Source organism: Streptomyces sp. NPDC013187, from assembly GCF_042899705.1.
In the GTDB taxonomy this organism is placed as follows: Bacteria; Actinomycetota; Actinomycetes; order Streptomycetales; family Streptomycetaceae; genus Streptomyces; species Streptomyces hawaiiensis_A.
Map to the genome: position 1 here is coordinate 57,672 of NZ_JBIBAF010000003.1, position 115,343 is coordinate 173,014.

The following is a 115,343-nucleotide window of genomic DNA, read 5'->3' on the forward strand; positions in this document are numbered from 1 at the left end:
TCCGGGCTGTACGTGCGCGGGGCCGTCGACAACCTGGAGTTCCCCGGCACCGACCCCGAGGTCCGCGCCCGCCTGGAGGAGGAACTCGTCCTGCGCGGCTCCGGTGCGCTGCACGCCCGCCTGGCCGCCGCCGACCCCGAGGCGGCCCGCGCGATCCTGCCGAGCAACGGCCGCCGGGTCGTCCGCGCCCTCGAGGTGATCGAGATCACCGGCAGGCCCTTCACGGCCAATCTCCCCGGCCACGACTCGGTGTACGACACCCTTCAGATCGGCGTCGACGTGGCCCGCCCCGAACTCGACGAGCGCATCGCGCGGCGGGTCGACCGGATGTGGGACGCCGGCCTCGTGGACGAGGTGCGCGCTCTCGAGGCGCAGGGGTTGCGCGAAGGGCGTACGGCCTCGCGCGCACTCGGCTACCAGCAGGTGCTCGCGGCGCTCGCCGGGGAGTGCACGCTCGACGACGCGCGGGCCGAGACCGTGCGTGCCACCAAGCGCTTCGCGCGCCGCCAGGATTCATGGTTCAGGCGCGACCCGCGGGTGCACTGGTTGAGTGGGGCGGCGGCCGATCTCACGGAACTTCCGCAGCTCGCGCTGTCCTTGGTCGAACGACCGGTCACAGCCTGATCACGTCATGGCATCGGGACGCCCAGGCCGTCATCCGGTCCTTCGGCGGCGTGCCATCATCGAGCTTCGATCGACCGAGCTGAGTCCTAGTTGGGAGGGCGCGTGGCGATGGAGGCCGGCCCTCGCGACACCGCACGAAGCACCGATCACATCACCGCCGAGCGGGATGAGACGGAGCGCGGGGACGCGTCGGAGCAGAACGCACCGGAGCAGGAAGCGGAGCACCTCAGCTCCGACGGGCCCGACGAGACGCAGGGCGTGACGGACGACGGTCCGGAGCCCGGCGAGATGTTCGCCGACGAGGTCGAGGTCGAGCTGCGCCCGCAGCGCCGGCTGCGGATCTGGCAGCTCGCGCCCATCGTGAGCCTCGCGGCACTGGGCTCCCTGATGTTCGCGTTCCCGCTCGCCTTCGACTTCGGCGACAGCGGGGCCGTCATCGCCATGCTGGGCCTGCTGATCTGCTCGTGCGCGGCCGGGTGGGGCATGATGGCCGCCCGCCGCGTCGGCTACACGTGGCCGGGCCTGCCGGCCCGCGGCTCCGGCCGCAGAGCCGACTGGCGGGTCGTCCTTGCGTACGCCCTGGTCGTGGCCGTCGTGGTGGTCCTCGCCGTGTGGCGTGTGGCGCGGCTGCGCTGACCCCCTGTACGGGCTGCGGGAACGCCGTCACAGGCACGCCGAGGCGTTGTCGTGGGCACCCCTTACGATCGAGACATGAGCACGCGGATCGCCTTCCTCAAGGGCCACGGCACCGAGAACGACTTCGTGATCGTCCCGGACCCCGAGAACGCCATCGACCTGCCGCCGGCCACCGTCGCGGCCCTGTGCGACCGGCGCGCGGGCATCGGCGGCGACGGCCTGCTGCACGTGGTGCGGTCCGCCGCGCATCCGGAGGCGGCGGGCATGGCGGCCGAGGCGGAGTGGTTCATGGACTACCGCAACGGCGACGGTTCGGTCGCGGAGATGTGCGGCAACGGCGTGCGGGTCTTCGCGCGCTACCTCCAGCGCGCCGGCCACGTGACCGAGGGAGACCTGGCGGTCGCCACGCGCGGGGGCGTGAAGACCGTGCACATCGCCAAGGACGGTGACGTGACCGTCGGCATGGGCCGCGCGGTGCTCCCCGAGGGCGACGTCACGGTGAGCGTCGGCGAGCGCAGCTGGCCCGCGCGCAACGTCAACATGGGCAACCCGCACGCGGTCGCCTTCGTGGACGACCTGGCGCACGCGGGTGACCTGCTCTCCCCGCCGCCCTTCAGCCCGGCGACCGCCTACCCGGACGGTGTGAACGTCGAGTTCGTGATCGACCACGGCCCCGGGCACGTGGCGCTGCGGGTACACGAGCGCGGCTCCGGCGAGACCCGCTCGTGCGGCACGGGCGCGTGCGCCGTCGCCGTGGCCGCCGCCCGGCGTGACGGTGCCGACCCGAAGGTCACCGGCGTCCCCGCGACCTACACCGTGGACGTCCCCGGCGGCACACTGGTGATCACCGAGCGGCCGGACGGCGAGATCGAGATGACCGGCCCGGCCGTGATCGTGGCCGAGGGCGAGATCGACGCGGACTGGCTGGAAACGGCGACGTCCGCATGAGCCGGGGCCTGTCGTCCTGAAACAGCCGCGCCTCTTCAGCCGGTCGAACCGAAATCACCGTTGCTATTCGGCCACTTGGCGAGAATCGCATCACGGAGCCTGCTCGATGCAGGGGTACAAACCTCACATTCGTCCCTCGATTGGGTGATCAGTTTCACGCTCGGCGAGAGGCGGTCAGTCCGGCGTGGTGGGCTCGGTAGCATCAAGCACCGGCCCGGACGGGGGACCGAAGCCGCCCCCTGAGCCATGTCCGCTCTGGGGCGCCCCGTCCGCCGGTTGACGCAGCCGGAGGTGCCCATGAGTGCGGAGGCCACGAATTCCGTGACCCCAGGCCAGATGCCGGGCGCGGTGTCAGGAGCGGTGACACCGACAGCCACCCGCAGAAAGGCCCGCCCCCGGATCGACCTGCGCCGCTTGGGCCGCGCGGCCCTGCTCGGCCCCGCCGCAAGGGGTCGGCTGCCCGACGCCATCAGTCATGTCGTCGAGGCCCACCGTGCCCACCACCCCGAAGCGGACCTCGAACCCCTGCGTCACGCCTACGTCCTGGCCGAGTCCTCGCACCGCGGCCAGATGCGCAAGAGCGGCGAGCCGTACATCACCCACCCCCTCGCCGTGACCCTGATCCTCGCCGAACTCGGCGCCGAGACCACGACGTTGACCGCGTCGCTGCTGCACGACACCGTCGAGGACACCGACGTGACGCTCGACCAGGTCCGCGACCAGTTCGGCGAGGAGGTCCGCTACCTCGTCGACGGCGTGACCAAACTGGAGAAGGTCGACTACGGCGCCGCCGCCGAGCCCGAGACCTTCCGCAAGATGCTCGTCGCCACCGGCAACGACGTCCGCGTCATGTCGATCAAACTCGCCGACCGGCTGCACAACATGCGCACCCTCGGCGTCATGCGCCCCGAGAAGCAGGAGCGCATCGCCAAGGTGACACGTGACGTGCTCATCCCGCTCGCCGAACGGCTCGGTGTCCAGGCGCTCAAGACCGAACTGGAAGACCTGGTCTTCGCGATCCTGCATCCCGAGGAGTACGCGCACACCCGGGAGTTGATCGTCCGCAACGCGGCCCGCGCGGACGACCCGCTCGCCGAGATCGCCGACGAGGTGCGGGGGGTGCTGCGCGAGGCGGACATCCCCGCCGAAGTCGTCATCCGCCCGCGCCACTTCGTCTCGGTGCACCGCGTCTCCCGCAAGCGCGGCCGGCTCCGCGGCTCCGACTTCGGCCGCGTCCTGGTCCTGGTGAACGAGGACGCCGACTGCTACGCCGTCCTGGGCGAACTGCACACCTGTATGAAGCCGGTGGTCTCGGAGTTCAAGGACTTCATCGCCGTGCCGAAGTTCAACCTCTACCAGTCGCTGCACACGGCCGTGGCGCGCGAGGACGGCCAGGTCGTCGAGGTCCTCATCCGCACGCACCAGATGCACAAGGTCGCCGAGGCCGGCGTCGTCGCCCTCGGCAACCCGTACGCACCGGCCCCCGACGACCCGGCCGACGGTGAGCGCGTCGACCCCACCCGCCCCGGCTGGCTCTCCCGGCTCCTCGACTGGCAGGAGGCGGCGCCCGACCCCGACCATTTCTGGTCGACCCTGCGAGAGGACCTCGCCCAGGACCGCGAGATCACCGTCTTCCGGCCGGACGGCGGCACCCTCGGCCTGCCCGAGGGCGCGACCTGCGTGGACGCCGCGTACGCGCAGTACGGGGAGGACGCGCACGCCTGTATCGGGGCCCGGGTGAACGGCCGCCTGGCGACGTTGAGCACCGTGCTGAAGGACGGCGACACCGTTCAGCTGCTCATGGGCCAGGACCCGGCGTCGGAGCCCTCCCGGGAGTGGCTGGAGCACGCGCACACCCCCGCGGCCAGGATCGCCATCCAGCGGTGGCTGACCGCCCATCCCGCGCAGGCGGAGTCCCAGCAGAGCGAGGCGCGGATCGCGGAGAACCGGACAGGCGTCCGGCCCACCGACATGCCCGAGCCCGACGCGGCGCCCGAACAGCCCGCAGACCGCTCCGCCACCGGCAATGTGCTCGCCGACCTGCCCGGCGCGACCGTCCGGCTCGCCCGCTGCTGTACGCCCGTACCGCCCGACGAGATCACCGGCTTCGCCGTACGCGGGGGAGCGGTCACGGTGCACCGTGTGGAGTGCGCTGCGGTGGCGCGCATGAAGGACGGGGGGCGCGCGGAGGTCGGCGTGCGCTGGGGGGAGACCGCCGAGTGCCGGGTCACGCTGGTCGCCGAATCGTTCGTCCGTCCGCATCTGCTGGCCGACCTCACCGAGGCCATGGCCTCCAAGGGGGCCGAGATCGTCTCGGCGACCGTCGAGCCCCCCACCCAGCAGCAGGTGCGGCACACCTACACCGTGCAGCTCCCCGACGCCGGCCATCTGCCCGGCCTGATGCGTGCGATGCGCGACGTGGCCGGGGTGTACGACGTCAGCAGGGCGCAGCCGCAACCGCAGGGCGACTGACGCGGCCCGCGCCGGTGAACGGCCTTCCCCACCCGCCGTGACGGCACCCGGCGCAGGCCGCGGTCCCCGGTTCGGGTGGGGCGGAAGCGCGCCGTCCGCGACGTCCAGCCGTGCGCTGATAGCCATGGGGCATGCTCCTGACCCCCCACAGCCAGACCGGCGCCCCCACCCGGCGGCGCCGGACCGCCGCCGCCCTGCTCGCGTCGGCCGTCTCCGTCTGCCTCGTCGCCGCGAGCGCCCCCGCCGTCCCGCTCGGCGTCGGCGACCGGCTCTTCCCGTACCTCGGCAACCCCGGTTACGACGTGGCGTCGTACGACCTCTCCTTCACCTACCCGGGCAGCAACAGCCGGCCGCTGCGGGCCGTCACGACCATCGACGCCTGGACGACCGCCGACCTGGACCGCGTCAACCTGGACTTCGCCCACGGCACGGTCCAGTCGGTCGAGGTCGACGGCGACCCGGCGGAGTTCCACACCGCCGGCGAGGACCTGGTGATCACGCCCGGGAACTCGGTGTCGGACGGCAAGTGGATGCGGATCACCGTGCGGCACACCAGTGATCCCGTGCCCGCGAAGGGCCGCGAGGGCGGCTGGGTGCGCACCGCGGACGGTCTCGCCATGGCCAACCAGGCCGACGCCGCGCACCTGGTGTTCCCTTGCAACGACCACCCTTCCGACAAGGCGATGTTCACCATCCGGGTGACGGCGCCCGACGGGCACACGGCCGTCGCCAACGGCCTGCCCGCCGGAACGGAGAAGTCACGCGGGACGACGACGTGGACCTACCGCACCCAGCACCCCATGGCCACCGAGCTCGCCCAGGTCTCCATCGGCCGCTCCACGGTGCTGCACCGCACCGGCCCCCACGGGCTCCCCGTACGGGACGTCGTCCCGACCGAGCACCGCAAGGCGCTCGAACCCTGGCTGGAGAAGACCCCTGGGCAGATCACCTGGATGGAGAACAAGGTCGGCCGCTACCCCTTCGAGACGTACGGCCTGCTCATGGCCGACGCCTCCATCGGCTTCGAACTGGAGACCCAGACGCTCTCGCTCTTCGAGCGGGAACTGTTCACCGACCGGGTCCACCCCTCCTGGTACGTCGAGTCGATCATGGTCCATGAGCTGGCCCACCAGTGGTTCGGCAACAGCGTCAGCCCCCGCACCTGGTCCGATCTGTGGCTCAGCGAAGGGCACGCCACCTGGTACGAGGCGCTGTACGCCGAGGAGCAGGCCGGCAAGCCGATGCGGGACCGGATGAAGGCCGCCTACGGCGCCTCCGACCGCTGGCGCGCCGCCGGTGGACCACCCGCCGCGCCCAAGGCGCCCGACGCCGGCCGTAAGACCGACATCTTCCGCCCCAACGTCTACGACGGGGCGGCGCTCATCCTCTACGCCCTGCGTCAGGAGATCGGCCGCCCGGCCTTCGAGCGCCTGGAACGCGCCTGGGTCGAGCGGCATCGGGACGGCACGGCCACGACGAAGGACTTCGTCCGGCTCGCCGCCGAGATCTCCGGCCGCGACCTGGGCGGCTTCTTCCAGGGCTGGCTGTACGGCGAGAAGACCCCGCCGATGCCGGGCCACCCGGACTGGAAGCCGGTGGCCCAGGCGAAATCGCAGGACCCCGCGAGACCGCAGACCCCCTGATGCGCGCACATCGCGAGGCCGGAGGCCGTCGCGAAGCGGGCCGGGCCGGCGAAGACGCCCGCGCGATAACACGGTGACGAGACGCCCCGTGCCGTGCGACCATCTTCAGGTCGGCGCGGCACGGAGCGCCGGGAATCTCCCGGACCGCCCGTGCGTTGCAGACAATGAACGGTTTCCCACCTACGTAAGGATCCAATGACCTCCTCTTCTTCCTTTTCCCAGGACTCCAAGCGCTTCGCGCACAGCCACCCCGAGGGTCTTCGGGCCGATGCCCTGATGGAAGAGGACGTCGCCTGGAGCCACGAGATCGACGGAGAGCGGGACGGCGACCAGTTCGACCGCTCCGACCGCGCGGCCCTGCGCCGTGTGGTTGGTCTCTCCACCGAGCTCGAGGACGTCACCGAGGTCGAGTACCGCCAGCTCCGCCTGGAGCGGGTCGTCCTCGTCGGCGTCTGGACCTCGGGAACCGTGCAGGACGCGGAGAACTCCCTCGCGGAGCTCGCCGCCCTCGCCGAGACGGCCGGCGCGCTGGTGCTCGACGGAGTCACCCAGCGCCGCGACAAGCCCGACGCGGCCACGTACATCGGCTCCGGCAAGGCCGAGGAACTGCGCGACATCGTCGTCGAGACGGGCGCGGACACCGTCATCTGCGACGGTGAGCTCAGCCCGGGCCAGCTGATCCACCTCGAGGACGTCGTCAAGGTCAAGGTCATCGACCGGACAGCCCTGATCCTGGACATCTTCGCCCAGCACGCCAAGTCCCGAGAGGGCAAGGCGCAAGTCGCTCTCGCGCAGATGCAGTACATGCTGCCGCGACTGCGCGGCTGGGGTCAGTCGCTGTCCCGGCAGATGGGCGGCGGCAAGGGCGGCGGCCTCGCCACCCGTGGTCCCGGTGAGACCAAGATCGAGACGGACCGGCGCCGGATCCGCGAGAAGATGGCGAAGATGCGCCGGGAGATCGCGGAGATGAAGACCGGCCGCGAGATCAAGCGCCAGGAGCGCAAGCGTCACAAGGTGCCGTCCGTGGCCATCGCGGGCTACACCAACGCCGGCAAGTCCTCGCTGCTCAACCGCCTCACGGGCGCGGGCGTGCTGGTCGAGAACGCCCTGTTCGCGACCCTCGACCCGACCGTGCGCCGGGCCGAGACCCCGAGCGGACGGCTGTACACGCTGGCCGACACGGTCGGGTTCGTGCGCCATCTGCCCCACCACCTGGTCGAGGCGTTCCGCTCCACGATGGAGGAGGTCGGCGAGTCCGACCTGATCCTGCACGTGGTCGACGGTTCGCACCCGTTCCCGGAGGAGCAGCTGGCCGCCGTACGCGAGGTGGTCCGGGACGTCGGCGCCACCGACGTGCCCGAGATCGTCGTGATCAACAAGGCGGACGCGGCCGACCCGCTGACGCTCCAGCGGCTGCTGCGCGTCGAGAAGCGGTCCATCGCGGTCTCGGCCCGCACCGGCCAGGGCATCGAGGAGCTGCTCGCGCTCATCGACAACGAGCTGCCGCGGCCCTCGGTCGAGATCGAGGCGCTCGTGCCGTACACGCACGGCAAGCTGGTCGCCCGTGCGCACGACGAGGGCGAGGTGATCTCCGAGGAGCACACCCCGGAGGGCACCCTGCTCAAGGTGCGGGTGCACGAGGAACTGGCGGCGGAGCTCACGCCGTACGCTCCGGCACCGGCGCTCTGAGTCAGACCTGAGCGCGCGTCTCGTCCGAACGCGAGAAGGCCCGCCCCCTGCTTCCGTTCTAGTGGTCGTTGCAACACCCCAGTTCAGGGGATGCGATGGACTTCGAGATCCGGGAGATCCGGACGGCCCAGGGGCCGAAGAAGCTGCTGCGTGAGCGGGAGACGTACTTCCTGCTCATGCAGCAGGGCCTCAGTAACAACCAGGCGTGCCGGATCGTCGGTATCAACGCCAAGACGGGCCGCCGGTGGCGTAACGGCTGTCGTGCCGACCGCAAGCAGAAGGCGGCATCCCCGGTTCGGTCGGCGGTGCCGCCTTCTGGCGCGTCCAGGTATTTGCGCGAGGGCGAACGGATCTACATCGCCGACCGGCTTCGGGAGAAGGCCACGGTCCGTGCGATAGCCAGTGAGCTGAACAGGAGCCCGTCGACCGTCAGCCGGGAGATCCGTCGCAACCGGCATCCCGCCAACGGCCAGTACCGGCCCTTCGCCGCCCAGGCCCGCGCCGATGCCCGTCGACCGCGCCCGAAGGCCGGGAAGATCAAGCAGGTCCCCGGACTGCGCGCCTTCATCCAGGACCGCCTAGACCTACGGTGGAGCCCTGAGCAGATCTGCCAGGCCCTGCGCGCCCAGTTTCCCGACCGGCCGGAGATGCACGTGGTCCACGAGACCGTCTACCAGGCCCTTTACGTCCAGAGCCGGGGTGAACTGCGCCGCGACCTCGCCAAGGCACTGCGCACCGGCCGCGTCCGGCGCAAGCCCCGCCGCCAGGCCCAGCAGCGCCAGCCCCGCTTCCGCGACCCGATGGTCATGATCAGCGAACGGCCCGCAGAGGCCGCCGACCGCACGGTTCCAGGCCATTGGGAGGGCGACCTGATCATCGGCAAGGACGGAGCCTCCGCGATCGGCACGCTCGTCGAACGCGCCACCCGCTATGTGATGCTCCTGCACCTGCCCAACGGCCGGGGAACCGAGCTGGTCCGCGACGCCCTGGTGGAGACCGTCCAGCACCTGCCAGGCCACCTGAAGCGGTCCCTGACCTGGGACCAGGGCAGCGAAATGGGCCGCCACCGTGAGTTCACGATCGCCACGGACATCCCGGTCTACTTCTGCGACCCGGCCAGCCCATGGCAGCGCGGCTCGAACGAGAACACCAACGGCCTGCTGGGGCAGTACTTCCCCAAGGGCACCGACCTGACGGTTCACACCCGCGAGGACCTGGACGCCGTCGCCGCCGAACTCAACGGCCGCCCACGCAAAACGCTCGGCTGGGAAACCCCAGCCGAGCGCCTGCATAAACTGCTCGCGGCCTGATCAACACGACCACGTGTTGCGACGACCCCTAGAAAGCGCCTCGCAGGGGAGCGGGCCTTCAGCATGCACGGATCACTGACCGCCGTACGTCTTGCTCATGCTCTGGTAGAGCGCTTCGGCGTCGCGGCCCAGCTGCGGACCCGCCAGCCAGGTGTTGTCGGCCGGGCCGATCGAGGTGTTCGAGACCAGCACCGACTTGCCGTTCAGGACCCGGAACCAGCCGCCGCCGGACGAACCGCCGGTCATGTCGCAGCCGATGCGGTACATCGTCGGCAGGGACGGGCTGAGCGAGAACCGGCCGGGGACGTCGACGCACTTGAACATCTTCTCGCCGTTGTAGGGCGGCGCGGCCGGGTAGCCCCAGGCGCCCATCTTGGCGGCCTCGGCCGCGGACGGGGCGGAGAAGTCCACATCCAGCGCGGCGCCGACCGTCTCCTCCAGGGACTTGGCGCCCTGCTCCGGCTTCACGTGCAGGACGGCGTAGTCGTACGCGGCTCCGTCGCCGCCCGTCTCCGAACCGCCCTGGATCCACTGGTTGGAGGTCGAGGCCCAGTTCGCCCACCAGTTGCCGTACGGGGCGATCTCCCTCGGGTTCGCGTTGCTCAGCTCCGCCTCGGACTTGCCGAGGTCGTTATAGGCCGGGACGAACACGATGTTGCGGTACCAGCCGCCGTTGCCGCCGGCGTGCACGCAGTGGCCCGCCGTCCACACCAGGTTGGACTTGCCCGGGTGGTTGACATCCTTGACGACCGTGCCGGAGCAGACGGCCGGGCCGTCGGGGGAGTCGAAGAAGACCTTGCCGACCGGCGCCGCGTTGCGGTGGTACGGCGTCTTCTCGGCCTGCGCCCGGACCGGCGCCGGATCCGGATCGCTGACGCCCTGGCCGGCCGACGCGTCCTTCGTCGTGACCCTCTTGTCGGCCTCGTCGGCGGACTGCATCCGCTCCGGCTTCCAGAGGCCCTTGATCACCGGGTTGACGAAGTCCTTGGCGTCACTGAGCCACTTGTCCTTGTCCCAGTCCTTCCAGCCGCCGTTCTTCCAGCGGTCGACGTCGATCCCGTGCTCCTTGAGCTTGCCCGCGAGATCGGCCGGGATCTTGGCTCCGCCGCCGTTCTCGGAGGACTGGGAGCCGGTGGCGTCGGGCTTGTCACTCGCCGAACCCCCGGAACCGCCACAGGCGGTCGCGGTGAACGCCAGGGCCACGACGAGCCCGGCGGCGGCGAGGACGGTGCGCCGTCCGCGCCTCGGCGCGGGCGTAGATGTGGAACGCATGGTGCGATGACCCCCGTTGGTGCGTACTGAGTGGTGCTGGTCCTGCTCAGGTCAGGTGCCGCGTGCGCACGGCATGGGCGCGGCAACCGGTGCCTCCGCGCGACACCCCACTATGCCCGGGGAGTTGAGGGTGTACCGGGGTGAGCCGGTGAAGGTTTCCGAGAACCCCCGGGGGGGTGAGGTCGTGTGTCCGGGGGCTCAGGTGCGCCGGGCGCGCTCCGGGCGCTCGCCGCAGTCCGGAGCGCTCGGATTGCGGGCACGCCGCCGCTGTCGAGCGGAAGGATCGGCGTGCCGTGGCCACCGATCGGCGGCGAGGTTCAGTGGGCTGTCACCGACCGGTGGCGGGGTTCAGTGGGCTGTCACCGACCGGTGGCGGGGTTCAGTGGGCCGTCACCGACCGGCGGCGAGGTTCAGTGCGCCCGTCACCGACCGGCGAATTTCTTGCTGACCGAGTCGTACACGCCCTTGGCCACGTCACCCAGGCGCGGTCCGGCCAGCCAGCCCGACGTCACCGGGCCTATCGACGTGTTGGACACCAGCGCCGGCTTGCCGTCCCAACCGGTCGCGACCCAGCCGCCGCCGGACGAACCCCCGGTCATGGTGCAGCCGATGCGGTACATCGTCGGATCCGACGCGGTGATCGACAGCCGTCCGGGCCGGGACTCGCACTGGTACAGCTTCTGCCCGTCGTAGGGCTTCGCGGCCGGGTAGCCGATCGCCGTGACGCGCTTCACCCGCGGCACCGCTGGCGCCTTGAACTCGACCGGAAGCGCCGAACCGACCATTTCCTCCAGCGACTTGCCGCCGCTGCCCTTCTCCGGCGTGACATGGATGACCGCGAAGTCGTACGGCGCGCCGTCACCGCCCGTCGAACCGCCCTGCTCGATCCATTGGTCCGAGGTCTGCGCCCAGTCACCCCACCAGACACCGTAAGGAGCGACATCCTCGCGGGTGGCGTTCTCCAGCTCCGCCACCGGCTTGCCGTCGTCGTTGTACGACGGCACGAACGCGATGTTGCGGTACCAGCCGCCCTTCTTGCCCGCGTGCACGCAGTGACCGGCCGTCCACACCAGGTTGGACTTGCCCGGGTGCGCCGGGTCCTTCACCACGGTCGCCGAGCAGACGGCCGATCCCTCGGGGGAGTCGAAGAACACCTTGCCGGCCGTGGGGGCGTTGGCGTGGTACGACGGCGGCACGGCCTGCGCCTCGACCGGACCGGGCGTCGCGTCGGTCACACCTTGGTCCTCGGCGATCTCGCTCTCGTCGATGCCCTGGTCGGGCTCCTCGGCCTCCCGCATACGGTCCGGGTTCCAGAGCCCCTCGATGATGGGATTGACGTACTCGTTCGCCTCGCGCAGCCAGTCGTCCCGGTCCCAGTTCTTCCAGGCGCCGTTCTTCCACTTGTCGATGTCGATCCCGTGCTCGCGGAGCCGGTCCCTGATGTCCGCCGGGATCTTGAGCTTGCCGTCGTCGGAGGCGGTGGCGGACGCGGAGGCCTGACCGTCCGCCGTCGCATCGCCCGACTCGCAGGCGGTGGCGGTCAGGGCGAGCGCCGAGGCGAGGGCCACGGCTGCCAGGACGGGGGAGTTCCTGCGGCGCGCCCTCCCGCCTCGGACGGTATGGGACGACGGCCGTGTGGATCGCATGATCTGACTCCCCCTGGTACGGAACGAACACGGACGAACCGGCGCTTCGGTCCCGATTCCCGCTGCCTCGCGGGAGGTTCGGGGCGACCTCGCGGTGTCCTGGAACGGCATCACACACTATGCGGTGGCTGTGGGGGCGACCCGACGGATCCGCAACAGTTCCGTCACGGAAAGGATCTTGAGGCAACCCGTAACCCGGTGAGTGGTCCGGGGTTGGTAGCGGTGGGGGGCCTGCTGTCGTGCGCGGTCCTCTGTGCCCGTGCGCAGTGGGAGGTCAGGGAAGTCGTGGCGGAATCCACCCGTGGGTGTTGTGCGTCGGAGGAGGCCGCTGAGGGGCGGACGCACGCGGCGTCTCTCCTCGGAGGAGCGTTGGAAGACACCGCCCTTGCCCCTCGCTCCGCGCACGAGGGAATCCTGCGCCGCCAAGCCGCACGCGAATCCGCCGCCCGGACCTACGCCCGTGCCCTGCCGATCGTTCCGGTGCGGGCCCGGGGACTCACCATCGAGGGCGCGGACGGGCGCCGCTACCTGGACTGCCTCTCCGGCGCCGGCACCCTGGCGCTCGGCCACAACCACCCGGTCGTCCTGGAGTCCCTCCGCAGGGTGCTCGACTCCGGCGCACCTCTGAACGCCTTCGACCTGGCGACGCCCGTCAAGGACGCCTTCCTCACCGAACTGTTCCGCACTCTGCCACCGGGCCTCGCGGATCGGGCGCACGTGCGGTTCTGCGGGCCGGCCGGCAGCGAAGCCGTCGAGACCGCCTACGCGCTCGTCCGCGCGGCGACCGGCCGGAGCGGTCTCTTGGCGTTCACCGGCGCCGGTGGCGGAAGTACCGCCAGAGCCCTCCACGCCACCTCCGCCGAGGCCCACGACGCGCGGATCGACCGACTGCCTCACCCGCAGGACTACCGTTGGCCATTCGGTGTCGGGGACGAGCGCGGGGCCGACATCTGCGCCCGCTGGACCGAGTCTCTCGACGACCCCGCATCCGGGGTGCCACTGCCCGCAGGAGTGATCGTCGAGCCCGTGGACGGTGAGGGCGGGGTGGTTCCCGTTCCCGACATCTGGCTGCGGCGCATGCGACAGCTCACCGCTGACCGGTCCGTCCCACTGATCGCCGACGAGATCCGGACCGGCGTGGGCCGGACCGGTGCCTTCTGGGCGGTTGAGCACAGCGGCGTGACTCCCGATGTGATGGTCCTCTCCGACGCCATCGGCGGCAGCCTGCCGCTGGCCGTCGTGGTCTACCGCGACGGCCTCGATGCAGGAGAACCCGCCACCCCCGCGGAATCCTTCCCCGGCAACCAACTCGCCATGGCCGCCGGCACGGCGACCCTCGCCCACGTCCGCGAGAACGCCCTCGCCGAGCGCGCGGCGACTCTCGGGGCGCGCATGCTGAACCAACTCCAGCAGCTCGTCTCCGATTTCACCTGCGTCGGTGATGTGCGGGGGAGAGGGCTCATGATCGGCGTTGAGCTGGTGGACCCGGAGGGGGAAGGGGGGTCCGGCTCTGGCGGTGCCACAGGGGCCGCGGAGCGCGGCATGGAGGCGTCGGTGAGGCCGGGCAACGGGGACCGCCCCCTCCCCGCCGCTCCCGAACTGGCTGCCGCGGTCCAGCGGGAGTGCCTCCGACGCGGCCTCATCGTCGGCCTCGGCGGCCTGCGCGCAAGCGTCGTCCAGCTGTTGCCGCCCCTGACCATCACCGATGAACAAGCGGCCGCCGTACTGGACCGCTTGGCCGACGCGGTCCGGGCGGCGGCTCGGTGCCGTGGTGGCGGCACGGCAGCCGCACCGTGAACACGGTGAAGCGTCACGGCGGGCGTGGGGGTCCGCGCGGCATGCCTGCACGCCAGGAGTGCCCCACCGGTCGCCGGGCGGGCACGCGCCATGAGCCAGGACTCCCGCGGGCCATGAGCCCTGGACGCCGCGCGCCATGAGTACCGCCAGGCCCTCGCACGCCGTGCGCCGTGAGTCCTGTGGGCGACAAGCCCGGCACCCCGCAGGCCATGATCCAGCACGCCCGCACGTCGCTCGACCTTGCTCCACGTCTGCCGGGCCGAGTGAGGCTCCTCGTCCCGCAGCCCCCATCCGCCTGATCCCGGAACCACCCCATGAGGTACTTGCCGTGAACTCCCCCTCCCGCCCCGACGACCACGCCCCCACTTCGGGACAAGGCTCCGCCGACGCCTGGCCGTCGGCGACGTCGCCGAGCCCGCGGGTCCCTCACCAGCGGCCGGCGGCGAAGCCCGCCCAGGAGCCGAACGCAAGCCATGACGGTGATCCACTGGAGCATCCCGACCCACACACCGTCGCCCAGGCCGCCGCCGTGGAGAACCTGCTCCGCTGCTGGGCGCGCGAGACCGACGCGCCCGCCCCGGCCGACGGCGTCCTGCACATCCCCCTTCCCGCCAGTGGTACGAGCCTCCTCGCACCGGTGCGCTATTGGTCCCCGACGGGCTGGCACCGCTTCGGCCCTCCTCGTCTCGCCGACACTCCCGAGACCGCCCCGCCCGCTGACGCCGTCACGATCGCCGCCCTGCTCACCAGGGAGACGTCCACATGCTTCTCCGGCATCAGCGGCGCCCACGCCCCCTCCGTCCCCACGCGCACCCCGAGCTCCGCCCCCTTCGGTTCCGTCGACGGCGTCGGGCTCGTCGCAGGTGTGGCCGACTCCCTCCGGCGTGCCACCGACTTCATCACCGGCCGCCGGGAACGCCCGGCCGACGGCCCCGACCTCTTCCTGTCCGCGGAACAGGCACTCGTCCTCGGACACCCGCTGCACCCCACACCGAAGAGCCGCGAAGGACTCACGGAGGCCGAAGCGCCGCTGTACTCACCCGAGTTGCGGGGCTCCTTCCCCTTGCACTGGATGGCTGTCGCTCCCTCCGTCCTCGCCACGGACTCCTCCTGGACCGAACGCGGCCGCGCGGTGGCCGCACCCCTCCTCACCGCTCGGCTCGCCGGAACCGGAGCGCGGCTGCCGGAGGGATACGCCCTCCTGCCGCTGCACCCCTGGCAGGCACACGAGACCCGGCGCCGTCCGCAGACCGCTGCCCTGCTGGACGCCGGACTGCTCCGTGACCTCGGCGCCCACGGCCCGGACTGGCACCCCACCTCCTCCGTACGAACCGTCTACCGAAGCCACGCACCCGCGATGCTCAAGCTCTCGCTGGGTCTGCGCATCACCAACTCCCGCCGTGAGAACCTCCGCAAGGAACTGCACCGCGGCGTCGAAATCCACCGCCTGCTCCGCAGCGGCCTCGGGCAGCAGTGGCACGCCGTGTACCCGGGCTTCGACATCGTCCGGGACCCGGCCTGGCTCGCCGTCGACACCTCCGACGGCGATCCGGTGCCCGGACTGGACGTGGTGATCCGCCACAATCCGTTCAGCCCCTCCGACGACGTCTCCTGCGTCGCCGGCCTCCTCTCGCCGCGCCCGTGCACCCCGACCGTGCCGGAGGGGGCTCCGGGGCGTCCCGGCCAGCACGGTCCGGCCCTGCGGTCCCGCCTGGCCATGGTGGTCACGCGTCTCGCCCGCCGCACCGGCCGGCCCCGCAGAGCCGTCGCAGCCGAGTGGTTCCTGCGCTACCTGGCCCACGTCGTCCGTCCCGTCCTCTGGCTGGACGGCGAGGCCGGCATCGCACTGGAAGCGCACCAGCAGAACACCCTGCTCCTGCTGGACGCCGACGGCTGGCCCACGGGCGGCCGCTACCGCGACAACCAGGGCTACTACTTCCGCGAATCCCGGCGCCAGGACCTGGACGACCGGTTGCCCGGTATCGGAGAGCGCAGCGACACGTTCGTCTGCGACCAGGTGACCGATGAGCGGCTCGTGTACTACCTGGTGATCAACAACGTGCTCGGCCTGATCGGCGCATTCGGCTCCCAAGGGATCGCCGACGAGCGGCTGCTGCTTGCCGCCTTCCGGCGCTTCCTCGAGCACCTCGCCTCCGGCCCGGCCCGGCTGCGCACCACACTGCCCGCCCTGCTGCTCGATTCACCCGTCCTGCGCTGCAAGGCCAACCTGCTGACCCGGCTGCACGGCCTCGACGAACTCGTCGGCCCGGTCGACACCCAGTCCGTCTACGTCACCATCGCCAACCCCCTGCACTGCTGACCGCTCCGATCGACCCTGACGACCGCTGACCCACCCCCTCCACCCCTGAGGACATGCCCCCTTCCTGAGAGGAGCGTCCGGTGCCTCCCGCCGACCTGATCGCCGAGACCGTCGCGCCCGCCGGTCTCGATGCCGTCCCGCGCCGTGACGACCTCCTCGACCGCGTTGCCGCATGGGGCCCGGCAGACACGCCCGCAGGCCGGTTCCATCTCGTCCCGGCGTGCATCGAACGCGACCTGGCGCTCGTCAGCCGCTGGATGAACGACCCCGCCACCGCGGAGTTCTGGGAGCTGGCCGGACCGCAGGAGGTGACGCGGGACCACCTACGCCCCCAGCTGGCAGGTGATGGGCGCAGCGTGCCGTGTCTCGGTCTGCTGGACGGAGCACCCATGAGCTACTGGGAGATCTACCGGGCGGATCTGGACCCGCTGGCCCGGCATTACCCCGCCCAGCCTCATGACACGGGGATCCACCTCCTGCTCGGCGGAGTGGCCGACCGGGGGCGCGGCCTGGGCGGTCTGCTGCTCCGGGCCGTGGCCGATCTCGTTCTCACCCAGCGACCCTCCTGCGCACGTGTCATCGCGGAACCCGACATTCGCAACACCCCCTCCATCGCCGCTTTCCTGACCGCCGGCTTCCGGTTCTCCGCCGAAGTCGACCTGACCGCCAAGCGAGCCGCTCTCATGGTCCGAGACCGGCCTCTACGGCACCTCTTGTAGCGCTGTGTCACCACTCCGTCACTCATTGAACGCGGCCCTGGCCGTGGCAGTTCCCGCCCGCCGCGCAAATTTCTCGAGCGCCCGTGCCGCGACCTCGCCGTCCCAGCCGGCCGACCCCGATCACCGCCCACCACCCGAGGAGCCCGCGGTCTTGATCCCGTCCCCCACACCCGCCTTGATCGCCCGTTTGTCAGTGCAGGGTCGTAGGGTGGTCGCGCTATGACGAAGCCCTCACTCCCCGAACTCCTGCATGCCGCCGTCACTGCCGTCGGTGGTACGGAGCGCCCCGGTCAGGTGGCCATGGCCGAAGCCGTCGAGGAAGCGATCGACGACGGCTCCCACCTGTTGGTCCAGGCCGGCACCGGCACCGGCAAGTCGCTGGGCTACCTGGTGCCCGCGCTCGCGCACGGGGAGCGTGTGGTCGTCGCGACCGCCACCCTCGCCCTGCAACGCCAGCTGGTGGAGCGCGACCTGCCGAGAACGGTCGAGTCGCTGCACCCCCTGCTGCGCCGTCGCCCGGAATTCGCGATGCTCAAGGGCCGGTCGAACTATTTGTGTCTGCACCGGCTGCACGAGGGTGTCCCGCAGGACGAGGAGGAGGGCCTCTTCGACCAGTTCGAGGCCGCCGCGCCCACCAGCAAGCTGGGCCAGGACCTGCTGAGAGTGCGCGACTGGGCCGACGAGACCGAGACCGGCGACCGTGACGACCTCACGCCCGGCATCTCGGACCGGGCCTGGGCCCAGGTGTCGGTGTCGTCCAGGGAGTGTCTGGGGGCCTCGAAGTGCGCGTACGGCGCCGAGTGCTTCGCCGAGACGGCCCGTGAGCGGGCGAAGCTCGCCGAGGTCGTCGTCACCAATCACGCGCTGCTCGCGATCGACGCCATCGAGGGCGCCCCGGTCCTCCCGCAGCACGAGGTGCTGATCGTCGACGAAGCGCACGAACTGGTCTCCCGGGTCACCGGAGTCGCCACCGGCGAGCTCACCCCCGGCCAGGTCAACCGCGCGGTGCGCCGTGCCGCGAAACTCGTCAACGAGAAGGCCGCCGACCAGCTCCAGACCGCCGCCGAGGGTTTCGAGCGGCTGATGGAGCTGGCACTGCCGGGCCGTCTGGAGGAGATTCCCGAGGACCTCGGGTACGCGCTCATGGCGCTGCGCGATGCGTGCCGCACGGTCATCTCCGCGATCGGCACGACCCGCGACAAGTCCGTCCAGGACGAGGACGCCGTCCGCAAGCAGGCCCTGGCCTCCGTGGAGAACGTGCACGACGTGGCGGAGCGCATCACGAACGGCTCCGAGTGGGACGTGGTCTGGTACGAGCGACACGACCGTTTCGGTGCCTCCCTGCGCGTCGCCCCCATGTCCGTCTCCGGGCTGCTGCGCGAGAAGCTCTTCGCGGACCGCTCCGTGGTCCTGACGTCCGCGACGCTGAAGCTGGGCGGCGACTTCAACGGTGTCGGCGCATCCCTGGGCCTCGCCCCCGAGGGCACCGAGGGCGATGACGTCCCGAAGTGGAAGGGCATCGACGTCGGCTCGCCCTTCGACTACCGCAAGCAAGGCATCCTGTACGTCGCCAAACACCTGGCGCGTCCCGCGCGGGACGGTGACCGAGCGGACATGCTCGACGAACTGACGGAGCTGATCCAGGCGGCAGGCGGCCGCACCCTCGGTCTGTTCTCCTCCATGAGAGGCGCCCAGCTGGCCGCCGAGGAGCTGCGCTCCAGGATCCCCGAGTTCCCGATCCTGCTCCAGGGCGAGGAGACACTCGGCGAGCTCATCAAGAACTTCGCGGCCGACCCGAAGACCTGCCTCTTCGGCACGCTGTCGCTCTGGCAGGGCGTGGACGTCCCGGGGTCCAGTTGCCAGCTGGTCGTCATGGACAAGATTCCGTTCCCGCGCCCGGACGATCCTCTGATGAGTGCCCGCCAGAAGGCCGTGGAGGACGCCGGAGGCAACGGCTTCATGGCGGTCGCCGCCACCCACGCCGCGCTCCTCATGGCCCAAGGCGCCGGCCGGCTCGTACGGGCATCGGGGGATCGGGGCGTGGTCGCCGTCCTCGACCAGCGTCTGGCGACGGCCCGGTACGGGAGCTACCTCAAGGCCTCGCTGCCCGACTTCTGGTTCACGACGGACCGGAACCAGGTGCGGAAGTCGCTCGCGGCGATCGACGCTGCGGCCCAGCAGGCGGAAGAAAAGTGAGTCGGGGGTCGGCCGTCGGCCGACCCCCGCGTGCACGAGCGCCGGGCCCTGGGGTTCGGCAACCGCCCCGGACAGCGCAGGGCCCCGGAACCGGCGCAGAGGTCCCGGGGCCCGGTCAAGGGGGTGGGCCCGCTGGGCCCGCCCGACGCGGTGCGCGCTGTCAGACGCGGCGCAGCACAGCCACCACCTTGCCGAGGATGGTCGCATCGTCGCCGGGGATCGGCTCGTAGGACGCGTTGTGCGGCAGGAGCCAGACATGGCCGTCCTCGCGCTTGAAGCGCTTGACGGTGGCTTCGCCGTCGAGCATCGCGGCCACGATGTCGCCGTTCTCGGCGACCGGCTGACGGCGCACCGTGACCCAGTCGCCGTCGCAGATCGCGGCCTCGATCATCGAGTCCCCGACGACCTTGAGGACGAACAGCTCACCATCGCCGACAAGCTGGCGGGGGAGAGGGAAGACGTCCTCGACGGACTCCTCGGCGAGGATCGGGCCACCGGCGGCGATCCGGCCGACCAGCGGCACGTAGGACGCGGCGGGCTTGCCCGCGGTGTCCGTGGGCTGCACCGAGGCGGCCTGGTCGGAGCCGCGCACCTCGTAGGCCCGCGGGCGGTGCGGGTCGCGGCGCAGGAAGCCCTTGCGCTCCAGCGCCATCAGCTGGTGTGCGACGGAGGAGGTGCTGGAAAGGCCGACGGCCTGACCGATCTCCCGCATCGACGGCGGGTAGCCCCGACGCTGGACGGAGTCCCTGATGACCTCGATCACCCTGCGCTGGCGGTCGGTGAGGCCCGAGCTGTCCGCCCGGATGCCGGGAGGTCGGCCCGGCAGGGAGCGCTTGTGCCCCTCAGGGTTCGTGGCTTCGTTCATCGCATGCACCGGCTCCAGTCGGCCCTGGGAGCGGTCCTGGGCAGCGATGGCGGCACTGTCTGCGGTGGTGGTCACGTCGGCCCCTCTCGATGGTCTCCCTGCTGGACAACGGTAGTTGCTTTCGAAAGGTTGCGCCAAACACACGTTCGAGTGAAAAAACGCGAATCGCCGGACGCGATTGTGTGTCCGGGTGTATTGGCGACCGCGCCACCTGGCGGGCAAAAGGGCCCATTGCTGTACTCTTCACCGCCGGGGTGATCGCCTCGTGGACTGCGCCCCAGTCTGCCATCCGGCATTCCCTCACCCGGGGACCAGCCCTCATCTGTGCGGGAGTCCCACGTCCCCTCCTCGCGGCGCCCACGGTATCTCCGCATGTGCCGCGGCGATACGGCCGTGCAGGAACGGATGCGGCCGCGCCCCGGACGGTGCCGTCGGCGGGGGCGCGTGCGAGGTGAACGGGCCCGTGCGGCAGGGGGCGTCGCACCTCACCAGCGCCTATGCGCGCGACACGCTAGATGACCGTGGATGTATGAGCCAATCCCCACATCTAGTGGTTGGATTGCATCAGCAGCCCAGAAGTTGTGGTCCCCCGGGTCTCGAGGCTCATGGTCATCGCCTATGCTTGGGGCTGCTTCGTGGGGCGCAAGATGCCCCGCGAGGCTATTGAGTCTGCTGTGAGGAGGGTTGGGAGTTCATGCACTGCCCCTTCTGCAGGCACCCCGACAGCCGTGTCGTGGACAGTCGTACGACCGACGACGGCACATCGATCCGCAGGCGCCGCCAGTGCCCTGACTGCTCCCGTCGTTTCACGACCGTGGAGACGTGCTCGCTCATGGTGGTGAAGCGGTCCGGAGTCACCGAGCCCTTCAGCCGTACGAAGATCATCAATGGTGTGCGCAAGGCGTGTCAGGGGCGGCCTGTCACCGAGGACGCGCTCGCCCAGCTCGGCCAGCGGGTCGAGGAGGCGGTGCGAGCCACCGGAAGCGCCGAGCTGACCACCCACGACGTGGGGCTGGCCATACTCGGCCCGTTGCAGGAACTCGATCTCGTCGCCTACCTGCGGTTCGCCTCCGTCTACCGGGCGTTCGACTCGCTCGACGACTTCGAGGCGGCCATCACGGAACTGAGGGCACAGACGGGACCCTCCGAGACGGACGACCCGGACCGCGAGGCCGCGGCTGCGGGGAGCCGGGAAGACGAACGCGGGCCCGGAGGGACCAAGCAGGTCCCCGAGCCCGCAGGCGCCGCCGACTGACCGGCGGGCCGGACCCGGAAGGCAGCTCCGGGCCCGGCCGGGCGGCGGCGTGAGAAGACCTGTTGCGGGCGTGTGAGTGGGAGCCCGCGACACCAGACAGAACATCGTGCACCGGGAACAACGGGGCACTTCAGGGCGTTTTCGCCCGTACAGGGAGGCGGCATGACAGAGACGGCGAGCGGTCCGGCACGGAGTTCCCGCGCCAAGAGCGCCAAGGCGAGCAAGGGCCTGCGTGTCGAGCGCATCCACACCACCCCTGGGGTCCACCCCTATGACGAGGTGGCCTGGGAGAGCCGTGACGTCGTCATGACCAACTGGCGCGACGGCTCGGTCAACTTCGAGCAGCGCGGCGTGGAGTTCCCCGACTTCTGGTCGGTGAACGCGGTCAACATCGTCACCAGCAAGTACTTCCGCGGTGCCGTGGGCACCCCGCAGCGCGAGACCAGCCTGAAGCAGCTGATCGACCGCATCGTGAAGACGTACCGGAAGGCCGGGGAGGACCACAAGTACTTCGCCTCGCCCGCCGACGCCGAGATCTTCGAGCACGAGCTGGCCTACGCCCTCCTGCACCAGGTCTTCAGCTTCAACAGCCCTGTCTGGTTCAACGTCGGCACCAAGCAGCCCCAGCAGGTCTCCGCCTGCTTCATCCTGTCCGTCGACGACTCCATGGAGTCGATCCTCGACTGGTACAAGGAAGAGGGCATGATCTTCAAGGGGGGCTCCGGCGCCGGCCTGAACCTCTCCCGGATCCGCTCCTCCAAGGAGCTGCTGTCCTCGGGCGGCAACGCCTCCGGCCCGGTTTCCTTCATGCGTGGCGCCGACGCCTCCGCAGGAACCATCAAGTCCGGTGGCGCCACCCGCCGCGCCGCCAAGATGGTCGTCCTCGATGTGGACCACCCGGACATCGAGGACTTCATCGAGACCAAGGTCAAGGAAGAAGAGAAGATCCGCGTTCTGCGTGACGCGGGCTACGACATGGACCTGGGCGGCGACGACATCACGTCCGTCCAGTACCAGAACGCCAACAACTCGGTCCGTGTCAACGACGAGTTCATGAAGGCGGTCGACCAGGGCGGCCAGTTCGGGCTGCGCGGCCGGATGACCGGGGAGGTCATCGAGGAGGTCGACGCCAAGGCGCTCTTCCGCAAGATCGCCGAGGCGGCTTGGGCCTGTGCCGACCCCGGCATCCAGTACGACGACACCATCAACACCTGGCACACCTGCCCCGAGTCCGGCCGGATCACCGCGTCGAACCCGTGCAGCGAGTACATGCACCTGGACAACACGTCCTGCAACCTGGCCTCGCTGAACCTGATGAAGTTCCTCAAGGACGACGGCAAGGGCAACCAGTCCTTCGAGGCCGAGCGCTTCCAGAAGGTCGTCGAGCTGGTCATCACCGCGATGGACATCTCGATCTGCTTCGCGGACTTCCCGACGCAGAAGATCGGCGAGAACACGCGCGCGTTCCGCCAGCTCGGCATCGGTTACGCCAACCTCGGCGCCCTGCTGATGGCCACCGGTCACGCCTACGACTCCGACGGCGGCCGCGCCCTCGCCGGCGCCATCACCTCCCTGATGACGGGCACGGCGTACCGGCGCTCCGCCGAACTCGCCTCGGTCGTCGGCCCGTACGACGGGTACGCCCGCAACGCCGACGCCCACAACCGCGTCATGAAGCAGCACTCGGACGCCAACGACAAGGCCGTCCGCATGGACGACCTGGACACCCCGGTGTGGGCCGCCGCCAGCGAGGCCTGGGGCGACGTCCTGCGCCTCGGCGAGAAGAACGGTTTCCGTAACTCGCAGGCGTCCGTGCTCGCCCCGACCGGCACCATCGGCCTGGCGATGTCCTGCGACACCACCGGTGTCGAGCCCGACCTCGCCCTGGTCAAGTTCAAGAAGCTGGTCGGCGGCGGCTCGATGCAGATCGTCAACGGCACCGTCCCGCAGGCCCTGCGCCGCCTGGGCTACCTCGAAGAGCAGATCGAGGCGATCGTCGCCCACATCGCCGACCACGGCAACGTGATCGACGCCCCCGGTCTCAAGCCCGAGCACTACGAGGTGTTCGACTGCGCCATGGGCGAGCGCGCCATCTCGCCGATGGGTCACGTCCGCATGATGGCCGCGATCCAGCCGTGGATCTCCGGCGCCATCTCCAAGACGGTCAACATGCCGGAGTCGGCGACCGTCGAGGAGGTCGAGGAGATCTACTTCGAGGCCTGGAAGCTCGGCGTCAAGGCGCTCGCGATCTACCGCGACAACTGCAAGGTCGGCCAGCCGCTCTCCGCCAAGACCAAGGAGAAGGAGAAGGCGGAGATCACCGAGAAGGCCGAGGACACGATCCGCACCGCGGTCGAGAAGGTCGTCGAGTACCGCCCGGTCCGCAAGCGCCTGCCGAAGGGACGTCCCGGCATCACCACGTCCTTCACCGTCGGCGGTGCCGAGGGCTACATGACCGCCAACTCCTACCCGGACGACGGTCTCGGTGAGGTCTTCCTCAAGATGTCCAAGCAGGGCTCGACCCTCGCGGGCATGATGGACGCCTTCTCCATCGCGGTCTCCGTCGGCCTCCAGTACGGCGTGCCGCTGGAGACGTACGTCTCGAAGTTCACCAACATGCGCTTCGAGCCGGCCGGTATGACGGACGACCCGGACGTGCGGATGGCGCAGTCGATCGTCGACTACATCTTCCGCCGCCTGGCGCTGGACTTCCTGCCCTTCGAGACGCGCTCCGCGCTCGGCATCCACTCCGCCGAGGAGCGTCAGCGTCACCTCGAGACCGGTTCGTACGAGCCGAGCGAGGACGAGGTCGACGTCGAGGGCCTGGCCCAGTCGGCACCGCGCGCCCAGGAGCTGAAGGCCGTTTCCGCTCCGAAGGCCGAGGAAGCGGTCAAGCCCGCCCCGCAGCAGGCCCACACCAGCGCCGAACTGGTGGAGATGCAGCTGGGCATCCAGGCCGACGCCCCGCTGTGCTTCTCCTGCGGTACGAAGATGCAGCGTGCCGGTTCCTGCTACATCTGCGAGGGCTGCGGCTCGACCAGCGGCTGCAGCTGACGCCGAGCACCTGAGCCGATGACGGAGGGGCACCGCCTGTGGGCGGTGCCCCTCCCGTCGTAGGTGCCTCGTCGACGGCGACGTCAGGGACGGTGTGCCGAGCCCATCGTCCCGGTGAAATCCACGGGGTCGCCCTCGAATCCGCGGAGGCCGGCGCGGAAGTCCCACGGTCCCGAGCCGTCCCGGGCGAACTCCGCGACGGTCGCCGCGGTCGCACCCAGGACACCGCCGAAGTCATCCTCCGCGAGGACGGTGTACCCCTCGCGGATACGCAGTCCGGGGTTGCGCACACTGACGAAAGTGCGTTCCGCCGGGCGCTGCTGGATGACGACACCGACGACCACGCGCGCGTACCGGACGTCGAGCCGGTCCAGTTCCAGTGTCATGACTTCGTCGTAGCCGAAGCCCTGGCCGTCCTTGCTGTCCCGGTTGAGAGTGATGGTGCCGTCCGGGGAGCGGCTGTCGAAATGCACGACGTATGCGGGATCGCCGTGTGGAGCGTCCGCCAGGTAGGTCGCGGCGACCAGGTCAAGGTCGGTGGAGGGCTGCCCCGCCGGGCTGGGATCCCACCGCACCGCGATCTCGACCTTGCGAAGCCCCTTGTTGAGCCCGTCCACCAGAGTCCCCTTCCCCGTACCGACCCGTCCGCCGGCCCAACTGCCGGGCGCGCATGACTGTTTGTCCATCCTGCCACGCGCGCGGGTACGTGCGAGGAGGAGCGGTCCAGCCGAGAGTGACCGACGCCACGCTCCGTGGCCTTACCATGGCGCGGTGCTGGTCAAGTGGATTCGCTGCACCGTGGTGGACCGCCGCGGTTTCGAGCGGGGGCAGCGGAAGTGGGCGGGGCTTCTGGGGGAGCCGGGGTTTCGCGGGCAGGGGGGTGGCTGGAGCCGGAGGCGGCCGGACGTCGCGCACATCTTCGCGTTCTGGGAGAGCCGCGCCTTCTACGACTCCTTCATGGCACGGTCCCACGACCGGCTCGCATCGTCCCAGGCGGGCACGTTCAAGGACGCCCAGGTCAGACTCTTCGACTACCGCTTCGACGTGAAGACCGGCTTCGAACCGCGGTTCACGGACGCCGACCTGCTCCGGGTGGCGCTCTGCCGGATCCACGAGGCGCGGGCCGAGCACTTCGTGCTCATGCAGGAGAAGGTCTGGAACCCGGCGATGGCCGGCTCGCCCGGCATGGTGCGAGGGCTGTTCGGCGAGGCACCCGGGAACGAGTTCATGGTGCTGTCGATGTGGCGCTCGGCCGCCGAGCACGGCAAGTACCGCACGGAACGCGTGGAGCGGCTCGCCCTGAGGGCCCAGACGGAGGCGGACGTGGCGGCGCTCACCGGGGACGTCGTGGACATGGAGTCGAGCTGGACGGTCTGATTTCGGGCGGTGCGTGACCGGGCGGCGTCGTTCTGGTCGGACACACGTGCGACCGGAGTGATCTGTGGTGCAGGAATCGTGTGACCTACGCTGTATGGGTGCGGTGTGAGTGCTCCACGGACCCTCACCCGATCTAGGGTCTTGGCATGGCACGACCACGGCGCATCGTCCTTGTCCGGCACGGCGAGTCAACGGGCAATGTTGATGACTCCGTCTACGAGCGTGAACCCGACCACGCCCTGGCACTGACCGGGCGCGGCCGACGGCAGGCGGAGGCGACGGGCGGGCAGCTGCGCGAGCTCTTCGGCGACGAGCGCGTCAGCGTCTACGTCTCCCCGTACCGCCGTACGCACGAGACGTTGCGGGCGTTCCACCTGGACCCCGGTCTCATACGGGTGCGCGAGGAACCCAGGTTGCGCGAGCAGGACTGGGGCAACTGGCAGGACCGGGACGAGGTCCGCCTTCAGAAGGCTTACCGGGACGCGTACGGCCACTTCTTCTACCGTTTCGCCCAGGGCGAGTCCGGCGCCGATGTCTACGACCGGGTCGGGGGCTTCCTGGAGAGCCTCTTCCGCAGCTTCGAGGACCCGGACCACCCGCCGAACGTCCTCATCGTCACGCACGGCCTGGCCATGCGGCTGTTCTGCATGCGGTGGTTCCACTGGACCGTCGCGGAGTTCGAGTCGCTGTCGAACCCGGGGAACGGCGAGGTGCGAATGCTCGTTCTGGGGGACGACGGCAAGTACACGCTCGACCGGCCCTTCGATCGCTGGCGAGACCCCGAGCCGTACGAGACCACCGGATAGAGTGGCAGGGCGATGACCGCTGATTCCTCCCCCGACGCGCGCCTGGACCGCGCCTTGGCCTGCCTGCGCGGACTGTCCGTCGGGGACGCTCTGGGTTCCCAGTACTTCGTGCCGGTGAACTACCCGCTGCTGAAGCGCCGCGAGGTGCCGTCCGGGACGTGGCAGTGGACGGACGACACGGAGATGGCCGGCTCGGTCGTCGCCGTCCTGGCCGCCCACCACCGCATCGACCAGGACGCCCTGGCCCTCTCCTTCGCCGAGCACCACGACTTCGACCGAGGGTACGGCCCCGCCGTCAATCGCCTCTTGCGCCTCGTCCGGGAGGGCGGCGACTGGCGTGAACTGGCTGCCGCGCTCTTCAAGGGACAGGGGTCGTGGGGCAACGGCGCGGCGATGCGGATCGCCCCGCTGGGCGCCTGGTACGCCGGCGATCCTGAGCAGGCGACGCATCAGGCGGAGATCTCGGCCTACACCACCCATCAGCACCGCGAGGCGGTCGTCGGGGCCATGGCAGTCGCCGCGGCGGCCGCGTTCGCCGCCGCCCCCGACGGACCGCCCGGCGCCGAAGCACTCCTCGACGGGGTCATCGATCTGGTGCCGAAGAGCGCCGTGGGTGCGGGACTGCGCCGGGCCCGGGACATGCTCGACTACGACGACCCTGGCACGGTCGCGGCGGTGCTGGGCTGCGGGCGGCGTACGACCGCCCACGACACCGTGCCCTTCGCCCTCTGGTCGGCCGCGAGAAGCCTCGGCGACTACGAGCGGGCGTTCTGGACGACTGCCCAGGTGGGTGGGGACGTCGACACCACATGCGCCATCGTCGGCGGCGTGGTCGCCTCCGGGAAGGCGGGGACGCCGCCGGCCGACTGGGTCGAGCGGACGGAGCCGCTTCCGGACTGGGTGCCCCTCTCGGCCTGAGGGCCAGGACTCCCGGCATCGGAAACTCTCCGTGCATATCGGGAACTCTCCGTAATCATCCGCCCGTTGTTCCGGTATCCGCAGTGTGGGCCGTCGAGGCGCACATCCGCCGGACATCCGGGTGAGCGCTGAGGGGGGGCGTGATGGAGTTCTTGTTCGCGGTTCTGATCCGTTGGTGGGGCGCTGTAGCGCCTCGTGTGGGAGACATGCGGGTGGCCGCGCCGCCGGCCTCGCCCTCCGTTCCCCGCATGCGGCTCGGGCATCCGCAGCTGATGATGAACCGGCTCGACGGCCGTCGGCGAGTCTGTGTCGTGCCCGCCGACGGGCCGCCTGAGCCGGTTCGTGACGCCCCTGAATCAGCCGAGCCCCGGTCCGGCAGAGCCGGAGAGTGCCTCCAGGTCGCTCTTGCGGACCCGGATCACCAGCCAGGCCGTGATCAGAGCGAGGACGGCCATCGCAGCGGCCGGGATGAAGGCCGTCGAGATGCCCTGCGCCAGCACCTCGTGCCCCCACGGTGCGGGCAGTTGCTGCGTCCTGGCGAACTCCGCCTTCTGTTCCGCGGATCCGTCGGCCATGAATTTCGGAAGTTGCTTCTCCGCCTCGTCCTTGGTCGCCGTGCCGAAGACCGTCGTCAAGATGGAAAGGCCCAGCGATCCACCCACTTGTTGCGTCGTGTTGAGCAGCCCGGACGCCGCACCCGCCTCGTGCGGGGCGACGCCGGAGACCGCGGTGAGCGTCAGCGTCACGAAGTTCAGCCCCATGCCGAAGCCGAACACGAGCATCGGGCCCAGGACTCCGCCGGCGTACGAGCTGTCGGAGCTGATGAGCGCCTGCCAGGCCAGTCCGGTCATCGCGAGTGCCGAGCCCACCAGCATGAAGGGCTTGGGACCCAGCACCGGCAGGAACCGCTGCGACAGGCCCGCGCCGAGTGCGATCACGACCGTCACGGGCAGGAATGCGAGCCCTGCCTCGATCGGGCTGTACCCGAGTACGTTCTGCACGAACAGGACGATGTAGAAGAACATGCCGAACATCGCCGCCGCCAGGCTCAGCATGATCACGTACGTGCCCGAGCGGTTGCGGTCGGCGAACATCCGCAGCGGGGTGATCGGCTCCTTGGCCCGGGACTCGATGATCGCGAAGGCCAGCAGCAGCACCACGGCGGCAGCGAAGGACCCGATGGTGAGGCTGTCCCGCCAACCCTCGTCCGCAGAGCGGATGAAACCGTAGACGAGCAACGCCATGCCCGCGGTCGAGGTCACCGCGCCCGCGATGTCGAAGCGGCCGGTGTGCCGTTCGGACTCGCTGATGTACAGCGGAGTGAGCACGGCTATCAGCACGCCGATCGGCACGTTCACAAAGAGCACCCAGCGCCAGTCGAGCCACTCGGTGAGCATGCCGCCCGCGAGCAGACCGATGGCACCCCCACCGGCGGAGACGGCGGCGAAGACACCGAAAGCCCGGTTGCGCTCCGGGCCCTCGGGGAACGTGGTGGTGATGAGCGCCAGCGAGGTGGGCGAGGCGATCGCGCCGCCCACTCCCTGCAAAACCCGGGCGGCCAGCAACTGCCAGGGCTCCTGGGCCAGCCCGCCGAGCAGCGAGGCGAAGGTGAACAGCAGGATGCCGGTCATGAAGACCCGGCGCCGTCCGAGGATGTCACCGGCGCGGCCGCCGAGGAGCAGCAGGCCGCCGAAGGTGAGTGTGTAGGAGCTGACGACCCAGGTGAGGTCGGTGGTGCTGAACTCGAGCGCGTCTTGAATGTGCGGGAGTGCGATGTTCACAATCGTCGCGTCGAGTACCACCATGAGCTGGCAGGCCGCGATGACGGTGAGCGCGATACCGGGGCGTCCCTCCCGGCGTGCCGCGCCTGGCTTGTGATCTTGGAGCGATGGAGAGGTGGTCACTATGGGTCCCCCACGAGTGCTTTAGTGAACGCTGGCGTTCACTGCCGTGCCAACGGTAGTGAGTCCCCGACAGTGAACGCAAGCGTTCACTTACGACGCCGTCGTTCGGCACGTCCCCCATGTGTGGCCGTCCGGCGCGTCCCCCATCCCCGAAATGCCCGCTTCCTCTGCTCGTTGGAGAGAGTCAGATGGTTACCCCCAGCTGGGCGGATGCTCCCGCTCGGACGGCCGCTCGCCGCCGAGGCGCGGTGCTCGAACGCGCCATCCTCGAAGCCGCCCTGGATCAGCTCAGCACCGTCGGCTGGAACGGCCTGACGATGGAGGGCGTCGCCGCCGGTGCGCAGACCGGCAAGGCCGCGGTCTACCGGCGTTGGCCGTCCAAGGAGGATCTTGTCGCCGACGCCTTGCGTGCCGGGCTGCCGCAGTTCGATGCGGTTCCGGACGAAGGGGGAGTGCGCGATGACCTTTTGGCGCTGTGTCTGCGAGCCCGTGACGCGATGTTCTCCCGTCCGGGTTCCGCGCTTCGCTCGGTGATTCACGAGTGCGACACAGCGCAGGCCGAACGCTTCCATGCCGTGATCTTCGAGGGGGTTGTGGAGCCCACCATGGAGATGTTGCGCGAGGTAGTCGCTCGAGGCGTCAAGCGAGGTGAGGTGCGACCCGAGGCTGTGAACGGTTATGTCTTCGACGCCATGCCGGCAATGATGATGTACCGCTCCAAGATGTGCGGATGTGAATGGCAGGACCGCGAAGTCGAGGAGATGATCGACCAGTTGATGGTTCCGCTGTTGCGTCCGCATGGTTCTTGACGTCCCGGCCGAAGGGCTGTCACCCCCGCGGGACGCTGCGACACAGTCGCGTACAGCGGGGCGCCGTGCTCGCGTCGAACGGCGCGCCCTGCTCGTGGCGAACGGCGCCCGACGGGGGCTCGCGAAGGTGGCGAACCCGCTGCGGCGGACCGGGGTGTCGCGGACGCTCAAGGGCGGCGTAATCTAGGTGCGCCATGCCGTACGAACCGCCTACTCACACCGTCGAGCGCTCCCTTCGAGCCACGACCGGAGCGAAGATCGTTGCAGGTGTCGACGAGGTGGGGCGCGGCGCGTGGGCCGGTCCCGTCACCGTCTGCGCGGCGATCACCGGACTGCGCCGTCCGCCCGAGGGGCTTACGGACTCCAAGCTGCTCACCATCAAACGACGCACCGCCCTCGCCGAGGAACTGCGGGCCTGGGTGACGTCGTACGCGCTGGGGCACGCCTCCCCGGAGGAGATAGACGCTCTGGGGATGACGGCCGCGCTGCGGCTCGCGGCGGGGCGTGCGCTGGACGCACTGCCGGTCCGTCCCGACGCGGTCATCCTCGACGGCAAGCACGACTACCTCGGTACCCCCTGGCGGGTCCGTACGGTGATCAAGGGTGACCAGTCCTGCGTGGCGGTCGCAGCGGCCTCGGTGATCGCCAAGGTCCAGCGCGACAAAATGATGGCCGAACTGGGTATCGACCATGCAGACTTCGGTTTTGCGGACAACGCCGGGTATCCATCCCCCGTGCACAAGGCCGCACTGGCGGAGCGGGGCCCCACCCCGTACCACCGCTTGTCGTGGGCGTATCTTGATGCGTTGCCCCAGTGGCGGCACCTCAAGAAGGTCCGCAGTTGGGCGGACGGAAGCGTTCCGGAGATCGAGGGTCAGCTCGGCTTCGATTTCTGACGGTTCCGTTCGCGCACATGCGCCACCCGCCGAAGCGGGCCGTACTAGCGTTTGATAAATATCAACTCATGCCTCTCATTCCCGAGGAGCCTCAGATTCACGAGAGTGCCCAGGGTCCCCGCGCCACTCCGGCCAGCGGCCGAATCGCGCCGACCCCCCGTCCCGTACCAGGCCCCCGTCCCGCGGCCCCGTCGCGTCCCGGTCGCCCCGGCCCTCTCCGGCCGGCGCCGCCGGTGCAACGTACGCCGCGCGAGGTGGCCGCGAAGCCCGCCATGTCGGGCCCTGCCGCCGGTGCCGCCGCTCCGGTCACCCCGCAGCTCCAGCTGATCCCGGCTTCCGTGGAGGGGGCGCTCGACGCCGCCGAGGAGGCCGTGGACCTGCTCCTGGACTCCGGTCGTGCCCCCGGTGACATCCTGGTGATCACGACCGGGGAGCAGCACCCGTGGGCCGCCCACGAGCTGTCCTTCGGTGAAACCTCCTACTGGGCGCAGCACGACGCGGGCGACGACGTCTTCTACACGGACGCCACCATCGCGGAACGCGCCGCGTCGCGTCCGGTCGTCGTGGTCGCCGTCAACGGTGGTCCCGAGGCCGCGGCCGTGAGCGCCCTGTCCCTGGCCCACTCCCGGGCCGGCGCCCTGCTGATCGTCTGCGGCGACCCGCAGCGGATCAACTCGGTGCTGGGCGCGGGCGTCTGAGCCGGTGCCGTAGCGCCCCGGCGGGGTGATGGGGTGACTCCGCGCGCCGCTGCAGCGGCGCCGCACGGCGGGCAGCCCTGCCGGCGGTTGGGCGGCCGTCACTGTGTGCCGGCCTCGCCCGATCTGGGGAGCGCCCCTGCGGCTGTGGCGGACGACTGTGCGTGCGGCTCGGGCAGAGCAGGGTTCAGAGTGCTCTGCCCTGCTGCCCGTCGTCCCGATCGCGGTGTGCCGGGCGGCAAGGCGCCGTTGGCGCCGGGGCCGTGCGGAGCGGTCGTCCGGAACTCAGCGTGCCGCCGCCGCGCGGCGCAGTACCTCGGAGGCGCCACCGGTGCGCGGTATGGGCGGCGGTGCCTCCGACGTTGCGAACGGCTCCGGTGCCGAGGCCGAGTGTGGGCGCCGTCCACCGCGGCCCTCGCCCAGGACCTGCCAGCCGTCACGGGTCAGCGTGATGTACGCCCCGCAGCGCAGCCCGTGCAGGGTACACGCGTCACGCAGCCCCCACATCCACGCGCCGTCCTCAACCGTCCAACGTGCGTCGCCCTCACGGCAGTACAGCAGCACCGCGGTGCGTACCGGTGTCCGGCGGCGCAGATCGTGCGGGATGACCCGACGCAGTTGCGCCAGCAGCGCGTTGCGGAACATCCAGCCGTCTGCCGGAGCTGAACGGCGCACGAACGAGGCGCTCGCCCGCAGCCGCTCGTCCGGGTCGAGCACGGCGACGACAGCGGTCGCCGGCTGCGGGTGGTGCCGGGCGTGCAGTCCGCTGACGATCTCGCGGGGATTGCGCAGGAGTGGGATCCCGGCGGCGGCCCATTCCGCCGGTTCGAGCAGGCGGTTGGCGGCAGCGACGGACGACGACGCCGCTGCCGAGGCCGGAGCGAATCCGAAGGTCACGGTCCTCCCTTCGGCTACGCGCCCACACTGCGGGCGGGGTCGGATTCTGGGAGCGCGCACCGCGGCAAAGCCCTACCGGAGCAGCGGGGCGAGCCGTGCGGGAGCGGACCTCAATTCTTCCTGTCGAACTTGAATGCGGCAACGAGCAATTGAGGCAGCCGACCGTTATCAGATGATGCGCGGCTAATATCCCCACGGCGTGTGTCGCCGGACCACCCATGGGGCGTTCGAGCACGAGACGTTCGTACGTCACGGGGGTGGGCGGCGTCCAGACCTGTGCGCCGGGACAACCACCCCGAACCCGGGCACGCCCTCAGCCCTGCACGGCCAGCACCAGCGGCAACACCCCCTGTGCTCCGGAGCGTCGGAGCATGCGGGCCGCGACCGCGAGGGTCCAGCCGGTCTCCGTGTAATCGTCCACCAGGAGAACCGGGCCCTGGGCCCCGGCGAGAGCGGACGCGAGGGCGGGCGGCACGGCCAACGCTCCATCGAGCGCCTTCAGCCGCTGGGCGCTGTTGCTCCGGGAGCTCGGGTAGGCGTCGCCGGTGTACTCCACGGTGCCCAGCAGCGGCAGTCGGCCGATCTCCGCGATGTGCGTCGCCAGGGAGCTGATCAGCTGCGGTCGCGTACGCGAGGCGACGGTGACGACGCCGGCCGGCCTTGATCGGCCCTCCGGTGCGCCCGGGGCCCAGCCGCCTGGGCCCTTGGCCCAGTCGGCCAGTACGTCCACCACCGCCTTGGCCACGTCGTCGGGCACGGGCAGGTCGGGGGCCTGGGGCGCGAGCATGGGCCGCAGTCGGTTGCCCCACCCGATGTCCGAAAGGCGTCCCAGCGCGCGTCCCGGCGCGGCCTGTTCGCCGGCAGGGATGCGTCCCTTGAGCTCCACTCCGATCGCCGGCAGCCCGGTGGGCCACATCCGCCGGGGCTCCACTTCGACACCTGCCCGGCCCAGGTCCACGCGCGCGGCGTCGAGCGCCTCCTCGGAGGTGTCGGCGGTGAAGCGAGGACCGGCGCAGTTGTCGCAGCGGCCACACGGCTTGGCCCCCTCGTCGTCCAGCTGGCGCTGCAGGAACTCCATGCGACACTCCGCTGTCGACGTGTACGCGCGCATGGCCTGCTGCTCGGCCTCGCGCTGACGCGCCACCCAGGCGTACCGCTCGGTGTCGTAGGCCCACGGTTGCCCGGTCGCGATCCAGCCGCCCTTGACCCGCTTGACCGCCCCGTCCACATCGAGAACCTTGAGCATGGTCTCGAGACGGGAGCGGCGCAGCTCCACCAAGGGCTCCAGGGCCGGCAGCGACAGGGGCTTCTCCGCGTTCGCGAGGAGGTCGAGCGTACGGCGCACCAGGTCTTCCGGGGGGAAGGCGAGCGACGCGAAGTACTTCCAGATCGCTTCGTCCTCCTTGCCCGGGAGCAGGAGCACCTCGGCATGCTCCACGCCGCGTCCCGCGCGGCCCACCTGCTGGTAGTAGGCAATGGGGGAGGAAGGGGAGCCCAGGTGGACAACGAAGCCCAGGTCGGGCTTGTCGAAGCCCATACCGAGCGCCGAGGTGGCGACCAGCGCCTTCACCTTGTTGCCGAGGAGATCCTCCTCGGCCTGCTGACGGTCGGCGTTCTCCGTCTTGCCTGTGTACGACGAAACCGTGTGGCCGCGCTGCCGTAGGAAGGCGGTGACCTCTTCGGCGGCCGCGACGGTGAGGGTGTAGATGATTCCGGACCCGGGCAGCTCGTCGAGGTGCTCGGCGAGCCAGGCCATCCGGTGCGCGGAGTCCGGCAGGCGCAGCACGCTCAGGCTCAGGCTGTCCCGGTCCAGCGGGCCCCTCAGGACGAGGGCGTCCGAGCTGCCGCCGGTGCCTAGCTGTTCAGCCACGTCGGCGGTCACGCGCGCATTGGCCGTGGCGGTGGTCGCGAGCACCGGTACACCGGGCGGGAGATCGGCGAGCATGGTGCGCAGCCTGCGGTAGTCCGGGCGGAAGTCGTGACCCCAGTCGGAGACGCAGTGGGCCTCGTCCACCACCAGGAGCCCGGTGGCGGCCGCGAGCCGAGGGAGCACCTGGTCACGGAAGTCCGGGTTGTTGAGCCGCTCGGGGCTCACCAGCAGGACGTCCACCTCGCCCGCGGAGATCTCGTCCTGAACGGCATCCCACTCCTCGGTGTTGGAGGAGTTGATCGTCCGGGCGTGGATGCCGGCCCGAGCCGCCGCCTCGACCTGGTTCCGCATGAGCGCGAGCAGTGGGGACACGATCACGGTGGGGCCGCTACCTCGCGCCCGCAGCAGCGAGGTCGCCACGAAGTACACCGCGGACTTGCCCCAGCCCGTCCGCTGGACGACAAGGGCACGGCGTCTGTCGGCGACCAGCGCCTCGATCGCCAGCCACTGGTCCTCGCGCAGCCGGGCCTCTCCCGAGACGTCCCCGACGAGACGGGTGAGGACGGCGTCGGCGGCCGCCCGGAGTTCCGCGTTGCTCGTGTGCTCCATGCGTTCCATACAACAGGACGGCACTGACATCCGGAGCAGCGCACCGAGACCTGTGGACGCAAAGGCTGTGGATGACGCGTCCCTGATCAGACTTATCCACAGGCTCAAGCGGAGGTTCGAGTTCCGCGAGATCGTCTTCGCATGACGAACCACAGCGAAACGACCGGATCCTCTGAGAACGGTGACATCACCGGGCCCGAGACGCGGAGCGGGCACAAGAACGACAAGCAGGAGAAGAAGGGGAACGACCCGTCCGGGCTGCACACCACCAGCCCGCCGTACGCCGGTCACGAAGGCGAGCACCAGGTCACCCTGCGCACGCCGGCCGAGCTGGCCGACGCCCTGCCGTACCTGCTCGGATACCGCCCCGAGGACAGCATCGTCCTGGTCGCGCTCCACGACAGCAACGGCCGCGGGCGGTTCGGCGGCCGGGCCCGGCTCGGTATCCCCGCGAACGCGGACGACTGGCCGTCAGCAGCCCGGCAGTTGTCCCACGGTCTCGTGACGGGCAGCGAGCGCCGAGGGGCTCGGCCCGAGTCGATGGTCGCCTTCCTGTGCCAGGAACCGGAGAAGGGACAGACCGGCCGACAGGTGATGGAGCGGCTTCGGCCCCTGGCCCAGAGGCTGCGCGTCGAGTGCGGTTCCCTGGACGTGGTGGTCGTCGAGGCACTGTGCATCTCGGAGGGCCGCTACTGGTCGTACTGCTGTGACAACGAGGCATGTTGCTCCTCCGAGGGAGCGCCCATGGGCCTCCCCGGCACCTCCGTGCTGGCCGCAGCCGCCACCTACGCCGGCATCCAGGTGCGCGGCACACTGCGGGAGCTCAGGGCCCGGTTGCTGCCCTGGGAGAACGCCGTGGCCCTCGAGCAGGAGGCCGCCCTGGACACCGCCAGCATGGCGCTGGTGCCCAAGATTCTTGACGACGCGGGCCGCGCGGCCGTGGCCGACGAGACGCTGGAACTGGCCGGCAGGATCCTGGACCGCTTCGCCGAGGCCAAGCCGGTTTCCGGCATGCTCCTGGCGGATCTTCGCGACGACGAACTGCTCGGCCACGACGAGGCCGCCCGGCTGATCCTCGGCCTCCAGGACCGCGCGACCCGCGACCGCGCGGCCGCGTGGATGGAGGGCGACGAAGCCCCACGCGCCCTTCGGCTCTGGCGCACCCTGGCCCGCCGCTGCGTCGGGCCCTACGGTGAACACGCCGCTGCGCCGCTCACTCTCGCCGGCTGGGTCGCCTGGTCCGCCGGCGACGAACTGGAGGCCCGCGAAGCCCTTGCCATGGCCTTGGGCGCCGATCCCGACTACCTCTTCGCCCGCCTCCTGCACCAGGCCTGCAACGAAGGCCTCGACCCGGAGTCGATCCGCCGTTGCCTGCGGGCGGAGCGGGAAGACCGTGGGGGTGGGGCCGCCGACCCGGAGACGCGCGCGGACAGGACCGAGTCCGCCGGACCTGACACCACCGCGGCGACCGAGATCGAGCCCCACGGCAACCCCGCACAAGCAGCGGCGCCCCGGCCCGGACCATGCGGCGACTCCTCACCGACAGCGGTGCCGCCCGAGTCCGAGCCGGACGCAAAGCCCTCTGGCTCGGTGGCGCCGTCCCGCCGTCGCCGCCGCGCTCGTCCGGCCGCCACCACCGGCGCGGCATCCGGTGGTGCCCGCGCGGACGACCGTGACGGCGGAGCCCGCACCCCCGGCCGACGCACACCGCCGGGCACCACACGCCCGGCTGGCACCACACGTTCGGCCGCCACACGTCCTACGAGCGCTTCCGATTCCGGTGCCGGCCCAGGCCGGGCGACAGCGGCTGGCACCGCCCGGCCCGGCGGTGTGCGAACAGGCAGCGCGCGTGCGCCGAGGAAGTCGGCCACGCCCAGCCGGGACAGGGGCGAGGAAGGCGCGCAGTCCGGCCAGGGCTTGAGCGGTGAGGAGTGAACCACCTGCGGGCGGCGCCTAGGCGGAGGGGGCAGACCGGGCGTGACCCGGACGACGCTCGCAGCGTTCACCTGAGTGGCGGAACGGCCGGAGGGGCCGTGAGGCCGCACTGCCCCTGCTCCGTCGGAGCCCTCCGGCACCCGCGCCGAACCCGATCACGGCGCACCGAGCGCAGAGGAAGCCGTCCCATGCACCAGCCGACTCCGCCCGCCGCCGACGACCACCGCCCCCAGGGTGGCACCCCACTGCCCCTCGGGTCGGGCCTCAGGCCCCCCGGGGCCCGGGGGCCGGGTGTGTGGGACCAGGTTGTCCCTCCCCGACCGGCCGCACATGTCGACGGTTACGGGCCGAAGTTCCCCGGCAGCACGTCCCACCCCTTCGCACCCTTCGGCGCCGACTCGCGTCCGCCCTCGTCGTCGGGCCCGGCCCGCTCCTCTCCACGCTGGGCGGCCCAGAGCCGTCACCCTGGCACGGGTCCGGGATGCGGCCCAGCCTCGTCGCCTATCGCTCAAGGGCGGACGCCGTCACCCCTGGGACACTCCTCCACACCCCCGCCCCGGGGTGCCACCACCCCCGGGCTGCGCCGGTCCGCCGATCTGCCCCCTGCCCACACGGCGATGATCTGTGTCGCCCTTCCCGGCCTGGCCATCTCGACCGAGGGAGGGCAGCTGACCGGCCGGGGACTGGAGGGCTTCTACCGTGCCGGCCGCCGCGTGCTCTCCCGGTGCGAGATCCGCGTCGCCGGACGAGAACCGCTCGCGGTACAGGCCCGCATGGCCTCGGCCGACCGCGCCCGGTTCGTGGGCACACTCCGTACCTCACCGCAGACAGGCCCGGATCCTGACGTGATCGTGGAACGCAACCGCTTCGCCGACGGCACGGAGCGGGTCACCCTGCACAGCGCGGCTCCACGCACCCTGCGGCTCCCGGTCGAGATCGTCCTGGGCACCGACCTGGCCGACCTCGGCGCGATCGCCTCCGGCTGTGCGGGCCCCCTACTCCCCGCAAGTGTCCACGGCTCCGGCCTGCGCTGGTCCTGCGCCACCGGCAACGCCTCCGTGACGGCCGAACCGCCTCCCTCGGACGCCCTGGCCTCGGCCGGGCTGCTGCGGTGGGAGCTCGATCTGCCACCAGGGGGCAGCAGAACCGTCGAACTGCGGGTGCGGCCGGACGGCGCGGGGCCCCTCCGAGCCGTGGGACGAGCGGCGACCAGCCCACTGGCCGCCGCGTGTGCGGAGGGCGACGACCCGAGAGTTCCCACCCTCCTGCGGACGAGCGTCGAGGACCTCCAGGCCCTCCTCCTGCGTGACTCAGCGCACCCCGCAGACACCTACCTCGCGGCAGGGGCGCCCTGGCGCTGCGGCCTGGCCCCCGCCGACGCGCTGGCCGCCGCACGGATGGTGCTGCCGCTGGGCACCGGCCTTGCCGCGGGAACCCTGCGGATCCTCGCGCGGACCCAACTCACCGGGCCCGGACCGCAGTCCGGAATGATCCCCGGCCCCAGACGGGACGCGGGGCCGCACCTTCCGCCGCAGTGCACCGGCACAGAGGCCACGCTGCTCTTCCCCGCCCTGTTGGCAGAAGCCCGCCGCTGGGGCCTCCCCGCCCAGGAGACAGAAGCGCTGCTGCCCGCCGCCGAGCGCTGCCTGACCTGGCTACGAGACACCGTGGGCGACGGCACCTACCTGCGCGACCCGAACCCGGGCGGGCCCGTCCGCTGCGAGACACAGGCCCACGCCCACCGTGCCGCGCTGCTCGGAGCCGACCTGCTCGACGCCTGCGGCCGGACGGGGGCGGCGGCGCTCCGGGAGTGGGCGCAGGCCCTGCGGACCGCCTTCCGGGAGCACTTCTGGGTCGAGGATCGGGGAGGCGGCCGGCCCGCGGCGGCACGTGCGCCGGACGGCAGTCCGGTGCCGCACCTGGGCGCCGCTGCCGTGCACCTCCTCGACACGGGCCTGCTGGGCGGAGGCGAGTTGGCGCCCGGCCTGCTCGACAAGGCCAGGACCGAGCACCTCGCCCGGCTGCTCGGCAGCCCCGTCATGGACTCGGGCTGGGGCCTGCGCGGACTGGGCTCGAAGGAAGCGGGATTCAATCCGTTCGGCCACCGCGCAGGAGCCGTACGGACCCAGGAGACGGCCCTCGCCGCCGCGGGACTCGCCGCTGCGGGCTATGAGAAGGAGGCCGGCTCACTGGTGCGCGGCGTACTCGCCGCCGCCGAGACCTTTGCCTACCGGCTGCCCGAGATGTACGCGGGGGAGCAGCGCACGGAAGGAAGCGCTCCACTTCCGCACCCGGCAGCCTGCCGTCCTGCGGCCACAGCGGCGGCAGCCGGAGTCATGCTGCTGACCACGCTCGCCGGCATCCGTCCCGATGCCCCGGCAGGCACGGTCACCCTGCGCCCCGTGCGCAGCGCACCCCTCGGGGAGATCGGTTTCACGGGACTGCGCGTGGCGGGTGCCCGGTTCTCCGTGCGGGTCGGCCGACTGGGCCTGGCCATGGTCGAGGAGGCGGCCGACGGACTGCAGCTGGGGGTGTGACGTGCAGCGACGTGCCCCTGAATGACCAGGTGCGGGCAGCTGAGTCCATAAACGGACCGAAGTGGATCACTCGGGGGACGGACCGGCGAAGGAGGTGTTTATCGTCAGGCAGACGACTATGATCGCCGTATGCCCTACGACCCGTCAGCGTTTCCGCCCTTCGCCGTCACCGTGGACCTGGTCGTGCTGACCGTGCGCCGCCATGCCCTGTGTGCGCTGGCGGTGCGCAGGGGCGAGCCGCCGTTCCAGGGGCGCTGGGCGCTGCCCGGCGGCTTCGTACGGGCCGACGAAGACCTGGCGCAGGCCGCGGCGCGCGAGCTGGCCGAGGAGACGGGACTGCGCGTCCACGACCCGTCCGTCCCGGCTCAGGACAACGGCGCACACCTGGAGCAGCTCGCCACCTATGGAGACCCCAAGCGGGACCCCAGGATGCGGGTCGTCAGCGTGGCCCACCTCGCCCTCGCCCCCGATCTGCCCCCGCCCAGGGCGGGCGGAGACGCCAGCAACGCGCGCTGGGCCCCGGTCGAGGAGCTGTTGCAGCAGGGCGGTTACGGGCGTGAGGCCGAGCCGCTCGCGCCGCTCGCCTTCGACCACGCGCAGATCTTGGCGGACGGAGTGGAGCGCGCCCGTTCCAAGATCGAGTACTCGTCACTGGCCACCGCCTTCTGCCCGCCCGAGTTCACGGTCGGGGAACTGCGCCGTGTCTACGAGGCGGTGTGGGGCGTGGCGCTCGACCCGCGCAATTTCCACCGCAAGGTCACGGGCACGCCCGGCTTCCTGGTTCCCACCGGTGGGACCACGACCCGCCAGGGGGGACGACCGGCCCAGCTCTTCCGCGCCGGTGGCGCGACGCTGCTCAATCCCCCGATGCTGCGTCCCGAGGTGTGAGTGGTCGGCCGAGTGCGGGTGGCGCCCCTGGCAGGAACCGACCCGGCCGCAGCCCGGTCACGGTGCTGGGCCTTCCCGAGACAGACCTCGGTAAGGCCCCGGGGTGCCCGGAAAACCGGACATAGCGCGCTATCTTGCTGTGAGTGATCCAGGCCTTCGGACTGACCAGCAACCCCCGCAAAGAGCTTCCGCCCGCAGCCGACGACGTCTCGTTCGAGGCGCGGGCGGGCCGCATCACCGCGCTGCTCGGAGCACCGGGCGCCGGCAAGACGACGGTTCTCAGACTGATGCTCGAACTCCAACAGGGTCGCGGCATCACCCACTTCCGGGGTCGGCCGCTGCACCGCATCGCCCATCCCTCGCACGAGGTCGGCGTGTTGCTGGGTGACGTGCCCGGGCATCCCGCCCGCACGGTCCGAGGTCATCTGCGCATGCTGTGCGCGGCTGCGGGGGTTCCCGTTCGGCGTGCCGACGAAGTGCTCGAGGCAGTCGGGCTCGTGAGTCTGCGCGAGGAGCGCCTCGGGACCCTCTCCCGCGGCATGGACCGGCGCCTCGGTCTGGCCTGCGTCCTCCTGGCCGACCCGCACACCCTTGTCCTCGACGACCCGACCGACGGGCTCTCCACCCGCGAGAGCGCCTGGCTGCACGGCATGTTGCGCGCCCATGCCGCCCAGGGCGGCACGGTCCTGTTCACCACGGCCGATCCGAAGGGAGCCGCGCGCACCGCCGACCGCGTCGTCACTCTGGAACAGGGCAGGCTCGTGGCCGACCAGGAGGCCGCGGAGTTCGCGCGTACGCGGCTTCGTCCCCGTGTCGCTGTGCGGAGTCCGCACGCGGCCCGTCTGGCCGTTCTCCTGGCGAAGCAGGCCCGCGCCTCGCAGCGCTCCGTCGAAGTCGTCCGAGAGGGCGGCAACCGCCTTTCGGTGTACGGCGGTACCTGCGCGGACATCGGCGAGATCGCGTTTCGTCACGGCATCGTCGTTCACCAACTCGCCGACGAGGTCGGAGACATGGGGCCCGGTGCGGGTCTCGCTCAGGCAAGCGGGCCGCGCGACCCCATCCGGGCCGAGCCGGTGCGCGTCACGGACAAACAAGGGACGGCCCTTACGCCCGGGTCCGAAGAGTCGCCCTCCTCTGCCGACCCGTCGAGGCCCTGTGCGACAGACCCGCCGACCCTCACGACCGAGCCGCACCACGTGCTCGAGCCGGTATCCCTCTCGGACACGATGGAGCCGGTCACCAGCGAGCCGTCCCTGTCCTTCGGGCAACCGCCGCTACCCGACGTCGAGCCGCACGAGCTCTTGGATCTCCCCCCGGCCGGCCGATCAGACGACGGCTCTCTGACCGCCACCGCGAAGGCGCCGTCCCGGCCACCGGCGCTGCACCCGACCGGCGTCCTGACCGCTCGCCCACTCGACGCGCTGCCTCCTCTGCCGCCCCCCATCTCCGTCCGCCCCGCCCCCAGCCCGCTCCGCCCACTCCGTTACGAGATCCGCCGTGCCACCGGGATCGGAACCGGGTTCCTGACCGGGGCCGTCGTACTCGCCGTGTCCGCGGTGACCGCCGTGGTGCTCGCACGCATCGGGCACACCCCGCAGCCGCGCCTGCTGGCCGCGTGGCCGCAGGAACTCCCCCTGCCGCCCGCGGCGCTCGGCGCGGGACTGCTCGGCGCGCTGGCCTTCGGCGACGAGTTCCGCCACCCCGCCCTGTCCGCGGACCGCGGCACCGTGCCCCGCCGACTGGGGCTCCTGGCCGCCAAACTGCTCGTCTCCTCGACCGCCGCGCTGGTGCTGGCCGTCCTCACCGTCGGATGCGACGCCGAAGTGCTCTATCTCGTCTACGGACGTGAGCTCGCACAGGTTCCCGCCGACTGGGTTCCGCTGGTGACGAGTTGGATCGGGCTCGTGGTCGGCTGTGCCTGGGCCGGCGTACTTGCCGCAGGTGTCTTCCGGTCCACGACGGCCGGGCTCGCCGCCGTGGCCGCCGTCCCCCTCCTCGTCGTACCCGTCGTGCACAGGCTCGTGAACGGCCCGTCTGTGCGAACCGCGGCCGGACTCCACGTGCGACTGCGAGAGACGCTCCTGCCGCGGTGGCCCTTCGGGGGAGAGCGCTACCTGGAGGCCGTGCTCGACGTGATGTCCCAACCCGTGGGCGGCGCACTGACGTTGTCGCTGACCGCGCTGCTCTGCGCGTACCTGCTCACCACCTTGCGCAGCAGATTCCGGTGACGACTGTCCGTAACCCTTAGTCCGGCCATGCGCACAACTCCCCGCAGAGCGCCCATTTCTTTCCGATAAGGCGTCAATTGCGACGGGGTGAGCGATCACCCTTTCGTGTGCTTTTCACCAAAGACCTCAAGGGAGTTGGACGAGGCGCCGACAAATGATGCGTGAGTACCCTTGCGCACACCATGATGACCGCCGCCCGCTCCGCTGACTCCGGCCTCGCGAGCCCGGGCGAACTCGACCGCTACCCGTACGCCGAGGCGCCCGCCGTCGACCGCGTCGGGCTCCCTGCCTGGGACGGCGGAGACCCCGAGCTGGGCCGCGTGGGCCGCCGCGCCGCAGGCAGCCGCGGACGCGGACTGCACGGCCAGCTCGTTCAACAGCTGGGTCAGATGATCGTCTCCGGCGACCTGGGGGCCGACCGGCCACTCGTGCCCGAGGAGATCGGTCAGCGGTTCGAGGTCTCCCGCACCGTCGTGCGCGAGTCGCTCCGCGTCCTGGAGGCCAAGGGTCTGGTGAGCGCCCGCCCGAACGTCGGCACGCGCGTGCGCCCCGTCAGCGACTGGAACCTCCTCGATCCGGACATCATCGAGTGGCGGGCCTTCGGGCCGCAGCGCGACGACCAGCGCCGCGAGCTGAGCGAACTGCGGTGGACGATCGAGCCGCTCGCCGCCCGCCTCGCCGCCGGGCACGGTCGTGAGGACGTCCAGCAGCGCCTTGCGGACATGGTCGAGATCATGGGGCACGCGATGGCCCAGGGCGATGCGCTCACGTTCTCCCGCGCCGACTCCGAGTTCCACTCGCTGCTCATCCAGGTCGCGGGCAACCGCATGCTGGAGCACCTGTCCGGCATCGTGTCCGCGGCCCTGCAGGTCTCAGGCGGCCCGGTCACGGGCTGTGACCGGCCGAACGAGACCTCCCTGGCACACCACGGCCGCATCTGCGACGCCCTCGCCGCCGGTGACGGAGCGGCGGCCGAGGCGGCCATGCGTCAACTCCTCACGGTCCACCCCGAGGTGGAACGGGTGGTGCCCGCCCCGCGCGAGCACTGACCGCGTTCCGCGGGCGGCGCGGCCGGGTGTGCCACCCCCCTCCTGTGGCAGTGCCTGATCGGTGATCCGCCTCCCGTCGGACCCCGTGGGATCCTTGTGATCCTGCGGGGTCCGACGGCGCGAAGGGGCCGATACCCGGTGGCGCGGTCGGGCGCATGCCGGGTGGCGCGGTCGGGTGGATACCGCATGTGACCTGTTATGTCCACGTTCGACCGTTTTTGTCCGCTTACGGGGTGTGACTCGGGCCACGCAGATTCGGCGTAACGCTCGCGGGGAGAACGCGATGACCTAAGAGGTGACAGCCGCGGAGGGAATACGGACGCCGTTCACGGCGCTGTGCATCTTCCCGGCCCCCGCCCGCGCCGTCGGCCCATTCCCAAGCCGGCGGTCGGCTCCTGTCCACACCGGACGGGGCCGGAAGCCGTTTTCCAACGTTCCGAGAGGTTGTTCGTGTCGGCCAGCACATCCCGTACGCTCCCGCCGGAGATCGCCGAGTCCGTCTCTGTCATGGCGCTCATTGAGCGGGGAAAGGCTGAGGGGCAGATCGCCGGCGATGACGTGCGTCGGGCCTTCGAAGCTGACCAGATTCCGGCCACTCAGTGGAAGAACGTACTGCGCAGCCTCAACCAGATCCTCGAGGAAGAGGGTGTGACGCTGATGGTCAGTGCCGCAGAGCCCAAGCGCACCCGAAAGAGCGTCGCAGCGAAGAGTCCCGCCAAGCGCACCGCCACCAAGACGGTCGCGGCCAAGGCGGTGACCACCCGGAAGGCCACCGCCACCGCCACGCCGGCGGCGCCCGCCGCCGAACCCGCCGTCGAGGAGGAGGCGCCCGCCAAGAAGGCGGCTGCCAAGAAGACGACCGCCAAGAAGGCGGCCGCGAAGAAGACCGTCGCCAAGAAGACCGCGGCCAAGAAGACCAGCGCCAAGAAGGACGACGCCGAGATCCTCGAGGAGGAGGTGCTCGAGGAGGCAGCTCCCGGCAAGGCCGGCGAGGAGCCCGAGGCCACCCCCGAGAACGCGGGCTTCGTGCTCTCCGACGAGGACGAGGACGACGCGCCCGCCCAGCAGGTCGCCGCCGCCGGCGCCACGGCCGACCCGGTCAAGGACTACCTCAAGCAGATCGGTAAGGTCCCTCTGCTCAACGCGGAGCAGGAGGTCGAGCTCGCCAAGCGCATCGAGGCCGGTCTGTTCGCCGAGGACAAGCTGGCGAACGCCGACAAGCTGGCCCCGAAGCTCAAGCGCGAGCTGGAGATCATCGCCGAGGACGGCCGCCGCGCCAAGAACCACCTCCTGGAGGCCAACCTCCGTCTGGTGGTCTCCCTGGCCAAGCGCTACACCGGCCGCGGCATGCTGTTCCTGGACCTCATCCAGGAGGGCAACCTCGGTCTGATCCGAGCCGTCGAGAAGTTCGACTACACCAAGGGCTACAAGTTCTCCACGTACGCCACCTGGTGGATCCGTCAGGCGATCACTCGCGCCATGGCCGACCAGGCCCGCACCATCCGTATTCCGGTGCACATGGTCGAGGTCATCAACAAGCTCGCGCGTGTGCAGCGCCAGATGCTCCAGGACCTGGGCCGCGAGCCCACCCCGGAGGAGCTGGCCAAGGAACTCGACATGACCCCCGAGAAGGTCATCGAGGTCCAGAAGTACGGTCGCGAGCCGATCTCGCTGCACACCCCGCTCGGCGAGGACGGCGACAGCGAGTTCGGTGACCTCATCGAGGACTCCGAGGCGGTCGTCCCGGCCGACGCGGTCAGCTTCACGCTCCTGCAGGAGCAGCTGCACTCCGTCCTGGACACCCTGTCGGAGCGCGAGGCGGGCGTCGTCTCGATGCGCTTCGGCCTCACCGACGGTCAGCCGAAGACCCTCGACGAGATCGGCAAGGTCTACGGCGTCACGCGTGAGCGGATCCGCCAGATCGAGTCCAAGACCATGTCGAAGCTGCGCCACCCGTCCCGTTCCCAGGTGCTGCGCGACTACCTCGACTGAGCGAGGTCGTACGGCACGGAAGGCCCGGTTCCCCGAGGGGGTCCGGGCCTTTGCCGTGCTGCCTCGCCGCGGGTGCGGGGTGACGCGGGGTGGATCACTCTGGGTGTCTCATTGACACCACGGAGTGAGGAGCGAAATGCGTCGTCGTCTGGCACGAGCTCTGTTCCCGCCGCTGGCCCTTGCAGCCGCGGTACCTGCCCTGGCAATGGGCTCCAGCGCCCCTGTGGCCGCCGACAGCGTGGTCATAGGTGGAATTCCCATCGAGATATCCCAGAGCCCGTGGACGGTGGCCCTGTCCAGTCGTGACCGGTTCGGGGGTACGCGGGCGGGTCAGTTCTGCGGCGGCGTGGCGGTCGGCCGCACCACCGTCCTCACCGCGGCCCACTGCCTCGACGAGAACGTTCTGGGGGTGCCGCTGGAGCGCGTACGGGACCTCAAGGTCATAGCCGGACGCACAGACCTGCTCGAGGGCCGCGACGGCCAGGAGATCGCCGTGCGCCGCACATGGGTGAACCCGGCCTACGACGGGGACAGCAACGACGGGGACTTCGCCGTGCTCACGCTCACCGAACCCCTTCAGGGTGACTCGGCCATCGCCATGGCGGCCGACGGTGACCCCGCGTACACGGCAGGCGGGACCGCGACGGTCTACGGATGGGGCGACACCTCAGGTGCCGGTGACTACCCGGACAGCCTGCGGGCCGCACGTGTGCGCGTGCTCCCCGACGCACTGTGCGAGGAGGCATATCCGGGCGGTTCCGAAGGCACCTACGACGCCAAGAGCATGCTGTGCGCCGGGGAGACGGCGGGAGGCCGGGACGCCTGCCAGGGCGACAGCGGAGGGCCGCTGGTGGCCCAAGGGCGATTGATCGGACTCGTGTCCTGGGGGATCGGCTGTGGTCGGGCCGGCAACCCCGGGGTGTACATGCGTGTGTCCGACATCATGCGGACGCTCGGCTGGACGCGGCCGGCCTCCGCAGGCCTCTGAGGCCTGGCGCCTGAAGCGCCCGGCGGAGCCTGTGCCGCGTCGGCGGACGAGGACGGGCGGTTGCCTCTGGTGACCAGAGGCAACCGCCCGTTCACCGGCCTGTGCCGGGCTGGCTCGTCGTCGGACGCGAGGTGTCAGCGCTCTTCTTCGGAGGCGTTCGCGGGAACGGACGTAAGCCGCTCCGTCTCGTCCTGTATCTCAGCGGCGATCTTCTTGAGTTCCGGCTCGAACTTGCGCCCGTGGTGGGCACAGAAGAGCAGTTCTCCGCCGCTGAGCAGGACGACGCGCAGGTACGCCTGGGCGCCGCAGCGGTCGCAGCGATCAGCGGCCGTCAACTGGCTCGCAGGGGTCAGAACAGTAGTCACGTCGCCTCTTCTCTAGCTCGACGAGCTGTCGTACCAGGGTCAACATCCAACCAGCCCCAAAACGTTCCCGCTCGTGGCTTTTCCTCGAAAGAATCTTGCGAGGCGGCTGTCTGCTGCCGGTTGGCGGCGAATGTGCCGTATTGCGTGTCTATGTGTCTTACGGGGCTTCGCGTTGTATCGGTGGTCGGTCCTCCCGGCTGGGTTGCCGGTTGTTCATGAGGACGTGCCCGGAGCCTAAATGGTTCATGCCTGGAAGGGAACGTGATGTGTACTTCACTCCATCGAGGGATCGAACACTCATGCGAGTGTGGACTAGTGTGAGTTTTCGACGAGGGTGGCGTTACAACGGCTCTACCAGGCCTCGGTACCCTCTCACCGGTGACTGAAGCCGCGCCCTTACCCACGAGGGCCCCATCCGAAATTCAGCGAGGAGCGAACCGCGTGACCGCCGAGACGTCCGTGCCGTCCACAGCTCTGCTGGCAGGAGCAGACCGGGACGGATCCAACTACACCGCGCGGCACCTGCTCGTCCTCGAGGGGCTCGAGGCCGTGCGCAAGCGCCCCGGTATGTACATCGGGTCGACCGACAGCCGTGGCCTGATGCACTGCGTCTGGGAGATCATCGACAACTCCGTCGACGAGGCCCTGGGCGGGTACTGCGATCACATCGAGGTGATCCTCCAGGACGACGGCTCGGTCGAGGTCCGGGACAACGGCCGGGGCATCCCGATCGACGTCGAGCCCAAGACCGGCCTCTCCGGTGTCGAGGTCGTCATGACCAAGCTGCACGCCGGCGGCAAGTTCGGCGGCGGCTCCTACGCCGCCTCCGGCGGTCTGCACGGCGTCGGTGCGTCCGTCGTGAACGCCCTGTCCGCCCGGCTGGACGTAGAGGTGGACCGCGGTGGGCACACCCACGCGATCAGCTTCCGGCGCGGGGTGCCCGGAGCCTTCGCCGGGAACGGCGCCGACGCCAGGTTCGAGGCCAAGGGCGGCCTGCGCAAGGCCAAGAAGATCCCGAAGACCCGCACCGGCACGCGCGTGCGGTACTGGGCCGACCGCCAGATCTTCCTCAGGGACGCCAAGCTCAACCTGGAGACGCTGCACCAGCGCGCCCGTCAGACCGCGTTCCTGGTGCCCGGCCTGACCATCGTCGTGCGCGACGAGTACGGGCTCGGCGAGGGCGGCAGCAAGGGCGAGGAGTCCTTCCGTTTCGACGGCGGCATCAGCGAGTTCTGCGAGTACTTGGCGAATGACAAGCCGGTCTGCGACGTGCTCCGTTTCTCGGGGCAGGGCACCTTCAAGGAGACCGTGCCCGTCCTGGACGACCACGGCCAGATGACGCCCACCGAGGTCACCCGTGAGCTCGGCGTCGACATCGCACTGCGGTGGGGGACGGGTTACGACACGACGCTTCGGTCGTTCGTCAACATCATCGCCACGCCCAAGGGCGGCACCCACGTCGCCGGCTTCGAGCAGGCCGTCGCCAAGACGATGAACGAGGTGCTGCGCGCCAAGAAGCTCCTTCGCGTCGCCGAGGACGACATCGTCAAGGACGACGCCCTGGAGGGTCTGACCGCGGTCGTCACCGTGCGCCTCGCCGAGCCGCAGTTCGAGGGCCAGACCAAGGAGGTCCTCGGGACCTCGGCGGCCCGCCGCATCGTGAACAACGTGGTCACGAAGGAACTCAAGGCGTTCCTGACGTCCACGAAACGGGACGCCGCGCAGCAGGCCCGTGTCGTGATGGAGAAGGCCGTCGCCGCGGCCCGTACGCGCATCGCCGCCCGGCAGCACAAGGACGCGCAGCGCCGCAAGACGGCTCTGGAGTCCTCCTCGCTGCCGGCCAAACTGGCCGACTGCCGCAGCGACGACGTCGACCGCAGCGAGCTGTTCATCGTCGAGGGCGACTCTGCGCTCGGCACGGCGAAGCTCGCCCGGAACTCCGAGTTCCAGGCACTGCTTCCGATCCGCGGCAAGATCCTCAACGTCCAGAAGTCGTCCGTGACGGACATGCTGAAGAACGCCGAGTGCGGTGCGATCATTCAGGTCATAGGAGCCGGCTCGGGCCGGACGTTCGACATCGACACCGCGCGCTACGGCAAGATCATCATGATGACCGACGCCGACGTCGACGGCTCGCACATCCGCACCCTGCTGCTGACGCTGTTCCACCGCTATATGCGGCCCATGGTCGAGGCCGGCCGGGTCTTCGCGGCGGTGCCGCCGCTGCACCGCATCGAGATCGTCCAGCCGAGGAAGGGTCAGGACAAGTACGTCTACACGTACTCGGACCGCGAACTGCGGGACAAGCTGATGGAGTTCCAGAGCAAGGGAATCCGCTACAAGGACTCGATCCAGCGCTACAAGGGCCTCGGTGAGATGGACGCCGACCAGCTGGCCGAGACGACGATGGACCCGCGCCACCGCACCCTGCGCCGGATCAACCTCTCCGACCTGGAGGCCGCCGAGCAGGTCTTCGATCTGCTGATGGGCAACGACGTGGCGCCGCGCAAGGAGTTCATCTCCAACTCGGCGGCCACACTGGACCGGTCACGGATCGACGCGTAGCCGCTGCTTCCGGCGGTAGCCGGGTACGGGCCGGGTGAGTGCACCAGGTCCGTACCCACGTCCGGCCTGCGTGCCGCCTGTTCGGCGACTTGAGCGTTTGGTCACCGTCCTGAGCGCTTGGTCACAGCCCCGAACGTCCGCGTACCGTCTGGCCGCGAAAGGCGTTTCTCCACCCCCGGGTGGAGAGACACACGGCCGGGAATCAACCCGTGATCCACCCAGGCTCCGATCCCGTGGCCTGCAGATTTCCGTAGCGTCGGAGGCGTCGGCGGCACCACCAAGGACGCGGGTGGCGACGAGATCGTGCGAGCCGTGCACAGCGTGCTGTCGGGCGACGCCGGCCTCTCACCGGGCGTTCAGAGACGTCTGCTGGAGCGCCTGACCGAGCCGGAGACCGAGCCGGCCGCGCCCCCCGAGCCGCCGGACGGGCTCACCGCCCGGGAGACGGAGGTGCTGCTTCTCATCGCCGAAGGGCTCAGCAACCCGGAGATCGCCCGGAGGCTGCACGTCTCCACGGCGACCGTGAAGACGCACATCGACAACCTCTTCACCAAGACCGGACTCAAGGACCGTACACGAGCGGTGCGTTACGCCTTCGGGAAGGGACTCGTGCGGCCACCAGCGGGTTAGTCACCTGATGGGGTGAAGAGCCCGGGGAAGAAGAGTCGGGGATCTTCCCTTCTGTCCATCCTTGGGCATGCAGCAAAGCAAGGGCCGTCCCCGCGGCGGCGGAGCGGACCAGGAGAGTCGGGCCGAGCCTTTCGACGGGCATGATCCGGTCCCGCCCGAGGAGGCCGGACAGCTCAGGTATGACGACCCCTGGTACGACGCCCTCGCCTCCGGCTGGGGCGAGTCGGCCGGCGACGGGGCACAGGTGCAGTCGCTGGTTCCGCCTGCACGAGGCGAGGGCATGACGGGGGCCGCGGCGGCCGATGTGTACCTGGAAGTGCAGCGCAGTGCCGCCTTTCAGGAGGTGCGGCGGCGGTACCGGAGGTTCGTCGTGCCGGCGTTCGTGGTCTTCTTCGCGTGGTACGTGGGCTATGTCGTGGCTGCCACGACAGTGCCGGAGCTGATGGCGCGGCCCGTCGCGGGAGCGGTGAACGTGGCGATGGTGGTGGGGCTGGGGCAGTTCCTGTCCACGTTTCTGCTCACCTGGGCGTACGCACGGCATGCTCGGCTGCGCAGGGACCGGGCCGCGCTGGAACTGCGCTGGGACACACAGGAACTGACGCGTGGTGTGGGCGGTGGTAGGCCGTGACGGAGGAACACCAGACGCTGGCGGTGCTGCTCTTCAGCGCGTTCGTCGCGGTCACGCTGGGGATCACCACATGGGTCAGCCGCAACAGGCGCGGATCGGCGGAGGAGTTCTACGCCGGCGGGCGGCTCTTCTCACCCATGGAGAATGGTTTTGCCATCGCGGGCGACTACATGTCGGCCGCCTCCTTCCTGGGAGTCACCGGGCTCATCGCGCTGTTCGGTTACGACGGGCTGCTGTATGTGGTCGGGTTCCTGGTGGCGTGGCTCGTGGTGCTGTTCCTCGTCGCCGAACTGGTCCGCAACTGCGGCCGGTTCACGCTCGCCGACGTCGTGGCGTCACGGATGAGGGAGCGGCCGGTGAGGATCGCGGCGGGAACCTCCTCGGTGACGGTGTCCGTTCTGTACCTCGTGGCGCAGATGGTCGGCGCGGGGAGCCTGGTGGCGCTGCTGCTCGGCGGTACGAGCGACGCGGCGCGGTCCTGGACCGTCATCGGGGTGGGCGCGCTCATGGTCGTCTACGTGTCGCTGGGAGGGATGCGGGCGACCACCTGGATCCAGATCGTCAAGGCCGTCCTGCTGCTCGGGGGCACCGTCGCGCTGACGGTCCTCGTCCTGGTGCGCTTCCACGGCGACGTGGACCGGCTGCTGATCACGGCGGCCGAGCGCAGCGGGCACGGAGCGGCGTTCCTGGCACCGGGGCTGAAGTACGGCGGGGACTGGACCGCCCGCTTCGACTTCATCAGTCTGGGGCTGGCTTTGGTGCTGGGTACGGCGGGGCTGCCGCACATCCTGTCGCGCTTCTACACCGTGCCCACGGCGCGCGCTGCCCGCCGCTCGGTCGTCTGGGCCGTCGGGCTCATCGGCGGCTTCTATCTCATGACGATCGTGCTCGGGTTCGGCGCGGCGGCCGTTCTCGGGCCGGAAGCGGTGCGCGGGTCGAACGCGGCCGGGAACACGGCGGTTCCGCTGCTGGCGCTCGACCTCGGAGGTGGGGCGGGATCCACCGGAGGGACGGTTCTCTTCGCGATCGTCGCGGCGGTCGCCTTCGCGACGATCCTGGCCGTGGTCGCCGGTATCACGCTCGCGTCCTCGGCATCCGTGGCCCATGACCTGTACGCATCCTTGAGGCGTAAGGGCGGTAAGCCGCGCAGCGAAGTGGCCGTGGCCCGTGTCGCGGCTGTCGGCGTCGGCGCGGTGGCGATCGCGCTCGGTCTGCTGGCGCGGGATCTCAACGTGGCGTTCCTGGTGGGCCTGGCCTTCGCAGTCGCCGCGTCGGCGAACCTGCCGGTGCTGCTCTACTCCCTGTTCTGGCCGGGCTTCACCACACGGGGCGCCGTCTGGGCCGTGTACGGAGGTCTGATCCCGGCTGTGGTGCTCGTGGTGCTGTCACCGGTGGTCTCCGGCAGCCCCGACTCGCTCTTCCCGGGCATCGACCTCCAGTACTTCCCGCTGCAGAACCCGGGCCTGGTCTCGATTCCCCTCGGCTTCCTCGCGGGCTGGCTGGGCACGGTCACCTCGGCGGAGGTCCCGGACGAGGCGAAGCACGCGGAGACCGAGGTGCGGTCGCTGACGGGTGCGGGAGCGGCATAGGGGTGGTGCCTGCGGTGCCGTGACCAGGGCGGCGGCCGTCACCGAACCTTCGGAAGACCGAGCCGCTGACGGTCCTAGCCGCGGGTCGCCCACACGTAACGGTGTTCCGGGCGGCCCGCGTCGCCGTACTTGAGGGTGAGCCTGGCCCGTCCCGTGCGCTCCAGGAGCTTCAGATAGCGCTGGGCGGTCTGGCGGCTCACCCCCGTCCGCTCGGCGATCTCCTGGGCGGACAGAGGCCCGTTGGCGTGCATCAGGGACTGGCGGACCAGTTCAGCGGTGGTGGGGGAGTGTCCTTTGGGCAGGTCGGGCTCCGACGGTGCCGACAGGGCCCCGAAAATACGGTCCACCTCGGCCTGTTCCGCCTCCCCACCGCCGTCCAGGGTGCGGCGCAGTTCCGCGTAGGCCTCCAGCTTGGCGCGCAGGCCGGCGAAGGCGAACGGCTTGACCAGGTACTGCAGCGCGCCGTGCCGCATCGCCGCCTGCACGGTGGAGACGTCCCGGGCGGCGGTCACCATGATCACGTCGGTCTGGTCGCCGCGCCGCCGCATCTCCTGGACCACCGCGAGCCCCGTGGCGTCCGGCAGGTAATGGTCCAGGAGCACCAGGTCCAGCCGGGGCAGTGTCTCCAGCTGACGCAGCGCTTCCGACGCGCTGTGGGCCTCACCGGCGACATGGAAGCCCGGCACCTTCTCGACGTAGGCGGCGTTGACCTTCGCGACTCTCACGTCGTCGTCCACGACCAGGACCTCGATCATCACGACTCCTTCTCGGCGGTCTGCGGAGCTGACGGCACGGTCGGCACGGCCGGTTCGGGACCCGGCTCGGCCAGCGCCTCGGGCAGAACGACGGTGAACTCCGCGCCCCCGCCGTGTGCCTCGCCGACGGTCGCGCTGCCACCCTGCCGTTCGGCCAGCCTGCGCACCAGGGAGAGTCCGATACCCCGCTCACGGTGAGCCGGCGGCTTCTTCGTAGACCATCCCGACGTGAAGATCAACTCTCGGTGCTCCGGCGGGACGCCCGGCCCCGTGTCACGTACCCGGAGGATCGCCGTACGCCCCTCGGCGCGCAGTTCGACCTCCACGCGCGCGTGCGGCTCGCCGGCGACGGCGTCGAGGGCGTTGTCCACCAGGTTTCCCACGACCGTGACGAGACCCTGCGGGTCGACCAGTCGGTCGGGAAGCCGGGTCCGGTCCGACACCCACAGGGCGACGCCCCGCTCGGCCGCGACGGTCGCCTTGCCGACCAGCAGGGCGGCGAGCAACGGATCCTCGATCCGCTCGGTGACCTGTTCCGCGGTGGCCCGATGGTCACCGACCACCTCGCCGACGAACTCGACGGCGTCGTCGTACATCTCCAGTTCGAGCAGCCCGAGAAGCGTGTGCATACGGTTGGCGTGCTCGTGGTCCTGGGCTCGCAGGGCGTCGATCAGACCGCGGGTGGAGTCCAGTTCGCGGCCCAGCTGCTCCAGCTCGGTGCGGTCGCGCAGGGTGGCCACGGCGCCGCCGTCGTCGGTGGGCATGCGGTTGGCGACCAGCACCCGCTGACCGCGCACGGTGAGCAGATCCGTACCGGTGACCCGCCCCGCCAGCACGTCGGCCGTACGGCCCGTGCCGAGCGCCTCGTCGGGGGAGCGGCCCACGACCGTCTCCCCGAGGCCCAGCAGGCGCTGCGCCTCGTCGTTCACGAGGCGGATGCGGCCGGTGCGGTCCAGGGCCACGACGCCCTCGCGGATGCCGTGCAGCATCGCCTCACGCTCGGACAGGAGCGCCGCGATGTCCGAGAAGGCCAGGTCCCTGGTCTGCCGCTGGACCCGCCGTGAGATGACCCACGCGGCCAGCGCGCCCACGGCCAGGGCACCGCCGGCATAGGCGAGGAGCCCCGGGATGGCGTGGATCAGGCGGGCCCGGACGCTGTCGTAGGCGATGCCGACCGAGACCGCGCCGACGACATGGCCGTCGCTGTCGCGCAGCGGCACCTTGCCCCGGGCGGAGCGGCCGAGGGTGCCGCTGTCGATCTCCATGACCTCCTTGCCGGCCAGGGCCTGGCCGGGGTCGGTGGAGACGGTGCCGCCGATCTGCTTCGGGTCCGTGTGCGACCAGCGCACACCCCGCCAGTCCATCACCACGATGTACTCGGCCTTGGTGGCCTTGCGGATCCGCTCCGCCTCCCGCTGCACCGGGCCGTTCGGGGCGGGGGGAGTGTCCCGCAGGTCCTTCGCGAGGTCGGGCAGCTGCGCGGTCGTCTGCGCGATCGCGAGCGCACGGCGCATCGCCTGGTCGTCCAGCTGATCGCTGAGGGGAGCGAGGAACAGCCCGGTCGCGAGCACCGCGACTCCCGCGGCGATCACGACCTGCATCAGCAGCACCTGCGAGAACACCCGCCGGGGCAGGCCGAGGCGCAGGCGGCGCGCGGGGGGAGTGGGGCTCATACCCAAGACCGTACGTGCGGACGGCTACCCGCCCTAGACGGGTGTGGCATGGATCTCCAGATCAATGTGAGGGCGAGCCGGTCGACGAGCCGCTTGATGCCTGGCGCGGCACTGCCCGCTGTACTCCGGCATGCGCTTCGGCGGCGCCTGTCATGTCATCGGATGCGGAGGCGGCGTCAGGATCCGAAGCGGTGGCGTGCCTGCTCGATGGACGTCGTCCGTGCTTGACCAGGGCGTCCATGCGACCGGGCCGCAGGAGCCCAGGGCGAGGCCGGTGGTCAGCCCGCCAGTGCCGTCGCCACCCGCACCTCGCGCACCGCCACCACGTCCATCCGCGCGGGTGAGCCGAGGACGGACGCCCCGCAGCTCTCCGGGCGGGGCGGCAGGCCCGCGGCCTGGGCCACGCCGACCTGCCAGCGGCGTCCGTCGGAGTGGGCGACGGTCACCTCCCAGCGCGGCGCCGCACCGACCGTCCGGACGACGGTCAGCGCCTCCGCGGTGTATTCCCCGGTCCTGGTGCGCACGGCGAGCTCGGCGGCCTGACCGGGCCGTTCCCAGGCGGAGCTGCCCCGGCAGCCCTCCATGACGATCCGCCCCTCCCGCGCGCTGTGCAGGACCTCCTTGAGGGAATGGGCCTCGGCCCGGCCGTACGCGTATCCGTACGGCAGCACGAGCACGGTGGGGGAGAAGCGGTGACCGCCGAGATGGGTGACCTCCCAGACGCCCTCCACCCCGGACGTCGCCAGCTCGGCCGCGAGAGGGCGGCCGAGGAGGGCGCAGCAGCGGTCGCGCTTGCCGTTGGTGCAGACGAGGGCCAGCGGGTCGCCGTCGTGGGGCCGACCGCCGAGCACTACGTCGAACGTGCGGTGGTCGCCCCGGCCGAGTGCCGCGAAGTCGAGATCGAGCAGCTGTCCGGGGTCCGAGGTCGAGGCGCTGTGCAGCCACACGTTCCCCGGGACGACGTGCGCCGCGTACACCCGGCGCGAGGCGGGCATGCGGCGGTCCGCGTGGCGCCCGGGGCGGCGGATGAGCGCGATCCGTACGCCCGTGTCCTTCGCGGCCGCCTCCAGGGCACGTCCCAGGGCGGGGTCCAGGTGGCTCGAAGTGAGCGCCTTGGCACCCCACGGACCGGGCTGTTCCAGCAACAGCCAGGTCCTCGCGGTGGCCGCGGTTCCCGAAACGGGCTCGTCGAAGTCCCGGGAGACGCTAGAGCACGTACTCACAGAGGTGAGCCTAACCTGACTTGGGTCACGGCGACTTCCGGCCCCCTCCCGCTTTACTCCGGCAGTGGCTGGGGAGGCTTCGGACCCGCGTAGAGACCGCTCGGCCGCATCCGCAGCGGGCGTTCGCCGTACTCCTCCAGGGCGTGGGCGATCCAGCCCGCCGTCCGGGCCACGGCGAAGATCGTCTCACCGGCGGACGGGTCCATGCCGCTGGACGCGGTGAGCACCGCGAGGGCCAGGTCCACATTGGCGTGCAGAGGGGCGTGCCGGGCGGTGGTCTCCACGATGTCGCGGGCGGCGAGGAGAGCGGGCTCCGCACGCGGGATCTGTTCCAGGAGGGCGAACAGGGCACGCGCGCGCGGGTCCTCACCGGGGTACAGCCGGTGTCCGAGGCCCGGGATACGGCGTCCGGCGCGCAGTTCGCCCGCGATCACGGGCGCCGCGTCGCCCTGTTCGAGGACGTCCCACAGCAGCCGGTGGGCGAGTCCGCTGGCCGCGCCGTGCAGCGGGCCCTCGATCACGCCGAGCCCCGCGGAGACCGCCGCGTAGGCGTGTGCGCGGGCCGACGCGGCGACCCGCACGGCGAGGGTGGAGGCGGCCAGGTCATGGTCGACGAGGAGGGCGAGGGCGGCGTCCAGGGCCCGCAGGGACGCCTCGTCGGGGTCCTTGCGCACCGACAGCCTGCTCCACAGGCGGTGGGCCAGGGGGCCTTCGTCGCGGCGGTGGTGCCCCGCGGGCGGCAGCGCGTCGACGAGTGTGGGAATGAGGGTGCGCGCGGTGCCGAGCACGGCCTCTTCGGACAAGTCGAACCGCAGCGGGTCGGCGGTCGCTGCGGCGATCGTCGCGACCCGCAAGCGGTCGGTCGGAGCGGCGTGTTCGGGCAGGGCTTCGACGGCCCGGCGGGCGACGGCGACGGAGGCGGCGGGAGCGGCGAACGTGCGGCCCGGGAGCATCCGGCCCGTCCACAGCCACTCGGCGACCTCCTCGTAGGTGTGCCGTGTGGCCAGGTCGACCGCGTCGACACCGCGGAAGAAGTAGCGGTCGTTCTCGATGAGCGTGATCCGGGTGCGTACGGACAGCTCGCCGCCGGAGCCGGAACCGCCCGCGCTCTCCCGCCTGTTGCGCCGGGCGAGGGCTTCGACCTCTTGGGCGTCGAAGGTGCTGCCCCGCCCGCCGCTCACTCGTCGGCTGCTGAGCTGGCCGCGGCTCACGTACGCGTACACGGTCTCCGGCTTCACGCCGAGCAGCTCGGCGGCCTCCTTGGTGCTCAGCCGTCGTTCCGCGCCGAGGGGGGCGGGTTCTTGATCGCGCATGGGGCTCACCGTATCCGTCTGATGGATCAATGACTGGAGTATTGATTCAATCAATATTGACACGATGTGAATCAATCATGGACAGTCGAATCAAGTTCAGGGAGGAAGTCATGTCCGTCAACAGGTCAGCAACCGCTCTTCTCGAAGCGCCACGGGGGCTCGCCGGGGTCGTCGTCACCGACACCCGGATCGGTGACGTCCGCGGTGTGGAGGGCTTCTACCACTACCGGCAGTACTCGGCCGTCGACCTCGCGCGGAGCCGCGGCTTCGAGGACGTCTGGCATCTGCTCGTGCACGGCGAACTGCCGGACGCGGGCCGCGGCGCGGCCTTCGCGGCCGAGACCGCCGCGCTGCGGAGACTGCCCGACGAGGTGCGAGCGGCACTGCCCGCCATCGCGGCGGCCGGCGGGCGTTCCGGGCCGCTCGCCGGGATGCGTACGGCCCTGTCGCTGCTGGGCGCGGCGAAGGGATTCCGCCCCGTGTACGACATCGACGCCGACCGGCGCCGGCAGGACACGGTCGAGGCGGCCGCGGCCGTGCCCACCCTGCTCACGGCGCTGCACCGGCTGGGCAACGGGCTGGAACCGGTGGAGCCGCGCGAGGACCTGTCCTACGCGGCGAACTACCTCTACATGCTGACCGGTTCGGTGCCGGCCGATACGCACGCACGGGCCATCGAGCAATACCTGATCTCAACCATTGATCACGGATTCAACGCGTCAACCTTCACGGCCCGGGTCATCGCCTCGACAGGCGCGGACGTGGCGGCGTGCCTGGCCGGGGCGGTGGCCGCGCTGTCGGGCCCGTTGCACGGAGGTGCGCCCAGCCGCGCGCTGGACACTCTGGACGCGATCGGCACCCCGGACCGGATCGAGCCCTGGGTGCGTCAGCGGGTGCTCGCCGGTGAGCGCATCATGGGCTTCGGGCACGCGATCTACCGCACGGAGGACCCACGGTCCCGGATGCTGCGTGAGGTCGCCCAGGGGTTCGGTGGGCCGCGGGTGGACTTCGCCGTCGAAGTCGAGCGTCATATCGAGGCGATCCTGGCGGAGCTGAAGCCCGGCCGGGAACTCCACACCAACGTCGAGTACTACGCGGGCGTGGTCATGGAACTCTGCGGTCTGCCCCGCGACATGTTCACCCCGACCTTCGCCGCCGCGCGGGCGGTGGGCTGGAGCGCCAACGTCCTGGAGCAGGCGGAGGACACGAAGATCATCAGGCCGGTGGCCCGGTACGTGGGCCCGGAGGCACCGGCGCCGTTGCCCGCCTGAGCGGATCCGCCGCAGGGTGGAAGGTGCGGCGTCATGTGCCGACCGTCCTCCGGTGTGGCGCGCGTGGAGCCGCCATCCGTTCACCTCGATGTGAACCATGCCGCGAGTGCGGATCCGCCGCACGTCATCAGGACCGTCAGCAGCCGCACCGGCATGCGCTGGACCGTCATGCGGAACCCGCCGATGCGGATGTCCAGGGCCGGGGCCTGCTCATGCACCTGTTCGGCGCGGTCGCTTTTCATCTCGTGTTCCCTCCGCAAGATCTTCTGTGACCTCTGTACGAGGCGGTGCGATGCGGACCTGTAGGGCCGGGGCATGGACAACCGGGCGGCGTGGAGCGTCGGTTCGGCGTTGGTGGGTCCGGTCCGCGGGATGAGCGGAGTCAACCTTGCGGGCATCTCGGAGAACGCGTCGATTTATTGGTTCGTTACCGCTCGGCCGTGTGATCCGTTCCGGAGAGTGATCTGCGAGGTGCGGTGCTCACGGCCGGGGCGTTGAGCTACTCGCCCGGCGGATCCCCGACCACCCACCACTCGTCGATGTCCGCCTCCTCCAGCGCCCATCCCTGCCGAGGCGGTGGCCCTCAGCTCCCGGAACCCAAAGCTCGTGTGGTCATGCCAACCCCCGGCTCAGGCGGCCGTCCGCCGGTCGTCGGGGTGCGGGTCGGCTGGAGGAGACCGGCGAGCGGTGGGCGGCGCTTGCCGTCTACCGGAGTGCCGAGCGGCTCTGATCGGCGGGGAGGCGGAGAGCAGGGGCACGCAGGAAGCGAGGGTCACACAAACCGGCGCCATGCCCGACGTCTGCCCCGCGAGTGCTGCTGACGATCGTTCACTCAGGCGTGGATCTCACGGCTCGTATCCTGGGGCGGCATCCCCCCCCACGTGTGCCGGGAACGCGAGCCGGTGCACGCGTCGGCGCGAGAAAGGTCCCACGGTGAGCCACCCGAGCCCGAAATCGCAGCAGATCCCGGTCGTCGTCCTGGCGGGATTCCTCGGCTCGGGGAAGACCACCCTGCTCAATCACCTCCTGCACCGCAGCGGCGGAAGCCGTATCGGCGCCCTCGTCAACGACTTCGGGGCGATCGAGATCGACGCGATGGCAGTGGCGGGAGCGCTCGGCGACTCGACGGTCTCCCTCGGCAACGGCTGCCTGTGCTGCGCCGTCGACGCGAGTGAACTGGACCAGTACCTGGAGCGGCTCGCGGAGCCCTCCGTCGGCATCGACGTCATCGTCATCGAGGCCAGCGGTCTCGCCGAGCCGCAGGAGCTCGTGCGGTTGCTGCTCGCCAGCGAGCATCCGGGGGTCGTCTACGGCGGGCTCGTCGAAGTCGTCGACGCCGCCGAGTTCGACGACACCCGGGCCAGGCACCCCGAGATCGACCGGCATCTCGCGCTGGCCGACCTCGTCGTGGTCAACAAGCTCGACCGGGCCGCGGACGGCGAAGGCGTCCTCGCACTGGTCTCGTCCCTCGTCGACCGCGCCGCCGTCGTCCCGGCCACCTACGGCCGGATCGACCCCGAGTTCCTCTTCGACTGCCGCCCGAGCGAGGAACGCATCGGGCAGCTGTCCTTCGACGACCTCCATGAAGACGACTCCCACGACCACGACCCGCACGACGGTCACTCCCAGGCCGCTCAGGACGGCGACCCGCACCACCACAGCCCGGACGCCCACACCGGTCACCTGCACGCCGCCTACGACAGCCTGTCGTTCGTCTCCGAGGCCCCCGTCGATCCACGCCGGCTGATGACGTTCCTCGACAGCCGGCCCCAGGGGCTGTACCGGATCAAGGGCTACGTCGACTTCGGGCCGTACGACATCCGCAACCGCTACGCCGTCCACGCCGTCGGGCGTTTCCTGCGCTTCTACCCGGAGCCCTGGCCGGCCGACTCCGAACGCCTCACCCAGCTCGTCCTCATCGGGTCGGGGATCGACGCCGCCGCTCTCGAAAAGGAACTGCAGGCGTGCCGGAGCGAGGCCCCACACGCCGACGAGCACGGCATGTGGGGCGTCCTGCGGTATGTGCGTGACCCCGAGGAGGACGGGGCCGACCCGGCCTAGACCGGCCCGGCCACCACCGCGACCGTCTTCGCCAGGGACACCCCGGAACCGTCACGGCGCGGGTCGATCTCCGGGAGTTCGGCCGGAGTGCCGTTCTTCTGCGCCGCCAGGGCCGGGACGGGGCCCGCCCAGGCCAGGGACAGGCAGTCCTCGCCCTTCAGGAACCGCTGACAGCGGACACCGCCGGTGGCGCGGCCCTTGCGCGGGTACTGGTCGAACGGGGTCAGCTTGGCCGTCGTCTGGACGGAGTCGTCCAGCGTGCCGCGCGAGCCCGCGACCGTGAAGACGACCGCGTCCACGGCCGGGTCCACCGCCGTGAACGAGATGACCTTCGCACCCTCGGCGAGCTTGATGCCCGCCACACCGCCGGCCGGACGGCCCTGCGGACGGACCTGGGACGCCTGGAAGCGCAGCAGCTGCGCGTCGTCGGTGATGAAGACCAGGTCCTCCTCGCCGGTGCGCAGCTCGATCGCGCCGACGATCCGGTCGCCCTCCTTGAGGCTGATCACCTCGAGCTCTTCCTTGTTGGCCGGATAGTCCGGCACCACGCGCTTGACGACGCCCTGTGCCGTACCCAGCGCCAGACCGGGCGACGATTCGTCGAGCGTGGTCAGGCAGACCACCGTCTCGTCGTCCTCCAGGGAGACGAACTCCGCCAGCGGTGCGCCCCCCGCGAGGTTCGGCGCCGACAGCGACTCCGGGAGCTGCGGCAGGTCGATCACGTTCAGCCGGAGCAGCCTGCCCGCCGAGGTGACGGCACCCACCTCGCCACGGGCGGTCGCCGGCACCGCCGAGACGATCACGTCGTGCTTCACGCGCTTGGCGGCGGCGTCCTCCGCGAACGGCTCGCCGTTCGCCGTGCGGGCCAGCAGACCCGTGGAGGACAGCAGCACCCGGCACGGGTCGTCGGCCACCTGCAGCGGCACGGCCGCCACCGGGGCACCACCCGACTCCAGCAGGACCGTACGCCGGTCCGTGCCGAACTTCTTGGCGACCGTGGCCAGTTCGGACGAGACCAGCTTGCGCAGCTCCGCGTCCGAGTCGAGGATCCGGGTCAGCTCCTCGATCTCCGCGTTGAGCCGGTCCTTCTCCGTCTCCAGCTCGATGCGGTCGTACTTGGTCAGACGGCGCAGCGGCGTGTCGAGGATGTACTGCGTCTGCACCTCGCTCAGCGAGAACTGCTCCATCAGGCGCTGCTTGGCCTGCGCGGAGTTCTCGCTGGAGCGGATCAGGCGGATGACCTCGTCGATGTCCAGCAGGGCCGTCAGCAGACCCTCGACCAGGTGCAGCCGGTCGCGCTTCTTGCCGCGGCGGAACTCCGAGCGCCGCCGTACGACGTTGAAGCGGTGGTCGAGATAGACCTCCAGAAGCTCCTTGAGGCCCAGCGTGAGCGGCTGGCCGTCGACCAGGGCCACGTTGTTGATGCCGAAGGACTCCTCCATCGGCGTCAGCTTGTAGAGCTGCTCCAGGACGGCCTCCGGCACGAAGCCGTTCTTGATCTCGATGACCAGGCGCAGACCGTGCGCGCGGTCGGTGAGGTCCTTGACGTCGGCGATGCCCTGGATCTTCTTCGAGCCGACCAGATCCTTGATCTTGGCGATGACCTTCTCGGGGCCGACCGTGAAGGGCAGCTCCGTGACCACGAGACCCTTGCGGCGGGCCGTCACGGGCTCCACCGACACCGTCGCCCGGATCTTGAAGCTGCCGCGGCCGGACTCGTACGCGTCCCGGATGCCGGACAGGCCGACGATGCGCCCGCCCGTGGGCAGGTCGGGGCCCGGGACGTGCTTCATCAGCGCGTCGAGATCCGCGTTCGGGTACCTGATCAGATGGCGGGCGGCGGCGATGACCTCGCGCAGGTTGTGCGGCGCCATGTTCGTGGCCATGCCGACGGCGATGCCCGAGGCGCCGTTGACCAGGAGGTTCGGGAAGGCGGCGGGCAGGGCCACCGGCTCCTGCTCCTGGCCGTCGTAGTTGGGGTTGAAGTCGACGGTGTCCTCGTCGATGGACTCCGTCATCAGGCTCGTGGCCTCGGCCATCCGGCACTCGGTGTACCGCATGGCCGCCGGCGGGTCGTCGTTGCCCAGCGAGCCGAAGTTGCCGTGGCCGTCGACCAGGGGGACCCGCATCGAGAAGGGCTGGGCCATGCGCACGAGGGCGTCGTAGATCGACGCGTCGCCGTGCGGGTGCAGCTTGCCCATCACCTCGCCGACGACCCGGGCGCACTTGACGTACCCGCGCTCGGGACGCAGGCCCATCTCGCTCATCTGGTAGACGATGCGGCGGTGCACCGGCTTGAGGCCGTCGCGCGCGTCCGGCAGGGCGCGGGAGTAGATGACCGAGTACGCGTACTCGAGGAAGGAGCCCTGCATCTCGTCGACGACGTCGATGTCGAGGATCCGCTCCTCGTACGAGTCGTCGGGCGGCGGGGTCTTCGTGCTGCGGCGGGCCATCGCTGCCGGCTCCTCCTGTTACTGGTCGCTCGCCTACAAGGCGTTCATGCGCTGACGAGACACCGACCGTACTCAGCCCTGCGGGCCTGCGCGCGCTCGCCCTCGTCACCGACCGCCCCTGCGGCTCGCTCATGCTGCTGCGATCCGGATCTGACGCCGACCATTGTGGACCGCCGCACTGACAACCGGGACCAGGGCCCGGTCCGGGCCGCATCCCGCGCTCCCGGGCCCAGGTCGCCGCCGGGAACTTCACCAGGGCTCCGCACGCTTGCATACAGTGGCAGGACCGGCAGGAATCCGCGGTCTGAACAACCGCACCGCGAGCGAAGGGACGTACATGCCCATGGGTCACACGGCCACAGCCCAGGCAGGCTCCGGGGGCCTGACAGCGACCGAGCACCGCCTGGCCAACGGCCTGCGCGTGGTGCTCTCCGAGGACCACCTGACCCCGGTCGCGGCGGTGTGCCTCTGGTACGACGTCGGCTCACGCCACGAAGTCAAGGGGCGTACCGGCCTGGCTCACCTTTTCGAGCACCTGATGTTCCAGGGTTCCGCGCAGGTCAAGGGCAACGGCCATTTCGAGCTCGTCCAGGGCGCGGGCGGCTCGCTGAACGGCACGACCAGCTTCGAGCGGACCAACTACTTCGAGACCATGCCCGCCCACGAGCTGGAGCTCGCCCTCTGGCTCGAGGCCGACCGCATGGGCTCGCTGCTGGCCGCGCTCGACGACGAGTCGATGGAGAACCAGCGCGACGTCGTCAAGAACGAGCGCCGCCAGCGCTACGACAACGTCCCGTACGGCACCGCCTTCGAGAAGCTGACCGCCCTCGCCTACCCGGAGGGCCACCCCTACCACCACACCCCGATCGGCTCGATGGCCGACCTGGACGCGGCGACCCTGGAGGACGCGCGCGCGTTCTTCCGCACCTACTACGCGCCGAACAACGCCGTACTCTCCGTGGTGGGCGACATCGACCCGGAGCAGACCCTCGCCTGGGTCGAGAAGTACTTCGGCTCCATCCCCGGCCACGACGGCAAGCCCGCCCCGCGCGACGGCTCGCTGCCGGAGACCATCGGCGAGCAGCTGCGCGAGGTCGTCGAGGAGGAGGTCCCGGCGCGCGCCCTGATGGCCGCCTACCGGCTGCCGCACGACGGCACGCGCGCGTGCGACGCGGCCGACCTGGCCCTCACCGTCCTCGGCGGCGGCGAGTCCTCCCGCCTGTACAACCGGCTCGTGCGCCGCGACCGTACGGCCGTGGCGGCCGGCTTCGGCCTGCTGCGGCTCGCCGGGGCGCCCTCCCTGGGGTGGCTGGACGTGAAGACGTCCGGTGACGTGGAGGTCCCGGTCATCGAGACCGCCATCGACGAGGAGCTCGCCCGGTTCGCCGAGGAGGGGCCCACGGCCGAGGAGATGGAGCGCGCCCAGGCCCAGTTGGAGCGCGAGTGGCTCGACCGGCTCGGCACGGTCGCGGGCCGCGCCGACGAACTGTGCCGGTACGCCGTGCTGTTCGGCGACCCGCAGCTCGCCCTGACCGCCGTCCAGCGCGTGCTGGAGATCACGCCGGAGGAGGTCCAGGAGGTCGCCAAGGCCCGCCTGCGGCCCGACAACCGCGCGGTGCTCGTCTATGAGCCGACCGCCCCCGAAGCCCCCGCCGACCAGGACGAGAACGAGGAGGCGGCCCGGTGACCGAGCTCGCCACGATGGACTTCCACCCCCGGCCGCAGGCGGGCGACGCCAAGCCGTGGGCCTTCCCCGCCCCCGAGCGCGGCTCGCTCGACAACGGCCTCACCGTGCTGCGCTGCCACCGCCCCGGCCAGCAGGTCGTCGCCGTTGAGGTGCTGCTCGACGCACCCCTGGACGCCGAGCCCGCCGGCCTCGACGGTGTGGCCACGATCATGGCCCGGGCCTTCTCCGAGGGCACCGACAAGCACTCCGCCGAGGACTTCGCCGCCGAGCTGGAGCGCGCCGGAGCCACCCTCGACGCGCACGCCGACCACCCCGGCGTCCGGCTCAGCCTGGAGGTGCCGGCCTCCCGGCTCGCCAAGGGACTGGGCCTGGTCGCCGACGCCCTGAGGGCACCCGCGTTCGCCGACAGCGAGGTCGAGCGGCTGGTCGCCAACCGTCTCGACGAGATCCCGCACGAGCTGGCCAACCCGTCCCGCCGTGGGGCCAAGGAGCTCTCCAAAGAGCTGTTCCCGGCGGACTCGCGCATGTCGCGGCCGCGGCAGGGCACCGAGGAGACCGTCGCCGCCATCGACTCCGCGGCCGTACGCGCCTTCTACGAGAAGCACGTCCGGCCCGCCACGGCCACCGCCGTGGTGGTCGGGGACCTCACCGGCATCGACCTCGACGCCCTGCTCGGGGACACGCTGGGCGCCTGGACGGGCTCCCCGGCCGAGCCGCGTCCCGTGCCGCCGGTGACCGCCGACGACACCGGCCGGGTCGTCATCGTGGACCGTCCGGGCGCCGTCCAGACGCAGCTGCTGATCGGCCGGATCGGCCCGGACCGGCACGACCGCGTGTGGCCCGCGCAAGTGCTCGGCACGTACTGCCTCGGCGGCACCCTCACCTCCCGCCTGGACCGCGTCCTGCGCGAGGAGAAGGGCTACACCTACGGCGTACGGGCGTTCGGCCAGGTCCTCAGGTCCGCACCCGACGGCACGGGTGCCGCGATGCTCGCCATCAGCGGTTCCGTCGACACGCCCAACACCGGCCCCGCTCTGGAGGACCTCTGGACGGTGCTGCGCACCCTCGCCGCCGAGGGGCTGACCGACGCCGAGCGGGACGTCGCCGTGCAGAACCTGGTCGGCGTCGCGCCGCTGAAGTACGAGACGGCAGCGGCCGTCGCGAGCACGCTGGCCGACCAGGTCGAGCAGCATCTGCCCGACGACTACCAGGCCACGCTGTACCGGCAGCTCGCCGCCACCGGCACCGTGGAGGCCACCGCGGCGGCCGTCAGCGCCTTCCCGGTGGACCGGCTGGTGACCGTGCTCGTCGGTGACGCGGCGCAGATCAAGGCGCCCGTCGAGGCCCTCGGGATCGGCGAAGTCACCGTCGTCGCCGCCGAGTAGCGGCACACGCGCTCAGGGGCCCTGGATGTCTTCGAAGGCACCAGGGCTCCTTTATGCCCGAATTGGGATGGGAGTTGCCTGTCTGCCCTGTGGGATGCGCTACAAAAGCCGGGATTCGTTTGGGAATTGAAAGTGGCGCCGCTTAGCGTCGTCCGGGCTGTTCGTCAGGCAGTGCGCCGCACCCGCGGCACCGGACAGTCATCGCCGAGTCCCCGTACGGCGCGAGCCAGGGGAGCCGGGGACCCACCGCAGTCCCTGGGGTGAATCGGACGCCCGCGCGTGCCGCGAGGGAGTCCGTAGGAGACCTTCCTGCTCCGAACCCGTCAGCTAACCCGGTAGGCGAGAGGGAAGGAAAGGACCAGCCACCACATGGCGTTCACTCGCGCCACCGGGAAGCACCGTCGTCCCAGCAAGATCCAGCGCCGCACCGCCCGCGCGGCGGGTGTCGCGGCCCTCGCCACCACCGGCGTGATCGGCACCGTGGCCGCCCCCGCGGCCTTCGCCGCCGAGCCCAGCGCCGAGCAGACCGGCCTCACCCCGGTCGTCACCATGGGTGACACCGTGGCCCAGCAGATCGACGCCCAGGCCGTCGCGCAGCAGCAGGCCGCCGAGGAGGCCGCCGCCAAGCAGAAGGCCGAGGAGGCCGCCCGCAAGCGGGCCGCCGAGGTGGCCGAGAAGGCCAAGGAAGCGGCCGAGAAGGCCCGCGAGGCCAAGGAGCGCGCCGCCCGCGAGGCCGAGCGCAAGCGCCTCAACGCCTACGTCGCCCCGATCTCCGGTTCGTACGTCTCCACCGGCTACAAGGCCAGCAGCGGCCTGTGGTCCTCCGGCAGCCACACCGGCGTGGACTTCCACGCCGCCAGCGGCACCTCCGTGCACGCGGTCGGCGCGGGCACCGTCGTCGAGGCCGGCTGGGGCGGCTCCTACGGCAACCAGATCGTGATCAAGATGAACGACGGGACGTACACCCAGTACGGCCACCTGTCCTCCATCGGCGTCTCGGTGGGCCAGCAGGTCACGCCCGGCCAGCAGATCGGCCTGTCCGGCGCGACCGGCAACGTCACCGGCCCGCACCTGCACTTCGAGGCCCGTACCAGCCCCGAGTACGGCTCGGACATCGACCCGGTCGCCTACCTCCGCTCGCACGGCGTCGGCGTCTGACCGGAACCTCTCCGCCGTTCCCGAAGCCCCGGCTCCCCGAGCCGGGGCTTTCGGTGTTTCCGGATGCCCGCGGGGTGCCTTCGGATGCCCGCCGCATGTCCGCTGTCCAAAAAATATCCCTGGATTCTCGCCTGCCGTCGGAAATTCCGGCTCATTGCAATAGAGTCACAGAATCACGCGCCGCTCGTCGGCGTTTCACGGGGATTAAGCGGAGGTCGGTCATGCGTATTCCCGCGCACTCGGTGTGCACGGCCATCCGGGACGACATCGTCGCGGGTGTCCACACACGCGGCAGCCGGCTCACCGAGGAACTCCTCGCCCGCCGCTACGGCGTCTCGCGGGTGCCCGTCCGGGAGGCGCTGCGCACGCTGGAGGCCGAGGGCTTCGTGGTGACCCGCCGGCACGCGGGCGCGTGCGTGGCCGAACCCACCGAGCAGGAGGCCGCCGACCTGCTGGAGATGCGGATGCTCCTGGAGCCGCTCGGTGCGGCCCGCGCCGCCCAGCGCCGCACCGAGGCGCATCTGAAAGTCCTGCGTGGACTGGTCCGGCTGGGCCAGGACCGGGCCCGCCGCGGCAACAGCGACGACCTGCGCTCCCTGGGCGCCTGGTTCCACGAGACGCTCGCCCAGGCCTCCGGCAGCCCCGCCCTGACCTCGATGCTCACCCAGCTCCGCCACAAGATCACGTGGATGTACGCCGTGGAGGCTCCGCTCAGCCCGGTGGAGTCCTGGACGGAGCACGGCGCGATCGTGGACGCGGTGGCGCGCGGGGACGGCGAGCGCGCGCGGGCGGTCACGGCGCTGCACACCGAGCGCGCGATCGGCGCGCACCGCCTGCGCCTCGGTTCCGCCGAGGATCGCGCCGACCGTGTGAGGAACTCGCAACATGCCGTAAACACGGCGAGCCTGCGGCATTAACACGACAGCCGTATACAAAAGAGTGACCAATTCCCGAGGGGCTTATTTCTGCTGCTCGAAGACGGGAATTCATGTTCCGTGTGGACCGGAATGGCGAAGGGCCCGCCCGGTGAATTCGGACGAGCCCTTCGCTGTGCGCCGCATCGGGCGCTCAGGACATCAGACGGTCTCGGGCAGTTCCTCGAGACCCTCGGAGACCAGCTTCGCCAGCCGGTCGAGGGCGGCGTCCGCGCCCTCGGCGTCGGAGGCGAGGACGATCTCCTCGCCCCCCTGGGCGCCGAGGCCGAGGACGGCCAGCATCGAGGCCGCGTTGACGGGGTTGCCGTCAGCCTTGGCGATCGTCACCGGGACGCCTGCGGCCGTGGCGGCTCGGACGAAGATGGAGGCGGGGCGGGCGTGGAGGCCCTCGGCCCAGCCGACGTTGACGCGGCGCTCAGCCATGTGTTGCTGCCCTTCGGTGTTCGTTGTCTAGACCAGTTTCCCATATCGTGAAGCCCGCCCGGAGCGGTCCTCGCGTTCCACTCCGGGGATGCCGTCGGATCGCGGCCTCGACCCGACTGACGCCCTCCACAGACTGCCTCGCGCCGTTGTCAGGCGCTAGCCGTACTCTGGGGCCCATGCAGACCTCGCCGGACCGGCATGAGTATCCCGCCCACTGGGAAGCCGACGTGGTGCTGCGCGACGGGGGCACCGCGCGCATCCGGCCCATCACCGTTGATGACGCCGATCGCCTGGTCAGCTTCTACGAGCAGGTCTCCGACGAGTCGAAGTACTACCGCTTCTTCGCGCCGTACCCTCGCCTGTCCGCCAAGGACGTCCACCGCTTCACGCACCACGACTTTGTGGACCGGGTGGGACTCGCGGCCACGGTCGGCGGCGAGTTCATCGCCACCGTACGCTACGACCGGATCGGCGCCGACGGAACACCCGCGTCCGCACCCGCCGACGAGGCCGAGGTCGCCTTCCTCGTGCAGGACGCCCACCAGGGCCGCGGGGTCGCCTCCGCCCTGCTCGAACACATCGGCGCCGTCGCCCGCGAGCGCGGCATCCGCCGTTTCGCCGCCGAGGTGCTGCCCGCCAACACCAAGATGATCAAGGTGTTCACGGACGCCGGCTACACGCAGAAGCGCAGCTTCGAGGACGGTGTCGTCCGTCTGGAGTTCGACCTCGAACCCACCGACCGCTCCCTCGCCGTGCAGTACGCCCGCGAACACCGCGCCGAGGCACGCTCCGTGCAGCGGCTCCTCGCCCCCGGGTCGGTCGCCGTCATCGGCGCGGGCCGCACGCCGGGCGGCGTGGGCCGCAGCGTCCTCGGCAACATCCAGGACGCCGGGTACACCGGCCGCCTCTACGCCGTGAACAAGGCCCTCCCCGAGGAGCAGAAGGAGCTCGACGGGGTGCCCGCCCACCGCTCGGTCCGGGACATCGACGGCCCCGTGGACCTCGCGGTCGTCGCCGTCCCGGCCGAGCACGTCCCCGAGGTCGTCACCGAGTGCGGCGAACACGGCGTGCAGGGGCTGGTCGTGGTCTCCGCCGGGTACGCCGAGAGCGGTCCCGAGGGGCGCGAACGCCAGCGCGCCCTCGTGCGGCACGCGCGCACGTACGGCATGCGGATCATCGGCCCGAACGCCTTCGGCATCATCAACACCTCCCCACGGGTACGGCTCAACGCCTCCCTCGCCCCCGAGGTGCCGCGCCCCGGCCGGATCGGCCTGTTCGCCCAGTCCGGCGCCATCGGCATCGCCCTGCTGTCCCGGCTGCACCGGCGCGGCGGCGGCGTCACGGGCGTGACCGGCGTCTCCACCTTCGTCTCCTCCGGCAACCGCGCCGACGTCTCCGGCAACGATGTCCTGCAGTACTGGTACGAGGACCCCGACACCGACGTCGTCCTCATGTACCTGGAGTCCATCGGCAATCCCCGCAAGTTCACCCGCCTCGCACGCCGGACCGCCGCGGCGAAACCGCTGGTCGTGGTCCAGGGCGCGCGGCACGCGGCCGCTCCCCAGGGGCACGCCGTCCGGGCGACCCGGCTGTCGCACGAGACCGTCTCGGCCCTGCTGCGGCAGGCGGGCGTCATCCGCGTCGACACCATCACCGAGCTGGTGGACGCGGGCCTGCTGCTCGCCCGCCAGCCCCTGCCCCCCGGCCCCAGGGTGGCCATCCTGGGCAACTCGGAGTCGCTCGGCCTGCTCACGTACGACGCGTGCCTCGCCGAGGGTCTGCGGCCGCATCCCCCGCAGGACCTGACCACCGCGGCCTCCGCGGCGGACTTCCACGCCGCCCTGTCCCGCGCACTCGCCGACGACCGGTGCGACGCCGTCGTCGTCACCGCCATACCGGCGGTGGGGGAGGGCTCCATCGGCGACGCGGCTCTCGCACAGGCCCTGAGCTCGGCATCGGCCGCGGCCCCGGCCAAGCCGGTCCTGGTGGTCCACGTGGAGCTCGGCGGCCTGGCGGAGGCCCTGTCGGCGGCGGCGAGCACGGCACCGCAGGCCGCAGCGGACGCCGACGACGTCCCACAGCCGGCACCGACCGGACGACGGCCCCCGGCTCCGGAGGCCAAGGTCGACGCCGAGGCCCCCGAAGACGCCCACCTGATCCCCGCCTACCCCGCCGCGGAGCGCGCCGTCCGCGCCCTCGGCCAGGCCGTCACCTACGCGCAGTGGCGGCGCGACGCCGCCGACCCCGGCAAGGTGCCCGAGTACGACGACATCCAGGAAAAGGGCGCCGCGGAACTGATCGGAGGCCTCCTAGCGCGCGGGCAGGGGCTCACACTCGGCACCGACGAGACCTGCGACCTCCTCGGCCACTACGGCATACAGGTCCACCGCGCCTTGCCCGCCCCGACCCCCGACGCCGCCGTCGAGGCCGCCCGCACCCTCGGCTACCCCGTCGCCCTCAAAGCCACCGCCCCGCACCTGAGGCACCGCGCCGACCTGGGCGGCGTCCGCCTCGACCTCGCGGACGAGGACCAACTGCGCCGGTCCTACGCGGAGTTGACCGAGCTGTTCGGTACGCCGGAGGAGCTGCGGCCGGTGGTGCAGCGGATGGCGCCACGCGGCGTTGACGTCGTCGTACGGGCCGTCATCGACCCCGCGGCCGGAGCCGTGCTCTCCTTCGGGCTCGCCGGGGCCGCCTCACAACTGCTCGGGGACACCGCGCACCGGCTGATCCCGGTCACCGACCGGGAGGCGACCTCGCTGGTGCGCTCGATCCGCACCGCCCCCCTGCTGTTCGGCTGGCGCGGTTCCGCACCGGCCGACACCCGGGCCCTGGAGGAGCTGCTGCTGCGGGTGTCCCGGCTGGTCGACGACCACCCCGAGGTCGTCGCGGTCACCCTGGAGCCGGTCGTCGTCGCCTCGCACGGCCTGAGCGTTCTCGGCGCCTCCGTCCGTCTCGCGCCCCCTCCCGTCCGCGACGACCTCGGCCCGCGCACGCTCCCCGCGTACTGACCGGGGGCGAGCGGTCCCTCGCAGTCAGTGGTCCCCCGTAGGATGGGCGTCATGGCCAAGACCAGTACGACGACCCAGGGGCTGCGGGCGGCGATCGAGCGCAGCGGCTACTACCCGGCCCTCGTGGCCGAGGCGGTGGAGGCCGCCGTGGGCGGTGAGCCCATGCGGTCGTACCTGGTCCACCAGGAGACGACGTTCGACCAGAACGAGGTACGGCGGCACGTGACGGTGCTCGTCCTCACGGACACCCGCTTCATCGTCAGCCACACCGACGAGCAGGCCGCCGACAGCACCTCCCCGACGCCGTACGCCACGACGTCGACCGAGTCCGTGAAGATCGGCCGCATCTCGTCGGTCGTGGTCAGCCGCGTGGTCGCCAACCCCGAGTCGTACAAGCCGGGAACCCTGCCCCGTGAAGTCGTCCTCACCATCGGCTGGGGCGCCGTCTCGCGCATCGACCTGGAGCCGGCCGCCTGCGGCGACCCCAACTGCGAGGCCGACCACGGCTACACCGGCAACTCGACGGCGGACGACCTCAGCCTGCGCGTCAGCGAGGCCGGGGACGGACCGGAGACCGTGCGGGAGGCGCTCGCCTTCGCGCAGGCCCTCTCCGAGGCGACCGCGGACGCGAGCTGATGGCACAGCTCGATACGACTTGGGACCAGCACCCGGAACCGCTCACCATCGCCTCCGCACCGGTCCCCGAGTACGGCAGCGGATCACTCGCCGACCTCCTGCCCACCCTGGCGGCCAGCCTGGGCGTACCGGACATGAGCGCCTCGATCACCGAGCTGACCCCCGCCGACCGCAACTGCGTGTTCCTGATCGACGGCCTCGGCTGGGAGCAGCTGAGGGCGCACCCCGAGGACGCTCCCTTCATGACGTCCCTGCTCGCCACCTCCCGCGGTGGCACCGGACGTCCGCTCACCGCCGGCTTTCCGGCGACCACCGCGACCTCCCTGGCCTCCGTCGGTACCGGCCTGCCCCCGGGCGCGCACGGCCTGCCCGGCTACACCGTCCGCAACCCGGACACCGGCGACTTGATGAACCAGCTGCGCTGGCAGCCGTGGGCGCCGCCCGGCCCCTGGCAGCCGTACCCCACGGTCTTCCGGCTGGCGCACGCCGCCGGGGTGCACGCCGCGCAGGTGTCGTCCCCGACCTTCGAGAACACCCCGCTGACCAAGGTCGCGCTCAGTGGAGGAACGTTCCTCGGGCGGCTGTCCGGCGAGGACCGTATGGACCTGGCGGCCGAGCAACTGGCCGCGGGCGACCGCTCCCTGGTGTACACCTACTTCGCCGAGGTCGACGGCGCCGGCCACCGTTACGGCGTCGACTCCGACACCTGGCGCGGCCAGCTCATGTACGCCGACCGCCTGGTCCAGCGACTGGCCGAGCAACTGCCGCCGCGCAGCGCCCTCTACGTCACCGCCGACCACGGCATGATCGACGTGCCCTTCGACGAGCAGCACCGCATCGACTTCGACGAGGACTGGGAGCTGAGCGCGGGTGTCGCCCTGCTCGGCGGCGAGGGCCGTGCCCGCCACGTCTACGCGGTGCCCGGCGCGGCCAACGACGTCCTGACCTGCTGGCGCGAGGTGCTCGGCGAGCAGTTCTGGGTGGCCTCGCGCGACGAGGCCATCGCCGCGGGCTGGTTCGGCCCGCGGGTCGACGAGCGGGTGTACGGCAGGATCGGCGACGTGGTCGCGGCCGCCCGGGACGACGTCCTGCTCATCGCCTCCGAGCGCGAGCCGAAGGAGTCGGCGATGGTCGGCAACCACGGTTCGATGACCCCCGCCGAGCAGCTGGTCCCCCTGCTCGAAGTACGCTCCTGAGACAGTCCCGCCCCAAGCCCACCCCACGCCCCGCCCTCCCACGCCGAAAGGTGCTCAACTCCACATGCCCGAGCTGGTGTTCTTCTGCGGAACGATGGACTGCGGGAAGTCGACGCTGGCTCTCCAGATCGAGCACAACCGCTCGGCGCGCGGCCTGCAGGGCATGATCTACTCGCGCGACGACCGCGCCGGCGAGGGCAAGCTGTCCTCGCGCCTCGGCCTGGTGACGGACGCGGTGGAGGTCGGGGACGGGCAGGACCTCTACGGCCACCTCGTCGACCACCTCTCGCGGGGCGGCCGTGCGGACTACGTGATCGCCGACGAGGCGCAGTTCCTCGCGCCGGAGCAGATCGACCAACTCGCGCGTGTGGTCGACGACCTGAGCCTCGACGTCTACGCCTTCGGCATCACGACGGACTTCCGCTCCAAGCTGTTCCCCGGCTCGCAGCGGCTGGTGGAACTGGCCGACCGGGTCGAGGTCCTCCAGGTCGAGGCCCTGTGCTGGTGCGGAGCCCGCGCCACCCACAACGCCCGCACGATAGGCGGGGTGATGGTCGTCGAAGGCGCCCAGGTGGTCGTCGGCGACGTCACCCACTCCGCGGACGAGGTCGGCTACGAGGTCTTGTGCCGGCGTCATCACCGTCGCCGGATGACCGCGGCGACGTCCCGCGCGGCGGCCCTGTCCCCGGACGTGCTGCCGGTGACGTCCGCCTGACCCGCGGCCGGCTCGCCGGCCTCAACTCGGGCGTTGCAGCAGCGCGAACCGCGCCCCTTCCGGGTCCGACACATGCGCCACCCGCCCGTGGGCCGTGTCGTGCACCGGCTTGAGGACCTGCCCGCCAAGCTGGTCCAGGTGCTCCAGGGCGTCGTCGACGTCGGCCACCTGGAAGTACGTGACCCAGTGCGGTCCCCGGTCGCGGGGCAGGGCGCGCCCGAGGCCGTGGATTCCGGCGACGGGTTCGCCGCCGAGGTGCAGGGACACGTAGTCGACGTCGGCGGAGACCACCGGCTCCTCCTCGTAGCCGAACACCGTGCGGTAGAACTTGGCGACGCCGGCCGACTCGAAGGTCAGCAGTTCGTTCCAGGCGGGTGTGCCGGGAACGCCCGCGACGGCGATGCCGAGGTGCGCGGCGGCCTGCCAGATGCCGAAGACCGCGCCGGAGGGGTCGGAGCCGATGGCCAGGCGGCCTGCGTCGGCCGCGTCGAGCGGGCCCACTCCGATCGTGCCGCCGCGGCTGCGCACCGTCTCGGCCGTCAGATCCACGTTCTCCGAGGCGAAGTAGGGGGTCCACGCGATCGGCAGATGGCGGTCCGGCGGCAGCCGTCCGATCCCGGCCACCTCGCGCCCGTCGAGCAGCGCGCGCACATAGGGCCCGAGCTGCTGGGGGCCCGGCTGGAACTCCCAGCCGAACAGCGCTCCGTAGAACTCCTCGGTCGCGTCCGGGCCGTGCACCATCAGGCTCACCCAGCAGGGCACGCCGGGCGCGTGCCGAGCGGGTGTGTCGCTGTTCGGCCCGGCGGACCCCCGTGCGTCGGTCATCGTCACTCTCTTCTCGGCCTCGCGGTGGCCGTGCTCTCCGCGGCCTGGTGGGGCGGCTTTGTGGGGCGTCCCCTGCCCTGGAGAATGCCCGATGTGCGGGCACCTGTGCTCACGGCGCGCTTGTCGGCGGGTGTCGCTCAGCTGTACAGCATGTGCCTGTTCCCGTACGCCGCGTGATCGCCCCGCTCCGGCCGAGCAGAGTAGCCGGACCCGGACGACTCGGCCACCCCCGTGCGCGAGGATGGGGACCATGAACGCCATCATCTCCGCATCCGACCTCGCCAGGGATCTCACGGGCGACCGCCCGCCGGTCCTGCTCGACGTCCGCTGGCAGCTCACCGCGGCCAGGGCGGCCGGCGAGCCGCCGTTCGACGGCCGGGCCGCGTACGAGGCAGGGCACCTGCCCGGAGCCGTCTACGTCGACCTGGACCGGGAGTTGGCCTCCGCGCCGGGCGAGGGCGGCCGGCACCCCCTGCCCGACCTCACGCGCTTCGGTGCCGCGATGCGCCGGGCCGGCGTCTCGGCCGGAACGCCGGTAGTCGTCTACGACGGCGGCCAGGGGTGGGCGGCGGCCCGGGCGTGGTGGCTGCTGCGCTGGACGGGTCACCCGGATGTGCGAGTCCTCGACGGCGGGTTGCCGTCCTGGGAAGGGCCGCTGGAGACGTCCGTGCCGGATCCGGCGGAGGGTGACTTCGTGCCCGAGCCGGGGGCGACGGGGCTGCTCGACGCGGATGCCGCCGCGGCGCTGGCACGGTCAGGGGTGCTGCTGGACGCGCGGGCGGGGGAGCGGTATCGCGGTGAGGTGGAGCCGATCGACCCCGTGGCCGGGCACATCCCGGGCGCGGTGTCGGCGCCCACCACGGAGAACGTGGGGGCCGACGGGCGTTTCCTTCCCGCCGGGGAGCTGCGGGAGCGGTTCAAGGGGCTCGGTGTCACCGAGGGTTCACGGGTAGGCGTGTACTGCGGTTCGGGGGTGTCCGCCGCCCACCAGGTGCTGGCCCTGGCGGCCGCCGGCATCCCGGCCGAGCTGTACGTAGGGTCTTGGTCGGAGTGGTCCTCGGACCCGGACCGGCCGGTCGCCGTCGGTGCGGACCCGCAGTGATCCGACCTGAGGAGGGGGCCGCGCCCGGACGGCGTGGCCCCCTCCTTCTCGGCATGACTCGTTCGAGATCCGGCCCGGCTACTCCTGCTTCTTGCGCCGTGTGCCGAACACGATCTCGTCCCAGCTCGGGACGGCCGCCCTGCGGCCGGGGCGTACTCCGTCCGCTTCGGCCTGGCGGTCGGTGGCACCGATGAGCCGGTCACGATGGCTGCCCACACTGCGCGGCATGAGGACGTCCGCGTAGGCGGAACCGGCCGAGGCCGCGGGAGCCGGAGGCTCCTCCTCCTCGACCTCGGCGACGACGACGGGCTCCTCCTCGGTCTCCGCCGGGGGGAGTTCCGGAACCACCAGGTCGCCGCGGAAGCTCGGCACCGCCTCGAGCAGGCTTGTCAGCGAGTCTCTCTCGCCGGTGGTCTCCTCGATCGGCTCGGACGCCTGCGCGGGCAGACTGGGCCGCTCGCGTTCGGGGCGGTCCAGGGGTCTGTCGCGCGGCAGCCGGGCGATCCGGGGGACGAACGGGAAGCTGGGCTCGGGTGCGGACAGGTCGTCGGACTCGCCGATCAGCGAGCGCGCCTCGTCGTCGACGGCCTGGACGAGTCGCCGGGGTGGGTCGTATGTCCAGCTCGCCGAGTGCGGTTCGCCCGCGACGCGGTAGACCAGCAGGACCTCCCAGGTGCCGTCGTCGCGACGCCACGAGTCCCACTGGACGGTGTCCTTGTCGGCGCCGCGCAGCAGCAGCCGCTCTTGCACGGCCTCGCCGAGGGGCGGCCCGGAGTTCTCGCCGGGGCGGCGGACGGGGGTCTTGCGGGCCCGCTCGGCCATGAAGGCGCGCTCGGCGAGCACGGGGCCCTCGAAGCGGCGCACCCGGTCGACGGGGATGCCTGCCATCTGCGCGACCTCTTCCGCGGTCGCGCCGGCACGTATACGCGCCTGGATGTCGCGGGGGCGGAGGTGGCTCTCGACCTCGATCTCGATCTGGCCGAGACGGGGACGGTCGCCGCGCACGGCAGCGCGCAGGCGTTCGTCGATCGGAAGCGTGTACTCCGTAGAGTCGGCAGCCTTCAGCACCAGCCGTGTGCCGTCATTCGAGACGGCCACGACACGCAGTTCGGGCATGGGGACCTCCCGGGTGGTGCCTGCCGACGTCACGTGCGTCGCTGCTTCCGCTAGTCGAGTGTGGCCTGCCCGGGTGCAGCCTGCCACAACCTTGCCGAGTTGCCCGGCGTGTCGGGCGCGGGCCCTGGATCGCCGTTATGGCACGGTTACCTATTCGCAACGCTAAGTGACGAACTCTGTCACCCTGTGCAACTAGCCCCCTCCCGGCGGTCCTAAAGGCCCTGTGCACCCTGACGGGAGACCGGACCCAGGGCTCGCAACAGTACTCCATTCGGGCCACGTACGTGGATCGGCGCGCCGCCCAACTTCTGTCAACGGGTGGGACTTGGCCTCTCCTGCCCGCATCTCGCGATCTTGAACGTGGGGTACTTCACGTAATCACCAAAATCGGAACCAAGGGTCAGGCCGGGGGTGCGTGGTCGTGCCTTGCCGCAGCGCGCACGACGCCCTGCACCGCCCCGACTCCGAGTAGCACGGGGAGCGAGGGCGCGGGGGAGCGCCACCTCAGTGCGCCTCCTACGCCCCAAGAACCCTCCGCAAGTAGTCGTTCTGGAACAGCCGGTCGGGATCGAGGCGGTCCCGCAGCGCCGTGAACTCGCCGAAGCGCGGATACACCCGGGAGAAGTACTCGGCGTCCCTGGTGTGGATCTTGCCCCAGTGCGGGCGGCCCTCGTGGGCGGTGAAGATGCGCTCGGCGGACGTGAAGTACCGCTGGTACGGCGTGCCCCGGAACATGTGGACGGCGATGTACGCGCTGTCCCGGCCGGAGGCGGTGGACAGCGTGATGTCGTCGGCGGGGGCGGTGCGCACCTCGACGGGGAAGCTGACCCTGAGGCCCGAGCGGTCGACCATCGTCTTCAGCTCGCGCAGCGTCTCGACGACGGCCGCGCGCGGCACGGCGTACTCCATCTCCACGAAGCGCACCCGGCGCGGCGACGTGAAGACCTTGTAGGGGATGTCCGTGTAGGTCCGCGCGGACAGGGCCTTGCTGGAGATCTGGGCGATCGCGGGGATCGTGGCGGGCACCGCGCGGCCGACCCAGTTGGCCACCTGGAAAACCCCGTTGGAGAGGAACTCGTCCTCGATCCAGCTCTTGAGCTGGGGCACAGGCTTCTCCGGGCCCGCGCTGCGGTTGTTGCGCTTGGTGTTGGTGCTGCCGGTGTGCGGGAACCAGTAGAACTCGAAGTGCTCGTTCTCGGCCCAGAGTTCCTCGAAGTCGGAGAGGACCCGGTCGAACGGCATCGGCTCCTCGCGGGCCGTGAGCAGGAAGACCGGCTCGACGGCGAAGGTGATCGCGGTGACGAGACCCAGGGCGCCGAGGCCGATGCGGGCGGCGGCGAAGACCTCCGGATTCTCCTGCTCGGAGCAGGTGAGAACCGAACCGTCGGCGGTGACCAGCTCCAAGCCCTTGATCTGGGCGGCGATCGAGCCGGAGTCGCGGCCCGTGCCGTGCGTGCCGGTGCTGGTGGCCCCGGAGACCGTCTGCTCCATGATGTCGCCCATGTTCGTGAGCGACAGGCCTTCACGCGCGAGGGCCACATTGAGCCTCTTGAGCGGGGTGCCGGCCTCCACCGTGACCGTCATGTTCTCGCGATCGATGCTGCGGATCCCGGTCAGCAGTTGAGGACGGATCAACACACCGTCCGTCGCGGCTATGGACGTGAAGGAGTGCCCGGCGCCGACCGCCTTCACCTTCAGACCGTCCTCGGCGGCCCGCCGCACCTCGGCGGCCAGCTCGTCGACGGAGGCAGGGGTGACCTCTCGCGCGGGACGCGCTGAGACGTTGCCGCCCCAGTTACGCCACGTGCCGTTCTTTCCGTTCGCTGTGCTGCTCAACGGAGCCTCCCCGACCCGGTGCCGGTCGCTTGAGCCGGCGGAACCCGAGGAAACCCACCGCGACCGCGACGGCCCCGGCCACCGCCGGAACCCCGTACCCCGCACGCGCCCCGGCCGCGTCGATCACCCAGCCGGCCGCGGAGGAGCCGAGTGCGACCCCCACCGCGAGCCCGGTGCTCACCCAGGTCATGCCTTCGGTGAGCTGCGCGCGTGGTACGTGCTCTTCGATGAGGGACATCGTCGTGATCATCGTCGGAGCGATGGACAGTCCCGCAACGAACAGCGCCACGGCCAGAAACGGCAAGTTTCCGACCAGTAGGAGGGGGATCATACTCACGGCCATGGCACATACGCCCAGCAGCCACCGACGTTCCGGCGCCCCGGCGAAGTGCAGCAGCCCGAAGAACATGCCCGCGACGCAGGAACCCCCCGCGTACAGGGCGAGGACGACGCTCGCCGCGGCCTTGTGGCCCTGCTCGTCGGCGAAGGCCACGGTGACCACGTCGACCGCCCCGAAGATCGCGCCGGTGGCGACGAAGGTGGCCACCAGGACCTGCAGTCCCGGGGCGCGCATCGCGCTGCCCCCGCCCGTGCGCTCCCGCGGGTGCGGCTCGGGCTCGGTGGCGCGCTGCGCGGTCAGCCAGAACGCGCCCGCGGCCAGGAAGCAGGCGGCGAGCAGCGGGCCGGCCTCCGGGAACCAGGCCGTGGACAGACCGATGGAGATGATCGGACCGAAGACGAAGCACACCTCGTCCACCACCGACTCGAAGGAGTACGCGGTGTGCAGCTGCGGCGTGCCGCGGTACAGCGCCGCCCAGCGGGCCCGGATCATCGCGCCGACGCTCGGTACGCAGCCGATGCCCGCACAGGCCACGAACAGCACCCAGTCAGGCCACCCGTAGTGCGCGGCGAACAGCAGGACGGCCGCCGCCGCGAGCGAGATCAGCGTGGCCGGACGCAGCACCCGCCGCTGCCCGTACTGGTCCACCAGCCGGGAGACCTGCGGCCCGGCCACCGCGGCGGCCATCGCGATGGTCGCCGACAGGCCACCGGCCAGCCCGTACCGCCCGGTGAGCTGCGAGACCATCGTGACCACGCCGATGCCCATCATCGACAGCGGCATCCGGCCCAGGAAGCCCGCGGCGGAGAAACCCTTGGAGCCTGGGGCTGCGAACAGGGCGCGGTAGGGGCTGGGCAACGGGGTCTCCGAAGGGCTCAGTAAGCTGCGAACGCAGTCGACACAGCTTACGGCCCCGAACGCCCGGATGCACCCGTCCGGCCCGGCGCCGGATCGCCCCGGGCCCGCCCGTCGCCGCGCGGGTGTCACCCCGCCGTTTCCCGGCTGTCGGTGCAGGGTGGCAGGATCGACTCATGCCAGACGCGCGCGATGTCAGCCCCTACGACGCCCTGCTCCTGCTCTCGTTCGGCGGCCCGGAAGGCCCGGATGACGTGGTTCCGTTCCTGGAGAACGTGACGCGTGGGCGCGGCATCCCCAAGGAACGCCTCAAGGAAGTCGGGCAGCACTACTTCCTGTTCGGCGGCGTCAGCCCGATCAACGACCAGAACCGCGCCCTGCTGGACGCCCTGCGCAAGGACTTCGCCGACCACGGCCTGGACCTGCCGGTCTACTGGGGAAACCGCAACTGGGCGCCGTACCTGACGGACACCCTGCGCGAGATGGTCCGCGACGGCCGCCGCCGCATCCTGGTCCTCGCCACCAGCGCCTACGCCTCGTACTCCGGCTGCCGCCAGTACCGCGAGAACCTCGCCGACGCGCTCGCGGCCCTGGAGGCGGAGGGCCTGGAGCTGCCGAAGGTCGACAAGCTGCGGCACTACTTCAACCACCCGGGCTTCCTGGAGCCCATGATCGACGGCGTGCTCCGGTCCCTCGCCGAGCTTCCCGAGGACGTCCGGGACGGGGCACACCTCGCCTTCTCGACCCACTCGATCCCGACGGCCTCCGCCGACACCTCCGGCCCCGTCGAGGAGCACGGCGACGGTGGCGCGTACGTGAGGCAGCACCTGGACGTGGCGCAGCAGATCGCCGACGCCGTCCGGGAGCGCACCGGCGTCGACCACCCCTGGCAGCTCGTCTACCAGTCCCGCTCCGGCGCCCCGCACATCCCGTGGCTGGAGCCCGACATCTGCGACCACCTGGACGAGCGGCACGCGGCCGGCGTCCCGGCCGTCGTCATCGCCCCGATCGGCTTCGTCTCCGACCACATGGAGGTCCTCTACGACCTCGACACGGAAGCCGAGGCCCGGGCCGAGGAGCTCGGACTGCCGATGCGGCGCTCGGCCACCGTCGGCGCCGACCCGAGGTTCGCGGCCGCGATCCGCGAGCTCGTCGTGGAGCGCGCGGCCGCCGAACGCGGGCAGGACGTCACGCCGTGCGCCCTGGGCGCCCTCGGGGCCAGCCACAACCTCTGCCCGGTCGGCTGCTGCCCCGCCCGCGCCCCCCGGCCCGCCGCCGCGGGCGCCGACAGCACCTACGCGTGAGGAGCCCCGTGACCGACCCCCTGCACACGGACCTGCTCGAACTCGCCCAGGAGGCGGCCCGCCGCGCCGGTGCGCTGCTGCGGGACGGGCGTCCGGCCGACCTCGCGGTCGCCGCGACCAAGTCCAGCCCCATCGACGTCGTCACCGAGATGGACATCGCGGCGGAGAAGCTGATCACGGGCCTGATCGCCGAGCACCGCCCGGACGACGGCATCCTCGGCGAGGAGGGCGCCGCGACGGAAGGCACGAGCGGCGTCCGCTGGGTGATCGACCCGCTCGACGGCACGGTGAACTACCTGTACGGGCTGCCCACCTGGGCCGTCTCCATCGCCGCCGAGCAGGACGGCGAGACCGTCGTCGGAGTCGTCACGGCCCCGATGCGCGGTGAGACGTTCCACGCCGTGCGCGGTCGCGGGGCCTGGGCCACCGGCGCCTGGGACGGCGAGCGCAGGCTGGCCTGCCGCCCCGCACCGCCCCTGGAGCAGGCGCTGGTCTCCACGGGCTTCAACTACGTCGCCGACGTCCGCGCCCACCAGGCCGACGTGGCCCAGCGGCTGATCCCGCTGCTGCGCGACATCCGGCGCGGCGGCTCGGCGGCGGTCGACCTGTGCGACGTCGCCGCCGGACGCCTCGACGGCTACTACGAGCGCGGCCTGCACCCGTGGGACCTAGCCGCGGGGGACCTGATCGCCCGGGAGGCGGGTGCGCTGACCGGTGGACGCCCCGGAGAGCGCCCGTCGGGCGCTCTGGCGGTAGCGGGTGCCCCCGGGGTCTTCGAGCCCCTCCAGCGGCTCCTGGAGGATTTCGGAGCCTGGCACGACTGAGGAGGCCGGGGCTGCCCGGCCGCGGCCGACGGCGCGATGAACACCGGGTGAACGCGCTCTGTGACAACGCGACGGGCCCCGGCGCTGGATTCGCCGGGGCCCGCCGCGTACCGAGTGATCAGACGCTCGTCGCGCCGACCTGCACACCGTGCTCGGCGGCGAGACGGCGCAGGTCGTCGAGTTCGCCCTGCTCCACGTCGACGAGGAACTCGTCGCCCTCGTCGCGAGCCCGGGACAGATCGGACTCGGTCGCCCTTATGCGCTGCAGAAGTCCTGCGGTGAATGCGTCCATGCTGCGCCCCCTCGTCCTGGGTCGTGGGTCGATGGCACGGGGGTGTGCCGTTCGGAAGGGACGATCACGCCGCAGGTGGATGCCCAGCGCCGTTCGGCCGGGCGGCGACGGTGCCGGACACCCACGCCGCCCTGCGGAAAGCGGATTGATGCGCACCGCATGGTGGTGCGGCGCCAGCAGAGCGTGATCGTGGGATGTAAAGCCGTCCTCCCCAAGGTCCCTTCCGTGGAAACCTAACCCGGGGAGAAAATCTCGTATTCCCCCTCGGGGCCACGTAGCTCTCACCCGCCTTACCTCCGACTTATGGCCGAAAAGGGCAGGATGGAGGGCAACACACCGAGCACTGTCGAAGACCCCTGCCCACGTGTGCCCGGTGAAGGGCTACGCGGGTGGACATGAGGAAGGACCAGCAACGTGCGCGTACTCGTCGTCGAGGACGAGCAGCTGCTCGCCGATGCGGTGGCCACCGGACTGCGCCGGGAGGCCATGGCCGTCGACGTCGTGTACGACGGTGCGGCCGCCCTGGAGCGCATCGGCGTCAACGACTACGACGTGGTCGTCCTCGACCGCGACCTCCCGGTCGTGCACGGTGACGACGTCTGCCGCAAGATCGTCGAACTGGGCATGCCCACGCGCGTGCTGATGCTGACGGCCTCCGGCGACGTCAGCGACCGGGTCGAGGGACTGGAGATCGGCGCCGACGACTACCTGCCCAAGCCGTTCGCCTTCAGTGAGCTCATCGCGAGGGTGCGGGCCCTCGGCCGGCGCACCAGCGTGCCCCTGCCGCCCGTCCTGGAGCGCGCCGGGATCAAGCTCGACCCCAACCGGCGGGAGGTGTTCCGCGACGGCCAGGAGGTCCAGCTCGCTCCCAAGGAGTTCGCCGTCCTGGAGGTGCTGATGCGCAGCGAGGGCGCCGTGGTCTCCGCGGAGCAGCTCCTGGAGAAGGCCTGGGACGAGAACACGGACCCGTTCACGAACGTGGTGCGCGTGACCGTCATGACCCTGCGCCGCAAGCTGGGCGAGCCCCCCGTCATCGTCACCGTCCCCGGCTCCGGCTACCGGATCTGATACCCCGTGGCAACGACTCCCGCGCCCCCGCAGGCGCCCCCCAAGCCCACCTGGGACCCCCGAAGGCCCGTGCCGCCCTTCCCGTGGCTGCGCCCGACCATCCGCATAAGGCTCACGCTGCTCTACGGCGGCATGTTCCTGATCGCCGGCATCCTTCTGCTGTCGATCATCTACCTGCTGGCAGCGCAGGCGCTCAACACCGGTAACGAGCCGCTCTTCAAGATCGTCGGCGGCACGGAGATCAAGGTGGCCAGTGATCGCTGCCCTGCCGTCAACTCCGCCAGCACGACGCTCGCCGAATTCAACGCGGCGATCAGCCAGTGCATCGACGACCAGCGTCATGTCGCACTCGACAACCTGCTCAGCCGTTCCCTGCTGGCGCTGCTGGGCCTGGCGGTCATCGCCTTCGCCTTCGGCTACGCGATGGCCGGCCGCGTCCTGTCGCCGCTGGGCCGGATCACTCGCACCGCGCGAGCGGTGGCGGGCTCCGACCTGTCCCGCCGGATCGAGCTGGACGGCCCGGACGACGAGCTGAAGGAGCTGGCGGACACCTTCGACGACATGCTGGAGCGGCTGCAGCGCGCCTTCACGGCCCAGCAGCGCTTCGTCGGCAACGCCTCGCACGAGCTGCGGACGCCGCTGGCGATCAACCGCACGCTCCTGGAGGTGCACCTGTCCGACCCGAACGCGCCGATGGAGCTCCAGCAGCTCGGCAAGACGCTGCTGGCCACCAACGAGCGCAGCGAGCAGCTCGTCGAGGGCCTGCTGCTGCTCGCCCGCAGTGACAACCAGATCGTCGAGCGGGGGCCCGTGGACCTCGCCGAGGTCGCCTCGCAGGCCATCGACCAGGTGAACGGCGAGGCCGAGAGCAAAGGCGTCGTGATCCGGGGCGAGCAGAAGCCCGCGGTCGTGCAGGGCAACGGCGTGCTGCTGGAGCGGATCGCGCTCAACCTCGTCCAGAACGCCGTGCGCTACAACGTGGCGGAGGGCGGCTGGGTCGAGGTCACCACCGAGGTCGAGCACGGCCAGGCGGTCCTGGTCGTCTCCAACACGGGACCGGTGGTGCCGGCGTACGAGATCGACAACCTCTTCGAGCCGTTCCGGCGGCTGCGCACGGAGCGGACGGGCAGCGACAAGGGCGTGGGACTCGGGCTGTCCATCGTCCGGTCCGTGGCCCGGGCGCACGGCGGGCACATCTATGCCCAGCCGCGTGAAGGGGGTGGACTCGTCATGCGCGTTACGCTGCCCATCTGAGATCATGTCGCCGATCAACTCGGCGGCACACGGGGATGTTCGCTTTGCGCGGAATTTCTGAGCCTTCACCGCGCGTGCACCGTGTGTGATCGATCACAGGGACGCCTTTCCGGCCATCTACTCTCCGTGATCATGCGCGCTGCCGTAAAGCCGGGAAAATCCCGGTTTTCGGGGGTCTTGATCACGGGAAGTACACGGTGAGACGCCTTTGGCGTGCAGCATTCGGACCGTGTACGGTCCCCATCGCCATCCAAGCCGATCACTCGTCAGGAGTCCGGTTGGGTGTCGATTGAGTAACAGACCTTGATGTGAGGCAAAATCTCCGCCTCAGGTCGGGCACAAGTCCGGCCTCTCACGCGTTACGTGCGCTGGAGACACCGCAGACACCCAGAGGGGGAGAGCGACCATGGCAACCGATTACGACACTCCACGCAAGACCGACGACGACGTCGACTCGGACAGCCTCGAAGAGCTGAAGGCCCGGAGGAACGACAAGTCGGCTTCCGCCGTGGACGTCGACGAGTTCGAGGCCGCCGAAGGCCTCGAACTGCCCGGAGCCGACCTCTCGAACGAGGAGCTGGCCGTCCGGGTGCTCCCGAAGCAGCAGGACGAGTTCACCTGCATGAGCTGCTTCCTGGTGCACCACCGCAGCCAGCTGGCCCGGGAGAAGAACGGTCAGCCGATCTGCCGCGACTGCGACTGAGGGCGGGTCGGCCGTGACTGGCTCGACCCCTCCCTGGAAGCGCCGCTTCTCCAAGCGAAAAGCGGACGAAGGGCCGATCGACGGCCCGCAGTACGGCGCGCGTGACGACGAGCGAGGCTCAACCGGTTCGGGGACGGCCTCGCTCGAACCCGCAGCGGACCGGGGCGACCTCCCGGCATCCGTGGACGTCCCCGCACCCGTCGCGAGACGGCGGGCGGGGGCGATCCGCGAGCGGGCCAGAGCAGGCGCCCGCAGGGGCGGCGACCGGGCCCGGGCGGGACTCGCCTACCTCGCCGACCGGATCATCGAACTGGCCCCGCGCGTCCCCGTACGGGACCTGGCGACCCTGCGCAGGCAGTTCCCGGGCCTCGGCCCCGAGGAGCTGGCGGACAAGCTCGTGGCGGGCGCGGCGAAGGCGACGGCGACGGTCGGAGCCGGTGTCGGCGCGGCCGCGATGCTCCCCGTGCCCCCGGCGATGCCGACGGAACTGGCCGCAGAGGTCACCGGCGTCGCGGCGATCGAACTGAAGCTGATCGCCGAACTCCACGAGGTCTACGGCGTACGGCCGCCCGGCAATCTCAAGCAGCGCAGCACCGCGTACCTCGACTCCTGGTCGGGGGAGCGCGGCATCGACGCCTCCAAGCCGTCGACCTTCAGCACGGCGCTGAACAGCCGCATGAAGCGCGAACTGCGGCAGCGGATCATGAAGCGCATGGTCCGCAACATGCCGAACCTGATGCCGTTCCTGGTGGGAGCCGCCGTAGGGGCGGTCATGAACCGTGGCGAGACGAGAAAGCTGGCGGGCCGGATCCGAGGGGACCTGCGCAAGATCCAGGTGCCCTGGGAGGCCCTGGAGGCGCTTCCCGCCCTGGAACGTCCGGTGGACGCCCTGGAGATGGGCGAGATCACGCACGACCCGCTGGGCCGCCACACGGACCACCGGCGCGACGGCGGACCCGGCGGCAAGCACGGCGACGGCCCCTGAGAACGCGGCCTTACGCACGGAGTCGACGAGCGCGTTGCCCGTCGAGGAGCCGACAGCCGTCGGCACGGCGGACGGGTGACGCCTCGTCCGGGTGTGCTACTCCGGTCGTCCCGGTGTGCTACTCCGGCTTCGCCGTCCGCAGGGCCTCCGCCAGGCGCTCCGGCTCGCGCGTGGACAGGTACAGGTACGGAGTCGGATCCTGCGGGTCGGTGACCTCCACGCGCAGAGCCGTGGGGATGTACGCGCGCAGCAGGAGGAAGGCGCGCGGGTCGGCCTTGTAGGTGCGCCAGGCGCGGGCCTCCTCCGCGTCCAGGACCTCCGCCTCGCCCAGGGCCGCCAGTGGGATCTTCGCCTCGCCCGCGATCAGGGAGTCGCCGACCACGCGGATGCGCACCGAGCCGTACGAGCTCGCGGCGACGGCCGCGACCGCGGTGCCCCCGGCCAGGCCGCCGAGCATCGGCAGGGTGCCGAACGGGAGCAGGATCAGGGCCATCGAGACGCCCACGAGGAACGAGATCAGCCACCAGGTCCGCGGAGCGGTCAGGCGTTCTTCGTACGGAGCGGCGGAGAGCTGCATGGGCCTAGCTTGACACGGTGTCCGGAAAGGGCCGACGCGCGGGTAAGGTCTCCGGCTGTGAGTGGTACTTCCGCAGCTCTGCAACCTCCGGCCGACGCCGTCCGACCGGTGCGGCACCCGGACGCGCCGGCGCCCGGCGAGCTCCTCGGCGCGCACTACGGCGAGTGTTTCGGCTGTGGTGGCGACCAGCCGCACGGGTTGCACCTGGAGGCGCGGGCCGGCGAGGGCGTGTCGCTCACCGCCGAGTTCACCGTCCAGCCCGCCCATCAGGGCGCTCCGGGTCTCGCGCACGGCGGTGTGCTCGCCTCCGCACTGGACGAGACCCTCGGTTCGCTCAACTGGCTGCTGCGCACCATCGCGGTGACGGGGCGGCTGGAGACCGACTTCGTACGGCCCGTGCCCGTCGGCACCACGCTGCACCTGGAGGCGGAGGTGACGGCCGTGGCGGGACGGAAGATCTACTCCACCGCGACCGGCCGCGTCGGCGGTCCCGACGGGCCCGTCGCCGTGCGCGCGGACGCCCTCTTCATCGAGGTCAAGGTCGACCACTTCGTCGACCACGGCCGCCAGGAGGAGATCCAGGCGGCCATGAACGACCCCGACCAGGTCCGGCGCGCCCGTGCCTTCGAGGTGAACCCGTGAGCCGGCAGCCGCTGGATGTGCTGATCCGGCGCGTCGATCCGGACGTACCGCTTCCGTCGTATGCGCAGCCCGGGGACGCCGGGGCCGATCTGCGCACCACCGAGGCGTGCCGACTGGAGCCGGGCGAGCGGGCCGTGCTGCCCACGGGAGTGTCTGTGGCGCTGCCGGAGGGGTACGCAGCCTTCGTGCACCCGCGATCCGGTCTGGCCGCCCGCTGCGGCGTCGCCCTGGTGAATGCCCCGGGGACGGTTGATGCCGGGTACCGTGGGGAGATCAAGGTGATCGTGGTGAATCTCGACCCGCGCGAGGCCGTGCGGTTCGAGCGCTTCGACCGGATTGCCCAACTGGTGGTTCAGCAGGTCGAGAGGGTCCGCTTCCAGGAGGTGGCGGAACTTCCCGGCTCCGCGCGGGCCGAAGGGGGCTTCGGGTCCACCGGAGGCCATGCCGCGGTGGACGGGACGAGCGGCACAAGCGGTCAGGCCGCCCTGGGCGGTCAGGCGGGTGGGAATCGATACGCTTCGGTCGTATCCGACCGGGAAGGACAGTGACGTGTTCGGACGTCGCAAGAAGAGTGATGCCGCCGAGGGCGCGGCCGGCGAGGCCGAGCAGGTCGTCGACGGTGTCGACACCGAGGCGGACGAAGAGCGCGAGCGCCTGAGGCTGGAGCCCGCGCCGCGCCCCGACGGCCCCTGGGACAGCTCCGAGGTCCGTGACCCGGGCGAAGGCCGGGTCGACCTGGGCGGTCTGTTCGTGCCGGGCGTCGACGGCATGGAGCTCAGGGTCGAGGTCGCGGGCGACGCGATCGTCGCGGCCACGGTCGTGCTGCGCGACAGCGCCATCCAGCTGCAGGGCTTCGCCGCACCCAAGCGCGAGGGCATCTGGGGCGAGGTGCGCGAGGAGATCGGCACCGGCATCACCCAGCAGGGCGGCATCGTCGACGAGGTCGAGGGACCGCTGGGCTGGGAGCTGCGCGCGCAGGTGCCCGTGCAACTGCCGGACGGCACCGGTGGCTTCCAGGTCGTGCGGTTCGTCGGCGTGGACGGCCCCCGCTGGTTCCTGCGCGGGGTCATCTCGGGTCAGGGTGCCGTGCAGCCGCAGGCGGCAGGGCTGCTCGAGCAGATCTTCCGGGACACCGTCGTGGTCCGCGGTGAGGGCCCCATGGCGCCCCGTGACCCGATCGTCCTGAAGCTGCCGAACGACGCCCAGATGGTCCCCGAGGGCGTCCAGCAGGAGGAGGGCTCCCGTTTCGCGGGCGGAATGGGCCAGCTCCAGCGCGGACCGGAGATCACCGAGGTCCGCTGAGCTCACGGAAACAGCAGGGCCGCATCCCACCGGGGATGCGGCCCTTTCTCGTGCGCGGAACCTTGACCGCGCATTGGTCTGTACCTACCTTCTCCGTTCAACGCGTCTGTTCATAAAGGCGCTTCACGTTCACATGCAAGAACGGAAGGCCCCCACGCATGCGCAGAACCGCACTCCTCGCGGCCTCGGCCGCCCTCCTCGCAGCTGGCCTCACCTGGCCCGCCGACGCCGCACCCGGCGCCCCGGCCGCTTTCGTCCACCCGGGAGTCACCGTCTCCAAGGGGCAGTTGGACTTCACCCGCTCCAAGGTCAATGCCGGCGCCCAGCCCTGGAGTGGCGCCTTCGACCAGATGATGGCGAGCAAGTACGCCGACCTGGACCGCACGCCCAAGCCCCGGGCGGTCGTCGAGTGCGGTTCGTACTCCAACCCCGACCACGGCTGCACCGACGAGCGTGAGGACGCGATCGCCGCGTACACGCAGGCCCTGGCCTGGTACATCAGCCGCGACGAACGGCACGCCCGCAAGGCGATCGAGCTGATGGACGCCTGGTCCGCCGTGATCAGGGACCACGCCGGCAGCAACGCGCCCCTGCAGACCGGCTGGGCCGGCTCCTCCTGGCCCAGGGCCGCCGAGATCATCAAGCACACCTACTCCGGCACCTGGGCGAACTCCGGCCGCTTCGCCACGATGCTCCGCAGCGTCTACCTGCCCGAGGTCATCGACGGCTCCCACTCCAACGGCAACTGGGAGCTGTCGATGACGGAGGCCGCCGTCGGCATCTCCGTCTTCCTGGAGGACAAGGCGTCGTACGACGAGGCCATGGCGAAGTTCCGCACCCGTACGGCCGCCTACGTCTACCTGGAGTCCGACGGCGCGCTGCCCAGAACCGTGCCGAGCCAGAATCTGAACACCCGGGACAAGATCGTCAGGTACTGGCAGGGGCAGTCGACCTTCGTGAACGGGCTCAGCCAGGAGACCTGCCGCGACTTCACCCACACCGGCTACGGCCTCTCGGCCATCTCGCACGTCGCCGAGACCAGCCGCGTCCAGGGGCAGGACCTGTACGCCACCGACGTGGGCGAGCGACTGCGGCACGGGCTGGGCTTCCACGCCAAGTACCAGCTCGGCGCCGGTGCCGAGGGCTGGCTGTGCGGCGGCTCGCTGAAGCCCGGGCTCGGGCCGGTCACCGAGGTCGGGCACAACGCCCTGGCCAACCGTCTCGGGCACGCCATGACCAACACCGCGGCGCTGACCCAGCGCAACCGTCCCGCCGGCAGCAACAACCTCTTCGTCGCCTGGGAGACCCTCACCCACGGCGACAACCCCGCGTGAGCCCCTGACCGGCCGGGCGCCGGGCGCGGACCCCGGCGCCCGGTCCGCACGGGGGCCGGGCGCGTCAGAGTTCCGTCAAAGTGCGGCCCGTAACCCCGCCCGGCCTCCGGATGGCGCGCCCTCCGGTCGTAAGGTCGACGCTGCGGAGGGCTGGGCGACGGATCCGGTTCGCGTCGGCCGGCGCGGTCGGCCCGTCGGCGGAGCCCCGACTCGGCGGACCACCGGAAGACAATGGGGCCATGGCACGCGGCAGACTTCGGATCCATCTCGGCGCGGCACCGGGCGTCGGCAAGACGTACGCGATGCTGTCCGAGGCCCACCGCCGTGTCGGGCGGGGCACGGACTGCGTGGTGGCCTTCGTCGAGCACCACGGCCGGCCCCGCACCGAAGTGATGCTGCACGGCCTGGAGCAGGTGCCGCGCAAAGAGTTGGAGTACCGCGGCGGCCTCTTCCCCGAGATGGACCTCGACGCCGTCCTCGCCCGCCGCCCCCAGGTCGCCCTGGTGGACGAACTCGCCCACACGAACGTCCCGGGTTCCCGCAACGCAAAGCGCTGGCAGGACGTGGAGGAGCTGCTCGCCGCGGGGATCGACGTGGTCTCGACCGTCAACATCCAGCATCTGGAGTCGCTCGGCGACGTCGTCGAGTCGATCACCGGGGTGCGGCAGCAGGAGACCGTGCCGGACGAGGTGGTGCGCCGGGCCGACCAGGTCGAGCTGGTCGACATGACGCCGGAGGCGCTGCGGCGGCGGATGGCGCACGGCAACGTCTACCAGCCCGACAAGGTCGACGCCGCCCTGTCGAACTACTTCCGTCCCGGCAACCTGACCGCCCTGCGCGAGCTGGCGTTGCTGTGGGTGGCAGACCGGGTCGACGCCCACCTCACCCAGTACCGCAGCGAACACCGGGTGTCGAGGATCTGGGGCTCGCGCGAGCGGATCGTGGTCGGTCTGACGGGCGGCCCCGAGGGCCGCACGCTGATCCGGCGGGGCGCACGGCTGGCCGAGAAGGGCGCCGGTGGTGAGGTGCTGGCCGTCTACATAGCCCGCAGCGACGGGCTGACCTCCGCCTCGCCCAAGGAACTGGCGCTGCAGCGCACCCTGGTCGAAGACCTTGGCGGAACGTTCCACCATGTCGTCGGCGACGACATACCGGCCGCGCTGCTCGCCTTCGCCCGAGGGGTGAACGCCACCCAGATCGTGCTGGGCTCCTCGCGCCGCAAGACCTGGCAGTACGTCTTCGGACCCGGCGTCGGCGCGACGGTCGCCCGGGAGTCCGGCCCCGACCTCGACGTGCACATCGTCACCCACGACGAGGTCGCCAAGGGGCGCGGACTGCCGGTGGCCCGGGGCGCGCGTCTCGGGCGCTCCCGGCGGGCCTGGGGCTGGATCGCCGGTGTCCTCGGCCCGCCCCTCCTCGCGGCGCTGCTCAGCGCCGTCGACCTGGGCCTCGCCAACGACATGCTGCTGTTCCTGGCGCTGACGGTGGCGGCCGCCCTGCTCGGGGGGCTGCTGCCCGCACTGGCGTCCGCGGCGGTCGGCTCCCTGCTGCTGAACTACTTCTACACGCCGCCCCTGCACCGGTGGACCATCGCCGACCCGAAGAACATCGTCGCCATCGTGATCTTCGTGGCGGTCGGCGTGGCGGTGGCCTCCGTGGTCGATCTCGCCGCCCGCCGCACCCACCAGGCGGCCCGGCTGCGGGCCGAGTCCGAGATTCTGTCCTTCCTCGCCGGCAACGTGCTGCGCGGCGAGACGGGCCTGGAGGATCTGCTGGAACGCGTCCGCGAGACGTTCGGCATGGAGTCGGCCGCCCTGCTGGAACGGGCGAGCGACGTCGAGCCGTGGACCTGCGCCGGCCGCGCAGGCCGGGGACGTGCCGTCGAGCGGCCCGACCAGGCGGACGTGGACATGCCCGTCGGAGACCACATGGCGCTGGCACTGACCGGCCGCGTGCTGCCCGCCGAGGACCGCAGGGTGCTGGCCGCCTTCGCCGCCCAGGCCGCGGTCGTCCTGGACCGCCGCCGGCTCCAGGAGGAGGCCGACCGGGCCCGCACGCTCGCTGAGGGCAACCGCATCCGCACGGCCCTGCTGGCAGCCGTCAGCCACGACCTCCGTACACCTCTCGCCGGGATCAAGGCGGCCGTGACCTCCCTGCGCTCCGAGGACGTGGAGTGGTCGGAGGAGGACCGGGCCGAGCTGCTGGAGGGCATCGAGGAGGGCGCCGACCGCCTCGACCACCTCGTCGGCAATCTCCTCGACATGTCCCGCCTCCAGACCGGTACCGTCACCCCGCTGATCCGCGAGATCGACCTCGACGAGGTGGTGCCGATGGCGCTCGGCGGCGTCCCCGAGGGCAGCGCCTGCCTGGACGTGCCCGAGACGCTGCCCATGGTCGCCGTGGACCCCGGGCTGCTGGAGCGGGCGGTGGCCAACCTCGTGGAGAACGCCGTCAAGTACAGTCCGCCCGGCGCGCCCGTGCTGGTCGCGGCCAGCACGCTGGCCGACCGGGTCGAGGTGCGGGTCGTCGACCGGGGGCCCGGCGTCCCCGACGAGGCCAAGGACCGCATCTTCGAGCCCTTCCAGCGCCACGGCGACGCCCCGCGCGGCGCCGGGGTGGGGCTGGGGCTCGCGGTGGCGCGCGGCTTCGCCGAGGCCATGGGCGGGACTCTGAACGCCGAGGACACCCCCGGCGGCGGCCTCACCATGGTCCTCTCCCTCCGCGCGGTGGCATTCCGCCCGGAGCCTCATCCCACCGCAGAACCGGAAAGGCAGGCCCCATGACCCGCGTTCTGGTGGTCGACGACGAGCCGCAGATCGTGCGCGCCCTCGTGATCAACCTCAAGGCACGCGCCTACGAGGTCGACGCGGCCCACGACGGCGCCACCGCCCTCCGGCTCGCGGCCGCCCGCCACCCCGACGTGGTCGTCCTGGACCTGGGCCTGCCCGACATGGACGGCGTCGAGGTGATCAGGGGGCTGCGTGGCTGGACGCGGGTGCCGATCCTGGTGCTGTCCGCCCGGCACTCCTCCGACGAGAAGGTCGAGGCGCTGGACGCGGGGGCCGACGACTACGTCACCAAGCCGTTCGGCATGGACGAGCTGCTGGCCCGGCTGCGGGCCGCCGTGCGCCGGGCCGAGCCGGCCGGCGGTGAGGGCGACGTGATCGTCGACACCGGCGAGTTCACCGTCGACCTGGCCGCGAAGAAGGTCGACCGCGCCGGCAAGGACGTACGGCTGACGCCCACGGAGTGGCATCTGCTGGAGGTCCTCGTGCGCAACAGCGGCCGCCTGGTCGGACAGAAGCAGCTGCTCCAGGAGGTGTGGGGGCCGTCGTACGGGACGGAGACGAACTATCTGCGCGTCTACATGGCGCAGTTGCGACGGAAGCTGGAAGCGGACCCCTCGCACCCGAAGCACTTCATCACGGAACCGGGGATGGGGTACCGGTTCGAGAAGTGAGGGGTGCGGGCTGCGGCTGGGGGTCCGGGGGTCGCCCCCCGGGGGATGCGGTATCGCGGAGCCGGGGATGGGGTACCGGTTCGAGAAGTGAGGGGTGCGGGCTGCGGCTGGGGGTCCGGGGGGCGCCCCCCGGGGGGATGCGGTATCGCGGAGCCGGGGATGGGGTACCGGTTCGAGAAGTGAGGGGTGCGGGCTGGCGGCCGGGGGCCGAGGGTTGGTCCTCGGGGGACGGCTCTCACCGGGGCGGGGACGGGCTGCCGGCTCCCGAAACGGGCTCCTCGCCTCTCGTCAGTGGGCCCCGGTACGCTTCAGACATGAGTGCTGTTCCTCGTTCCGAAAAGCCGGTGGGCCGGTTCCGGCGCATGCTCGACCGGCTTTCCTCGTCACAGGAGGACCTGGAGTCCGAGGAACTGCGGGAGGACACCGAGACGGCCGGCTGTATCCGGATCGGAGACTGTCAGGACCGCCAGATAGTGACGGTAACTGGTACCTTGCGCACGGTCACCCTTCGGCCGCGCGCCGGAGTCCCCGCCCTGGAGGCCGAGCTGTTCGACGGCTCCGCCGCGCTGGACGTGGTGTGGCTCGGCAGGCGCTCCATCGTGGGGATAGAGCCCGGACGCAAGCTGATCGCGTCGGGCCGGATCTCGATGAGCCGGGGCCGCCGGGTGCTGTTCAATCCCAAGTACGAACTGAGACCCCTCGGACGGGAGTAGCCGGTGACGTCGCTCGACAAGCCGACCGAAGAGACATCTGCGGACGACGCCCGGGCGGTGACCGAGGCCGCCCTGTTCGAGGCGTTCGGCGGCGTGCGGGGCATGGTGGAGACGGTGCTTCCCGGCCTCCTCTTCGTCACCATCTTCACGATCAACAAGGACCTGCACCTGTCGGCGATCGCGGCGCTGGCCGTGTCTCTGGTGCTGGTCGTGGTCCGGCTGGTGATGAAGGACACCGTCAAGCACGCCTTCAGCGGTGTCTTCGGCGTGGCCTTCGGCGTGGTCTTCGCGATGATGACCGGCAACGCCAAGGACTTCTACCTGCCCGGCATGCTCTACACGCTGGGACTGGGCCTCGCCTACATCGTCACCACCCTGTGCGGCGTGCCGCTGATCGGACTGATCCTCGGCCCGGTCTTCAAGGAGAACCTCTCCTGGCGCACCCGGAACCCGGGCCGCAAGAAGGCCTACGCCAAGGCCAGCTACGCGTGGGGCACGATCCTGCTCGCCAAGTGCGCGATCCTCTTCCCGCTGTACTGGTGGGCCGACACCACCCAGCTGGGCTGGGTCCTGGTCGCCCTGAAGATCCCGCCCTTCCTGCTCGCGGTGTACCTGACGTGGGTGTTCCTCGCGAAGGCGCCCGCGCCGATCGACGTGTTCGCGGAGATGGAGGCGGAGGAGAAGGCGGCCGAGGAGCGGGACCGGCAGGCCGCCGCCCGGTCCGCCGAGCAGTGATCCTCCCGCGCTGAGAGAAACGGAAGGGGCGTTCCGCGCACGCGGGACGCCCCTTCCGCCGACTCGGAGACGCGCTCAGCTCGCCGCGTTCCGTCGTACCGACAGCAGGTCTTCCAACTGCTCCTCGCGGGCCTGGGCGGCCACGAAGAGGAGCTCGTCGCCCGCCTCCAGGGAGTCCTCCCGGGAGGGGGTCAGCACGCGGTTGCCGCGGATGATGGTCACCAGGGACGTGTCCTGCGGCCAGTCGACGTCGCCGACCTGCGTGCCGGCCAGGGCCGACTCCTCCGGCAGGGTCAGCTCGACCAGGTTGGCGTCGCCGTGGCTGAAGCGGAGCAGACGGACCAGGTCGCCCACGCTCACCGCCTCCTCGACCAGGGCCGACATCAGACGTGGGGTGGAGACGGCCACGTCCACGCCCCAGGACTCGTTGAACAGCCACTCGTTCTTGGGGTTGTTCACGCGGGCGACGACGCGCGGGACGCCGTACTCCGTCTTGGCGAGGAGCGAGACCACCAGGTTCACCTTGTCGTCGCCGGTCGCGGCGATGACGACGTTGCAGCGCTGGAGCGCCGCCTCGTCCAGGGACGTGATCTCGCAGGCGTCGGCGAGCAGCCACTCGGCCTGCGGGACGCGTTCGACCGAGATGGCGGTCGGTGCCTTGTCGATCAGCAGGACCTCGTGGCCGTTCTCCAGCAGTTCGCCCGCGATCGAGCGGCCGACGGCGCCGGCTCCGGCAATGGCGACCCTCATCAGTGACCGCCCTCCTCTTCGGGACCCTTGGCGAACGCCGCCTCGACCTTGTCGACCTCGTCGGTGCGCATCATCACGTGCACCAGGTCGCCCTCCTGCAGCACCGTCTGCGAGGTGGGCAGGACCGCCTCGCCGAGCCGGGTCAGGAAGGCGACGCGCACGCCGGTCTCCTCCTGGATCCGGCTGATCTTGTGGCCGACCCAGGCGGTGGAGGCGTGCACCTCGGCGAGCTGGACGCCGCCGGTGGGGTCGCGCCACAGCGGCTCGGCGCCGGAGGGGAGCAGACGGCGCAGCATCTGGTCGGCCGTCCAGCGGACGGTCGCGACGGTGGGGATGCCCAGGCGCTGGTAGACCTCCGCGCGGCGGGGGTCGTAGATGCGGGCGGCGACGTTCTCGATGCCGAACATCTCGCGGGCCACGCGGGCGGCGATGATGTTGGAGTTGTCACCGCTGGAGACGGCGGCGAAGGCGCCGGCCTCCTCGATGCCCGCCTCGCGCAGGGTGTCCTGGTCGAAGCCGACACCGGTGACCCGGCGGCCGCCGAACGAGGAGCCCAGCCGGCGGAAGGCCGTGGGGTCCTGGTCGACCACGGCGACCGTGTGCCCCTGTTGCTCCAGGTTCTGGGCCAGTGCGGAACCCACCCTTCCGCAACCCATGATCACAATATGCATCGCGTCACACCGCGCTTCCTGCAGGCCCTCTGGGCTTCATGAATGTCGTGCGCATGTCTCTCTCTCGGCTCGCCAGGCATCACGTCGCGGCCTGCGTGCGGGCCGCCGGGCAACATCATGCCGGTGGAATCACGCCATGATGCCCTCCGGGGGCGGTGCCGCGTTCGGCTGCCCGACTCCAACGTATCCGCAAAGCCGAGGGCGTTGCCGAGGCCCTGCCCGGCCCCGAACGCCTAGCGCGCCCCGGGGGAGACGTCCTTGCGGCGGCTGATGCTGCGCACGCTCGCCAGGGTCAGGATTCCGAGGGCGACGAGAGTGGCCGCGGCGCCGATCAGCTGGGCGGGGGTGTGCATGGGACCTCCAGGGGCGGCAACGGCAGGGACGCGGACGGGCTTAGTCATATAGGCATGGGAAACGGGTGACCTGCGGAATCCTCAGCCGCATGGGCCTCTGAATTCACTCGGAGAGCAGACGGAACGCCGATGGGGGGTGGCGGGTGGGCGACCCCGCAATCGAACGCCTACGATCCTCTGTTGTGTCCAAACTGACCGACGTGCCCAAACGGATCCTGATCGGGCGCGCACTGCGCAGTGACCGGCTGGGCGAAACGCTCCTGCCGAAGCGCATCGCACTCCCCGTCTTCGCCTCCGACCCGCTCTCCTCCGTGGCGTACGCGCCCGGCGAGGTGCTGCTGGTCCTGTCGATCGCGGGCGTGACGGCGTACCACTTCAGTCCGTGGATCGCCGTCGCGGTCGTCGTGCTGATGTTCACCGTGGTCGCCTCCTACCGGCAGAACGTGCACGCCTACCCCAGCGGCGGCGGCGACTACGAGGTGGCGAACACCAACCTCGGGCCCAAGGCCGGCCTGACGGTCGCGAGCGCGCTGCTCGTGGACTACGTCCTCACCGTCGCGGTGTCGATCTCCTCCGGCATCGAGAACCTCGGCTCCGCCATCCCCTTCGTGGTCGAGCACAAGGTGCTCTGCGCGATCGGCGTCATCGTGCTGCTGACCTTGATGAACCTGCGTGGGGTCAAGGAGTCCGGCTCGCTGTTCGCGATCCCGACCTACGTCTTCGTCGCCGGCGTCTTCACCATGATCGCCTGGGGCGCCTTCCGCGGACTGGTCCTGGACGACACCATGCGGGCGCCGACCGCGGACTACGTCATCAAGCCCGAGCACCAGGGGCTGGCCGGATTCGCCCTGGTCTTCCTGCTGCTGCGGGCCTTCTCCTCCGGCTGCGCCGCCCTCACCGGCGTCGAGGCGATCTCCAACGGCGTCCCGGCCTTCCGCAAGCCCAAGTCGAAGAACGCCGCGACCACCCTCGCCATGATGGGCCTGCTGGCCGTCACCATGTTCTGCGGCATCATCGCGCTGGCCGCCGCGACCGACGTCCGCATGGCCGAGAACCCGGCGAAGGACCTCATCCACAACGGCGTCCCGCTGGGCCCTGACTATGTGCAGAACCCGGTGATCTCCCAGGTGGCCGAGGCCGTCTTCGGCAAGGGCAGCTTCCTGTTCCTCATCCTGGCCGCGGCCACCGCGCTGGTGCTGTTCCTCGCCGCCAACACCGCCTACAACGGCTTCCCGCTGCTCGGCTCGATCCTCGCTCAGGACCGCTACCTGCCGCGCCAGCTGCACACCCGCGGCGACCGGCTGGCCTTCTCCAACGGCATCGTGCTCCTCGCGGGCGCCGCCGCACTGCTGGTGGGCATCTACGGAGCCGACTCCACCCGCCTGATCCAGCTGTACATCGTCGGCGTGTTCGTGTCCTTCACGCTCAGCCAGACCGGCATGGTCCGGCACTGGAACCGCCACCTGGCCACCGAGAAGGACCAGGCCAAGCGCCGCCACATGATCCGCTCCCGCGCGATCAACGCCTTCGGCGCCTTCTTCACCGGCCTGGTCCTGGTGGTCGTCCTCGTCACCAAGTTCACCCACGGCGCGTGGGTCGCCCTGCTCGGCATGGTGATCTTCTTCGCGACGATGACCGCCATCCGGAAGCACTACGACCGGGTCGCCGCCGAGATCGCCGCCCCCGAGGGCCCGAGCGACGACAGTGTGCGGCCCTCCCGCGTCCACTCGGTCGTGCTGATCTCCAAGATCCACCGCCCCACGCTGCGCGCCCTGGCCTACGCCAAGCTGATGCGCTCGGACACGCTGGAGGCCCTCAGCGTCAACGTCGACCCGGCGGAGACCAAGGCCCTGCGCGAGGAGTGGGAACGGCGCGGCATCGACGTACCACTGAAGGTCCTGGACTCGCCCTACCGCGAGATCACGCGGCCGATCATCGAGTACGTCAAGAGCCTGCGCAAGGAGTCGCCGCGCGATGCGGTGTCCGTGATCATCCCCGAGTACGTCGTGGGCCACTGGTACGAGCACCTGCTGCACAACCAGAGCGCCCTCCGGCTGAAGGGACGGCTGCTGTTCACGCCCGGGATCATGGTGACCTCGGTGCCGTACCAGCTGCAGTCCTCCGAAGCGGCCAAGCGGCGGGCCCGCAGGCAGCAGGACTGGAACGCGCCGGGCTCGGTGCGCCGGGGTCCCGCGCAGGTGCGGTCGAAGGAGTCCTCCGAGCCCAAGTCCTGAGAACGTCCCGGGGGGACGACTCGTGTGAAGCGGCCGGGCGGCAGCCACGTAGACTGGTGGGCTGTTGTCCGGCCGTCTCCGTTCGGCCCTTCCCCCTCACGTGTTTTGGAGTCACCCCGCCATGCAGGCAGAACCGAGGAAGTCGCTGGTGGGGGAGGAGTACGAGGTCGAGGTCGGCCCCGTCGCCCACGGCGGTCACTGCATCGCCCGCACGTCCGAGGGCCAGGTGCTGTTCGTCCGGCACGCGCTGCCCGGCGAGCGGGTCGTGGCACGGGTGACGGAGGGCGAGGAGGGCGCGCGGTTCCTGCGCGCGGACGCCGTGACGGTCCTGGACGCCTCCAAGGACCGCATCGACGAGCCCTGTCCGTTCGCCGGTCCCGGCCGCTGCGGCGGCTGCGACTGGCAGCACGCCAAGCCGGGCGCGCAGCGGCGCCTGAAGGCCGACGTCATCGCCGAACAGCTCCAGCACCTCGCCGGGCTCACCCCGGAGGAGGCCGGCTGGGACGGCACGGTGCTGCCCGCCGAGGGCGACAAGGTGCCGGCCGGCCAGGTCCCCGCCTGGCGCACCCGCGTCCAGTACGCCGTCACCGCCGACGGTCGGGCCGGCCTGCGCCGGCACCGCTCGCACGAGGTGGAGCCGATCGACCACTGCATGATCGCGGCGGAGGGCGTCAGCGAGCTGGGCATCGAGAAGCGGGTCTGGACGGGCATGGACTCCGTCGAGGCGATCGCGGCGACGGGCTCCCAGGACCGCCAGGTGATCCTCACCCCGAAGCCGGGCGCGCGCCTGCCGCTGGTCGAACTCGACCGCCCGGTCTCCGTCCTGCGCGTGGACGAGCGCTCCGGCGGCGTCCACCGCGTCCACGGCCGCCCCTTCGTCCGCGAACGTGCCGACGGCCGCACGCACCGGGTCGGCAACGGCGGCTTCTGGCAGGTCCATCCGAAGGCCGCGGACACCCTGGTGACCGCGGTCATGCAGGGACTGCTGCCCCGCAAGGGTGACATGGCGCTCGACCTCTACTGCGGCGTCGGCCTCTTCGCCGGTGCCCTCGCCGACCGCGTCGGCGACCAGGGCGCGGTCCTCGGCATCGAGTCGGGCAAGCGGGCGGTGGAGGACGCGCGGCACAACCTCGCCGACTTCGAGCGGGTGCGGATCGAGCAGGGCAAGGTCGAGAGCGTGCTGCCGCGCACGGGCATCTCGGAGGTCGACCTGATCGTCCTGGACCCGCCGCGGGCGGGGGCCGGCCGCAAGACGGTCCAGCACCTGGCGTCGCTGGGGGCACGGCGGATCGCGTACGTCGCGTGTGATCCGGCTGCGCTGGCGCGGGACTTGGGGTATTTCCGGGACGGGGGGTATCGGGTGCGGACGCTGCGGGCGTTCGATCTGTTCCCGATGACTCATCATGTGGAGTGCGTGGCGATTCTGGAGCCGGTCGGGAAGGGCGCCTGACCTGCGGTTTTGCGGCGCGTTGTGGTCGCTCGACCTGTTTCCCTTCGTGTAGCGGGTCGAGCGGCGACCCGTCCTGACCTCGACACCGGAGCGGGGCCACAGGCACTACCGCCTGCGGCCCCACCATGGCCGACGTGCTCCGTGCACCTGTCAATGCGGCCCTGCGCGGTTACGGGTTACGGGAGCGTGGTCCACTTCTGGTTGTTCTGGCCGTTGCAGGTCCACAGGATGACCGGGGTCCCGTTGGCGGAGCCGGCTTCCTTGGCGTCGAGGCACAGCCCGGCGCGGACGTTGCGGACCGACCCGTCGGAGCCGATCGTCCACTTCTGGTTGTCCTGGCCGTTGCAAGGCCAGATGACGACCGGCGTGCCGTTGGTGGTGCCCCGGCCGGAGGCGTCCAGGCACTTGTCGCCGTAGACGCGGATCTCGCCTCCCGCCCAGCTGGTCCAGAGCTGGTTTGCGGCGGTGTGGCAGTCCCACAGCAGCGTCTTCGACCCGGCCGCGGTGGCGGCGCCGTCCACGTCCAGGCAGCGGCCGGACCCGCCACCGCGCTGGCGCCCGGTGGTGGAGGCCAGCGGGCTGCCGCCGGTCATCTTGTACACGGCGACACCGTGTGCCGGGACGCTCGCGGAGATCTGCCCGGAGGTGCTCGACGTGCCGCCGGTCCACAGGTCGGTGAGGGTGAACGAGCCCCCGGTCAGGCCGACCTGCGCGGCCGTGGCCGTGATGGTCGCGGTGCTGCTCCCCCGGTTGAACAGGCCCACGGCGACCGAGCCGTCGGACAGGCGCTTGGCGAACACCTCGGTGTCGCCGTCGTCGCGCACCCGGCGCCCGCCCGCGCCCAGCGAGTCCTGGTTCACCGCCAGCAGACGCGGGTTGCGCAGGATCGCGCTCACGTCACCGGACATGGTGCGGATGTCGTTGCCCGCGATGAGAGGCGCGCCCATCAGCGCCCACAGCGCGAAGTGGGAACGCGACTCGGTCAGTGACAGGCCGGGGCGACCGACCACGAGCATGTCGGGGTCGTTGAAGTGCCCCGGGCCCGACTGGGCCGCCAGTGGCGCGGTGATGTCCAGGACGTTGCCGACGCCCATCGGGTAGCTGTTGGTGTTGCCGTTCTGCCAGATGTCGAGCAGGTCCTCGGTCGTCCGCCACAGGTCGGCGACCTGTCCCCAGTCGTAGGTGGCGCCGGTGGGGGAGTGGAAGCTGTTGGGGTTGATGCTGTAGACGATCGGACGGCCGGTGGCACGCAGGGCGTCGCGCATGGTCGTGAACTGCGTGATCTGCTCGCCGAGGGTGCCGCTGCCGGAGCACCAGTCGTACTTGAGGTAGTCCACGCCCCAGGAGGCGAACGTGGCGGCGTCCTGGGCCTCATGGCCCTTGCTGCCGGTGGAGCCGGGGTAGGTGCCCACGCCCTGGGCGCATGTCTTCTCGTTGGGCGCCTGGTAGATGCCGAACTTCAGGCCCTTGCCGTGGATGTAGTCCCCGAGCGCCTTCATGCCGCTGGGGAATGTGGCCGGGTTGGACCGCAGGTTGCCCGCCGCGTCGCGCTGAGGGTCGAACCAGCAGTCGTCGACGACGACGTACTGGTAGCCCGCGGCCTTCATGCCCGAGGACACCATCGCGTCGGCGGCCTGGCGGACCTGCGCCTCGGTGATCTGGCATCCGAAGCTGTTCCAGCTGTTCCAGCCGAGCGGCGGGATGAGCGCGGGGCTGCCCGGCGCGGCCTGGGAGGTCGTGCCGACGGAGGCCGTGGCGCAGGCGCTCAGCGTCAGTGCGGCGGCCGTGAGGAGCCGCAGCAGTCGTCTGTGCAGGGGAGCCATGGGGGGTTCCTTCCTGGCCCGCGAAGCGGAGCCGCTCCGCGGGCCTGATCGGCGGGTCAGGAGTGTCTGATCATGTGCGCGCGGGTCAGCGTCGCAGGGTGAGGAGACCCGGCCGGTACGGCAGTTTCAGGTAGTCGGTGCCGTCCGATGCGGGGGTCCTGCCCTGGTAGAGGAACTGCAGGTTGCAGGGGTCGACGGTCATGGTCTGGTCGGGGGTGGTGCGGACCAGGTCACCGTGGCTGATGTCGTTGGTCCAGGTGGCACCGCTGTTGGCCTTGCCGGCGAAGGGGCTGCTCTCGCTGCCGGCCTGCAGTGTCCACGGACCGTTCAGGCTGGAGGCGGTGAACGAGCGGAAGTAGCGGCCGTTCGCACCCATCGCCTCGACGATCATGAGGTACTGGTTCTGGCCCTTGACCTTGTACACCTCCGGCGCCTCGAACAGCTTTTCCTTCGTGTCGCTCATGACCGTGGTGTACGACGAGCCGAAGCTGCCGGGGAAGTTCCCGATCGGCATCGTCGACTTGTAGATCTTGCCGTTGTCATCGGCGAAGAACATGTACATGTTCTGGTCGTCGGCGATCATGGTGGGGTCGATCGGGCCGGCTTCGGGGAGGCTGCCGGTGAACAGCGGCTGCGGGGCGGACCAGCCGTTGGGGTTGGTGGGGTCGCTGGACGTGCGATAGGTGAAGGGCCAGGCGGTACCCCACCCGTTGGAGGTCAGCACCCAGATGTTCTTGGGCGCGAAGTAGAACAGCTTGGGCGCCACCGCCAAGCCCGGGCTCATCCCGGTCTGGCCGGCCGTCGCCATGTCCGACCAGTTCGTGAAGGGACGGAACGCCATCGTTCCCCACGACGAACCGTCAGAGGTGGTCGCGTAGACCAACTGCTTGCCGTTGTACGGCACGGTGGTGAAGTCTTTCAGCGCGACCCAGCCGTTCGACGGCTGCGCCAACGGGCCGGTCGACGTCCACCGGTACGCCGACGGAAGAGCACACGTGTCGCCCGGCGGCGCGGACGGACCGGTCCACTTCTGGTTGCTGCCGCCGTTGCAGTTCCAGAGCTGCACCGCTGTGCCGTTGCCCGTGGCGCCGCCGCTGACGTCCAGGCAGAGCCCGGACTCCACTCCGACGATCGTGCCGTCGGAGTTCACCCGCCACTGCTGGTTCGCACCGCCGTGGCAGGCCCAGATCTGCACCCGCGTGCCGGCCGTCGTGGCGTGGCCGGGCACATCCAGGCACTTGTTGCCGTACACGGTCAGCTGGTTGTTGTCCGTCAGCGTCCACTGCTGGTTGGGCCCGCCTGTGCAGTCCCAGATCTGCAGGTTCGTGCCGTCCGTCTGACCGGCGTTCGGCACATCCAGGCACCGGCCGGAACCGGCGCCGCGCAAGGCGCCGCTGGTGGCCGCCTGAGCCGGGTTGGCGACGAGTGTCGCCGCCGAAGCGACCAGGGCCGCGAGCACCACAGACAGATGCCTGAGGCTTGAACCACGTCTGCGCATGGGGGTCTCATTCCTTGAGTGAGCGGTTCCGGTCGGCTCCGTCAGAGGCCGGCCGGACTGTTGATGCGCTACGACCCGACCTTGATGTTCGCTATATCGAACAATGGTCGAGGTGTCGCGCAAGAGAGTGGGGAGAGTGATCACAACCTGCTTCGGGGGGCGTCAGTTCCGCACGAGGCGCCAGCGGTTGTCGGCGGTACCGTCGTCCGAGTCCTGCACCGCGAACGCGCCGACAGCGGTGGAGTTGTTCGCGATGGCGAGCAACTTGCCGCTGTGCACGTTGCGGATCTTGTAGGTCCCGTCTCCCTGGTCGAGCAGCGTCCAGCGGTGGTCGGTGGTGCCGTTGTCCGCCCACTGCAGGACGGTCGCGTTGTCCGCCGTGGACATGTCCTGGACACCGAGCACCTTGCCGCTGTGGGCGTTGCGGAAGCGGAACCCGTTTCCGTCGGGGAGCATGTGCCAGTCGTGGTCGGCGGTGCCCGAGTCGTTCCACTGAAGAGCGCGGCCGCCGTCGGCCGTGGACATGTTCTGAATGCCCAGCACGAGACCGCTGCCCACGTTGGCGAGACGGACGGTGCCGGTACCGCTGGTGTTCCAGTAGACGGTGTAGTTGTGCCCGTGCGCGTCGTGAAACGGGCCCAGGCCGACGGTGGATCCGTTGGCGGTGGCGGTAAAGGCGAGCGAGGTGTTGCCGGTCCGTCTGATCGAGGACGTGTCCAGCCCCGGCAGGGAGTCGAGCGCGAAGTCGCCGTAGTCGCCGGACAGGACCACCGGGCCGTAGGTGATCGCGGCGACGTTCGCGTCGTCGTTGGCCGCCCGCATGACGATCCGCATGGGCAGACGGACGGTGACCGTGTCGCCGGAGGTCCAGGAGCGGGTCAAGGTGGCGTAGCTGCCGGGCGTGGTGGTGATGTTCTGGGCCGCGCCGTTGACGCTGACGGTGGCCCCGGAGGTCCAACTCGGGATGCGTATGCGCATCGCCCAGGTTCCGCCGGCGTTCCCGGTGACCCGCAGGGTCGTGGTGTCGCTCACGGGATAGGTCGTCGTCTGGGTGACGGTGATGCCGCGCTCCGACCAGTCGAGCACCGAGGGCACGAACATGTTCACGATCAGCGTGGTGTCACTGCGGTAGTAGAGGGAGTCCATCAACCTGGTGTGCATCTCCAGGCCTGTGCCCTGGCAGCACCAGAAGGTGCCGTAGTCGGTGCTCCACGTGCCGCCGCCCCACGCCGGGCCCACACCGCGTCGGCCTCCCGGGTTGAGCGGGGTGAAGTAGGTGACGTGGCCGTGGTCGTCTGCCGGGTTCTGCTGGCCGATCATCTGGTTCAGCCACGCCTGCTCGTAGTAGTCGAACAGGGCGGCCCGATTCGGGTCCAGCGCGAACAGCTCCCGGGTGAGGGTGAGCATGTTGAAGGTGTTGCAGCTTTCGCACGTGTCCTTGTTCAGGTAGCCGGCGATGGCGTTCGGGGCGCGGAAGTGCTCCGCCTGGCTGTTGCCGCCGATGGCGTAAGTGTGGTTGTTGACGCAGAAGTTCCAGGCATGGGTTGCGATGTCCCGGTACCGAGCGGTACCGGTGGCCTTGAACTCCCGGGCGGCGCCGATCCACTTGGGCACCTGCGTGTTGGCGTGCAGTCCGCTGAGCTGGTCCTGGCCGGCCGCCAGAGGGTCGAACACCGCGGCGTGATCGAACCGTTGGGCGGCGGTGAGCCACCGCGCCTCGCCTGTCTGCTGATAGAGATCGGTCAGCACGGCGTTCATGCCGCCGAACTCCGTCTGCAGCATGGCCTGCATCTGCCGGCCGCTCAGCCGGCCGGTGCGCCGGTCGACCCACCCTGCCAAGGAGAGCAGGACGTCACGCGCTTGAGTGCTGCCGATGTGGCGCCACACGTCCAGCAGGCCGGCGAGGGTCTTGTGGATGGTGTAGTACGGCACGTTGCCGTTGCTCAGGGTCCGCTGCTCGAGAGCGGTGAAGTCGGACTCGGGGTAGCCGGAGAGATACCCGGCGCCGAAACCGGCGGCACTGTTGTTGGCCTGGCATTTGGCAAACTCCGCGACCATATGGGCTGCCTTGTCCCGGCAGACGGTGTCCCCGGTGACCGCGTAGAGCTGTGCCCACGCCGTGAGGAAGTGCCCTTGGGCGTGGGTACGGAAAGGGAACGTCGGCGCGTCCCAACCGCCGTTCGCGGTCGCGCCGTTGGTGGACAGTCGGTGGTTGGCGCGGAAGTTGTACAGCAGCCGGTCGACGTCGACGAACCGCAGGTAGTTCCGCGTGCGGTCCTGGTTGTCCAGCCAGCGGCTCGCGGTCAGCCGGACCTGGCCGAGCGCGAAGGGATGTGCGGACACCCCGATATCGGTCCTTGCGGGAGGGGTGGCCGCTCTGGCAGGTGATGCGCCGATGAAGGAACCGGTGGCAGAGGCGGCGGCCGTGGCCCCGGCTCCCTGCAGGAGACGCCGTCTGCTGACGGAGGAAGACATCTCGCACCCTTCTGTGGGGGAAGGTGACTGCTTGGTCTTCGGTGCGTTCGCTCACAGGTCGGGCGGTGGGGCGGTCGGGCGGTCGGGCGCGACGCGTCACGTGCTCATGCGTCGGGGTCTCGGTTCGATCCACCCTCTCGAGTGATACATGGGATGGATTAACGGATACGGACGTTGCTCCTGTCTAGTCTCGCGACACGGAAGACTTGGCTACTTGCGGGTTTCGTCTGACTCGCGCCTCTGACGCCGCGTCAAATATGGGAGGACCGGGCCGCCGGGGCTCGCAGCACCGGCCACAACCGGAGGAGCAGGTCCTGGTTCAGGTGGCGGGGTGCCGTTTCCCTTCGCAGGGTGCGCGCCGGGCAGTTCTGGCGCTCATGTGACGCTCGCTCTGATGGCGTCAGGTCGTGAACGTGCGATGCACTGCCGCCGGCTCGGGGAGCCGCCCTGGTCGAGGACCGCCGCGATGCCAGCACAGGTGTGAGCCGAACCGAGCGGTGGGGCCCGACCGGTGTGAGCCGAACCGAGCGGTGGGGCCCGACCGGCGTGCGCCGGTCGGGCCCCACCGCGTGCCGTGTCTCGCTGGGTCAGTGGCCGGAGTAGCTGAAGTCGCCCACGGTCCAGGCGCTGACGTCCTCGATCGCAACGCGGTACATCCCGCCTGTCTCCGGGATCCCCACCGCACCCTGCAGGATCCGGGCGACGTGGAAATGCAGATGCGTGGGCGGCCCGTCCTTCTTGGCGGGGATCTCGAAGACGGCGGAGAACTCGGCCAGGTCGGCGGAGTCCGTCAGTACCTCGGACACCCTCTGCCTCCACATGGTTTCCGGAGCCAGCCGACCGGTGATGACAGCACCACTGGTGACCACCGTCAGGGACATCTGATTGCTCTGTCCGGACTCCACAAGGGCGGCTATCGCAACGAGCAGCTCGTCAGGCTTCTGCATGGACCGGATTCTATGCAACAGCCCGCCCGGGCGGCTTGGACGGTGGCGCAACCGGGCGTCGGCAACGGCCGCGCGGAAGGGGGCGGTGCTTGCCGGAGGGGGCTGAGAGGCGGCCCCGGCATCGCAGATCGGCTCAGCGGGAGATCTCGTCATCGGACGCAGCAAATCTATGCTTGCCGGAGTAGACATTCGGCGTTGCGGTGATTATGGTTTCTCTCGTAGCCGAGATCCAACAGGGCCCGGCAGACACGAACTGCCGGGCAGTGGTTCATGTACGACGGTGCGGTGGTGGAGTTTCGAAGCCAGGTGGTACGACGGCGACGGGACTGACGACCGGACCGGGTGGCCCGAAGTGACGAGGGGCCGCCATCAGCAGGACCGCAGTTGATGCGGTGCAGTACCAGTAGTACGCAGTCCCTGTTTGCAAGTGATTGGTTCCGAGGGAAGAACGGAGGAGTCGAGCACCATCAGGATCGCCCGGGCAGAAAACCCGAGCCCGGGTACCGCAGGACATCGATAGGTAGGTGGTCTCCGGTCACGCATTCGCGATCCCCGCACCCCCGTCGGAATATCAGGCGGCTGTGCGGAAACAGAAGGCCGGCGCAGCACTAGGGCCGGCAGATGGTGTTGCAGTTCCTTCGGGGCCTTGGTGCCAAACGGCACCAAGGCCCCTCGACGCGTTCCACAGAGAGGTGAGATGACAGCAGACGAGTCGCTGAGCCGTCTCGACGACGACGACTACCCCGCCTACACGACGGGCCGGGCCGCCGAGCTGCTCGGTACCACTCCCGGCTTTCTCCGCGCCATCGGCGAAGCGCGACTGATCACACCACTGCGCTCCAAGGGCGGTCACCGCCGTTACTCCCGCTACCAGCTGCGCATCGCGGCCCGCGCGCGTGAGCTCGTCGACCAGGGCACCCCGATCGAGGCCGCATGCCGGATCGTCATTCTCGAAGACCAGCTCGAAGAAGCCCAGCGCATCAACGCCGAATACCGCCGCACCGGTGGATCGTCCGGTCCGTCGGCCGCAGCCTGAGGTGAGCGGGCCCGCCGGTATCGCCGAACTGTCACAGCCGCGCGTGGCCGGGCTGCGGCGCGCAGTGATGATCCTCGTCGTGAGCGGCGGGAGCACCCTGCCGAAGCAGTGAGCGGGGCTCACGGCCGACCCACCGAAGGCGGTACCGCCATGACCCCTTCCTGTCCGGCCGCCGGCGTCGTCCCGTCGTCCCGGAGCAGCCGCTGCCGGTGCCGAGCTCCGTCGGGCGGAGAGATCACACAGGCGATGGATCATCTCGTTCTGTCTCCGGGTACCGTCAGGGTATGAGTCATCCGCACCCCGAACTGAAAGCCGCCCCACCCCTTCCCGAAGGAGGGCTGCGGGTCATCGCCCTGGGCGGCCTGGGTGAGATCGGCCGCAACATGACCGTCTTCGAGCACGCCGGCAAGCTGCTCATCGTCGACTGCGGCGTGCTGTTCCCCGAGGAGACCCAGCCCGGCGTGGACGTGATCCTGCCGGACTTCACATCGATCCGGGACCGGCTGGACGACATCGTGGCCGTGGTCCTCACCCACGGCCACGAGGACCACATCGGCGGCGTGCCGTACCTGCTGCGCGAGCGGTCCGACATCCCCGTCGTCGGCTCCAAGCTGACGCTGGCGTTTCTGGAGGCCAAGCTCAAGGAACACGGCATCCGGCCGCGCACGGTGCGGGTGCGGGAGAGTGACCGGCGCGGCTTCGGGCCCTTCGACTGCGAGTTCGTGGCGGTCAACCACTCCATCCCGGACAGCCTCGCGGTCGCGATCCGCACCCGGGCCGGCATGGTGCTGCACACCGGCGACTTCAAGATGGACCAGTTCCCTCTCGATGACCGCATCACCGATCTGCGCGCTTTCGCCCGGCTCGGCGAGGAGGGCGTGGACCTGTTCCTCACCGACTCCACCAATGCCGAGGTGCCGGGCTTCACCACCTCCGAGCGCGAGCTGAACCCGGCGATCGAGCAGGTGATGCGCACCGCGCCGCGGCGGGTCATCGTCTCCAGCTTCGCCAGCCATGTGCACCGCATCCAGCAGGTTCTGGACGCCGCCCACCAGCACGGCCGCAAGGTCGCCTTCGTCGGCCGGTCGATGGTCCGCAACATGGGCATCGCACGTGACCTGGGCTATCTGAAGGTCCCGTCCGGTCTGGTCGTCAGCACGAAGGAGCTGGAGAAGCTCCCGGACCACAAGGTCACTCTGGTGTGCACCGGCTCCCAGGGCGAACCGATGGCCGCGCTGTCACGCATGGCCAACCGCGACCACATGATCCGCATCGGCAAGGGCGACACCGTCCTGCTCGCCAGCTCCCTCATCCCCGGCAACGAGAACGCCATCTACCGGGTGATCAACGGACTCACCCGGTGGGGCGCCCACGTCGTCCACAAGGGCAACGCCAAGGTGCACGTCTCCGGGCACGCCAGCGCCGGCGAACTCGTCTACTGCTACAACATCGTCAAACCCCGCAACGTCATGCCCGTGCACGGCGAATGGCGCCACCTGCGGGCCAACGCCGACCTCGCCATCCGTACCGGCGTCGACCCCGACCGGGTCGTCATCGCCGAGGACGGCGTCGTCGTCGACCTGGTCGAAGGGCGCGCGTCCATCACGGGCAAGGTCCCCGCCGGCAACGTCTACGTGGACGGCATGGAAGTCGGCGGCGCCACCGAAGCGTCCCTCAAGGACCGCCTCACCCTCGCAGAGGAAGGCGTGGTCACGGTGGTGGCGATCGTCGACGCGGACACCGGCGCCCTCGCCGAGGCCCCCGACTTCCTGGCCCGCGGCTTCGTCCACGACGACACCACCTTCGAACCGGTCGTCCCCGTCATCGAGAAGACTCTGGCCACCGCGGCCGAGGAAGGCGTGGGGGACGCCCGCCAACTCGAACAGCTCCTCGCCCGCGCTGTGGCGAACTGGGCGTTCCGCACCCACCGCCGCAGGCCCCTCATCATCCCCGTCATCATCGACGCCTGAGCCGCAGCCCGGCATGCGTCCGGGGCGGCCTGGTGGCGGGAGCGCTGCGCCGGGCGTCCCGCAGCCGCTCCAGCAGCCGACCTGCCGCCCGAGCCGCGACAGGACGGCCGCGGGGTGGCTCGCCATGCGCGTCTTCCCGCGCGGTTCAACGGCGTCAGCGCCGGTGCCGTTCCGCCGCCCGTCTCCATCGCCGGCCCGTTCGTCGAGGAAGTCGCGCGGGACGACATCGATGTACCGGTCATTGCCAAGCGCCTGTCGGTCTGGTTCCCGGTTTTCTGACGCCCGACGTCGTGAGGCCGGGGGGGCGGAACACACCGTGAAACGCTGCGATGAGGACGGATTCCAGCGCCTCCACGGGGAAGTGGAGACCAGCATCCGAGCCGAGCAGCCGTTCGCGCCTCCGCGGTCTGATCGTTTTCGGTCAGGGTGCCGGTTCCGCGTCCGCCCGCCGGGCGGTGGGCATCGTTGATCCGGCCCCGGGGGCCATCGTTTTCCGGCTGGTCCCCCCTTGCTGCCCGGGGCCGGTGAGCCCGCCGAACGAGGCGGTTGTCCGGTATGGCTTGATCGGATCACCTGTGCGATAGCGAATCGGCCATCCGTGCGGGCGGGGCGGCCGGATCGCGAGGCGGGATCCGGCCACTACAGGTACGGGGAGTTTCACGGTTACCCGATGTAATGGGCAACGGATTCTCGGAAGCGGTATTCCACCCCGGATTACTCGGTGCGAATTCGCGCAACTGATCCCTTGTACAATCCACGAAAAGGAAAGAGGATTCCCCGATTCCGTGCCGTCGAAGCCCCTGACCTCAGGGACGGCTGGAAAACGCCAGCGAACCGGCCCAGCCGCTCAGGTATTGTCGTCCAGGCGCTCCGGTGAGGACGGTGGGTGGAGTTCTGGGGGGGACATCCGTGGGCGAGCGGCTCGGTTTCAAGGTCCTGGGGCCCCTGTCGGTGGCGGCGAACGGCCGTGCGCTCCCCGTCGGCGGTGCGCGCCAGCGAACCGTCCTCGCTCTGCTGCTGCTCAACCCTGGCCGGATCGTGCCGGTCGACACCCTCGTCGAGGGTGTCTGGAACAGCGGCCCGCCCGCCACCGCCCGCACCCAGATCGCGATCGTGATCGCCGCCCTGCGCAAGACCTTCAAGGCGGAGGGCGTCACCGAGGACATCATCGTCACCGCCCACCCCGGATACCTCCTCAGATCCGAGGGCCACGCGGTCGACTCGGTGGACTTCGCCCGGCTGGTCAAGGACGCCGAGACGGCCGTGGAGCAGGGCCGGTACGCCGACGCGGCCGACAGCTACGCCCAGGCCCTCGCCCTGTGGACGGGCCCCGCCTTCGCCGGCATCGCCAGCCCGGTGGTGGAGGACGAGGCCGCCCGGCTCGAAGGACACCGCCTCAACGCCTACGACGACGCCACCGCCGTCCTGCTGGAACTCGGCAGCCACCAGGACCTCGTGCCGGAGCTGGCGGCAGTCGTGCGGGAGCACCCGCTGCGCGAGCGCACCCGGCACCATCTGATGCTCGCGCAGTACCGGTCCGGGCGGCGGGCCGAGGCGATGGGCACCTTCCGGGAGGCGCGCGCCCAGTTCATCGAGGAACTCGGCATGGAGCCGGGCCCCGACCTCCAGGAACTGCACGACGCGATCCTGCGCGACGACCCCTCCCTCGCCCCCGCGCCGCCGGTCGTCACCACCGACGCGCTGCGCTCCGACTCCGTCATCGTCCCTTCCGAACTCCCGCCGGACGTGCCCGGCTTCACCGGCCGTGAGCCCGAACTGGCGGTACTGGACCTGCTGGTGGCCGACCGGGACCGGCAACAGGGACCCGCCTTCGGGCTGATCACCGGCATCGCGGGCGTCGGCAAGACCGGCCTCGCGGTCCGCTGGGCCCACCGGGCCGCCGCCCACTTCCCGGACGGACGGCTCTTCGCCGACCTGCGCGGTTACGACGAGGAGCACGAGCCGACCGTCGCCGCCGACGTCATCAGCCGCTTCCTGCGCTCGCTGGGCGTGCCCAGCGACCAGATACCGCCGGAGACGGAGGCGCTCGTCGCGCTGTACCGCAGCGTGCTCGCCGAGCGGCAGGTGCTCGTCGTCCTGGACAACGTCCGCTCCTATGCACAGCTGCGCACCCTGCTGCCCGGCAGCGGGCGCTGTGCCGTGCTGGTCACCAGCCGGGACCAGCTGGAGGAACTGGTCACCTGGCCGCAGGAAGCCCGGGTGCACCTCGGCGTGCTGCCCGAGCCGGAGGCCGTGGAACTGCTCGGCCGGATCGTCGGCACCGAACGCATCGCCTCCGCCCGCGCCGACACCGTACGGCTGGCCGAGCTGTGCGACCGGCTGCCGCTGGCACTGCGCATCGCCGCCGCCCGGCTCGCCTCCAAACCGCACTGGACCGTACGGCACCTGGTGACCCGGCTCAACGACGAGGCACGCCGGCTCGACGAGCTGAGCCAGGGCGCTTCCCGGGTGCGTGCCAGCTTCGCGCTGTCGTACCGCTATCTGCCCCAGGACGCGGCGCTGCTCTACCGGCGGCTCGGCCTGCTCGACGTGCCGGACTTCGCGGCCTGGGTCGGCGGCGCGCTGCTCGACATCGACGTGCTGGACGCCGAGCGGCTCATGGAGGACCTCGTCGACGCCCAGTTCCTTGAGGTCGTCGGCGTCGACGCGACCGGCCGGCTGCGCTACCGGCTGCAGAACCTGATGCGCCTCTACGCTCGCGAGCGGGCCTACGCCGAGGAGCCGCCGGACGCCCAGCGGGCCGCCCGCGAACGCGCTTTCCGCACCTGGCTGACGATCGCGGAGGAGGCCCACCGGCGGGAGTACGGCGGCCATTTCAGCGTCGTGCACAGCGAGGTGTCGCGCCGGCCGGTCGACCCCGTCCTCCTCGACGAACTCCTCGACTCGCCGCTGGAGTGGCTGGAGGCGGAACGCCTGCCGCTGGTCGCCGCGGTCGAGCAGACGGCCGCCCTGGGCATGGCCGACCTCGCCTGGGACCTCACGGTGTCGGCGGCGGTGCTCTTCGAGACCCGGCACTACCTGGACGACTGGCGGATCTGCTCCGAGGCGGCGCTGGCCGCCGCCCGCAGGACGGGCAACCTGCGCGGGCAGGCCGCCATGCTCCACCAGCTCGGCGGCGTCGCCCAGTCCTACCGCCGGCTGGAGGAGGCGCACGCCCGCTACAGCGAGGCGCTGGAGCTGTTCGAGCGGGCCGGCGAGGAACACGGGCAGGCGCTGAACCTGCGCAACCTGTCGATCCTGGACCGGTTCCGCGGCAACCTGGACGTCGCCATGGAACGGCTGCGGACGGCCCGGGACATCCTGCGCCGGGTCGGCGACACCTCCTCCGAGGCGCACACGCTCGACAACATGGCGCAGATCGAACTGGACCGCGGCGCCACCGAGCCGGCGATGAAACTGAGTCTCGAAGCGGTGCAGCTCATGGAGTCGATCGGCGGCGGCAGCCGGCGCGGCGCCGCCCAGACCCTGCACCGGCTGGGGCGGGTGCATCTGGCCCGGTCGGACTTCGACCTGGCGGAAAAGGCGTTCCAGCAGGTGGTCGCGCTGGTCACCGACAAGTCCGACCGGGTGGGGCTCGCCTACGCCCTGCTGGGGCTCGGGGAGAGCCGCCTGGGCGCGGACGAGGTGGAGGCCGCCGCGGCCACGCTGACCGAGGCGCTGGAGATCGTCGAACACATCGACTCCCCCCTCGTCGACGGCCGGATCAACCTCGCCCTCGGCGACACGCTGCGCCGCCTGGGCCGCCATGACGCGGCGCGGGAACGGCTGACCGCCGCCCAGGACGTCTTCGTACGCGCCGACGCCCCGCAGTGGCGCGCGGAGGCGGAACGCGCCCTGGCCCGCCTGGAGAACGAGGACGGCTGACGCCGGGCGGCAGCGGGGCGCGAAGAACCGGGGAGACCGGGTCCCCCCAAGTGCCGTTGTAGACGAGCGATACCCCGCCGATAAGCGGGCTGCCTACGTTCGGCCGGTACCACTGTCAGCCGAAACGTGGAGTACACGATGCCGCCTGCCGCCAAGGCGCCCACCTTCGCCGTGATCTCCGGGGCCCAGGTCCACCGGGTCCTGGCGGGCCGGCACCAGGAGGTGGTGCGTCTGATCGAAACGGCGTACCGCGTCCACGGTGCCGGGGACACCGTCAATCCGCCGTCCTATTTCCTGCGCTTCCCCGACCGGCCGGCCTCCCGCATCATCGCGCTCCCCGCGTCGATCGGCGGCGGGATCGGCGTGGACGGCCTGAAATGGATCTCCAGCTTCCCCGACAACGTGGCGGCGGGCCTCCCGCGCGCCTCCGCCGTGCTCATCCTCAACGACCCGGACACCGGCTATCCG

General features: G+C 70.8%; 87 protein-coding genes, 2 pseudogenes and 1 riboswitch (2 of these 90 cut by a window edge). Of the genes and pseudogenes, 62 read left to right on the forward strand and 27 right to left on the reverse strand.

Annotated features, from left to right (window positions below):
* The 7 genes from miaA to ACFY5B_RS06360 all read left to right on the forward strand — a co-directional run.
* On the forward strand, positions 1-624 hold the 3' portion of the coding sequence (gene miaA / locus ACFY5B_RS06330) for a tRNA (adenosine(37)-N6)-dimethylallyltransferase MiaA (RefSeq protein ID WP_053671034.1). It extends 315 nt beyond the left edge of the window; the window shows 624 of its 939 coding nt (coding positions 316-939); its start codon lies off the left edge, out of view; its stop codon occupies positions 622-624.
* A 108-nt stretch (positions 625-732) separates the two neighbouring features.
* Complete coding sequence (locus ACFY5B_RS06335; protein ID WP_389966432.1) at positions 733-1,260, forward strand: hypothetical protein; 528 nt, start codon at positions 733-735, stop codon at positions 1,258-1,260.
* Positions 1,261-1,335: 75 nt separating this feature from the next.
* Positions 1,336-2,208: a diaminopimelate epimerase gene (gene dapF / locus ACFY5B_RS06340; protein ID WP_389965295.1), complete on the forward strand. Its 873-nt coding sequence runs from the start codon at positions 1,336-1,338 to the stop codon at positions 2,206-2,208.
* Positions 2,209-2,505: 297 nt separating this feature from the next.
* On the forward strand, positions 2,506-4,680 hold the full coding sequence (locus ACFY5B_RS06345) for a RelA/SpoT family protein (RefSeq protein WP_389965298.1): 2,175 nt from the start codon (positions 2,506-2,508) through the stop codon (positions 4,678-4,680).
* A 131-nt stretch (positions 4,681-4,811) separates the two neighbouring features.
* Positions 4,812-6,323: a M1 family metallopeptidase gene (locus ACFY5B_RS06350; protein WP_389965301.1), complete on the forward strand. Its 1,512-nt coding sequence runs from the start codon at positions 4,812-4,814 to the stop codon at positions 6,321-6,323.
* A 195-nt stretch (positions 6,324-6,518) separates the two neighbouring features.
* On the forward strand, positions 6,519-8,012 hold the full coding sequence (gene hflX / locus ACFY5B_RS06355) for a GTPase HflX (protein WP_389965303.1): 1,494 nt from the start codon (positions 6,519-6,521) through the stop codon (positions 8,010-8,012).
* A gap of 176 nt (positions 8,013-8,188) precedes the next feature.
* The gene (locus tag ACFY5B_RS06360) at positions 8,189-9,322 is read left to right on the forward strand and encodes an IS30 family transposase (protein WP_389966435.1); all 1,134 of its coding nucleotides are present in this window, start codon (positions 8,189-8,191) and stop codon (positions 9,320-9,322) included.
* Positions 9,323-9,394: 72 nt separating this feature from the next.
* Here the strand turns inward: ACFY5B_RS06360 and ACFY5B_RS06365 are convergent, their stop codons facing one another.
* Together ACFY5B_RS06365 and ACFY5B_RS06370 are read right to left on the reverse strand one after the other, a co-directional pair.
* Entirely contained in the window at positions 9,395-10,594 is a 1,200-nt protein-coding gene (locus ACFY5B_RS06365; protein WP_389965306.1) for a trypsin-like serine peptidase, read from the reverse strand.
* Positions 10,595-11,016: 422 nt separating this feature from the next.
* Complete coding sequence (locus ACFY5B_RS06370; RefSeq protein ID WP_389965309.1) at positions 11,017-12,240, reverse strand: trypsin-like serine peptidase; 1,224 nt, start codon at positions 12,238-12,240, stop codon at positions 11,017-11,019.
* A 369-nt stretch (positions 12,241-12,609) separates the two neighbouring features.
* On the opposite strand from ACFY5B_RS06370, the gene ACFY5B_RS06375 reads away from it, so the two are divergent.
* The 4 genes from ACFY5B_RS06375 (at position 12,610) to ACFY5B_RS06390 (ending at position 19,272) form a co-directional block, all read left to right on the forward strand.
* Positions 12,610-14,037: an aminotransferase class III-fold pyridoxal phosphate-dependent enzyme gene (locus tag ACFY5B_RS06375; protein WP_389965312.1), complete on the forward strand. Its 1,428-nt coding sequence runs from the start codon at positions 12,610-12,612 to the stop codon at positions 14,035-14,037.
* A gap of 328 nt (positions 14,038-14,365) precedes the next feature.
* Positions 14,366-16,357 carry an IucA/IucC family protein gene (locus ACFY5B_RS06380; protein ID WP_389965315.1) on the forward strand — a complete coding sequence of 664 codons (1,992 nt, stop codon included), beginning with the start codon at positions 14,366-14,368 and terminating at the stop codon, positions 16,355-16,357.
* Positions 16,358-16,455: 98 nt separating this feature from the next.
* Positions 16,456-17,076 (forward strand): GNAT family N-acetyltransferase, encoded by a 621-nt coding sequence (locus ACFY5B_RS06385; protein WP_389966438.1) that lies wholly within the window; start codon positions 16,456-16,458, stop codon positions 17,074-17,076.
* 219 nt (positions 17,077-17,295) lie between these two features.
* Positions 17,296-19,272, forward strand: coding sequence for an ATP-dependent DNA helicase (locus tag ACFY5B_RS06390; protein WP_389965317.1), 1,977 nt, complete (start codon positions 17,296-17,298; stop codon positions 19,270-19,272).
* A gap of 160 nt (positions 19,273-19,432) precedes the next feature.
* Here the strand turns inward: ACFY5B_RS06390 and lexA are convergent, their stop codons facing one another.
* A complete protein-coding gene (gene lexA, locus ACFY5B_RS06395) occupies positions 19,433-20,212 on the reverse strand; it encodes a transcriptional repressor LexA (protein ID WP_053671024.1) in 780 nt (259 codons plus the stop codon).
* A gap of 619 nt (positions 20,213-20,831) precedes the next feature.
* Between lexA and nrdR the strand changes: the two genes are divergently transcribed.
* The gene (gene nrdR / locus ACFY5B_RS06400) at positions 20,832-21,392 is read left to right on the forward strand and encodes a transcriptional regulator NrdR (protein WP_389965321.1); all 561 of its coding nucleotides are present in this window, start codon (positions 20,832-20,834) and stop codon (positions 21,390-21,392) included.
* A 162-nt stretch (positions 21,393-21,554) separates the two neighbouring features.
* Positions 21,555-24,446, forward strand: coding sequence for a vitamin B12-dependent ribonucleotide reductase (locus ACFY5B_RS06405; protein ID WP_389965323.1), 2,892 nt, complete (start codon positions 21,555-21,557; stop codon positions 24,444-24,446).
* A gap of 83 nt (positions 24,447-24,529) precedes the next feature.
* On the opposite strand, the gene ACFY5B_RS06410 is transcribed toward ACFY5B_RS06405, so the two are convergent.
* A complete protein-coding gene (locus tag ACFY5B_RS06410; RefSeq protein ID WP_361881083.1) occupies positions 24,530-25,063 on the reverse strand; it encodes a TerD family protein in 534 nt (177 codons plus the stop codon).
* A gap of 154 nt (positions 25,064-25,217) precedes the next feature.
* Between ACFY5B_RS06410 and ACFY5B_RS06415 the strand changes: the two genes are divergently transcribed.
* From ACFY5B_RS06415 to ACFY5B_RS06425, 3 genes are all read left to right on the forward strand, one after another.
* Entirely contained in the window at positions 25,218-25,823 is a 606-nt protein-coding gene (locus ACFY5B_RS06415) for a YdbC family protein (protein ID WP_389965326.1), read from the forward strand.
* 146 nt (positions 25,824-25,969) lie between these two features.
* Positions 25,970-26,629, forward strand: a complete 660-nt coding sequence (locus ACFY5B_RS06420; RefSeq protein ID WP_389965329.1) for a histidine phosphatase family protein — start codon at positions 25,970-25,972, stop codon at positions 26,627-26,629.
* 12 nt (positions 26,630-26,641) lie between these two features.
* Positions 26,642-27,547 (forward strand): ADP-ribosylglycohydrolase family protein, encoded by a 906-nt coding sequence (locus tag ACFY5B_RS06425; protein WP_389965332.1) that lies wholly within the window; start codon positions 26,642-26,644, stop codon positions 27,545-27,547.
* A gap of 356 nt (positions 27,548-27,903) precedes the next feature.
* Here ACFY5B_RS06425 and ACFY5B_RS06430 read toward each other — a convergent pair whose 3' ends face one another.
* A complete protein-coding gene (locus ACFY5B_RS06430) occupies positions 27,904-29,451 on the reverse strand; it encodes an MFS transporter (RefSeq protein WP_389965335.1) in 1,548 nt (515 codons plus the stop codon).
* A gap of 188 nt (positions 29,452-29,639) precedes the next feature.
* Here ACFY5B_RS06430 and ACFY5B_RS06435 point away from each other — a divergent pair, with 188 nt between their 5' ends.
* From ACFY5B_RS06435 to ACFY5B_RS06445, 3 genes are all read left to right on the forward strand, one after another.
* The gene (locus ACFY5B_RS06435) at positions 29,640-30,260 is read left to right on the forward strand and encodes a TetR/AcrR family transcriptional regulator (RefSeq protein WP_389965338.1); all 621 of its coding nucleotides are present in this window, start codon (positions 29,640-29,642) and stop codon (positions 30,258-30,260) included.
* A 194-nt stretch (positions 30,261-30,454) separates the two neighbouring features.
* Positions 30,455-31,156 (forward strand): ribonuclease HII, encoded by a 702-nt coding sequence (locus ACFY5B_RS06440; protein WP_389965341.1) that lies wholly within the window; start codon positions 30,455-30,457, stop codon positions 31,154-31,156.
* Positions 31,157-31,224: 68 nt separating this feature from the next.
* Positions 31,225-31,854 (forward strand): hypothetical protein, encoded by a 630-nt coding sequence (locus tag ACFY5B_RS06445; protein ID WP_389965344.1) that lies wholly within the window; start codon positions 31,225-31,227, stop codon positions 31,852-31,854.
* A 282-nt stretch (positions 31,855-32,136) separates the two neighbouring features.
* Here ACFY5B_RS06445 and ACFY5B_RS06450 read toward each other — a convergent pair whose 3' ends face one another.
* Entirely contained in the window at positions 32,137-32,748 is a 612-nt protein-coding gene (locus tag ACFY5B_RS06450; RefSeq protein WP_389965347.1) for a hypothetical protein, read from the reverse strand.
* A 313-nt stretch (positions 32,749-33,061) separates the two neighbouring features.
* Positions 33,062-35,227: a RecQ family ATP-dependent DNA helicase gene (locus tag ACFY5B_RS06455; protein WP_389965350.1), complete on the reverse strand. Its 2,166-nt coding sequence runs from the start codon at positions 35,225-35,227 to the stop codon at positions 33,062-33,064.
* 141 nt (positions 35,228-35,368) lie between these two features.
* Here ACFY5B_RS06455 and ACFY5B_RS06460 point away from each other — a divergent pair, with 141 nt between their 5' ends.
* The 7 genes from ACFY5B_RS06460 to ACFY5B_RS06490 all read left to right on the forward strand — a co-directional run bounded on the left by ACFY5B_RS06460 (position 35,369) and on the right by ACFY5B_RS06490 (position 46,844).
* Positions 35,369-37,162, forward strand: coding sequence for a DUF4192 family protein (locus tag ACFY5B_RS06460; RefSeq protein ID WP_389965352.1), 1,794 nt, complete (start codon positions 35,369-35,371; stop codon positions 37,160-37,162).
* 617 nt (positions 37,163-37,779) lie between these two features.
* A complete protein-coding gene (locus ACFY5B_RS06465; protein WP_389965355.1) occupies positions 37,780-39,699 on the forward strand; it encodes a glycogen debranching N-terminal domain-containing protein in 1,920 nt (639 codons plus the stop codon).
* A gap of 129 nt (positions 39,700-39,828) precedes the next feature.
* On the forward strand, positions 39,829-40,587 hold the full coding sequence (locus ACFY5B_RS06470) for an NUDIX domain-containing protein (RefSeq protein WP_389965357.1): 759 nt from the start codon (positions 39,829-39,831) through the stop codon (positions 40,585-40,587).
* A 143-nt stretch (positions 40,588-40,730) separates the two neighbouring features.
* On the forward strand, positions 40,731-42,815 hold the full coding sequence (locus ACFY5B_RS06475; RefSeq protein WP_389965360.1) for an ATP-binding cassette domain-containing protein: 2,085 nt from the start codon (positions 40,731-40,733) through the stop codon (positions 42,813-42,815).
* Positions 42,816-42,976: 161 nt separating this feature from the next.
* A complete protein-coding gene (locus ACFY5B_RS06480; RefSeq protein ID WP_389965363.1) occupies positions 42,977-43,864 on the forward strand; it encodes a FadR/GntR family transcriptional regulator in 888 nt (295 codons plus the stop codon).
* Positions 43,865-44,314: 450 nt separating this feature from the next.
* Positions 44,315-45,856: an RNA polymerase sigma factor gene (locus ACFY5B_RS06485; RefSeq protein ID WP_362042669.1), complete on the forward strand. Its 1,542-nt coding sequence runs from the start codon at positions 44,315-44,317 to the stop codon at positions 45,854-45,856.
* Between the two features lie 136 nt (positions 45,857-45,992).
* Positions 45,993-46,844 carry a S1 family serine peptidase gene (locus ACFY5B_RS06490; protein WP_389965366.1) on the forward strand — a complete coding sequence of 284 codons (852 nt, stop codon included), beginning with the start codon at positions 45,993-45,995 and terminating at the stop codon, positions 46,842-46,844.
* 134 nt (positions 46,845-46,978) lie between these two features.
* Here the strand turns inward: ACFY5B_RS06490 and ACFY5B_RS06495 are convergent, their stop codons facing one another.
* Positions 46,979-47,209: a hypothetical protein gene (locus tag ACFY5B_RS06495; RefSeq protein ID WP_033308327.1), complete on the reverse strand. Its 231-nt coding sequence runs from the start codon at positions 47,207-47,209 to the stop codon at positions 46,979-46,981.
* A 441-nt stretch (positions 47,210-47,650) separates the two neighbouring features.
* Here ACFY5B_RS06495 and ACFY5B_RS06500 point away from each other — a divergent pair, with 441 nt between their 5' ends.
* The 4 genes and pseudogenes from ACFY5B_RS06500 to ACFY5B_RS06515 all read left to right on the forward strand — a co-directional run bounded on the left by ACFY5B_RS06500 (position 47,651) and on the right by ACFY5B_RS06515 (position 52,621).
* A complete protein-coding gene (locus tag ACFY5B_RS06500; protein WP_389965369.1) occupies positions 47,651-49,774 on the forward strand; it encodes a type IIA DNA topoisomerase subunit B in 2,124 nt (707 codons plus the stop codon).
* 258 nt (positions 49,775-50,032) lie between these two features.
* Positions 50,033-50,404 (forward strand): annotated as a pseudogene (locus ACFY5B_RS06505) (response regulator transcription factor); the annotation flags it as partial.
* 67 nt (positions 50,405-50,471) lie between these two features.
* Complete coding sequence (locus ACFY5B_RS06510) at positions 50,472-51,032, forward strand: DUF485 domain-containing protein (protein ID WP_389965371.1); 561 nt, start codon at positions 50,472-50,474, stop codon at positions 51,030-51,032.
* On the forward strand, positions 51,029-52,621 hold the full coding sequence (locus ACFY5B_RS06515; protein ID WP_389965374.1) for a cation acetate symporter: 1,593 nt from the start codon (positions 51,029-51,031) through the stop codon (positions 52,619-52,621). The genes ACFY5B_RS06510 and ACFY5B_RS06515 overlap by 4 nt, the downstream gene beginning before the upstream one ends.
* A 74-nt stretch (positions 52,622-52,695) precedes the next feature.
* On the opposite strand, the gene ACFY5B_RS06520 is transcribed toward ACFY5B_RS06515, so the two are convergent.
* The 4 genes from ACFY5B_RS06520 to ACFY5B_RS06535 form a co-directional block, all read right to left on the reverse strand.
* The gene (locus ACFY5B_RS06520) at positions 52,696-53,376 is read right to left on the reverse strand and encodes a response regulator (RefSeq protein ID WP_389965377.1); all 681 of its coding nucleotides are present in this window, start codon (positions 53,374-53,376) and stop codon (positions 52,696-52,698) included.
* Positions 53,376-55,049: an ATP-binding protein gene (locus ACFY5B_RS06525; protein ID WP_389965381.1), complete on the reverse strand. Its 1,674-nt coding sequence runs from the start codon at positions 55,047-55,049 to the stop codon at positions 53,376-53,378. The genes ACFY5B_RS06520 and ACFY5B_RS06525 overlap by 1 nt, the downstream gene beginning before the upstream one ends.
* 278 nt (positions 55,050-55,327) lie before the next feature.
* Entirely contained in the window at positions 55,328-56,272 is a 945-nt protein-coding gene (locus tag ACFY5B_RS06530; protein ID WP_389965384.1) for a sucrase ferredoxin, read from the reverse strand.
* A gap of 53 nt (positions 56,273-56,325) precedes the next feature.
* Positions 56,326-57,585, reverse strand: coding sequence for a citrate synthase (locus ACFY5B_RS06535; RefSeq protein ID WP_389965387.1), 1,260 nt, complete (start codon positions 57,583-57,585; stop codon positions 56,326-56,328).
* Between the two features lie 110 nt (positions 57,586-57,695).
* Between ACFY5B_RS06535 and ACFY5B_RS06540 the strand changes: the two genes are divergently transcribed.
* Positions 57,696-58,856 (forward strand): citrate synthase, encoded by a 1,161-nt coding sequence (locus tag ACFY5B_RS06540; protein WP_389965390.1) that lies wholly within the window; start codon positions 57,696-57,698, stop codon positions 58,854-58,856.
* Between the two features lie 80 nt (positions 58,857-58,936).
* On the opposite strand, the gene ACFY5B_RS06545 is transcribed toward ACFY5B_RS06540, so the two are convergent.
* On the reverse strand, positions 58,937-59,098 hold the full coding sequence (locus tag ACFY5B_RS06545; RefSeq protein WP_389965393.1) for a hypothetical protein: 162 nt from the start codon (positions 59,096-59,098) through the stop codon (positions 58,937-58,939).
* 691 nt (positions 59,099-59,789) lie between these two features.
* On the opposite strand from ACFY5B_RS06545, the gene ACFY5B_RS06550 reads away from it, so the two are divergent.
* Positions 59,790-60,917 (forward strand): CobW family GTP-binding protein, encoded by a 1,128-nt coding sequence (locus ACFY5B_RS06550; RefSeq protein WP_389965396.1) that lies wholly within the window; start codon positions 59,790-59,792, stop codon positions 60,915-60,917.
* Here the strand turns inward: ACFY5B_RS06550 and ACFY5B_RS06555 are convergent.
* Entirely contained in the window at positions 60,914-63,370 is a 2,457-nt protein-coding gene (locus ACFY5B_RS06555; RefSeq protein ID WP_389965399.1) for a DNA topoisomerase (ATP-hydrolyzing) subunit A, read from the reverse strand. The two genes, ACFY5B_RS06550 and ACFY5B_RS06555, sit on opposite strands and share 4 nt — an antisense overlap.
* Before the next feature lie 343 nt (positions 63,371-63,713).
* Between ACFY5B_RS06555 and ACFY5B_RS06560 the strand changes: the two genes are divergently transcribed.
* The 4 genes from ACFY5B_RS06560 (at position 63,714) to ACFY5B_RS06575 (ending at position 68,517) form a co-directional block, all read left to right on the forward strand.
* Positions 63,714-65,057 (forward strand): pitrilysin family protein, encoded by a 1,344-nt coding sequence (locus tag ACFY5B_RS06560; RefSeq protein WP_234388017.1) that lies wholly within the window; start codon positions 63,714-63,716, stop codon positions 65,055-65,057.
* Positions 65,054-66,442, forward strand: a complete 1,389-nt coding sequence (locus tag ACFY5B_RS06565; RefSeq protein WP_389965401.1) for a M16 family metallopeptidase — start codon at positions 65,054-65,056, stop codon at positions 66,440-66,442. The genes ACFY5B_RS06560 and ACFY5B_RS06565 overlap by 4 nt, the downstream gene beginning before the upstream one ends.
* Before the next feature lie 192 nt (positions 66,443-66,634).
* Positions 66,635-66,799: riboswitch (cyclic di-AMP (ydaO/yuaA leader) on the forward strand.
* A 12-nt stretch (positions 66,800-66,811) separates the two neighbouring features.
* Entirely contained in the window at positions 66,812-67,600 is a 789-nt protein-coding gene (locus ACFY5B_RS06570) for a M23 family metallopeptidase (RefSeq protein ID WP_389965404.1), read from the forward strand.
* Positions 67,601-67,821: 221 nt separating this feature from the next.
* A complete protein-coding gene (locus tag ACFY5B_RS06575) occupies positions 67,822-68,517 on the forward strand; it encodes a GntR family transcriptional regulator (RefSeq protein WP_389965407.1) in 696 nt (231 codons plus the stop codon).
* A 159-nt stretch (positions 68,518-68,676) separates the two neighbouring features.
* Here the strand turns inward: ACFY5B_RS06575 and ACFY5B_RS06580 are convergent, their stop codons facing one another.
* Complete coding sequence (locus ACFY5B_RS06580) at positions 68,677-68,958, reverse strand: HPr family phosphocarrier protein (RefSeq protein ID WP_003993478.1); 282 nt, start codon at positions 68,956-68,958, stop codon at positions 68,677-68,679.
* A gap of 176 nt (positions 68,959-69,134) precedes the next feature.
* Here ACFY5B_RS06580 and ACFY5B_RS06585 point away from each other — a divergent pair, with 176 nt between their 5' ends.
* The 4 genes from ACFY5B_RS06585 (at position 69,135) to ACFY5B_RS06600 (ending at position 74,516) form a co-directional block, all read left to right on the forward strand.
* The gene (locus tag ACFY5B_RS06585; protein ID WP_389965410.1) at positions 69,135-71,969 is read left to right on the forward strand and encodes a GNAT family N-acetyltransferase; all 2,835 of its coding nucleotides are present in this window, start codon (positions 69,135-69,137) and stop codon (positions 71,967-71,969) included.
* Positions 71,970-72,020: 51 nt separating this feature from the next.
* Positions 72,021-72,605: a DUF5998 family protein gene (locus ACFY5B_RS06590; RefSeq protein ID WP_389965413.1), complete on the forward strand. Its 585-nt coding sequence runs from the start codon at positions 72,021-72,023 to the stop codon at positions 72,603-72,605.
* Positions 72,605-73,801, forward strand: coding sequence for an alkaline phosphatase family protein (locus ACFY5B_RS06595; protein ID WP_389965416.1), 1,197 nt, complete (start codon positions 72,605-72,607; stop codon positions 73,799-73,801). Before ACFY5B_RS06590 ends, ACFY5B_RS06595 begins: the two co-directional genes overlap by 1 nt.
* Positions 73,802-73,865: 64 nt before the next feature.
* Positions 73,866-74,516 (forward strand): thymidine kinase, encoded by a 651-nt coding sequence (locus ACFY5B_RS06600; protein ID WP_389965419.1) that lies wholly within the window; start codon positions 73,866-73,868, stop codon positions 74,514-74,516.
* 21 nt (positions 74,517-74,537) lie between these two features.
* Here the strand turns inward: ACFY5B_RS06600 and ACFY5B_RS06605 are convergent, their stop codons facing one another.
* Entirely contained in the window at positions 74,538-75,341 is an 804-nt protein-coding gene (locus ACFY5B_RS06605; RefSeq protein ID WP_389965422.1) for a VOC family protein, read from the reverse strand.
* A 250-nt stretch (positions 75,342-75,591) separates the two neighbouring features.
* Here ACFY5B_RS06605 and ACFY5B_RS06610 point away from each other — a divergent pair, with 250 nt between their 5' ends.
* Positions 75,592-76,443, forward strand: coding sequence for a sulfurtransferase (locus tag ACFY5B_RS06610; RefSeq protein WP_389965425.1), 852 nt, complete (start codon positions 75,592-75,594; stop codon positions 76,441-76,443).
* A 78-nt stretch (positions 76,444-76,521) separates the two neighbouring features.
* On the opposite strand, the gene sepH is transcribed toward ACFY5B_RS06610, so the two are convergent.
* From sepH to ACFY5B_RS06625, 3 genes are all read right to left on the reverse strand, one after another.
* Entirely contained in the window at positions 76,522-77,559 is a 1,038-nt protein-coding gene (gene sepH / locus ACFY5B_RS06615) for a septation protein SepH (protein WP_104781224.1), read from the reverse strand.
* Positions 77,560-78,075: 516 nt separating this feature from the next.
* On the reverse strand, positions 78,076-79,395 hold the full coding sequence (locus ACFY5B_RS06620) for a D-arabinono-1,4-lactone oxidase (RefSeq protein ID WP_389965429.1): 1,320 nt from the start codon (positions 79,393-79,395) through the stop codon (positions 78,076-78,078).
* A complete protein-coding gene (locus tag ACFY5B_RS06625) occupies positions 79,355-80,593 on the reverse strand; it encodes an MFS transporter (protein ID WP_389965432.1) in 1,239 nt (412 codons plus the stop codon). The genes ACFY5B_RS06620 and ACFY5B_RS06625 overlap by 41 nt, the downstream gene beginning before the upstream one ends.
* A 173-nt stretch (positions 80,594-80,766) precedes the next feature.
* Between ACFY5B_RS06625 and ACFY5B_RS06630 the strand changes: the two genes are divergently transcribed.
* Together ACFY5B_RS06630 and ACFY5B_RS06635 are read left to right on the forward strand one after the other, a co-directional pair.
* Complete coding sequence (locus tag ACFY5B_RS06630; protein ID WP_389965435.1) at positions 80,767-81,894, forward strand: ferrochelatase; 1,128 nt, start codon at positions 80,767-80,769, stop codon at positions 81,892-81,894.
* Between the two features lie 8 nt (positions 81,895-81,902).
* Positions 81,903-82,718 (forward strand): inositol monophosphatase family protein, encoded by an 816-nt coding sequence (locus tag ACFY5B_RS06635; protein ID WP_389965438.1) that lies wholly within the window; start codon positions 81,903-81,905, stop codon positions 82,716-82,718.
* Positions 82,719-82,836: 118 nt separating this feature from the next.
* On the opposite strand, the gene ACFY5B_RS06640 is transcribed toward ACFY5B_RS06635, so the two are convergent.
* A complete protein-coding gene (locus ACFY5B_RS06640; protein ID WP_167526644.1) occupies positions 82,837-83,010 on the reverse strand; it encodes a hypothetical protein in 174 nt (57 codons plus the stop codon).
* A 414-nt stretch (positions 83,011-83,424) separates the two neighbouring features.
* Here ACFY5B_RS06640 and ACFY5B_RS06645 point away from each other — a divergent pair, with 414 nt between their 5' ends.
* The 4 genes from ACFY5B_RS06645 (at position 83,425) to ACFY5B_RS06660 (ending at position 87,020) form a co-directional block, all read left to right on the forward strand.
* Complete coding sequence (locus ACFY5B_RS06645) at positions 83,425-84,078, forward strand: response regulator transcription factor (RefSeq protein ID WP_053670977.1); 654 nt, start codon at positions 83,425-83,427, stop codon at positions 84,076-84,078.
* Between the two features lie 6 nt (positions 84,079-84,084).
* Positions 84,085-85,332 (forward strand): sensor histidine kinase, encoded by a 1,248-nt coding sequence (locus ACFY5B_RS06650; RefSeq protein ID WP_389965442.1) that lies wholly within the window; start codon positions 84,085-84,087, stop codon positions 85,330-85,332.
* A gap of 406 nt (positions 85,333-85,738) precedes the next feature.
* A complete protein-coding gene (locus tag ACFY5B_RS06655; protein ID WP_003993510.1) occupies positions 85,739-86,035 on the forward strand; it encodes a DUF4193 domain-containing protein in 297 nt (98 codons plus the stop codon).
* Positions 86,036-86,048: 13 nt separating this feature from the next.
* A complete protein-coding gene (locus ACFY5B_RS06660) occupies positions 86,049-87,020 on the forward strand; it encodes a hypothetical protein (protein WP_389965445.1) in 972 nt (323 codons plus the stop codon).
* Positions 87,021-87,138: 118 nt separating this feature from the next.
* Here ACFY5B_RS06660 and ACFY5B_RS06665 read toward each other — a convergent pair whose 3' ends face one another.
* Positions 87,139-87,597 carry a DUF3093 domain-containing protein gene (locus ACFY5B_RS06665; protein WP_389965447.1) on the reverse strand — a complete coding sequence of 153 codons (459 nt, stop codon included), beginning with the start codon at positions 87,595-87,597 and terminating at the stop codon, positions 87,139-87,141.
* A gap of 57 nt (positions 87,598-87,654) precedes the next feature.
* Here ACFY5B_RS06665 and ACFY5B_RS06670 point away from each other — a divergent pair, with 57 nt between their 5' ends.
* The 8 genes from ACFY5B_RS06670 to ACFY5B_RS06705 all read left to right on the forward strand — a co-directional run bounded on the left by ACFY5B_RS06670 (position 87,655) and on the right by ACFY5B_RS06705 (position 95,783).
* Complete coding sequence (locus ACFY5B_RS06670; RefSeq protein WP_344462856.1) at positions 87,655-88,239, forward strand: PaaI family thioesterase; 585 nt, start codon at positions 87,655-87,657, stop codon at positions 88,237-88,239.
* Complete coding sequence (gene dut, locus ACFY5B_RS06675; RefSeq protein WP_351627224.1) at positions 88,236-88,787, forward strand: dUTP diphosphatase; 552 nt, start codon at positions 88,236-88,238, stop codon at positions 88,785-88,787. The genes ACFY5B_RS06670 and dut overlap by 4 nt, the downstream gene beginning before the upstream one ends.
* A gap of 1 nt (position 88,788) precedes the next feature.
* Positions 88,789-89,541: a DUF3710 domain-containing protein gene (locus ACFY5B_RS06680; protein WP_389965452.1), complete on the forward strand. Its 753-nt coding sequence runs from the start codon at positions 88,789-88,791 to the stop codon at positions 89,539-89,541.
* A gap of 158 nt (positions 89,542-89,699) precedes the next feature.
* A complete protein-coding gene (locus ACFY5B_RS06685) occupies positions 89,700-90,875 on the forward strand; it encodes an alginate lyase family protein (protein ID WP_389965455.1) in 1,176 nt (391 codons plus the stop codon).
* 239 nt (positions 90,876-91,114) lie between these two features.
* Positions 91,115-93,658, forward strand: a complete 2,544-nt coding sequence (locus ACFY5B_RS06690; protein WP_389965458.1) for an ATP-binding protein — start codon at positions 91,115-91,117, stop codon at positions 93,656-93,658.
* Positions 93,655-94,335, forward strand: coding sequence for a response regulator (locus ACFY5B_RS06695; RefSeq protein WP_389965461.1), 681 nt, complete (start codon positions 93,655-93,657; stop codon positions 94,333-94,335). The genes ACFY5B_RS06690 and ACFY5B_RS06695 overlap by 4 nt, the downstream gene beginning before the upstream one ends.
* 314 nt (positions 94,336-94,649) lie before the next feature.
* Positions 94,650-95,048 carry an OB-fold nucleic acid binding domain-containing protein gene (locus ACFY5B_RS06700; RefSeq protein ID WP_104781211.1) on the forward strand — a complete coding sequence of 133 codons (399 nt, stop codon included), beginning with the start codon at positions 94,650-94,652 and terminating at the stop codon, positions 95,046-95,048.
* A 3-nt stretch (positions 95,049-95,051) separates the two neighbouring features.
* Positions 95,052-95,783, forward strand: a complete 732-nt coding sequence (locus ACFY5B_RS06705; RefSeq protein WP_389965464.1) for a DUF3159 domain-containing protein — start codon at positions 95,052-95,054, stop codon at positions 95,781-95,783.
* Positions 95,784-95,858: 75 nt separating this feature from the next.
* Here ACFY5B_RS06705 and ACFY5B_RS06710 read toward each other — a convergent pair whose 3' ends face one another.
* Positions 95,859-96,533, reverse strand: a complete 675-nt coding sequence (locus ACFY5B_RS06710; RefSeq protein ID WP_344462869.1) for a TrkA family potassium uptake protein — start codon at positions 96,531-96,533, stop codon at positions 95,859-95,861.
* Entirely contained in the window at positions 96,533-97,204 is a 672-nt protein-coding gene (locus tag ACFY5B_RS06715) for a TrkA family potassium uptake protein (RefSeq protein WP_351627244.1), read from the reverse strand. The genes ACFY5B_RS06710 and ACFY5B_RS06715 overlap by 1 nt, the downstream gene beginning before the upstream one ends.
* A gap of 535 nt (positions 97,205-97,739) precedes the next feature.
* Here ACFY5B_RS06715 and ACFY5B_RS06720 point away from each other — a divergent pair.
* Together ACFY5B_RS06720 and ACFY5B_RS06725 are read left to right on the forward strand one after the other, a co-directional pair.
* Entirely contained in the window at positions 97,740-99,791 is a 2,052-nt protein-coding gene (locus ACFY5B_RS06720; protein WP_389965468.1) for an APC family permease, read from the forward strand.
* A 121-nt stretch (positions 99,792-99,912) separates the two neighbouring features.
* Positions 99,913-101,241 (forward strand): class I SAM-dependent RNA methyltransferase, encoded by a 1,329-nt coding sequence (locus ACFY5B_RS06725; protein WP_389965471.1) that lies wholly within the window; start codon positions 99,913-99,915, stop codon positions 101,239-101,241.
* Between the two features lie 176 nt (positions 101,242-101,417).
* On the opposite strand, the gene ACFY5B_RS06730 is transcribed toward ACFY5B_RS06725, so the two are convergent.
* The 4 genes from ACFY5B_RS06730 to ACFY5B_RS06745 all read right to left on the reverse strand — a co-directional run bounded on the left by ACFY5B_RS06730 (position 101,418) and on the right by ACFY5B_RS06745 (position 107,984).
* Entirely contained in the window at positions 101,418-103,064 is a 1,647-nt protein-coding gene (locus ACFY5B_RS06730; protein ID WP_389965474.1) for a glycoside hydrolase family 27 protein, read from the reverse strand.
* A gap of 85 nt (positions 103,065-103,149) precedes the next feature.
* Complete coding sequence (locus ACFY5B_RS06735; protein WP_389965477.1) at positions 103,150-104,562, reverse strand: non-reducing end alpha-L-arabinofuranosidase family hydrolase; 1,413 nt, start codon at positions 104,560-104,562, stop codon at positions 103,150-103,152.
* 162 nt (positions 104,563-104,724) lie between these two features.
* Positions 104,725-107,037, reverse strand: a complete 2,313-nt coding sequence (locus tag ACFY5B_RS06740; protein ID WP_389965480.1) for a beta-L-arabinofuranosidase domain-containing protein — start codon at positions 107,035-107,037, stop codon at positions 104,725-104,727.
* A gap of 587 nt (positions 107,038-107,624) precedes the next feature.
* Positions 107,625-107,984 (reverse strand): hypothetical protein, encoded by a 360-nt coding sequence (locus ACFY5B_RS06745; RefSeq protein WP_389965483.1) that lies wholly within the window; start codon positions 107,982-107,984, stop codon positions 107,625-107,627.
* A gap of 697 nt (positions 107,985-108,681) precedes the next feature.
* Between ACFY5B_RS06745 and ACFY5B_RS06750 the strand changes: the two genes are divergently transcribed.
* The 5 genes and pseudogenes from ACFY5B_RS06750 to sbnB form a co-directional block, all read left to right on the forward strand.
* The gene (locus ACFY5B_RS06750) at positions 108,682-109,020 is read left to right on the forward strand and encodes a MerR family transcriptional regulator (RefSeq protein ID WP_389965485.1); all 339 of its coding nucleotides are present in this window, start codon (positions 108,682-108,684) and stop codon (positions 109,018-109,020) included.
* 284 nt (positions 109,021-109,304) lie between these two features.
* Positions 109,305-110,990: a ribonuclease J gene (locus tag ACFY5B_RS06755; RefSeq protein ID WP_389965488.1), complete on the forward strand. Its 1,686-nt coding sequence runs from the start codon at positions 109,305-109,307 to the stop codon at positions 110,988-110,990.
* A 100-nt stretch (positions 110,991-111,090) separates the two neighbouring features.
* A pseudogene (locus tag ACFY5B_RS06760) lies at positions 111,091-111,269 on the forward strand (toxin); the annotation flags it as partial.
* Positions 111,270-111,899: 630 nt separating this feature from the next.
* Positions 111,900-114,875 carry a BTAD domain-containing putative transcriptional regulator gene (locus ACFY5B_RS06765; protein ID WP_389965491.1) on the forward strand — a complete coding sequence of 992 codons (2,976 nt, stop codon included), beginning with the start codon at positions 111,900-111,902 and terminating at the stop codon, positions 114,873-114,875.
* A gap of 138 nt (positions 114,876-115,013) precedes the next feature.
* Positions 115,014-115,343, forward strand: partial view of a 2,3-diaminopropionate biosynthesis protein SbnB gene (sbnB, locus tag ACFY5B_RS06770; RefSeq protein ID WP_389965493.1) — the beginning only. It continues 708 nt past the right edge of the window; 330 of the gene's 1,038 nt are visible here — the first part of the coding sequence; its start codon is at positions 115,014-115,016; its stop codon lies beyond the right edge, outside the window.

Bases quoted from the DNA above. Each gene is read 5' to 3' on its own strand.
- ACFY5B_RS06335 (WP_389966432.1), top strand. From the start codon at position 733: ATGGAGGCCGGCCCTCGCGACACCGCACGAAGCACCGATCACATCACC.
- dapF (WP_389965295.1), top strand. From the start codon at position 1,336: ATGAGCACGCGGATCGCCTTCCTCAAGGGCCACGGCACCGAGAACGAC.
- ACFY5B_RS06345 (WP_389965298.1), top strand. From the start codon at position 2,506: ATGAGTGCGGAGGCCACGAATTCCGTGACCCCAGGCCAGATGCCGGGC.
- ACFY5B_RS06350 (WP_389965301.1), top strand. From the start codon at position 4,812: ATGCTCCTGACCCCCCACAGCCAGACCGGCGCCCCCACCCGGCGGCGC.
- hflX (WP_389965303.1), top strand. From the start codon at position 6,519: ATGACCTCCTCTTCTTCCTTTTCCCAGGACTCCAAGCGCTTCGCGCAC.
- ACFY5B_RS06360 (WP_389966435.1), top strand. From the start codon at position 8,189: ATGCAGCAGGGCCTCAGTAACAACCAGGCGTGCCGGATCGTCGGTATC.
- ACFY5B_RS06365 (WP_389965306.1), bottom strand. From the start codon at position 10,594: ATGCGTTCCACATCTACGCCCGCGCCGAGGCGCGGACGGCGCACCGTC.
- ACFY5B_RS06370 (WP_389965309.1), bottom strand. From the start codon at position 12,240: ATGCGATCCACACGGCCGTCGTCCCATACCGTCCGAGGCGGGAGGGCG.
- ACFY5B_RS06390 (WP_389965317.1), top strand. From the start codon at position 17,296: ATGACGAAGCCCTCACTCCCCGAACTCCTGCATGCCGCCGTCACTGCC.
- nrdR (WP_389965321.1), top strand. From the start codon at position 20,832: ATGCACTGCCCCTTCTGCAGGCACCCCGACAGCCGTGTCGTGGACAGT.
- ACFY5B_RS06405 (WP_389965323.1), top strand. From the start codon at position 21,555: ATGACAGAGACGGCGAGCGGTCCGGCACGGAGTTCCCGCGCCAAGAGC.
- ACFY5B_RS06420 (WP_389965329.1), top strand. From the start codon at position 25,970: ATGGCACGACCACGGCGCATCGTCCTTGTCCGGCACGGCGAGTCAACG.
- ACFY5B_RS06425 (WP_389965332.1), top strand. From the start codon at position 26,642: ATGACCGCTGATTCCTCCCCCGACGCGCGCCTGGACCGCGCCTTGGCC.
- ACFY5B_RS06435 (WP_389965338.1), top strand. From the start codon at position 29,640: ATGGTTACCCCCAGCTGGGCGGATGCTCCCGCTCGGACGGCCGCTCGC.
- ACFY5B_RS06440 (WP_389965341.1), top strand. From the start codon at position 30,455: ATGCCGTACGAACCGCCTACTCACACCGTCGAGCGCTCCCTTCGAGCC.
- ACFY5B_RS06445 (WP_389965344.1), top strand. From the start codon at position 31,225: ATGCCTCTCATTCCCGAGGAGCCTCAGATTCACGAGAGTGCCCAGGGT.
- ACFY5B_RS06455 (WP_389965350.1), bottom strand. From the start codon at position 35,227: ATGGAGCACACGAGCAACGCGGAACTCCGGGCGGCCGCCGACGCCGTC.
- ACFY5B_RS06460 (WP_389965352.1), top strand. From the start codon at position 35,369: ATGACGAACCACAGCGAAACGACCGGATCCTCTGAGAACGGTGACATC.
- ACFY5B_RS06465 (WP_389965355.1), top strand. From the start codon at position 37,780: ATGATCTGTGTCGCCCTTCCCGGCCTGGCCATCTCGACCGAGGGAGGG.
- ACFY5B_RS06470 (WP_389965357.1), top strand. From the start codon at position 39,829: ATGCCCTACGACCCGTCAGCGTTTCCGCCCTTCGCCGTCACCGTGGAC.
- ACFY5B_RS06490 (WP_389965366.1), top strand. From the start codon at position 45,993: ATGCGTCGTCGTCTGGCACGAGCTCTGTTCCCGCCGCTGGCCCTTGCA.
- ACFY5B_RS06510 (WP_389965371.1), top strand. From the start codon at position 50,472: ATGCAGCAAAGCAAGGGCCGTCCCCGCGGCGGCGGAGCGGACCAGGAG.
- ACFY5B_RS06520 (WP_389965377.1), bottom strand. From the start codon at position 53,376: ATGATCGAGGTCCTGGTCGTGGACGACGACGTGAGAGTCGCGAAGGTC.
- ACFY5B_RS06525 (WP_389965381.1), bottom strand. From the start codon at position 55,049: ATGAGCCCCACTCCCCCCGCGCGCCGCCTGCGCCTCGGCCTGCCCCGG.
- ACFY5B_RS06535 (WP_389965387.1), bottom strand. From the start codon at position 57,585: ATGCGCGATCAAGAACCCGCCCCCCTCGGCGCGGAACGACGGCTGAGC.
- ACFY5B_RS06540 (WP_389965390.1), top strand. From the start codon at position 57,696: ATGTCCGTCAACAGGTCAGCAACCGCTCTTCTCGAAGCGCCACGGGGG.
- ACFY5B_RS06545 (WP_389965393.1), bottom strand. From the start codon at position 59,098: ATGAAAAGCGACCGCGCCGAACAGGTGCATGAGCAGGCCCCGGCCCTG.
- ACFY5B_RS06555 (WP_389965399.1), bottom strand. From the start codon at position 63,370: ATGGCCCGCCGCAGCACGAAGACCCCGCCGCCCGACGACTCGTACGAG.
- ACFY5B_RS06560 (WP_234388017.1), top strand. From the start codon at position 63,714: ATGGGTCACACGGCCACAGCCCAGGCAGGCTCCGGGGGCCTGACAGCG.
- ACFY5B_RS06570 (WP_389965404.1), top strand. From the start codon at position 66,812: ATGGCGTTCACTCGCGCCACCGGGAAGCACCGTCGTCCCAGCAAGATC.
- ACFY5B_RS06575 (WP_389965407.1), top strand. From the start codon at position 67,822: ATGCGTATTCCCGCGCACTCGGTGTGCACGGCCATCCGGGACGACATC.
- ACFY5B_RS06580 (WP_003993478.1), bottom strand. From the start codon at position 68,958: ATGGCTGAGCGCCGCGTCAACGTCGGCTGGGCCGAGGGCCTCCACGCC.
- ACFY5B_RS06585 (WP_389965410.1), top strand. From the start codon at position 69,135: ATGCAGACCTCGCCGGACCGGCATGAGTATCCCGCCCACTGGGAAGCC.
- ACFY5B_RS06590 (WP_389965413.1), top strand. From the start codon at position 72,021: ATGGCCAAGACCAGTACGACGACCCAGGGGCTGCGGGCGGCGATCGAG.
- ACFY5B_RS06595 (WP_389965416.1), top strand. From the start codon at position 72,605: ATGGCACAGCTCGATACGACTTGGGACCAGCACCCGGAACCGCTCACC.
- ACFY5B_RS06600 (WP_389965419.1), top strand. From the start codon at position 73,866: ATGCCCGAGCTGGTGTTCTTCTGCGGAACGATGGACTGCGGGAAGTCG.
- ACFY5B_RS06605 (WP_389965422.1), bottom strand. From the start codon at position 75,341: ATGACCGACGCACGGGGGTCCGCCGGGCCGAACAGCGACACACCCGCT.
- ACFY5B_RS06610 (WP_389965425.1), top strand. From the start codon at position 75,592: ATGAACGCCATCATCTCCGCATCCGACCTCGCCAGGGATCTCACGGGC.
- sepH (WP_104781224.1), bottom strand. From the start codon at position 77,559: ATGCCCGAACTGCGTGTCGTGGCCGTCTCGAATGACGGCACACGGCTG.
- ACFY5B_RS06630 (WP_389965435.1), top strand. From the start codon at position 80,767: ATGCCAGACGCGCGCGATGTCAGCCCCTACGACGCCCTGCTCCTGCTC.
- ACFY5B_RS06640 (WP_167526644.1), bottom strand. From the start codon at position 83,010: ATGGACGCATTCACCGCAGGACTTCTGCAGCGCATAAGGGCGACCGAG.
- ACFY5B_RS06655 (WP_003993510.1), top strand. From the start codon at position 85,739: ATGGCAACCGATTACGACACTCCACGCAAGACCGACGACGACGTCGAC.
- ACFY5B_RS06665 (WP_389965447.1), bottom strand. From the start codon at position 87,597: ATGCAGCTCTCCGCCGCTCCGTACGAAGAACGCCTGACCGCTCCGCGG.
- ACFY5B_RS06685 (WP_389965455.1), top strand. From the start codon at position 89,700: ATGCGCAGAACCGCACTCCTCGCGGCCTCGGCCGCCCTCCTCGCAGCT.
- ACFY5B_RS06690 (WP_389965458.1), top strand. From the start codon at position 91,115: ATGGCACGCGGCAGACTTCGGATCCATCTCGGCGCGGCACCGGGCGTC.
- ACFY5B_RS06695 (WP_389965461.1), top strand. From the start codon at position 93,655: ATGACCCGCGTTCTGGTGGTCGACGACGAGCCGCAGATCGTGCGCGCC.
- ACFY5B_RS06700 (WP_104781211.1), top strand. From the start codon at position 94,650: ATGAGTGCTGTTCCTCGTTCCGAAAAGCCGGTGGGCCGGTTCCGGCGC.
- ACFY5B_RS06710 (WP_344462869.1), bottom strand. From the start codon at position 96,533: ATGAGGGTCGCCATTGCCGGAGCCGGCGCCGTCGGCCGCTCGATCGCG.
- ACFY5B_RS06715 (WP_351627244.1), bottom strand. From the start codon at position 97,204: ATGCATATTGTGATCATGGGTTGCGGAAGGGTGGGTTCCGCACTGGCC.
- ACFY5B_RS06725 (WP_389965471.1), top strand. From the start codon at position 99,913: ATGCAGGCAGAACCGAGGAAGTCGCTGGTGGGGGAGGAGTACGAGGTC.
- ACFY5B_RS06730 (WP_389965474.1), bottom strand. From the start codon at position 103,064: ATGGCTCCCCTGCACAGACGACTGCTGCGGCTCCTCACGGCCGCCGCA.
- ACFY5B_RS06735 (WP_389965477.1), bottom strand. From the start codon at position 104,562: ATGCGCAGACGTGGTTCAAGCCTCAGGCATCTGTCTGTGGTGCTCGCG.
- ACFY5B_RS06740 (WP_389965480.1), bottom strand. From the start codon at position 107,037: ATGTCTTCCTCCGTCAGCAGACGGCGTCTCCTGCAGGGAGCCGGGGCC.
- ACFY5B_RS06745 (WP_389965483.1), bottom strand. From the start codon at position 107,984: ATGCAGAAGCCTGACGAGCTGCTCGTTGCGATAGCCGCCCTTGTGGAG.
- ACFY5B_RS06750 (WP_389965485.1), top strand. From the start codon at position 108,682: ATGACAGCAGACGAGTCGCTGAGCCGTCTCGACGACGACGACTACCCC.
- ACFY5B_RS06755 (WP_389965488.1), top strand. From the start codon at position 109,305: ATGAGTCATCCGCACCCCGAACTGAAAGCCGCCCCACCCCTTCCCGAA.